Source organism: Burkholderia sp. MS455 (assembly GCF_016899445.1).
Classification (GTDB): domain Bacteria; phylum Pseudomonadota; class Gammaproteobacteria; order Burkholderiales; family Burkholderiaceae; genus Burkholderia; species Burkholderia pyrrocinia_C.
In genome coordinates this window covers 286,608-401,950 of the sequence record NZ_CP041777.1, presented here as the reverse complement: position 1 = coordinate 401,950, position 115,343 = coordinate 286,608, and the positions used below count along the sequence as shown (strand labels likewise).

Below are 115,343 nucleotides of genomic sequence, written 5' to 3'. Positions count from 1 at the left end.
GCGTTCGTTTTCCCCGGAGGCCGCGCCCTCCGCGACAGCGGCACGCGACACGCAAGCGCTGGTGCAATGGTGCGTCGAGCGTGTCTCGCGTCTGTCGGGAATCGATTCCGGCAATATCGACCCCGACGCGCCGTTCAGCATCTATGGGCTCGATTCGAAGGACGCCATCATGCTCTCTGGCGAGTTGCAGGACTGGCTCGGGCTGCCGGTTTCCCCTACCGTCGTCTACGATTTTCCGAGTATTGCCCTGCTCGCGCGCCATTTGAGCGGCACCGGGAATGCCATGCCGGACCAGGCGCCCGGTTCGGCCGAAGCACGCGCGGATATCGCCATCGTCGGCATGGGATGCCGTTTCCCCGGCGCCAGTCATCCCGACGCATTCTGGCAGCTTCTGCAGGAGGGCCGGGACGCGGTCGGCGCGTCGCAGCAGCGCGCCGGCGGCCTTCCGCCCACCGGACTGCTGGAACAGGTCGATCTGTTCGATGCGGCATTCTTCGGCATCAGCGCCCGCGAAGCCGAATCGATGGATCCGCAGCAGCGTCTGCTTCTCGAGGTTGCGTGGGAGACGCTCGAGCATGCGGGGATCGCGCCCCGGAGTCTCGCCGGCGGACGCACCGCTGTCATCGTGGGCATCAGCAATTCGGACTACATCCGTCTGGCGCAGGAAGAAGTCGCGGACGTCGGCCCTTATGTCGCGACCGGCAATGCGCTCAGCGTCGCCGCCAACCGCATTTCCTACACGCTCGATTTGCGCGGCCCGAGTTGGGCGGTCGATACCGCGTGTTCGTCCTCGCTCGTCGCGGTTCATCAGGCGTGCCGCGCGCTGCAGCGCGGCGAGTCCGATGCGGCGCTTGCCGGCGGGGTCAACCTGATTCTGGCGCCGCAATTGAGCGCCTCGTTCACGCAATCGGGCATGCTTTCGCCGGACGGCCGATGCAAGGCGTTCGATGCGGCAGCCAACGGCTATGTGCGCGGCGAAGGCGTGGGCATGGTGCTGCTCAAGCGGCTCGACGATGCGCTCGAGAACGGCGACACCGTGTTCGCCGTGATCCGCGGCTCCGCGGTGAATCAGGATGGACGCAGCAATGGCCTGACCGCGCCCAATGGCCCGGCCCAGCAGGCCGTGATTCGCAGTGCGCTGCGCGATGCCGGCGTACGCGCGCAGGACATCGGCTTCGTCGAAGCGCACGGTACGGGAACGCCGCTCGGAGACCCGATCGAGTTGAACTCGCTGGCGGCGGTCCTGGGCGAATCTCGTCGGCCGGACGATCACTGCTGGATCGGTTCGGTCAAGACCAACATCGGCCATCTGGAGTCGGCGGCGGGCATCGCCAGCCTGATCAAGACCGCCCTTGCGCTACACCATCGTGCCATTCCGCCGAACCTCCATTTCCGGTCGATCAATCCTCAAATCGCGCTCGACGGCACGCCCTTCCGTATTCCGCAGCAGGTCACGCGCTGGCATTCGGAACACGGGCCGCGCATGGCCGGCGTGAGTTCGTTCGGCTTTGGCGGCACCAATGCGCACATGATCCTGTCCGAAGCCCCACGGCCCGGAGAGATCGAAGCCGACTCGGCGGCGCCCGCGGCGCGCGTCGTGACGCTCTCCGCGCGCACGCCCGAAGCGTTGCAAGCGCTGGCGGCGTCCTATGCGGCGTATCTCGACGCCCATCCCGAGGTCCGTGTGCGGGATGTCGCGTTCACGGCAAATACCGGGCGCACCCATTTCACGCGGCGAGCGGCCATCGTCGCATCGAGTCTCGATACGTTGCGTTCGCAACTGGACGCCGTTTCGGCCGGCGAGCCCGCCGAAACACCGCCTGCGGTGACCTTCCACTTTTGCGCCGACGACGGCGGCAGCGCCGACGCGGTTCGGCAATTGCGTTCAGCCAGCCCCGCCTTCGGCGCGCTGATGCAGCGGCAATCCGACGCGCCCGGGCACGTCTCCACCGAGGCCGGGTTCACGGCATTCCAGCGCGCGCTGGCGCAACTGTGGATGTCCTTCGGCATTACGCCGCTCGCCGTCAGCAGCACGGGCGACGGGCATCGCGCCGCAGCCTCGCTGGCGGGCGTGCCGCAGGCGCCGGACGGCGGTGCGGCGGGAAACCCCGGCATCGTGATCGAAATCGGCGCGCACACGGCCGCGTGGGACACGATCCTGCACACGCTCGCCGAGCTCTACGTACGCGGCGCGTCCATCAACTGGGATGCAGTGGAGCAGGACGCACCGCGCCGCCGGCTCGCCCTGCCGACCTACCCGTTCGAGCGTCGCGGCTTCTGGATCAGTCCGCGCGCGCCTCGGCATCCGTTGCTCGGGCGCCTCATGGAGCCGCACGCGCATGCGCCGGCCACGTGGATCTGGCAGTCGCGTCTTGACGCTCCGGCAACCACCTTTCTCAGCGGTCATCGCGTCAAGGGATCGCCCGTGCTGCCCTATTCCGCCTACGTGGAAATGGCGCTGGCGGCAACTTCGGAAATCGGCGCCGCCAGCCATACCACGTTGAAGGACCTCGCACTGCATGCGCCGTTGCCGCTGCATCCGCGTGAATCGTGCACCGTGCAGACCGTGCTGAGTCGCCAGTCCTGGGGACCGTTTTCGTTTGCCGTCTATCACCGTATCGAGGACACCAGCGCCGCCGCGACATGGCAGATGTGCGCGAGTGCCGAAATTCACGAATCGGATCGGAGCCACGCATGAAATTTGGCCTGATGTTCTTCGCCAGCAGTGAAGAAGCGCTGTCCGGCAACAAGTACCAGCTCGTGATGGAAAGCGCGCGTTTCGCCGATGCGAACGGGTTTTCCAGCGTCTGGGTGCCGGAGCGCCATTTCACCGAATTCGGCTCGCTGTACCCGAATCCCGCTGTCCTGCACGCCGCGCTTGCCGCTGCCACCCGACGCGTGAAGCTGGTCGCGGGCAGCGTGGTCGCAGCGCTGCACAACCCGATCCGGATCGCGGAAGAATGGTCCATGGTGGACAACCTGTCGAATGGCCGCGTGGGCGTGTCGTTCGCGTCCGGATGGAATCCGGACGACTTCGTGTTCGCGCCGGACAAATACGCGACCCGGCAGGACGACATGCTGACCACGATGCGCGCCGTCCAGCATCTGTGGCGCGGCGGGTCGCTGGATGCGAAGAACGGCGTCGGCAAGCCGGTGCAGTTGCGCATCTATCCGACGCCGGTGCAGCCGGAACTGCCCGTCTGGGTGACTGCCGCGAGCAATCCGCAAACCTTCGTGCGCGCCGGCGAAGTCGGCGCCAACCTGCTGACCCACGTGCTCGACCAGGATCGGGACCAGCTCGCGCACAAGATCGCCCTCTACCGCGACGCGCGTGCAAAGCATGGCTTCGATCCGGCGGCCGGCACCGTGTCCGTGATGCTGCACACGTTCGTCGGCGACGATGCGGCGCGGGTGCGCGAGCAGGCGCGCGCGCCGTTCTGCAACTACATCCGCAGCAATATCGGGCTGTTGAACGGGCTGGCGCAGAGCCGCGGCCAGTCGGTGGACGTGCGCGCGATGGGCGCGCGCGAACTGGACGAGTTCGTCGAGTTTCTCTATGAACGCTTCGCGCAATCGCGCGGCCTCATCGGCACGCCGGAAACCTGCGTCGAACTGGTGCGGGATCTCGAGTCGATCGGCGTGGACGAAGTGGCCTGCCTGCTCGATTTCGGTCCGCCGGTCGAGCTGATCCTCGGCAATCTTCCGCAGTTGCGTCGACTACGGGAGATGTGCGCCCCCAGGCGATCCGCCGCGCCGACGAGATTCGATGCCGCCGAGGTGCAGGCCCGCTGCACCGAAACGACTTCGGGCGCCGACTTCAATGGCGAAATCCGGCAGCACGGCGTGCAGATCGACGGCGTGTTCAACGCAATCCAGCAGATCTGGCGCACGGCCGGCGAGGCGCTGGGGAAAATCAGCCTGCCGGCGGACGCGCTGGCATCGTCGCAATACCAGGTGCACCCCGCTTTTCTCGACGCGTGCAGCCGCGTGCTCGCCGCCGCCATCGATCCGGACGCGCTGGAGGCGGGCGACCTGTACCTGCCCAGTTCGATCGGCGCGGTACGGGTTCATCAGCCGCCGTCGTCGGCGGATGCGTGGAGTCACGCCACGCTGCGCAAGCCGAGCGGGCAAGGCGCGCTGGAGGGCGATATCCGCGTCCATGACCTCGCCGGGCGACCGCTGATCGAGATCGATGCGCTGCGGTTGCAGCATGTGCGTTCCGGGCGAACCGTCGAGCGGCACGACTTGTCCGCGCTGCTTTATCGGCGCGTCTGGAGACCGTCGAGCGTCGACGCGGCAACCGGCGGTTCGGCGCAGGGCGAGTGGCTGATTCTCGCGGACCGTGGCGGCGTCGGCGCGCAACTGTCGGCTCTGCTGGAAAGCGCGGGCGATACGTGCACGCTGCGCTTCGCCGACGCGACGCCGGAACTGTCCGCGCTCGACCGGCCGCTGAAGGGCATCATTCACCTGTGGAGTCTCGATCTCGCGCCCGCCGACATCGAATCGAGACGACGTGCCAGCGCGAGCGTGCTGCAACTGGTCAGGGCGCTCGCGTCACGCGCACCGACAGCCCGGCAGGCGCGTCTGTGGCTGGTGACGTCGGGTGCGATGAATGTGCTGGACGGTGAATCGACCGCCGTCGCGCAGGCCCCCCTGTGGGGATTGGGCCGCGCGATCGCCGTGGAGCATGCGGCGATGTGGGGCGGACTGGTCGACCTCGATCCCGCACAGCCGTCAGCGGCGCACATCGTGCAAGCGGTACAGGCCGGCGGCCGTGAAGACATGATCGCGTTTCGCCGCGGACAGCGCTACGTCGCGCGTATCGCCCGCGACGATCGCGAATTCGTCAGCCACCGGCCGATCCGGTTCCACCACGACGCGACCTATCTGGTGACCGGCGGGCTCGGCGGGCTCGGCCTGCGGCTCGCGTCCTGGCTCGCCGCCAACGGCGCCGGCAAAGTCGTACTGCTCGGGCGCGGCGCGCCCTCCCCGGCAGCCGAGAAAATCCTGCGGACGCTCGACGCGCAGTTCGTTCGCGCCGACCTGTCGCGTCGCGAGGACGTCGCGCAAGCGCTCGGCGAAATCGCGCATTCGATGCCGCCGCTCAAGGGGGTCTTTCACCTCGCCGGCGCGCTCGACGATGCGCTGCTGACGCGCCAGGACGACGACTTCTTCCATCGCGCCGGTAGCGGCAAGGCCGACGGCGCCTGGTATCTGCACGAGCTGACGGCCGACTTGCCGCTCGACCATTTCGTCCTGTTCTCGTCGATGGCCGCGCTGATCACCATGCCGGGCCAGGGCAACTACGCGGCGGCGAACAGCTTCCTCGACGCCCTCGCGCAGCATCGGCGCGCGCAGGGAAAACCGGGGCTCAGCGTCAATTGGGGGCCGTGGGCGGACATCGGCCACGCCGCCACCGACTACGGACGCCGCGCGCACGAACAACTGGCTGCGCTCGGCGTCGGCACGCTGCCGCCCGAACTCGCCATCGCGACGCTGGAACGGCTGATGGCGTCGGGCGTCGCCCAGTCCGGGGTGGCGCGCATCGACTGGCCGACCCTGTTCCGGGTCGATGCGCCGGCCGCCGGGTCGGCGCTGTTTTCCGAACTGGCGCAACCGGCCGCGCAGCCTGCCCAGCAAGAGACGGCATTGCTGCGCCAGCTGCATGCGTGCGCGCCGCGCGAGCGGATCGAGCTCATCGCCGACACGCTCGCGAAGATGCTGGCCGAGACGCTGCGGCTCTCCGGCCCCGACGCCATTGCGCCCGAGCAATCGCTGCTCGATCTCGGCCTGGATTCGCTGATCGCGCTCGAACTGACCGACCGCCTCACCAAGGTGTTCGGAAGGCCGTTTCGCGCGACGCTGTTCTTTTCCTATCCGAACCTGCAAACGCTCGCCCGGTTCGTTCTCGACGAACTGTCGCCGTCGCTCCCCGCGCCTGTCGTCGATAAAGCATCCGACGACCTCGACGAGGACGACCTTTCCGAACTGATCGCCCAGGAGATAGGCGCCCAATGAACGCCAAGGCCACGCATGCACTGAAAGCCGCGCTCGACGAACTGCGCCTGCGGCGCGCCGAAATCGCGGCGCTGCGTTCGGACCGCAACGAGCCGATCGCCGTCATCGGCATGGCTTGCCGCTTCCCCGGCCGCAGCGATACGCCGGACGCGTTCTGGCAGTTGCTCGATGACGCGCGCGATGCCGTCACCGAAGTGCCGGGCGAACGCTGGGACATCGATCGCTATTACGACCCCGATCCGTCCACGCCCGGCAAGATGGCGACCCGCCACGGCGCCTTTCTCGAACGCGTGGATCAATTCGACGCGGCGTTCTTCGGGATCGCGCCGCGCGAAGCGACCTACCTCGATCCGCAGCAACGGCTCCTGCTCGAAGTGGCCTGGGAGGCGCTCGAGAACGCCCATCTCGCGCCCGAGCGCTTCCGGCAGTCCGCCACGGGCGTGTACGTCGGCATTACCTGCTTCGATCATGCGATCCAGGTGTCCAATGCGTCGATGCCGTCGAGCAGCTACGCCGGCACGGGCAGCGCGCTGAACATGGCCGCGGGCCGGCTGTCGTTCGTGCTGGGCCTCACCGGCCCGAGCATGGCGATCGATACCGCCTGCTCGTCGTCGCTGGTCTGCCTGCACCTGGCCTGCGAAAGCCTGCGCTCGCGGGAAAGCAACATGGCGCTCGCGGGCGGCGTCAACCTGATGCTGTCGCCCGAGGTGATGGTCAGCTTCTCGCAAGCGCGCATGCTGTCGCCGGACGGACGCTGCAAGACCTTCGACGCGGCGGCGGACGGCTATGTGCGCGGCGAAGGGTGCGGCATGGTGGTGCTCAAGCGCCTCGCCGACGCGCTCGCCGACGGCGACCGGGTGCTCGGCATCGTGCGCGGCACGGCGGTCGACCAGGGCGGCGCGGGCGGCGGGCTGACCGTTCCGAGCCGCGATTCGCAGGAACGGGTGATCCGCCGCGCACTGAACCAGGCCGGCCTCGCGCCCGGCGACGTCTCCTATGTCGAGGCCCACGGTACCGGGACGTCCCTCGGCGACCCGATCGAGGTCGAAGCGCTGGCCGGCGTCTACGGCCCCGGGCGCGCGGCGACCGAGCCGCTCGTGATCGGTTCGGTCAAGACCAATATCGGGCATCTGGAATCGGCCTCCGGCATCGCCGGCCTGATCAAGGTCCTGCTGTCGTTCGAGCACGACCGGATTCCGGCGCACCTGCATTTCACGCAGCCCAATCCGCATACGCCGTGGCAGGACATCCCGATCCGTGTCGCGGCCGATCCGGTCGCGTGGCGGCGCGGGGAACGCAGGCGAATCGCCGGGGTGAGCGCGTTCGGATTCAGCGGCACCAATGCCCACGCGATCGTCGAGGAACCGCCCGTCGCGCCGGCGCACGCCGCGCAGCGCGGGCTGCTGCTGCTGTCGGCCAAATCGGAAGCGGCGCTGGCAGCGCTCGCGCAACGCTACGAGCGCGCGATCGCCGGCGCGACGCCTCGGGAGCTGGCCGCCATCTGCCGCGCCGCGGCCACCGGACGGAGTCACTATCCGTTTCGCGCGGCCTATGTGTCGGGCGTGAGGGAAGCGTCGGCGGCCGCAGCGCGCACGGGCAAGGCGTTGCGCATGGGCTTCAGGTTCGGCGCGCCGGACACCGGCGTCGCGCGCGAGCTCCACGCGTCGGAACCGCTGTTCCGCGACGCGTTCGCGCGTTGCGCGGTGCCGCTGGAGGCACTCGATACCGACGCGGGCCGCTTCGCGATCCAGTTCGCGTGGGCGGAACTGTGGAAGGGATGGGGCATCCACCCGTCCGTCGTGTCGGGCCACGGCATCGGCGAATATGTGGCGGCCTGCGTGGCGGGCGTCGTGAGCGTTGCCGACGCGCTGCGCCTCGTGGCCGCCCGGTCGGATGCCGAAGCGTTGCGCGCCGCACTTCAGGACACGCCGCTCGCACGGCCGTCGGTCCGCCTGATCTCCGGCTGCCTCGGTGCCGAAGTGACCGACGAGGTGACGCATCCGCAGTACTGGCTGCAGCTTGCCGGGGCGTCGGAGCAAGCCGACGCGCCGCACACGCCGGAGGGGCTCGTCGACGGCTGGCTGCCGCCGCCATGCGCCGGCGATGCACTGGAGCGCGCACTCGCGGTGCGGTACGTGCAGGGCTGGCAGTTCGACTGGAGCGCGCTGTTCCCGGCGCCCGCCCAGCCCGCCACGACCTTGCCGAACTACCCGTTCGAGCGGCAGCGCTTCAGCCTGGAGAAGATCCAGTCGCCGATCGTTGGCATGGATGCCGGCAGCATCGACGAAGCGTTGCGGCACCTCAAGTCGTCGGGCAAGTACTCGGAGGACGTGCTGAACGCCTTTCCGGACCTGCTCAGGACCGCGTTCGCCCCCGCCGAGACCGCCGCCCCGACCGCACACCCGCTCTATCACGTGGTGTGGGAGCCGCAAGCCGCGTTGCCGGCGGCCCGGTTCGCCGCCGACGCGTCGCCGTGGCTGATCTTCGCGGACGAGAGCGGTGTCGGCGAGCGGCTCGCGGCGCTGCTGCGGGAGCGCGGTGCATCCTGCTCGCTGGTGCGCCCCGGCCCTGACCATGGCGCCGGCGCGGAAGCGGGCCGGCAGATCGCGCCCGAGCGGCCGGACGATTTCGTCCGCTTGCTGAACGAGACCGCCGCCCCCGGCCAGCGCATCGTCTTTCTATGGGCGCTGGACGAAGCCGTCGGCGAGACGCGCATGTCCACTGCCCTGCTGCATCTCGTGCACGCGCTGGTCGGCAGCGAGCGCGAGTGGACGCCTTCGACCCGGCCCAGGATCTGGGTAGTCACGCGCGACGCGGTGGAAGCCGGCGAAGCGCCGCACGTATCCGGGTTCGCACAGGCTGCGCTGTCGGGCCTGGCACGCGGGGCGATGATCGAGCATCCGGAATGGTTCGGAACGGCGATCGATCTCGATCCGGCCGCGCCGGAAGACGAGACGCAGGCGCTGCTTCAGGAGATGCTCGGCGAGAGCCGCGAAGAACAGGTGGCGTTGCGGCACGGCGCGCGCCATGTCGCGCGCCTGAGCCCGCTCGCGCAAGCCGAAACGGCCGCGCTGCGGGTCGAACCGGACGCGGCCTACCTGATCACCGGCGGGTTCGGCGCGCTCGGGCTGCACACCGCCCGGTGGCTGGCGGCGCGCGGGGCGGGCACGCTGATCCTGGTCGGCCGGCAAGGCGCCGCGAGCGATGAGAGCCAGCGGGCGATCGCCGAACTGCGCGAGCGGAACGTGTCGCTGCGCTGCGAGCGCCTCGATATCGCCGACCCGGTGGCGGTCGCCGATTTTTTCGCCGCGCTCCGGCGCGACGGCGCGCCGCTGCGGGGCATCGTGCATGCGGCCGGCATCGTCGGCTACAAGCCGATCATGCAGGTCGAGCGCGAGGAGCTCGACGCGGTCCTGCAACCCAAGGTCGCCGGCGCGTGGCTGCTCCATCAGCAAAGCGAGCACTTCCCGCTCGATTTCTTCATCCTGTTCTCGTCGATCGCGTCCGCGTGGGGTTCGCGTGAGCAGGCGCACTACAGTGCCGCGAATCGATTCCTCGACGCGCTCGCGCATCATCGCCGCAGCCGGGGCCTGCCGGCCCTGAGCGTGAACTGGGGGCCCTGGGCGCAAGGCGGCATGACGTTCCCCGAGGCGGAAGCACTGCTGCGGCGTGTCGGCATCCGTTCGCTGGCGGCGGATCGCGCGCTCGACGTGCTGGATCACCTCCCCGCCGTGCCCCAGGTGGCGGTCGTCGATATCGACCTGGCGCTGTTCCAGGGCTCCTACGAGGCGCGCGGACCCAAGCCGTTCCTCGACCGCGTGCGGGTGGGCGGAAGCCCGCCGAGCGCGCCGGCGATGCCGGCGTTGAGCGGCTCATCGCCGCGCGAGCGAAAGCGCCTGCTGGCGGACAGCATCGATCGCGCGGTTGCCCAGGTGCTCGGCTACGGAGCGGGGACGCTGGATCGCGACCTCGGCTTCTTCGAGATGGGCATGGATTCGCTGATGGCGCTGGACGTGCGCACGCACCTCGAAAAAGCGCTGGGCATCCCGTTGTCGGTCGCGCTGTTGTTCGATCATCCGACGGTCAACGCCCTCGCGGATTTCCTGGCGGAACAGTCGTCCGGCGCCGCGCCGGACGCGGACGCGCACGCGGCGCCGACGCAGGCCGTGCCGGCGCAGCCGCGGCCGGTCGCGCCGGCCATCGAGGCCCGCGAGGCCGGCACGCCGGAACCGATCGCCATCGTCGGCATGAGTTGCCGGTTTCCGGGCGCCGCGCACGATCTCGACGCCTATTGGCGGCTGCTGAACGACGGGGTGGATGCGATCTCCGAAGTGCCGCGCGAGCGCTGGGATGTCGACGCGTACTACGATCCGGATCCGGAAGCGCCGGGGCGCATGGTTTGTCGCTTCGGCGGTTTTCTCGACGACGTCGATCAGTTCGATCCGGCCTTTTTCCGTATCACGCCGCGCGAAGCGGCCGCGATGGACCCGCAGCAGCGCCTGTTGCTCGAAGTCAGTCACGAAGCGCTGGAGCATGCCGGCATTCCCGTCGACAGTCTCAAGGGCAGCCGGACCGGCGTCTTCGTCGGCATCACCACCAACGATTACGCGAACCTGCAGCTTCGCAACGGCGGCGGCAGCGGCATCGACGGCTATTTCTTCACCGGCAATCCGCTCAACACGGCGGCCGGCCGCATCTCCTATGGGCTGGGCGTGCAGGGGCCGAGCATGGCGATCGACACCGCCTGCTCGTCGTCGCTCACCGCGATCCACACCGCCAGCCAGAATCTGCGCACCGGCGAGTGCGATCTCGCGATCGCGGGCGGCGTCAATCTGATCCTGTCGCCGGACAACTCCATCGCCGTCTCGCGCACGCGGGCGCTGGCGCCGGACGGCCGCTGCAAGACCTTCGACGCGGCGGCGGACGGCTTCGTGCGCAGCGAAGGCTGCGGCGCGCTGGTGCTCAAGCGCCTGTCCGATGCGCTCGCCGCGGGCGATCGCGTGCTGGCCGTGCTGCGCGGCTCGGCCGTCAACCACGACGGCGCGTCGAGCGGCTTTACCGCGCCGAACGGACGCGCGCAGGAAGCCGTCATCCGCCAGGCGCTGGGCGGGCTTCCCGCCGCGTCCATCGATTACGTGGAAGCGCACGGCACCGGCACCCCGCTGGGCGATCCCGTCGAGGTGCAGGCGCTGGCGACGGTGTTCGGCGAAGGCCGCGACGGGGGCCGGCGGCTGCGCGTCGGCTCGGTGAAAACCAACATCGGCCACACGGAATCCGCCGCCGGCATCGCGGGGGTCATCAAGGTCGTGCTGTCGCTGAACCACGACCGCCTTCCCGCCCACCTGCATTTCCGCCACCCGAGCCCGCTGGTGCAGTGGGACGCGCTGCCGCTCGAGATCTGCGCCGAGGCGAGCGCGTGGCCGCGCGGCGAGCGGCCCCGGCGAGCCGGCGTCAGCGCGTTCGGCGCGAGCGGCACCAATGCCCACCTGGTGCTGGAAGAAGCGCCCGCGCCGGCGCGGCCGGCGACGCCGTCGAAACACAAGGTGCATCCGCTGGTGCTGTCGGCCAAGACGCCGGCGGCATTGCGAGAGCTTGCCGGGCGCTATCAGCGGCGGCTCGAAGCCGAACCCGGTCTCGATATCGCAGCCGTGGCGTTTTCGGCGGCGACCGGCCGCTCGCATTTCGCGCATCGGCTGGCGCTGCCGGTGACGTCGCTCGAGGACGCCATCGACAAGCTGCGCGCGTTCCAGGCGAAGGAACCCGCCGGCGCGGCGCAGCCCGCCCCCCGCGTGAAGATGGCATTCCTGTTCACCGGCCAGGGCTCGCAATACGCCGGCATGGGCCGCCGTCTGTACGACGCGTATCCGGTGTTCCGCGACGCCATCGACCGCTGCCGCGCGGTGGCCGATCCGCTGCTCGACAAACCGTTGCTCGAGGTGCTGTCCGCCCAGGGCGAGGAGATCCACCAGACCGGCTACAGCCAGCCGGCCCTGTTCTCGCTGCAGTTCGCGCTCACCACGTTGCTGGCGTCGTTCGGCGTGGTGCCCGACGCCGTGATGGGCCACAGCGTCGGCGAGTACGCGGCGGCTTGCGCGGCCGGCGTCTTCTCGCCGGAAGACGGCCTGCGGCTGATCGCCGAACGCGGCCGGCTGATGCAGGCGTTGCCCCGCGACGGCGAGATGGCGGCCATTTTCACCGACCTCGCGACGGTCGAGCGCTCGATCGAGGCCTATCCGCACGATGTCGCGGTGGCGGCCGTCAACGGTCCGGCGAGCATCGTGATCTCCGGCAAGCGCGAGCGTATCGCGATGCTGGTCGACGCGTTCGCCGCGCAGGACATCCGGTCCGTGCTGCTCAATACGTCGCACGCGTTCCACTCGCCGCTGGTCGAGCCGATGCTGGACAGCTTCCAGGCCGTCGCGAAAGCCGTGCGCGTCGTGCGCCCGGCGATCCCGTTCTATTCGAATCTCACGGGCGCCGTGATGGACGAGGCGCCCACCGACGCGTACTGGCGCCGTCACTGCCGGGAGCCGGTGCAGTTCGCGAGCAGCGTCGAGCGCCTCGCCGAAGCCGGTTTCAACGTGCTGGTCGAAATCGGCCCCAAGCCGGTGCTCGTCAACCTGGCCCGCGCGTGCTGTGCGCCGGACGCCGGGATCCAGTTCCTTGGCCTGCAGCGGCCGCAAGTCGAGCAGCAAGCGCTGATCGAAACGCTGTCGAGCCTGTATGCCCGCGGCGTCGATGTCGATTGGGCCTCGACCGAAACACCCGCGCCCACGCGCGTCGCATTGCCGTCCTATCCCTTCCAACGCAGCCGTACCTGGTTCCAGAAAGCGGACACGTCCATGACTCAGACAAGCGCATCACCCATCGCCGCCACGCCGGCGCACAACCGTAGCGGCGAGGTTCTCGAATGGCTTCGCGGCAAGATCGGCGAATTGATCCAGGCCGATCCCGCCACCATCAACATCGACCTGCCGTTCCTGGAAATGGGCGCCGATTCGATCGTGCTGATCGAGGCCATCCGGCACATCGAGAAGCAGTACGGCGTGAAGCTGGCCATGCGCCGCTTCTTCGAAGACCTGGCGACGGTGCAGGCGCTCGCCGAATATGTCGCGGACAATCTGCCGGCGGCCGCCGCGCCGTCCGGGGCCGAGTCCGTCGCAGGGCCGTCCACGGTCGCGGTCGCGCAGTCTGCAGAGGTGCTTGCGCCGCTCGCCGCCGCTCCGGCGGAATGGGTGGCGGCCGAAGGCGGCTCCGCGGTCGAGCGCGTGTTGCGGGAGCAGAATCAGCTGCTGTCCAGCGTGATGAGCCAGCAGATGGAACTGCTGCGCACGTCGCTGACCGGCCAGGCCGGCGTCCGGCCGACGACGGTCGCCGCACAAGCCGTCGCGAGCACGGCGAGCGTTGCGCCCACGGCCGCGATCGCGGTCCCGGCCGCCGCGCCCGCAACGAAGCCCGCGCCTGCAGCTGCCGCCGCGGCGGACGGTCGGCCGCCCAAGCCGATGATGCCGTGGGGCAGCCCGGTCGAACAGCGGGCGCGCGGCTTGTCCGCCGTGCAGCAGGAGCATCTCGAAGCGCTGATCGTGCGCTACACGACGCGCACCCGGAAATCGAAGGACTCGGTGCAGGCGTCCCGCCCGGTGCTGGCCGACAGCCGTGCCACGGTCGGCTTCCGCTTTTCGACCAAGGAGATGCTGTATCCGATCGTCGGCGATCGCGCGGCCGGTTCGCGGCTGTGGGATATCGACGGCAACGAGTACATCGATTTCACGATGGGCTTCGGCGTGCATCTGTTCGGCCACACGCCGGACTTCATCCAGCAGCAGGTCACCCGCGAATGGCAGCGCCCGCTCGAACTGGGCGCGCGCTCCAGCCTCGTCGGCGAAGTGGCCGCGCGCTTTGCCCGCGTCACCGGCCTCGATCGCGTGGCGTTCTCGAACACCGGCACCGAGGCCGTCATGACCGCCATGCGGCTCGCGCGCGCCGTGACCGGGCGCGACAAGATCGTGATGTTCACGCATTCGTATCACGGCCATGCCGACGGCACGCTCGCCGCGGCGAACGCGGAAGGCGTGACGGAAACCATCGCCCCCGGCGTGCCGTTCGGTTCGGTCGAGAACATGATCCTGCTCGACTACGGCAGCGACGCAGCGCTCGAGGCCATTCGCGGCATGGCGTCGACCCTCGCCGCCGTGATGGTGGAGCCGGTGCAGAGCCGCAACCCGTCCCTGCAGCCCGTCGCGTTTCTCAAGGAGCTGCGCCGCATCACCGAGGAGGCCGGCGTCGCGCTGATCTTCGACGAAATGATCACCGGCTTCCGCGTTCACCCGGGCGGCTCCCAGGCCATGTTCGGCATCCGGGCCGATCTCGCGACGTACGGCAAGATCATCGGCGGCGGCCTGCCGCTGGGCGTCATCGCCGGCACCAGCCGCTTCATGGACGCCATCGACGGCGGCATGTGGGCCTACGGCGACCACTCGTTCCCCGCCGCGGACCGCACCGCGTTCGGCGGCACGTTCTGCCAGTATCCGCTCGCGATGGCGGCCGCGCTGGCCGTGCTGGAGAAGATCGAACAGGAAGGTCCGGCGCTGCAGGCCGCGCTCAACGAACGGACCGCGCAAATCGCCGGGACGTTGAATGCGTTCTTCGCGGAGGCCGAGGCGCCGATCAAGGTCACGTGGTTCGGCTCGATGTTCCGCTTCGAATTCACCGAGAACCTCGACCTGTTCTTCTATCACATGCTCGAAAAGGGCATCTACATCTGGGAATGGCGCACCTGCTTCCTCTCCACCGCGCATACGGATGCCGACATCGACCGGTTCATCCGGGCGGTGAAGGACAGCGTCGCCGACCTGCGCCGGGGCGGTTTCATCCGGCCGCACTCGAAGCACGGCACGGTGGCCGCGCTGAGCGAAGCGCAACGCCAGCTGTGGATCCTGTCGGAAGTCGATCCCGAAGGATCGCTGGCCTACAACGTCAACACCACCCTCGAGCTGAATGGCCGGCTTGACGAGGCCGCGATGCGCGCGGCCGTCCAGGGTCTCGTCGATCGGCACGAGGCGCTGCGCACCACGTTGACGCCGGACGGGTCGGGCCAGATCGTGCATCCGTCGCTGACACTCCAGATTCCGCTGATCGACACGGACCAGGACGCGTGGCGGGACCACGAAAGCCGCCAGCCGTTCGACCTGGTGAGCGGTCCGCTGTTTCGCGCCGCGCTCGTGCGCCTGGACAGCGAGCGTCACCTGCTGGTGATGACGGCCCATCACATCATCTGCGACGGCTCGACGTTCGGCATCCTGCTCGAGGATCTGGCCCGCGCTTATGCCGGTGCGGCACCGGCCGCGGCGCCGCTGCAGTTCCGCGAGTACCTGAAGCAGCTCGACGGCCAGCGCCACAGCCCGGAAACGAAAGCGAATCGCGCGTACTGGCTCGAGCAATGCGCGCGCCGGGCCGAACCGCTGAATCTTCCGTTGGACTACCCCCGGCCCGCGGTGAAGACGTTTCACGGCGAGCGCGCGTCCCTGCATCTGGACGCGGCGGAGGCCGGGTCGCTGCGCGCCGCCGCCCGTCAGAACGGCTGCACGCTCTACATGATGCTGCTCGCGGGCTTCAATCTGTTCCTGCACCGCATCGCCGGCCAGCAGGAGATCGTCACCGGCATCCCGGTGACCGGCCGTTCCGTGGCCGGCAGCGATCGCCTCGCCGGCTACTGCACGCATCTGCTGCCGCTGCGCTCCACGCTGCCCCAGCAGGCCACCGTGGCCAGCTTCCTGGCCGGCACCCGGCAGAACCTGCTCGATGCGCTCGAGCACCAGGATTATCCGTTCGCCGAGCTGGTCCGCGAAATCGGCGCGCAGCGCGATCTCAACGCCGCGCCGCTGGTATCGGCGGTCTTCAACCTCGAACCCGTGTCGGCGCTGCCCGAGCTGCCCGGCCTGACGGTCGGCCTCGTGGCCCCGCTGATCCGCTATACCGCGTTCGATCTGAACGTCAACGTGCTCGACGCGGGGCAGGAACTCCTGATCGATTGCGACTACAACACCGATCTGTTCGACGAAAGCACGGTGCAACGTTTCCTCGCCATCTACCGGACCTTGCTGATGCGTCTCACGGACGATGCGTCGGCTGCCGTTGCCCGGCTGCCGTTGCTGAGCGATGCGGAGCGGGATCTGCTGACCGTCGAATGGAACCGGACCGAGATGGATTTCGGCGATGGCGCCGAACAACCGCTGCATCGGCTGTTCGAACAGCAGGTCGAGCGCACGCCCGACGCCGTCGCCGCCGTCTGCGACGACGCCTCGCTCACCTACGCCGAACTCAACCTGCGCGCCAATCGCCTCGCCCATCGCCTCATCGAGCTCGGCGTCGTTCCCGATGCTCTCGTCGGCGTCGCCATGGAGCGCTCGCTCGACATGATCGTCGCGCTGCTCGCCATCCTCAAGGCCGGCGGCGCTTACGTCCCCGTCGATCCCGACTACCCCGCCGAGCGCGTGCGCTTCATGATCGACAACGCGCAGTTGCGCTGGCTCCTCACCCAGCAGCATCTGCTTGCCGCGCTGCCCGACACCGACGCCCGCGTGATCGTCGTCGATCGCGACGCGCTCGAGCTCGACGCCGCGCCCGCGTCCAACCCCGCGCCTGCGCTGAGCGGCGAGAACCTCGCCTACATGATCTACACCTCCGGTTCGACCGGCAGGCCCAAGGGCGCGCTCAACACCCATCGCGCCATCACCAATCGCATCCTCTGGATGCAGCACGCCTACGCGCTCGACGCCGACGATGCCGTGCTGCAGAAAACCCCGTTCAGCTTCGACGTCTCGGTCTGGGAATTCTTCTGGCCGCTCATCGCCGGCGCACGCCTCGTGTTCGCCCGCCCCGGCGGCCAGCGCGAGACCGACTACCTGGTCGAACTCATCGAGCGCGAACGGATCACCACGGTCCATTTCGTGCCGTCGATGCTGCGCGCCTTTCTCGATCATCCGGACCTCGACGCGCACTGCGCGTCGCTGCGCCGCGTCGTGTGCAGCGGCGAGGCCCTGCCGTTCGATCTACAGCAGCGTTGCTTCACGCGCCTCGACGTTTCGCTGTTCAACCTCTACGGCCCCACCGAGGCTGCCGTCGACGTGACCGCATGGGAATGCCGACGCGACGACCCGCACCGCATCGTGCCGATCGGCCGGCCCATCGCCAACACCCGCCTCTATATCGTGGACGCGCAGTTGCAGCCCACGCCGGTCGGCGTGGCGGGCGAGCTGCTGATCGGCGGCACGCCGGTCGGATGCGGCTACCACGGCGAACCCGAACTGAGCGCCGAGAAGTTCATCGCCGATCCGTTCTCCGCCGACCCGCACGCGCGCCTCTACCGCACCGGCGATCTCGCGCGCTACCGGCCCGACGGCAACATCGAGTTCCTCGGCCGCATCGACCATCAGATCAAGCTGCGCGGCCTGCGCATCGAACCCGGTGAAATCGAGGCCGCGCTGACTTCGCACCCGCTGGTCGACGCAGCCGTCGTGGCGCTGCGCGGCGTGGACGACGGCGCGCGACTCGTCGCATGGCTGCGCTCGTCGCACCCCGAAGCCGAACTGATCGAAGCGGTGCGCGGCCACCTGCGGCAGCGGCTGCCGGATTACATGGTGCCGTCCGCGTTCGTCGTCGTGCCCGCGTTCGAGCATCTGCCCAACGGCAAGCTCGATCGCGCCAGGCTGCCCGAACCCGGCGACGGCCTGGACCACGTTGCGCCCGACAACGTGCTCGAATCGCAGTTGACGGCAATCTGGCAGGAAGTGCTCGGCAAGGCGCGGATCAGCACGACCGCCAATTTCTTCGAGCTGGGCGGCAATTCGCTCTCCGCGACGAAGGTCGTCGCGCGCATTCGTCGCGATCTGCATGCGAAGCTGGAAATCCGCAGCCTGTTCGCGCACCCCACCATTTCGAGCCTCGCGAAGCGCATCGCCGATACGCAGCCGATCGATTACGCGCCGGTGACGCCGCTGCCGGTGCAGACGCACTACGAACTCTCTCCCGCCCAGACGCGGCTGTGGGTCCAGGATCGCCTCACTGCGGCGCAAGCCGGCGGGCCGCTGCCCACGTCCCTGCTGTTCGAGGGCGTGCTGGACGTGGACGCGCTCGTGCGGGCGTTCCGCGCGTTGAGCGAACGTCACGAGATCTTGCGCACGCGCTTCGTGCTGGCAGGCAATCAGCCGGTCCAGCAAGTGCTGCCGCCCGGCGAGGCCGCCTTCGCGGTCGAGGTCGTGGATCTGCAGGATGCCGAGGACCGCGATGCGCAGGCCATGTCGATCCAAGCGAGCGAACGGCTCGCGCCGATGGATCTCGCCACCGGTCCGCTCTTCCGCGTCAAGCTGCTCAGGCTCTCCGAAGTCCGTCACGTCTGCATCTGCACGATGCATCACATCGTGAGCGACGGCTGGTCCACGGAGGTGCTGCTCGACGACCTGTCGAAGATCTATGACGCGTTTGTCCAGCGTCGCGACAATCCGCTGCCCGCACTCCCGATCCAGTACAAGGATTACGCCGGCTGGCTGAACCGCCTGCTCGCCGGGCCGGACGGCGAACGCATGAAGGAATACTGGCTGACCAAGCTGGGCGGCGGCCTGCGCGCGCTGGAACTGCCGGGCGACCTCGAGCAGCCGGCCGCGCCGAGCTGGAAATCCTGGCAATTCGAACTGCCCGCCGCCGAGACGACGGCGCTGGAATCGCTCGGCAAGCGCCACGGCGCGACCTTGTTCATCGCGCTGCTATCCGCCATCAAGGCGCTGTTCTACCGCCGTTCCGGCCAGGAGGACATCGTCGTCGGCACGCCGGTCGCGGGCCGCGAGCTGCCCGAACTCGAGTCGCAGGTCGGCCCCTACCTGAACGTGCTGGCGCTGCGCGATCGCGTCGCCGGCGACGATCGTTTCGACACGCTGCTGACCCGGGTGCGGGACACCACCCTCGAAGCGTTTTCGCACCCGCTGTATCCGCTGGATCGCTTGCTCGACGAGCTGCACATCAAGCGCGTTGCGGGGCGCAATCCGCTCTTCGACATCGGCCTGACGCTGCAGAACCAGCGACAAGGCGCCGTCGATCGCTACGCGGGACAAGTGCATATCGCCGAGCTGCCGGACCACGACCTGCAGGGCGCGGACGCGGAAGCCGCGACGGACTTCTGGTTCCTGGCCGAGCCGCGCGCCGAGGGCCTCGCGATCAGCATCGTCTATCACGCCGGGCGGTTCAGCGAGGCCCTGGTGCAAGGCCTCGCCAACGAACTGACGTCCGTCATCGGGGAAGTGCTTGCCAATCCCGGCGTTCGCATCCGGAACCTGACCTTGGGACAACGCGCGCTGCACGCCGAAGCCCGCCAGCCCACCGTCGAACTCAGCGCATTCTAAGGAGCCTTCGTTGACCATTTCGTCCAACACGCAGGTCTACCTGCGACAAAACATCCAGTTCGAACCGCTGATCAACGGCTGGTACGCGTGGTTTCACACGCTTCCGCCGCTGACCGCCGCCCTCAACGTGGCCGAGCGGTTCCTGCCGCTGATGAAGTCCTATGCCGCATCGCCGATGATGCATGCGGCGGCCTGCAAGGATCCGGCGATGCGCGGCGGCCCGTTCCTCGACCTGGGCGGCAAGCGCGTCGACGAAATCCGCGCGCTGATCGAGCAGACCACCCGGCGCGCGACCCGGCAACTGGAGCTGGCGAAGGCCTACAAGGCGTTCTCCACGCTGCTGCTGGAACAGGCGAAGGGAATGGCGTCGGACCCGCTCTACCCCCAGATTCCGGAGGTGTTGAAAGGCTATGTCGAGATCTATTACGACCTGAACCACAACCCGTCCTTCCGGGTGTTCGAAAGCCTGCTGTACGCGAGCCCGCTCTATGCGCGCGATGCGCAGAGCATCGCGCTGTCGGCGATCGAGGAGAACACGCCCCGGCCATTCATTCTCAGCACGCCCCGGCTCAGCGACGAGCGCACGCTGTTCAGCAACATGGCCTTCGACGATCGCGCGCTCGACGCGCTGTTCCGCATGCGCGACACGCCCGGCAGCTACGCGAAAATCGTCGACCTGATGCGCGTGGAGGAGAAGGACGAGCCGCTGTTCCGCTCGTTCTTCGTCGAGGAGGCGCCGGAACCGAAACCGGATCGTTCGTTCGACGGCGACGACATCCGCATCCGCTACTACGGCCACGCGTGCCTGCTGGTCCAGAGCCGGGGCGTGAGCATCCTGATCGATCCGGTGATCAGCTACGGCTACGACACCGCGCTGCCGCGCTATACGTTCGCGGACCTGCCGGACCAGATCGACTACGTGCTGATCACGCACAGCCATCACGATCACATCGTCCTCGAAACGCTGCTGCAGCTTCGCCACAAGGTCAAGACCGTGGTGGTCGGCAGGAATCTCGACGGCTTTCCGCAAGATCCGTCACTGGAACTGGCGTTGCGCAAGCTCGGCTTCGACGACGTGCGGGAAGTTCGGGATGCTCAGGAAATCAAGGTGCCCAACGGGGCCATCACCGCCATTCCGTTCCTGGGCGAACACAACGACCTGGCGATCCAGAGCAAGCAGAGCTTCATGATCCGCTTCGGCACGCGCTCGGTGCTGTGCATCGCCGATTCGTGCAACCTGGACCCCGCCCTTTACGAGCATGTCTTCCGCCTCGCCGGCAAGCCGGACACGCTGTTCGTCGGGATGGAGACCGAGGGCGCGCCGCCGTCCTGGGTCTATGGCCCGCTGTTTCCCAACGCGCTGCCGCGCGACATCGATCAGTCGCGGCGGGCGCGGGGCTGCCAGTTCGGCGAGGCCGCCGCGCTGGTGGACGACTTCGCGTTCAACGCGGCGTATGTCTATGCGATGGGTCAGGAGCCGTGGCTGAACCACCTCCTCGACAACACCTTCGACGAAAACTCGCCCAGCCATATCCAGTCCACCCAGTTCGTCGCGCACTGCAAGGCCAAGGGCATCGCTTCCGAAATCCTGTACGCGACAAGGGAGATCGTGCTTTGTCAGAACTGAATTTCAACGCGCTCTCGACCAGCGGGCAATACCAGGAACACATGGCGTTCTGGAGCGATACGCTCGGTCGCATCGACGAAGACTTCCGTCTTCAGCAGGCATGGCAGGCGTATGCGCTGCCGCTCGGCCCCGCGCCGGAACTGACGTTCGCGCTCGACCGCGACGCCGCGCAGGTGCTGGAGAAGCTCGCCGCCGGCAACGAGCTGGGCGCGTTCGTCGTGCTGCTGGCGGCGCTGTTCCGTGTGCTGGGGCGCTACAACGGCGCGGCCGGCCTGTTCGTGGAGTCGCCGCGCCTGATCGTCGAACCCGCGAGCGGCCTCGCCGATCGCGTCCCGCTGCTCGACGCCATCGAGCCCGGCCCCACGGTTCGCGCGTATCTGAACCAGGTGCGCGACAGGGTGCGGCGCAGCTATTCGTATCAGGATTTTCCGATCGCCGCCCTCGCGCACAAGCTGCATGGCGAGCGGCGCACGACCAACGTCGGCGTGCGCTTCGACGGTCTGCACGAAGCCTGGGCGTCGGCCGACTACGACCTGTCGATCGAGATCCGCCATCGCGAGCGCTACGAGATCGTGCTGACGGGCCGGCCGACGGTGTTCACGCTGCATTATCTCCAGCATGTCGCGCGACACCTGCGCAACGTGCTGGCCAGCTTCGGCACGCTGGACGCTCCGCTCGACACCGTCTCGCTGCTCGACGACGAAGAACGCGCGCGCCTTCGTTCGCATGCGGCGCCCGTCGCGGTAAATGGAACCTTCCTGGAGCAGTTCGCGCAACGGGTCGCGGCCGCGCCGGACGACATCGCCGTGGTGACCGCCGATGCATCGCTGACCTATGCCGAACTGGACGACCAGGCGTCCCGGCTGGCGAGCTTCCTGCTCGCGGAATACGCGATCGAACGCGGCGACGTGGTGGGCGTGGTGGCCGACCGTTCCGAGCGCTGGATCGTCGGCATGCTCGGCGCCCTCAAGGCGGGCGCGGTGTATCTGCCGCTCGACCCGGAGTTTCCGCGGGAGCGGCTGCGCTTCATGATCGAGGACGCGAAGGTCAAGGCGCTGCTGACGCACTCGGAACACCTGCCCTTGCTCGCCGATTTCTGGGCGATCCCGATGTTCGCCCTCGACTTCCAGCTCGACACGCTGGCGCCTGCATCGGCGGCGGCGCAGGTCGAGGTCCGGCCGGACGATGCGGCGTACATCATCTACACGTCCGGCTCCACGGGCGTGCCCAAGGGCGTCGTGCTCGAACACGCAGGGCTCCTGAACATGGCGCAGTACCATGTGGACGCCTTCGGTTTCGATGCCGCCGACCGGTTCGTGCAGTTCTACTCCCCGGGCTTCGACGGCTCGATCATGGAGATTTTCGTCACGCTGCTCGCGGGCGCGCGCCTGGTGCTGGCGAAGCCCGCCGTGATCCGGGACGTGCCGCGTTTCGTCGAATATATCGCGCAGCAGGGCGTCACCACCGTCAACGCGACGCCTGCCTATCTCGCCGCGCTCGACTGGAACGCGCTCGGCGCCGTGAAACGCGTCATCAGCGCCGGCGACAGCGCCCGCGCGGCGGATCTGCGCGAGCTGGCCCGGACCCGCACGTGCCACAACTCGTACGGCCCCACCGAGGCAACCGTGTGCATCGCGGACTACGTGGTCGACCCGGCAACCGCCTACGGCGCCCGTCTGCCGGTAGGCCGCCCGATCCACAATACGCACCTGTACCTGCTCGACGAGCACGGGGCGCTGGCTCCCGAGGGCTGCACGGGCGAGATCTGCGTGTCCGGCATCGCACTGGCTCGCGGCTATGTCGACCGGGACGACCTGACGGCCACCGCTTTCGTCGACCACCCGTTCGACGCGGGCGAGCGCCTTTATCGCACCGGCGACCTCGGCGTCTGGCTGCCGGACGGCAACCTGGAAGTCACCGGGCGCCGCGACACGCAAGTGAAGATTCGCGGCTATCGCATCGAAATGGGCGAAATCGAAGCGGCGCTCAGGCAGCACGCCGACGTCGCCGACGCGATCGTGTTCGTGCGCGAGGACGCGCCGCAGCACAAGCAGCTGGTGGCCTGCGTCGCGACGGCGACGGCCAGCGTCGCCAGCCTGCGGGAACACCTGAAGGAACGCCTGCCCGAGTTCATGCTGCCGGCGTCGATCGTGACGCTCGAACGCCTGCCGCTGACGCCGAACGGCAAGCCCGACCGCAAGGCGCTCGCCGCGCTGGAACTGGCGCCCGTGCCGGGCGAAACCGCGTATGCCGCGCCGACCAATGACGTCGAAGCGCGCCTGGGCAAGATCTGGTCCGAGGTACTGGGCCGCGAGCCGATCGGCGTGCACGACAATTTCTTCGAACTGGGCGGCGACTCGATCCTGCTCATCCAGGTGATGTCGCTGGCCCAGCAAATCGGCCTCAAATTCACCGCCGACCAGTTTTTCGCCCATCCGACCATCGCCGAGCTGGCGCAGGTCGCGGTGGAGGCGCCGTCGATCCGGATTCCGCAGGAGCCGGTGGTCGGCCCCGCCCCGCTGACGCCGATCCAGCATTGGTTCTTCGCGCAGGACGTGGCCGATCCGCACCACTACAACCAGTCGACGATGATCGAGGTGCCCGCGTCGCTGCGGCCGGACGTGATCGAACACGCGCTGGCGGCCGTCGCGACGCATCACGACGCGCTGCGGCTGAGTTTCGAGCGCGTCGCCGGCGTGTGGCAGCAATCGCATGCGGCGCCGCCGCTGGCGATTCCGCTCGGCGTCACGTCGCTGGCGGACGCGGCGCCCGCCGCACGGCAGGCCGAGATGCTCGCGACGGCCACCCGCATGCAGGAAAGCTTCACGTTGTCCGTGGCGCCGCTGCTGCGCGCCCACCTGTTCCAGTTCGGTCCCGACGCGCCGCAGCGCCTGCTCGTGGTGGCGCACCATCTGGTGATCGACGGCGTCTCGTGGCGCATCCTGTTCGAAGACCTGTACACCGCGTGTCGCCAGCTCGAAGCGGGCGAAGCGGTGCGGCTCCCGGCCAGGACGACGGCCTGGCGCGACTGGTCGGCGCGTCTGTCCGAACTCGGCGCGACCGCGCTCGACGAGCTGGGCTACTGGCTCCGGGAGCACGCCGACGAGCACGCGTGCTTCGACGACATGCCGGTCGGCACCGTCGCCGACGCCGGCACGGCGATCATCGAGTTCGACGCGCAGCAAACGCTTGCGCTGTTGCAGGACGTGCCGCGTGCGTTCAATACCCAGATCAACGAAGTCCTGCTGACGGCCCTGCTGCTCGCGTTCGGCGACTGGACCGGCAACGCGTCGCTGGTCGTCGATCTCGAAGGCCACGGCCGCGAGGACCTCTTCGACGGCGTCGATACGTCACGCACGATCGGCTGGTTCACCGCGCACTATCCGGTGTTCCTGAACGCCGGCGACGCCACCGTGGCGGTCGAGGCGCTGCGCCACGTCAAGGAGCAGCTGCGCGCGGTGCCGATGCGCGGGCTCGGCTACGGCATCGCCCGCTACCTCGGCAACGACGCCGGCATCGCGGCGGCGCTGGAACGGCAGCCGCCGGCGCCGGTGCGCTTCAACTATCTCGGCCAGGTCGATCGCGTGCTGGCCGACGACACCGGCTGGAAACCGGTGCTCGACTTCCAGAGCCCCGAGCACAGCCCGCGCGCGCGTCGCGGCCATCTGTTCGAGATCGACGGGATGGTGTCCGACGGGCGTCTGCACCTGACCTGGCACTACAACCGCGAGGCCTGCGCGCCCGGCGTCATCGAGCAGCTGACGCAGTGCTACCGCAGCCGTCTGCTGTCGATCGTCGCGGCCAGCGGCGACGGCCCGCGCGGGCTGAGCCCGTCGGACTTCCCGGCCGCGCGCATCAGCCAGGAAGCGCTGGACGCCCTTGTCTCAAGGATCAAATCGTGACATCCCCCACCATCGCCGATATCTACGAGCTCTCCCCGATGCAGGAGGCGATGCTCTTTCATACCGTGCACTCGCCCGGCACGAGAAGCAGCTTCAACCAGCTCGGTTGCCGGATCACCGGCAGCCTCGATCCCGCGCTGTTTCATGCCGCATGGCAGCAGCTCATCGATCGGCATCCGGTGATGCGCACGTCGTTCCATTGGGAGGAATTCGACAAGCCCATGCAGGTCGTGCACGCGCACGCCACGCTGCCGTGGGTGCAGGACGACTGGCGCGACCTGCCGGAACACGAACAGCGCACGCGGTGGCGCGCGCATCTCGAAAACGACCTGGCCGAGGGCTTCGCGCTCGATCGCGCGCCGCTCGTGCGCTGTCGCCTGGTGCGCGTCGCCGCTGACGCGTACCTGTTCAGCTGGAGCCACCATCACATCCTTGCCGACGGCTGGTGCCTGTCGCTCGTCATCGAGGAGATCTTCCAGGTCTATGGCGCGCTCGCGCGCGGCGTGCCGCCGGCGCTCCCCGCGGTGCGCCCCTATCGCGACTATATCCAGTGGCTGCAGCAGCGCGAGCCGCAAGCCGCGCAGCAGTACTGGACACGCTATCTCGAAGGTTTCCACTCGCCGACCCCGCTGCCCACGTCCGCGCGCGCGGACGCAGGCGAGCGCTTCGGCCAGGGCCTCGCGCAAGTGCGGGCCGACCTGTCGGCCGACCTGAGCGCACGCCTGCGGCAGTTCGCGGCCCGGCATCACGTCACCCTCAATACCCTCGCGCAAGCGGCCTGGGCGCTCGTGCTGTCGCGTTACAGCGGGGAGACCGACGTGGTGTTCGGCGCCGTCGTGTCCGGGCGGGGCGCCAATCTGCCGGGGATCGAAACCATGCTCGGCCTGTTCATCAATACGGTTCCGGTGCGGGTGCGGGTCGACCCGCGGCAGCCGCTGGTGCCGTGGCTGAAGATGATCCAGGCGCGCGTGGCCGCCCGTGCGCAGTTCGAGCACACCCCGTTGCCCGACATTCAGCGCTGCAGCGAAGTGCCGCTGACGACGCCGCTGTTCGAGAGCAACATCACGTTCATGAATTACCCGCTCGACGCGTCGCTGACGCACGGCGCGCACGGGCTGGCGGTCGACGAGGTGCTGCTCTACAACCGCGCCGACATTCCGCTCGAATTCGTGGTGACGGCGCGCGACGACTGGCAGATGGAACTGTCGTTCGACCCGCGGCGCTTCGATGAAGACACCATGCAGCGGATGCTGGGCCACGTGGCCGCGACGCTCGACGCCTTCGCGGCCGATCCGAACCGGCTGCTCGGCCGCCTGCCGATCCTGCCCGAGGCCGAACGCCGGCAGTTGCTGGAGACCTTCAACGACACCGCCGTGCCGTTCGACGCCGCGCGCACCGTGGTGCATCGCCTGGAACAGGCCGCCGCGGACCACCCCGAGCGGCCCGCGGTCGAGTACCGGGATGACGTCCTGAGCGCGGGCGAACTGAATGCGCGCGCCAACCGCACCGCTCACCGCCTGCTGGCCGCCGCCGAGCTGGGGCCGGACACGCTGGTCGCGATCTGCATGCACCGGTCGGCGCGCCTGATGGAGGCGATCCTCGCCGTGTGGAAGTGCGGCGCCGCCTATATTCCGATCGACCCCAACTATCCGGCGGGCCGCATCCGCACCATTCTCGAGGATTCCGGCGCCGCCCTCGTGATTACCTGCGACGGCCTGCTTCCTCCCGAGCTGGCCGCGCTCGCACCGGTCGTGTCGCTCGACGCCGCCACCGATATCGTCGACGACACCAATCCCGGCCGCCCCGTATCGCCCGACAGCCTCGCCTACGTGATCTACACGTCCGGCTCCACCGGCAAGCCCAAAGGGGCGATGGTCGAGCACGCCGGCATGCTGAACCACATGCTCGCCGAGATCGACGAATTTTCGATCTCGGCGTCGTCGGTGATCGCGCAAACCGCGCCGCATTGCTTCGATATTTCGGTCTGGCAATTTTTCACGGCGCCGCTCGTCGGCGGCAGGACCGTGATCGTCGACGACGAATGCATTCGCGATCCCGCGAGTTTCGTCACGACCCTGGAAGCCGCCCGGATCAGCATCGTCGAACTGGTGCCGTCCTATCTGTCCGCCGTGCTCGACCGCGCATCGGAACGGCCGGCGCTGATGCGGCACCTGCGGCACCTGCTCGTCACCGGCGAGATGGTCAGCCCGGCCTTGGTGAAACAGTGGTTCGACGTGTTCCCGGACATCCCCATGGTGAACGCGTACGGCCCGGCGGAAGCGTCCGACGACGTCGCGCAGCACCGCATGACGTGTGCGCCGACCACGCCTTACGTGGCGGTCGGCAAGCCGATCCGCAACGTGCGCATCTACGTCGTCGACCCGCAGATGAACCTGTGCCCGATCGGGATTCCCGGCGAACTTTACGTGTCCGGCGTCGCCGTCGGCCGCGGCTATCTGAACAACGAAGCCGCTACGCGGGAGGCTTTCGTCGAGGATCCGTTCCATCCGGACCGCGGTGTCCGCCTGTATCGCACCGGCGACATCGGCTGCTATCTCCCCGATGGAACGATCGTGCTCCACGGCCGCAAGGACCACCAGCTGAAGATCCGCGGCTACCGCATCGAGCTCGCGGAGATCGACAACGCGCTGGCCGCCATTCCGGAAATCCGCCAGGCGGCCGCGCTCGACTATCGCGACGAGACCGGCCGCGCCGCGCTGTGCGCGTATGTCGCGTTCCGCGACGGCGCGTCGCTGAGCGACGGCGAGATTGCCGCCGCGTTGTCCGCCACGCTGCCGGACTACATGGTGCCCGGCATCTACGTGGTGCTCGACGCGCTGCCCCTGAGCGGCAACGGCAAGATCGACCGCAAGGCGCTGCCTCCGCTGGACCGGTCGCGGCTGTCCGCCGCGGCACACGTGCCGACGCTGCCCCGCACGCCCACCGAGACGCTGCTGTGCCGCATCTGGGGAGAAGCGCTGGGCATTCCGTCGCCCGGCATCCACGACAACATCTTCGCGCTGGGCGGCGATTCGATTCTCAGCATGCGCATCGTGTCGCTGGCCGCCAAGGCGGGCCTGAAGCTCACCACCCGGCTCATCTTCCAGCATCCGACGGTCGCCGAGCTCGCCGCCGTGGCTACGCGCGGCACGGTCGGCGCGGCGGAGTTCGTCGCGTCGTCCGGCCCGCTGCCGCTGACGCCCATCCAGAAGCGTTTCTTCGCGCAGCGCAAGGACGACCCGGACCAGTACAACCAGGCGGTCCTGCTCGACGTGCCGGCGGATTTCGATCCGGTCCTGCTGCGCCACGCGCTGCGGCACGCGATCAAATGGCATGACGCGCTGCGGCTGCGCTTTCGTGCGGGCGAGTCCGGCTGGATTCAGGAAGTCGTCGACGATCCGGAGGTCCCCGTCGGCGTGTTCGACATTCCGCGCGATCGGCTCGCGCAGCACGTCGCGCAGTCGCATGCGAGCCTGAATCTGTCGGACGGCCCGGTCTTGCGCGCGGACCTGTTCCGCCTCGACGAAGGCCGTTCGCTTCGTCTGCTGCTGGTCGCCCATCATCTGGTCGTCGACGGCGTGTCGTGGGGCGCACTGCTCGAAACCGTGTACGACGCCTATACCCGCCTGCGAAACGGCCAGGCGCCCGAATTCGCGGGCGGCAGCGCGACGTGGACCGCATGGACGCGTGCCATCTCGAACTGGGCCGGCTCCGGCGCCGCCGACGCCGACATCGCCCATTGGCAGGCCCTGGCGCGTTCCGCGCTGCCCGGCCTGCCGCTCGATCGCGCCGCGTCGGCCGACGCCAATACCGTGTCGTCCGCCGAAACAATCGTGGTCGAGCTGGGTGAAGCCGCCACCGCGGCCTTGCTGGGCGCGGCGCCCCGGGGCTACGACGCGCAGATCAACGACGTGCTGCTTGCCGCGCTCGCGCGTGCCGTCAGCGACTGGAGCGGATGCGCCGACGTGCTGCTGGATCTCGAAGCGCACGGTCGCGAGGAACTGATCGAAGACCTCGACATCTCGCGCACGGTGGGCTGGTTTACGTCCGTCTTCCCGGTCGTGCTGACGGTCGATGCCGGTTCGCACGATCCGGCTCGCCTGGTTGCGTCGGTCAAGACGCGACTGCGCGCGGTGCCGAGCGCGGGCATCACCTACGGTCTGCTTCAGGACAGGCTCGACGGCCCTGTTCCGCAGCCTCGACTGCTGTTCAACTACCTGGGCCAGACCGACCAGCTGTTCACCGCCGCACGCGACTGGAAACAGGCCGCGGAGCCAAGCGGAGACGGCCGCAATGCGAACCAGCTGCGCGAGCACCTGCTCGACGTCAACGCCTACGTGACCGGCAACCGCCTGCACGTCGCGTGGGAATTCAGCCGGGCCTGCCACGACACGGACACCATCCGGCGCGTCGCGCAAGCCTACATCGCGGCGCTCGAATCTTTGGTCGCCGACCATGCCGTCCAGTCCGCATCGGCACGGCCCGCGACCGGTCTGCCGCAGGCGCCGGCCTCGGTCACGCCGGACGAGATCGCCGACGTCTACGCGCTGACGCCGACCCAGCAGGGCATGCTGTTCCACGGCCTGTACGAACCCGCGTCGGATGCCTATTTCAGCAGCCTGAATTTCCGTATCGACGGGGCGCTCGACGTCGAACGGTTCCGCCGCGCGTGGGATACCGTGGCGCACCGGCACGACATCTTGCGAACCTCGTTTCACTGGGAAGAAATCGAAAGCCCCGTGCAGGTCGTGCATCGCCGTATCGACTTGCCCTGGCACGAGGAGGATCTGCGCGCGGCGTCCGCCGTGGAGGCCGGGCAGCGTTGGGAAGCCTACGTGGCGCAAGACCGGGCGCGCGGCTTCGACTTTACCCGCGCACCGCTGATGCGGCTCGCGCTGTTCCGCGTGGGCGATCACGCATGGCGCTTCCATTGGAGCCATCACCACCTCCTGCTCGACGGCTGGAGTTCCGCCCGGCTCCTGAGCGAAGTGGCCGCCGCCTATCAGGCGCTGCCGGCCGAACGCGCTCCGGAGCGGAATGCGCCGCCCGCCTTCGCCGATTACGTGCGCTGGCTGGCGCGCCAGGACGCCGCCGCGGCGGAACGCTTCTGGAAGACGAAGCTGGCGGATTTCCCGGCGACGACGCCGCTCGTGCTGGGCCGCCCCGAACTCGACGGCACGGCCGCGCCGGGCGCCTATGTGGAAGAGCCGCTGCTGCTCTCCGAAAGCGACACGCAACGGCTCGTCGCGTTCGCGCAAACCCATCGCCTCACCCTCAACACGCTCGCGCAGGGCGCGTGGGCGCAGTTGCTGAGCCGCTATAGCGGCGAAGCGGACGTCGTGTTCGGCACGATCGTTTCCGGTCGCCCCGCGTCGCTGCCGGCGTCGGACGAGATGGTCGGGCTGTTCATCAACACGCTGCCGGTGCGGGTCCGCATCGACGCGCGCCCGACGTCCGCGTGGCTGGCGCAATTGCAGATGGATCTCGCGCAGCAGGAGGAATATGCGCACTATCCGCTGGCCGACATCCAGAAGTTCGCCGGCCTGCCGCCCGGCGTGCCGCTCTTCGAAAGCCTGCTCATCTTCCAGAACTATCCGGTCGAGGAAGCGCTGGCCGATGCGCTGCCCGGCCTGCGGATCGGCGAATTCCAGGTGTCCGATCCGAACAATTACCCGCTGACGCTGGTCGTGACGCCGGGCAAGCGCCTGTCGCTGCAGGTGCTGTACGACGACGGCCGGTTCGATCGCGAAACGATCGTCCGCCTGCTGCGCCATGTCGAAACCCTGCTCGTCGGCCTGGCGGGCGCGGCAGATCGCCCGAACCGCAGCGTTGCGCTTCTCACCGCCGCCGAGCGGGACGCCATCCTGCTGGGCTGGAACGATACCCACGCGCCGATTCCGTCCGACCGGACGCTGGCCGAACTGATCGAGGCCGTCGCCGCCGCGCACCCCGAGCGCATTGCGGTCCGCCACGGCATGGAGGTTCGCACCTATCGGGACCTCGTCGAAGGCGCCAACCGGATCGCCGATCATCTGCTGCAGACGGCGCCGATCCGGCCGGACGACCGGATCGCCGTCTGGATGCCGCGCTCGCCGCTGATGCTGGAAACGATCCTGGCCATCTGGAAGTGCGGCGCGGCGTATGTTCCGGTCGATCCCGCCTATCCGGCCCAGCGGGTCGAGACCATCCTGACGCTGGCCCGGCCGACCATCATCGTCGGCACCGACTGCCAGCCGCCGCCGGCGCTGGCGTCGATCCCGCTGGTCGATCCCGCCCGCCTGCCCGTCCGTCACGACGCGGGAGCACCGACGCCGCGCTGCCGGCCCGCGGACCTCGCCTACGTGATCTTCACGTCGGGTTCGACCGGCCAACCGAAGGGCGCGATGGTCGAGCATCGCGGCATGCTCAATCACGTGCTCGCGATGGCGCGCAGGGTCGGGCTCGGCGCGCAGAGCGCGGTCGCCCAGACCGCTTCGCACTGCTCCGATATTTCGGTCTGGCAGTGCTTCGCTGCGCTGGCGTCGGGCGGCACGACGGTGATCTATCCCGATGCCGTCATCCTCGAGCCGGCGCGCCTGATCGACAGCCTGCACCGCGACCGCATCACGGCGATGCAATTCGTGCCGTCCTATCTGGCGACCTTTCTCGGCGAGCTCGAACGGCACGCGACGCCGGCCTTCCCGCACCTCGAAACGCTGCTGACGATCGGCGAAACCCTGCAGCCCGCCGCCGCGCAAGCCTGGTTCCGCCTGAATCCGGCGGTCCGGCTCATCAACGCCTATGGGCCGACCGAAGCGTCGGACTCCGTCGCGCATTACCGCATGGAGCATGCGCCGGATCTGCCGGCGATTCCGATCGGCCGACCGATCGAGAACCTGCGCCTCTACGTCGTGGATGCCGACATGAATCCGTGCCCGGCCGGCGTCAAGGGCGAGATCTGCATCGGGGGCGTCGGCGTCGGGCGCGGCTACCTGTTCGACGAAGCACGCACCCGGGCGGTGTTCCGCGACGATCCGTTCAGTCCGGAACCGGGCGCGCGCCTGTATCGCACCGGCGACATCGGCTGCTTCGGGCCGGACGGCAATCTCCACTTCTTCGGCCGCCGCGACTTCCAGGTCAAGATCCGCGGGTATCGCATCGAGCTCGGGGAAATCGAAGCCGCGCTGACCGGTCTCGCAGGCATCTCCAACGCCGTCGTGGTCGCCCGCGAGACGTCGGGCCCGGAAAAGACCCTGTGCGGCTACGCGTCGGGTACCGGCTGGACGCCCAAAGACCTGCGCGACGCACTGCGCGAAAAGCTGCCGGCGCATATGGTGCCCGACACCGTGATGCTGCTGCCGGCGCTGCCCGTCATGCCGAACGGCAAGATCAACCGCGCCGCGCTGCCGCTCCCGGATGCCGCGTCCGTCCCCGACGGCGTGCCGGCCGAACCGCAGACGCCTGTCGAAGCGGCGCTGCTGCGCATCTTCGCCGAGGTGCTCGGCCGCCGGCCGAACGGCGTCGACGACGATTTCTTCGAGCATGGCGGCCAAAGCCTCAAGGCGATCCAGATGGTCAGCCGGATCCGGCGCGAACTGAAACTGAACGTCGCGGTCGCCGACATCTTCCATGCGCCGTCGCCGCGCGCGCTCGCGCACAAGCTGGCTGCCACGCCCGTCGACGGCGCCGGCGGCGACGCGATCATCCCGGCGCTTGCCGTGCAACCGTCCTACGCGGTGTCTCGCGCACAGAAGCGGATCTGGCTCGCCAGCCGCAGCGCGGATCCGTCCACGTACAACATGGCAGGCGCGCTGCAACTGGACGGCGCTGTGGATACGGCGCGCCTCGTTCGCGCGTTCGACGCGCTGGTCGATCGCCACGAGAGCCTGCGCACGGTGTTTGCGATGATCGAGGGCGAGCTGCGGCAACGCATCCTCACCCGCGAGGCATCCGGATTCCGGGTCGAGCAAATGGATCTGGCGGACGATGCCGGCCCGCAAGCGATCGATGCGCTGATTCGCGCGGAAAGCGAGCAGCCATTCGATCTCGCGACGGGGCCGCTCTTTCGCGTCAAGCTGGTCCGGCTCTCGCCGGAGCAACACCTGCTGCTGCTGAACATGCACCACGCGATATCGGATGCGTGGTCGATCCGCGTGCTGACCGACGACCTGCATGCGCTGTACGCTGGGCACCACCTGCCGCCGCTGTCGATCCAGTACCGCGACTACGCCGCGTGGCACAACGCGAGCCTCGCAGGTCCGCGCGCCGCCGCGCATCACGCGTACTGGCTCGAGCAACTGGCGCCGCCGCTGCCCCGCCTGCAACTGGCATCGGACTACCCGCGTCCCGAGCGGCTCGGTCATGCCGGGCAGACGCTCGAAGTCGAACTGTCGGCCCCGCAGGTGGAAGGGCTCGCGCAGCTGGCCCGCGCTCACCATACGTCGCTCTATGCAGTGCTCCTGGCGTCGTTCTGCGTGCTGATGCACCGCTACACGGGGCGCGAGGACATCGTCATCGGCAGCGTGTCGGCCGGGCGCGACAGCGAACAGCTCGAATCGCAGATCGGGGTGTACCTCAACACCGTCGTGCTGCGCGTCCCGGTGCGGAAATCCGCGACCGTCGCCGAGGTGATCGACGGTGTGGCGAAGGCCTCCACGCAAGCGCTGGAGCACGCGTCCTATCCGTTCGACGTGCTGCTGGAAGACCTGAAGATCCGCACCCCGGCGAACCATTTCCCGATCTTCGACATTCAAGCGAACTACGTTTCGATACCCGCGCCGCAGCCCGGTCTGCACATCACGGACATCTCGCAGACGGACAGCACGGCCAAGTTCGACCTGTCCTTCCAGATCGTGGAAAGCGAAGGCAGGCACCTCATCCAGTTCATCTACAACACCCGCCTGTTCCGCCCCGCGACCATCGCCGCGATGCGCGATCGGCTGCTCGCGATCCACGACGTCTTCCGCCGCGACCCGACCACGCCGGTCGATCGCATCCCGCTCCCCGGCGACGCGCCCGCCGCCAGCGCCCGGGTCCGGGTCGGCTTGCGCCTGAAGCGCGCGCCCGAAGTCACGGCCGACGACGTGCTCGAGGAGAAGACGTGATGCGGGCCGGCCGGAGTTCGAGCAGCGGGCGCCGTGCGCGCCGCTTCGGGTTGTTTCAGGTGAACAAAACGTCTCAAGGAGTTTCCTGTGCAAGACAATAACGTGCTGGTCACCGACCATCGCTATGCGCAAACCGCGCGCTTCTGGCGCGAAAGCCTTTCCCTGGTCGCCGGCGTCTACCGGATCGCAGCGCACGCCCCGGCACAGCAGCCGGGTCGCCTGCTGTCCCGCACGGTGCCGCTCACGCCCGCGTCGCTCGACCTGTTGCGGCGCATCGGCGACGGCGAGCTGGCCGAATTCGCCGTCACGGCCGCGGGCATTGCGTTCCTGCTCTGGAAATACTTCCGGATTCCGGTCACGGTGCTCGGAACGCCGGGGCTTGCCGAGCATCCGCCGGCCCGGGCCGCCACCGTTCCGCTGATCATCGAGGTCCGTCCCGAGGAGCGCATCGAGGACTACCTGTCGCGCGTGGCGGGAATCGTGGAAGACAGCTACGCCGAGCACCATTTCCCGCTGGAAACGCTCGTGCGCAACGAAAAGGACATGGATCTCGCGCAGCTCACGAAAGTCGCGCTGGTGGACGATCGGGTGCACCACGCGCTGACCGGCCACGACGACGACCTGCAGTTGCACCTGCGGCTCGCGCGCGGCGAAATCGAGATCCGTCATACCGGCGCCATCGAGCCGTTCGTCATCGACGGTTTCGCGAACAGCCTCGGCGCGGTGCTGGAGGCATTCGAACACCTCGACAAGCCCGTCGGCGACATCGAATCGAGCCCGCCGGAAGAGCGCCGGCTGCTGGCCGCCTTCAACGAAACCGCGGCGGCCGGGCCCGGCCACCTCACGGTCGTCGACATGTTCGAGGCGCAGGTCGCCCGCACGCCGGCGGCGCCGGCCCTGGTCACCGACAGTTCGCTGATGACCTACGCCGACCTGAACGCTCGGGCCAACAGCCTCGCGCATCAATTGCGCGACCACTACGGCGTCGGCCCGGAATCGCTGGTCGGCGTCATGCTCGACCGTTCCGAATGGATGATCGTCGCGATTCTCGGCATATTGAAGGCGGGGGCGGCGTTCGTTCCGCTGGACCCGGCGTATCCGGCCGAACGGATCAATCACATCCTCGGCGACACCGGCCTGTCGCTGCTGGTGACCCAGTCAAGTCAACTGGCGCAGTGGTATGAATTCTCCGGCGCGACGCTGCTGCTGGATCAGGAACTCCCCGGCTGGACGCCGCTGCCGGACAATCCGCCGCGCCGCGCCGAGCCGTCGCAGTTGGCCTACGTGATCTACACGTCCGGCTCGACCGGGCGACCGAAAGGCTGCCTGCTCGAACACCGGAACCTGGCCCACTACATTGCCTGGGCCGCCGGGTATTACTTTCCGGAAAGCACGACCGGCAGTTTCGGCCTGTACAGCTCGCTTTGCTTCGATTTCACGCTCACCAACATCTTCTGCCCGCTGGTGCGCGGCAAGACGCTGCGCATCTATCCGCAGTCGGAAAGCATCGACACCATCCTGGCCCGGATGTTCCAGCCCGGCAGCGGCGTCGACACCCTCAAGCTCACGCCCACCCACATTCACCTGCTGGAATACATGAACCTGGCACGCTCCGGCGTGCGCAAGGTGATCGTCGGCGGCGAGGAACTGACGCCCCAGCACATCGCCACGCTGCGGAAGATCGATCCCGCGATCGAAATCTACAACGAGTACGGTCCCACCGAGGCGACGGTCGGCTGCATCGTCGAGCGCGTCGAGGACGCGCCGTCCACGGTGCTGATCGGCCGGCCCATCGCCAACACCCGGGTGTACATGCTCGACGAAGCGCTGCGGCCTGTTCCGATCGGCGTGCCGGGGGAAATCTGCATCGCCGGCGACGGCCTCGCGCGCGGCTACCACAAGCGGCCGGACGTCACCGCCGCTAAATTCGTCGAGCATCCGTTCCCCGGCGAAGCGCGCCTCTATCGCACCGGCGACATCGGCCGCTGGCTGCCCGACGGGCAGATCCAGTGCTATGGACGCGTCGACGATCAGGTCAAGATCCGTGGGCACCGTGTCGAGCTGGGCGAGATCGAGGCCGCGCTCACCGCGCATGAGGATGTCGTCGGCGCAGCGGTCATGCTGCGCGAAACCGCCCAGGGGGTGCGCAAGCTGGCGGCCTACGTCAAGGGTTCCGCGAGCTTGAGCGTTGCGGACCTGCGGGCCTTTCTGGCCGGGAAACTGCCGGACTACATGGTCCCGTCCGACATTTTCCCGATCGCCGAATTTCCGCTCAACGCCAACGGCAAGCTGGATCGCCCGGCGCTCCTGGCCATGGAGCCTGCCGCCGCGTCCGAGGCCGCCAGTCTCGACGCAACGCCGATCCAGCTCGAGCTGGTGCGCATCTGGCGCGAAGTGCTCGACAATCCGGCCGTCGATCTCACCGGCCGCTTCTTCGACTACGGCGGGGATTCGCTGCAGGCCATGCAGCTCGTCTCGCGGATCTGGAGCAGTTTCTCCGTCGAGATCGGCATCGACGCGATCTTCGAACTCCAGACCATCAGCGCGGTGTCCGACCTGATCGAAGCGTCGTCGCACCGGACCGGTTCGACGGCCGGCAACATCCTGCCCCGCTCGCGCGCGAACGACCTGCCGCTGTCCTTTGCGCAGCAGCGCCTGTGGTTCCTCGCGCAACTGGAAGGCCCGTCGGCCACCTACAACATCTCGAGCGCGCTGCGTTTCGACGGCGATCTGGACATCGCGCGCCTGCGGGCCGCCGTGTCCGAAATCAGCCGGCGTCACGAGATCCTGCGCACCACGTTTCCCGCCGTCGACGGCCGCGGGGTTCAACGCATCGCCCCGCCGGCGCCGGTCGCGCTCGACGTCGTCGACGTCGATACCGAGTCCGACACGCTCGCGCTGCTCGCCGAGGAAGCCGACCGCCCATTCGATCTCGCCGCCGGGCCGCTCTATCGTGTCGTGCTGTATCGCGTGCACGAGCGCCTGCACGTCTTCGGCATCACGATGCATCACATCATTTCCGATGCATGGTCGTCAGGCATCCTCATCGGCGAACTGGCCGCGCTCTATGCCGGCCAGCCGCTGCCGGAACTGGCCGTCCAGTACGCGGACTACGCCGCCTGGCAGCACGAACGCCTGGCGTCGGCCGACACGCATCGGGAACTGGCGCTCGTGAGCGCGGCGCTGGCTGACGCGCCGGACCTGATCGAACTGCCCACCGATCGCCCGCGGCCCGCCATCCAGCGTTTTCACGGCGCGGTTTTGCCGTTCCAGTTGAACGGCGAACGCGCGGACGGCCTGCGCGCGATCGCGCGTGCGTCCGGCACCAGCACGTTCATGGTCGTGCTCGCCGCGTATGCGCTGCTCCTTTCGCGGTACAGCAACCAGCAAGACCTCGTCATCGGCTCCCCGATCGCCAATCGGCGTTCCAGCATGACCGAGCCGCTGATCGGCTTCTTCGCGAACATGCTCGCGCTGCGCGTGGATCTGTCGGGCAATCCGACCTTCGGCGAACTGCTGGCGCGCGTGAAGCGCGTCGCGCTGGACGGTTATAGTCGCCAGGAGATTCCGTTCGAGCAGGTGGTGGACTCGCTCAAGCTCGAACGCAACCTGAGCCGCACGCCGGTTTTCCAGGCCGTGTTCGCGTATGAGAAAACGCAGCCCCATGCGGTGAACTTCCCCGGTCTCGTGGCAACGCCTGTGTCGGTGGAGACCCATACCGCCAAGTTCGACCTCACGCTGCATATCCAGGATGCCGAGCACGGCCTCGCGGGCTCGCTGGAATACAACCTCGACCTGTTCGACGCCGCCACGATCGATCGCATGGCGGAACACTTCCGCACGCTCGTCGATGCCGTGGTCGCCGATCCGGACCGGCCGCTCAGCGAGCTTTCGTTGTCGAGCGATGCGGAGCGGAACCTGCTCACCGTCGAATGGAACCGGACCGAGATGGATTTCGGCGCCGATGCCACGCAACCGCTGCATCGGTTGTTCGAGCAACAGGTCGAGCGCACGCCCGATGCCGTCGCCGCCGTCTGCGACGACGTCGCGCTCACCTACGCCGAACTCAACCTGCGCGCCAACCGCCTCGCCCATCGCCTCATCGAGTTCGGTGTCGTTCCCGATGCCCTCGTCGGCGTGGCCATGGAGCGCTCGCTCGACATGATCGTCGCGCTGCTCGCCATCCTCAAGGCCGGCGGCGCTTACGTCCCCGTCGACCCCGACTACCCCGCCGAGCGCGTGCGCTTCATGATCGACAACGCGCAGTTGCGCTGGCTCCTCACCCAGCAGCATCTGCTTGCCGCGCTGCCCGACACCGACGCCCGCGTGATCGTCGTCGATCGCGACGCGCTCGACCTCGACGCCGCGCCCGCGTCCAACCCCGCGCCTGCGCTGAGCGGCGAGAACCTCGCCTACATGATCTACACCTCCGGTTCGACCGGCCGGCCCAAGGGCGCGCTCAACACCCATCGCGCCATCACCAACCGCATCCTGTGGATGCAGCACGCCTACACCCTCGGCGCCGACGATGCCGTGCTGCAGAAAACCCCGTTCAGCTTCGACGTCTCGGTCTGGGAATTCTTCTGGCCGCTCATCGTCGGCGCGCGCCTCGTGTTCGCCCGCCCCGGCGGCCAGCGCGAGACCGACTACCTGGTCGAACTCATCGAGCGCGAACGGATCACCACGATCCATTTCGTGCCGTCCATGCTGCGCGCCTTTCTCGATCATCCGGACCTCGACGCGCACTGCGCGTCGCTGCGCCGCGTCGTGTGCAGCGGCGAGGCCCTGCCGTTCGATCTGCAGCAGCGTTGCTTCACGCGCCTCGACGTTTCGCTGTTCAACCTCTACGGCCCCACCGAGGCTGCCGTCGACGTGACCGCATGGGAATGCCGACGCGACGACCCGCACCGCATCGTCCCGATCGGCCGGCCCATCGCCAATACCCGCCTCTATATCGTGGACGCGCAGTTGCAGCCCGTGCCGGTCGGCGTGGCCGGCGAACTGCTGATCGGCGGCACGCCGGTCGGACGCGGCTACCACGGCGAGCCCGAACTGAGCGCCGAGAAGTTCATCGCCGATCCGTTCTCCAACGACCCGCATGCACGCCTCTATCGCACCGGCGATCTCGCGCGCTACCGGCCCGACGGCAACATCGAGTTCCTCGGCCGCATCGACCATCAGATCAAGCTGCGCGGCCTGCGCATCGAACCCGGCGAAATCGAGGCCGCGCTGCGCGGGCATCCGTCGGTCGACGACTGTGTCGTGATCGCGAAAACCGACGGAGCCCGAACGTTCCTCATCGCCTATGTCGCGACCGCATCGCCGGACATCGCCGATCTGCGCGGCTATCTGAGCGGCAAGCTCGCGGACTACATGGTGCCGTCGAGGTTCGTCGCGCTCGAATCCCTGCCGATGCTGCCCAACGGCAAGATCAACCGCAAGGCGCTGCCCGTCCCGGCGGACACGGTCGACGCGGCCCGGTTGCACGCGCCTGCCGTCACACCCAGGGAAGTCCTGCTGGCGTCCATCTGGCAAGACGTGCTGCAACTGCAGTCCATCGGCATTCACGACAATTTCTTCGAACTTGGAGGCGACTCCATCCTGAGCATCCAGGTGATCTCGCGCGCCAATCAGGCAGGACTTCGCGTGACGACGAAACAACTGTTCCAGTATCAGACCGTCGCCCAACTGGCCGCCGCGCCTGAAGAACGGGCAGCGCATGCGCCGAGCGTCAGCCCGCTGGGCGATGCGCCGCTCACCCCGGTCCAGCACTGGTTCTTCGAACAGGAGATCGATGCGCCGTCGCACTACAATCAAACGGTCCTGATTCAGGTGCCGTCGGATATCGACGCGTCGACGCTCGCCGACGCGTTCCGACAAGTCCACGAACATCACGATGCGTTGCGCCTGCGTTTCTCGCGCAGCGCCGGCGGCTGGACGCAAGAAGTCGTCGCAGTTGGCGAGATGCCGGCGCTGTTCGCGAAGCAAGCGATCGCAGGCGACGCCGGCGAGCGCATGGCGGCCATGCGCGCTGCCGCTGCGCAAGCGGAACGCGGCATCGACATCACGCATGGCCCGTTGCTGGCGGCCCGGCTTTTCTGCTTTGCCGACGAGCCGCTCGCCCGCCTGTTCGTGTCGATTCATCACCTTGCGGTGGACGGCGTGTCGTGGCGCGTGCTCCTCGAGGATCTGCATGCCGCCTACCACGGCCAGCCGTTGTCCGAGAAGACGACTTCGTTCCGCGAATGGGCCCTGCACCTGCAGCAACTGGCCCGGTCGCCTGCCATCGGCGACGAAGCCCCATTGTGGCAAGCCCTCCTCGCGCAGGACGTCGAGCCCATGCCGGTCGATTATCCGGCCGCGGGCGCGGCCCACAACGCGGTCGGCGACTCGGCATCCGTTTCATTCGAGCTGGACGCAGCCGAAACCGCGGCGTTGCTGCGCCGGCTGCCGCGGGCCTACGACACCCGCATCAACAACGTCCTGCTCGTCGCGCTCGCGCAAGCATGCAGCATGGTCACGGGCAACGCGCGCACCCGGATCGATGTCGAAAGTCACGGCCGCCACGTGTCCGATGCGTCGATCGACGTCAGCAGGACGGTGGGCTGGTTCACCTCCATCTATCCGATCGTCCTCGAGGTCGACGCGACGCAGACGCCGGAGCAAGCGTTGCGCGACGCGCAGCAACAGTTGCGCCGGATTCCGGCCGAAGGCCTCGGTTATTCGCTGCTCCGCTACCTGGGCCCCGACGACGCCGTGCGTGACAGCCTCGCCGCGCTGCCGAATGCCGACATCCTCTTCAACTATCACGGGCAGCTCGATACCGTGCTGCAGCAATCCGATGGCTGGAGCCCGGCTGCAGAAGACCTCGGTTCGCTGCGCTCCGAGCGGTCCCTGCGCACGCATGCGTTCGAGATCGTCGCCGCCGTTTCCGACGGCAAGCTTCAGGTGGACTGGCGCTACGGCGAGCGTCTCCACCAGCGGCAGACGGTCGAAAACCTGGCCGCGCACTTCAAGGACCGGTTGCTCGACTTCGCGGCGTCGGTTCCCGACACCGCGTGGGACGACCTCGAAGACAGCTACCCGCTCTCGTCCCTGCAGCAGGGCATTCTGTTCCATTCGCTATACGAGCTGGATCCCGCTGCCTATTTCCAGCAGTTCAGCTTCGTCGTCAGCGGCCCGCTCCAGGTGCCGGCGCTCCGGCAAGCCTGGGCCAATGCGCTCGCGCGCCATGCCGTGCTGCGTACCGCGTTCGCGTGGGCCAATCGCGATCATCCCGTCCAGACCGTCCGGCACACGGTCGACCTGCCGTGGACGTTCCTCGACTGGCGACACCGCGATGCATCCCGCCGCGCGCAGGACTTCGATGCATTCCTCGCCGACGACCGGCGGCGCGGCTTCGATCTGCAGCGGGCGCCGTTGTTCCGCTGCACGCTGATTCAGGAAGCGGAGGCACGCCATCGGTTCTGCTGGAGCGCACACCACATCATTCTCGACGGCTGGAGCACCGCCACCCTGATGAAGGAAGTGTTCGACGATTACCTGTCGCTCGTCCGCACCGGCGTGCCCGCGCTCGCAGCGTCGGCGCCGGGATACCGCAGGTACATCGACTGGCTCGCGCGCCATCCTCGTTCGGCCGACGAAACCTGGTGGCGCGCCGAACTGGCCGGGTTTCATGCCGCCACGCCGATCGTGGCCCATCCGGCCGGGCAGATCTCCGGCGATGCCGCACGGCAGGACAAACGCAGGACCCAGCAATTCCTGCTGGACGAGGCCCTGACCGCTCGGCTGCAAGCGCTCATGCGAACCCATCGCCTCACCCTCAACGTCCTGATCCGCGCGGTCTGGGCGTTGGTGCTGCGGCGCCACGCCGGGACGGACGACGTCGTCTTCGGCGTCACCGTGTCCGGTCGCCCGCCGCAGCTCGACGGTGTCGAATCGATCGTGGGCCTGTTCATCAACACGCTGCCGTTTCGCCTGCGCATCGCGCCGGAACGCCCCTTCATCGAATGGCTGGCGACGGTTCACGCAGCCCAGACGGCGATGGAGCCGCATTCGTACAGTTCGCTGGTCGATATCCAGTCGTGGAGCGAACTGCCCGCCCGCGACAGCCTGTTCGACAGCCTGCTGGTGTTCGAGAACTTCCCGGTTGCCGCCGCCCCCGATCTCGGGCCCGACGACATCGAGATTCTCGACACCCGCGCCTTCGCGGAAGCGCATTACCCGCTGACCCTGACCGTACACCCGGATACGCGCGTCAGCTTCCAGATCGCGCACGATGCCCACCGCGTCGCCCCCGAGGTGGTCCGGCAGATGCTGGACACCATCCGCGCGTTGCTGGAACGATTCGCCGACGACCCGGCCCAGCTGACCGGCCGGCTCGCCGATGCGCCGGAGCCGGACGCCGGCGGACAGCCGGGCGCGCCGCGCGGCGCGGCCGCCGCTGGCGTCGAACCCGCCGCCGGTGCGGCCACGACGGCCCGCACCCGCGCGCCGACGGCGGACGAAAGCACGTTGCTGGAGATCTGGCAGCGGATCTTCAAAAGAAACGACATCGCGGTCAGCGACAATTATTTCGACCTCGGCGGACACTCGATCATCGCGATCCAGCTGATGGCCAATGTCGAAAAAGCGTTCGATCGCCGGCTGCCCATTTCCTGTCTGTTCGAGAATCCGACCGTCGAGAAACTGGCGGCGGCATTGGCCAGGAAAGCGCCGGCCGCCCCCGCCGGCGGACTCGTGCCGATCCGGGACGGCGGTCCCGCCGCGCCGCTTTTCCTCCTTCCGGGTGCCGGCGGGAACGTGGTCTACTTCAACCCGCTCGCAAACCACCTGACCGACGCTCACGCGGTGCACGGCCTGGAAGCGCTCGGCCTCGACGGCTCCTGCCTGCCGCTCACCCGCGTGGAAGACATCGCGGCCCGTCATATCGAATGCATCTGGCCGCTGGTGGGCGCGGGCCCGTACTACCTGGCGGGCCACTCGTTCGGTGCGCAGGTGGCGCTCGAAATGAGCCGGCAGCTCGTCGCCAAGGGCGCGGTCGTCAAACTGCTGGCGATCCTCGACGCTTCCGCGCCCATCGACAGCTCGGCCGCAACCTACTGGCAAGACTGGGACGACACCGAATGGCTGGTCGCGATCGCCCACGAAATCGGCACCTTCCTCGGGACCGACCTTCAGGTGACGCGAGCAGACCTCGTCGAGCTCGACCCCGACGGCCAGGCCGGCCTGATCCTCGACAGAATCGGCAACCGCGGCAACTGGTTTGCGGATGCCGGATCCGACCGCCTGCGCGCCTATCTGCGTGTCTATCAGGCCAACTTCAAATCGCGCTACGCGCCGCAAGCCGACCCGCTTCCCGTGCCGATCGCGTTGTTCCGCAGCACCGAGCGGGATCCCGGCGACTACGATCCGTCGCCCGAGATAGCGCAGCTCCGCCTCGACCCGACCTGGGGGTGGTCCCGCTTCTCGGCGCTGCCCGTCGAGGTGACGGACGTACCCGGCGACCACCTGACCATGCTGCTCGACCCGCACGTCGCCGTCCTCGCTACCCGCATCAACCAGTTTCTGGAAAAAAAACGCTCATGAAATCCGCACAGACGATCGACAACGCTTTCGCCCGCAAGGTCTGCATCAATCTGGACCGGCGCCCCGACCGCTGGGAAGCGATGCAAAGAAAATTCGCCGAACAGAACATCCTCACGGTGGAACGACTGCCCGCCGTCGATGCAAGGCTGGTGACCGTGCCGCCATCCTTGAGCCATATGCGTCCGCAGGACTACGGCTGCACGATGAGCCATCTTGCCGCCGTGAAGCAGGCCAAGGCCGCGGGCGCGAGCGAAGTCCTGATCTTCGAAGACGACGCCTTCTTCGACCCCGACTTCGCCGCGCGCTTCCCCGAGTTCATCGCGCAAGTGCCGAAAGACTGGCACATGCTGTTTCTGGGCGCCTATCACTTCACGCCCCCCATTCCCGTCGCGCCGAACATCGTCAAGGCCGTGGAGACGCTCACCGCGCACGCCTACGTCGTCAGGGACTCGCTTTACGACGCATTCATTGCGATCAACGAACACCCGCCGGCGATCAACGACCGCAACAACCTCATGCTGCAGCAGAAGTTCAATTGCTATTGCTTCGAACCCAATCTGGTCGGACAGGAGTCCGGCTACTCCGACATCATGGACGAAGTCATGCCGGAAAAGCCGCTGACCTATTCCCTTCCGATTCCGGATGGCTGGTAACGCCTGCGGCCGGCGCGCGCTGCGATCCCCTGCGGTCCCTATCTCAACAGGCCATTGAAGCTCATGAAAACCATCACCGTTGACCTCGAAGCGGAGTTCGTAAAGTCCGCGCTCGATTCGCTCCACCGGGACTGCAAGCTCGGCGAGGCAATTTCGCTGGCTTATGGGAAATGCGAATCGACCGACGACGTGATCGATCTGATTTTTCCGTTGATCACGAAGACACGGCGGGTTGATTACATCCTGATGTACAGCATCGAAAGGAATCCCCGCACCCTCCTGCAGTTTCTTCGACTGATCGAAGCGCGGTTGACACGGAACGATAGCTGGACAGTCGCGTCGGTCGAGGCTTCGTTGCGTAGCGTGGCCGATTCATCGGGCCTCGGTTGGGACCGTGCGCAGCGCTTGCTGAAGTGCTGCATCCTGTTTTCCGACTCGCCGCTGGAAATCGTGGAAAGCATCGCGTTCCTGGGCAAGCACGAAACCTCGTCGAGATTGAGATCAGCGGCAAGAAACGTCGAACTCAGCCACCTGATCAACTGAACGATATTGGCGACTCATGGATTCCGCTCAAAGTAAATCGCCGCCGTGGCATTCGGCCGTCACCCTGATGTGGCGCAGTCATCCCTGGTTGACCCTGGGCACGGTCCTTACGGGCCTCGTCAGCGGCATTGCGTCGATCGTGGGCGTCGGATTGATCAGCAGGGTGCTGCATGACCAGGACGACCGCCAGACGCTGCTGACGATATTCATTGCGGTGAACGTCATCGCAGTTTTCTGCCGGAGCAGCGCTGCCGTGATGCCCTCCTATGCCTGCATGAAAGTCATGACGAGACTGCGCGTCAATCTATGCAAAAGGATCCTGGCGACCCCACTGGATGAAATTGACCGACGCGGCGCCCCGAATATCCTGACCATGCTGACGCAGGACATTCCGCAGTTGAGCCAGACCCTGCTCACCATACCGACGATCATCGTTCAGTCCGTCGTCCTGGTATGCAGCATCGCCTATCTCGCCTATCTGTCGTGGATCGTTTTCGCTTCGACAATCACCCTGACAATCGTTGGCCTGGCGCTTTATCTGTTTTTCTATCGAAAGGCGGTCAATTTCACGGAAAGAGTTCGCGATGAATTTGTCCAGTTCAATGAATACACCCATGGCCTCGTGTTCGGAATCAAGGAACTCAAGCTCAACAGGACCAGACGACGCTGGTTTACCAGGGCCGCGATCGAACTATCATCGAAGCGCGTGGCCGGATTCAATTACATAGAACGCTTCTGGTTCATGAGCGGCGACAGCATTGGCCAGATCACGGTAGCGGTCCTGCTCGGATTTTTGCTTTTCGGCGTACCTTCGTTCGGCGTCGTGGACCCCTCCGTACTCACGGCGAGCATTCTGGCCGTTCTCTACATGATGGGGCCTTTGACCATGCTGATCAGTATCCTGCCGATCGTGGCCGAAGGCAAAACCGCGCTCGCCCGGCTGGCGGAATTCGGTTTCTTGATCGATGACAGCGAGGATTCGCGCAAGGAACCGCCCCATCCGCGCACCAGGGAATCCTCGGCGAATCCATGGCAACGCATTGAGCTGAAAGATGTGACGATGAACTATCGTGACAATGATTCGTCGGTCGATTTCGTGCTCGGCCCCATCAATATGACGATTCATGCCGGAGAACTCGTCTATGTCATCGGTGGAAACGGCAGCGGCAAAAGCACGTTGGGCAAAGTCCTCAGCGGCCTCTATGTGCCTACCAAAGGCCATATTGCCCTTGATGGAAAAGTCGTTGACGACGATGCCAGGGAACGGTACCGCAATCTGTTTTCCGCCGTCTTTACCGATTTCCATTTGTTCAATCGCATCATAGGGCCGGACCGGGAAAATGCTGGCATCGAGCTTGCCCGCAAATATCTTGAAACACTGAAATTGGCGGACAAAATAGAGATCGATGGCAACAATTACTCGACAACCAGGGCCTTATCGACAGGGCAACGCAAGCGATTGGCGTTGCTTTGCGCCTATATCGAGGATCGTCCGATTTACATCCTGGACGAATGGGCTGCCGATCAGGATCCCGTGTTCAAGAGATTTTTCTATGAAGTGCTGGTTCCCGATCTGAAATCCCGCGGGAAATGCGTCATTATCATTACCCACGACGATCAGTACTTCAAGCTCGCGGATCGGGTCATTCGCCTGGATAGCGGCCGCATCTTCTCCGATACGGCCATGTGTGCCGTCCGGGCCGAAGTTGCGGGATGAGCAGCGATCCTGATGCGGGGCGCGCGTTGCAGCTCCGCACAGATCCGATCCGCCACACCGTCCCACGACCGAATGGCCGGCGTTCCTCGATCCCGGGCAACTCGATCTGCAATCGCGACGCCGGCCGATCGCTCTTCGCATTATTTAAAGAATCGGCATCAATGCCAAAATAATTCAATCAATCAGGGTCAACCGATTTTCCTTTCATCAAGCGGCATTCAGCCGCTGCCGAGATCTCGTCGCGCGTCGACAGTGCGGCGAGCTCGCGAACGCCACCGCAATTCGCCTGTCCCGGCTATCCGTTACAGACGCGTTCGCCGCCGGGTGTTTAAATCATGCCGGCAATCATGCGCGCAAGCGCAGCTTCAACGTCTCACCAGGAATCCGTTCATGGAGTTCAGCAGATTGTTCGCACACGTCGGCGAAGCGATCTCAAGCAGCGGGAGCCGACGCTTTCCCCGAGTGATGTACAGCCTGATCTCTGCGGCCGTCCCCGTCGACGAGATCCGCATTTCGGAGCTCGCGGTCGACGCGACGCCTGACGGCGATCTCGCGGTGCGCAGCCTCGGCGCGGTCGGCGCGGCGCTCGCGAAGGCCGGCCCGGCAGCCGCCTGTTACGGGCCGCAGATGCCGCCGCGCTCGGGCGCGAGCTGCGTGCACGTCGATGACATGCTCGCGGGCCACGGCCCGACCCACGCGCTGCTCCATCGCTTCGTCCTCATGCAGGCTGCAATCGTGCCGCCGCGTTGCGCGCAGTTCCATCTCTTGACCCGCAAGCGGGGCCACTATTACCTGATCTCGCTGTATCGCACGAACACGTTCGACGACTTCTCGTCGCGGGAGCAGACCGTCCTCAAGGAGCTCTCGCACGTGCTGTTTCCGATCGTCGAGACCCATGTCGCGGCGCTCGATTCGGCTCCGCCGCCCGCCCACGCGGCCGCCGCCGCGCCGCCGGCGACGCAATCGGGCCGGGAGCGCGTGGCGCGGCGGTTCGCCGACCGTCTGCGGCAAGCCGGCGTCAAGCTGTCGACGCGCGAGATCGAGGCATGCACGGCGCTGCTGGCCGGCGACACGGTGCCCGCCATCGCCGTGCGTTTCGCGCTGCGCGAAAGCACCGTCGAGACCTACCTGAAGCGGGCAGCCGTCAAGCTCGGCTTCGGCGGGCGCCATGGTCTCACGCGCTGGATGCTCGACGAGGCGGCAGGGGCCGCGGGCGAGGCCGCGGCTGGAGCACGCCGAGACGGCACGAGAAGCGTGCGGCGCGACTGCGCATCGCCGTACGTCGGCACCTGAAGCGTCGGCCCCCGAAGGCTAGCGGTCCGAAAGCGCGTGCCGGTGCCCGCGGCGCGCCAGGAACTGCAGCCCGCGCGACGCCGACGCGGGCTGCGTGCAAAACAGCATCGGATAGCTGCCGCCGGCCACCACTTCGAGCCGCGTGCCGGCAATCAGGCCGGCGACGAAGGCCGAACCGCCGCACCCGGTGACATCGTCGTCATCGCCCGCGACGAGAGCGCCGGCGCGCACGCGCGCGCCAGCAATCCCGGCACGCCGGCCGGCGACGCTGGTCGCGCGTCGGGTATCGGCGCCCGCGCCCGGCGTGACGGCATCACGCCGCCGACGCGCACGGCACGTAATCGTCGATCATCCATTTCGTGAGCCCGTGCCGGCCGCTGATGCCGAGCTTCACCGCGGCGCGCTTGATGTACGTCTCGACCGTACTCTCCTTCACACCGAGCTCGCCGGCCAGTTCTCGCAGCATCTTGCCCGCGAGCAGGCCGAGGCACACTTCGCTTTCGCGCGCCGACAGCACGACCGCCGCGCGCGCAAGCCGCGATTCGAACTCCTGGCGCAGCGCCTCGACGGCGGGCATCGTCGTGCCTTCGAGGTCGCCGTGCCGGCGCGTCGACGCATGCCACTCGACGAGCGGCAGCAGCGTATCGGCGAAATTCTTCAGGAACGACATCTCCTGCAACGAGAAGTCGCAATGCGACACTGTTCGATGCAGCGAGATCACGTAGCGGCGATTCGCCTTGGACGACACGAGATGGCACTGAAATCCCCCCTCCGGTCCACGCGGCGGCGCGACTTCGCCGCCATTGCCGCTCCGCATCAGCGGATTGATGTGAATCAGCTGCCGGTCGCAAGCAGCCACGATCCGGTTCAACAGCGGATGCGCTGCCGGCTGCCGCTCGCCATGCGCGGCCGGCCCGCTGCTGCGCCCGTCGTCACCCGGCGCGCCGAACGCGCCGAGCGATTGCACGTGGACGACTTCGCCCGCCGGCTCGTCGAGCGTCCATTCAGTCATCCGGGTGATCGCGAGCGGAATCGATTCGACCAGCAATGCATGCATGTCGGATGCGAACCGCTCACTGCCGGCGCTCGAAATCACCTTCCCGAGCTTCGAGAACATCGCGAACATCTGACTCTCCTTGTTTCCTTGTTGTGCGTGCTTGAGGACGGCGGCGCAACGCCGGCGCGGGCGAGCCGGCGCGGTTTGCGCGGCGCGCGTTTCGGCGCGCGTCGTCATGCGTTCTCGCGTTGCGTCGCGCGCCGATGTGTCCGGCTCACGCGAAACGGCGGCGCGCCGTGCTCTGTTCAGTTCGATGCGAGATCGCCCCGCAAGAAGCTGAAACGCCCATTTCAGTCATTGAGCGCTGCTGATTGAAAATGGGCTGCCGCCGGACGCGCTGAAGGCCTGAATCGGAAAACCCTGCGCCGGCCCGGAGCGGGTGCGTTCCCGGCGGATTCAACGAAAAATCATGAACAAAAACCGAGATAATCCCTTCCATTGAATTTGATCCACGAATACCCCAGCTGCGTATGATAGCGACGATTTAAAATATCCGCAGTTAGCGTGACATTCGTTTTTTAATCGCCGCCGCCTGCAGACCAAAAATCGATCAACTCGCAAGCCACTCATGAGCAAAATTATGGTAGATCAATAGAAATCGATATTTATTTACCCCGAAATTTTGTAATAGTCATCCGGGAATCGCCTATCATGGATTTTCGTCCAAGAGGTCTTATTCGAGAGAAGAATCGGCGAATTTCATCACATCGCTCCCGCTCACCACGCAGCCCAAAGCACTTTTCTCCGAACATTGTTTCGATTCGATCAACGATTGATTCAATCTGCGCGATGGGAAAGCATAATTTTTTTGCTGTCTACTTGAGGCAGCGCTGTCGATTACACCTTCATGCGATAAAAATCGCCGCAATCAACATACGCAGCACCGTGGATACGGCCGTTGCAAAATATCAACAAATGGCGAAATCATTGTCCGTCACAAAATATCCATATTTAATCGCACGCAATTTACCCGCCCCACCGCTTGCCGCCAGAAAAATAAATTGCTACGCTTTTCCAGCGAAACAAACGATAAAACGCCACCCGATTTTGAATTGCAAGCGGGTTTATTTAAAAAAATGAAACATGAAAATTAATATGCACGTGCAATCATCTTTTATCGATCGTCGCGGCTAGCGCTTCGTCACACGCCATTCAGCCGAATCTCCATATCCACCTGCCGGCAGGACAGGCCGACGGCCAGTTGCAAAAGTCGCCGGCGGTTTTTCGATTCTCTTCCAGACGTCCGTGATGACGCTCGGCCGCGCATTGTCGAACGCACCGTCCTCTTTTCAATCCCGGGCCGCCAACGCGCAACGCTTCCCGCGCGTCACGCCTGCTCGACTTACCACATTGGCTTCAACGCGTCATTTGTCGTCTTTCCAATCTGTAAAACCATTCCGAGAAATTGGAGCACACCATGAGTCACGACTTTCGAGACGAACCTGCGCCGCGTCGCGCCTTCCTGGCCAACATGGCGAAACTCGCGGCGGCCGGCGTCGTCACCGGCTGGACACCGGTCTACCAGATTGCGGCGCACGCGCTGACGGCCGGCGCGACACCGCCCGGCTTCCCGGCCGACATCCCGCTTTACAAGCAGGCGTTCCAGAACTGGAGCGGCGAGATCGCCGTGCAGGACGTATGGACCGCCGCGCCACGCTCCGCCGACGACGTCGTTGCGACGGTCAACTGGGCCCGCGCGAACGGCTATCGGGTACGTCCGCGCGGCTACATGCACAACTGGTCGCCCCTGACGCTGGACCCAAGCGCCGGCGCCGCGAACCTCGTGCTGCTCGATACGACGAAGTCGTTGACGGCCGTCTCCGTCGACACGTCGGCGAGCCCGGCGCGCGTCACCGCGCAGACGGGCGTCTCGCTGGAGTCGCTGCTCGCGACGCTCGAGCAATCTGGCCTCGGCATGGTCGCCGTGCCTGCGCCGGGCGGCATCACGCTCGGCGGTGCGCTTGCGATCGACGCGCACGGCACCGCCGTACCGGCGGCCGGTGAAACCTTGCAACCGGGCCACACCTACGGCTCGCTAAGCAATCTCGTGGTCGCGCTGACCGCCATCGTGTTCGATCCGGCCCGGCAGCAATACGTGCTGCGCCGGTTCGAGCGCAGCGATCCCGAGATCGGCGCGTTCCTCGCGCACATCGGGATGGCGTTCGTCGTCGAAGTGACGCTGACGGCAGGCCCGAACCAGCGGCTGCGCTGCCAGAGCTTCGTCGACATTCCGTCTTCCGAACTATTTGCGCCGGCCGGCACGCCCGGCCGAACGATCGCGTCGTTTCTCGATCGAGCGGGCCGGATGGAAGCGATCTGGTTCCCGTTCACGACGTGCCCGTGGCTCAAGGTCTGGACGCCGACGCCCAGCAAGCCGTTCCTGTCGCGCACCGTCACGCAGCCGTACAACTATCCGTTCTCCGATTCGATCTCGCAGTCCATCTCGGATCTCGTCAAGCGGATCGTGATCAACGGCGAAGGCGCATTGACGCCGTTGTTCGGCCAGACGCAGCTGGCGATCACGACCGCCGGCCTCGCGCTCACGCTCAGCGGGGACATCTGGGGCTGGTCGCGCACCGTACTGCAGTACATTCGGCCGACGACGCTGCGCGTCACCGCGAACGGCTACGCGGTACTGGCGCGGCGTGCCGACGTGCAACGCGTGATCAGCGAATTCGTGCAGTTCTATCAGAATCGCATCGACGCATACAAGGCACGCGGCGAGTACCCGATCAACGGTCCCGTCGAGATCCGGGTCACCGGTCTCGACAAGCCGGCCGATGCCGGCGCCGGCGCGGTCGTTCCCACGCTGTCCGCGCTCAAGCCGCGCCCCGATCACCCGGAATGGGACATCGCCGTATGGTTCGATATCCTGACGTTACCGGGCACGCCTGGCGCCGATCGCTTCTATCGCGAGATCGAGCAATGGATGCTCGCGAACTACACCGGTTCGTATGCGACGCTGCGTCCCGAATGGTCGAAGGGCTGGGGCTATACCGACACGGCCGCCTGGCAGGATGGCACCATGCTCGCCACCACGATCCCGAATCTGCATCGTGAAGGCCAGCCGCCGTCGAGCAGCTGGGATGCGGCGCGCGCGACCCTCGAACGCTACGACCCGCACCGGATCTTCCGGTCGCCGCTGCTCGATCGGCTGATGCCGTAGCAATCCCGGTGGAAGCCTGCGCGGCGCGCTGCCATGCGCGCCGCGCGCGAGAACTCTTTTGAACATGGCGGGAAGATTCCGAGCCCCTCTCGACCGGTTCAGGTATCTGTCGCTGCATCGTTTTCGGTCCCCTACCGGGGTTGCACCGATTCTTTCCGTACCTGTCTTCGCCTTCCCGCAGCAGGCGGACCATCAGCCGCCTCTTCTCCACTTCCTTCGAAACCGGCAGCCCGAATTGCCTGAGCAGGCATCCGGGCCGCTCGTCGCAGCAGCACGCCCCCGCGCACCGCCATTTCCTGCCGAACCCGCTCACACACCGCCGACAAACGGCGATTCGTGACTGCGGAGTACAAGTTCTTATGCCGTTTTGTCCGTTTATCGGCCGCTCGCCACACACGATACTGCGCACCATCCGGCGCGTGGCGCCTCACTCGACAATTCGCACGAACATGAACCGATACCCAGGATTGAAGCGCGTCGCTCGACGGGCCGTGCTTGCCGCCGTTCCGATGGCCGCGCTCCTCGCGTTGTCCGGCTGCCAGTCGGACGACAAGGCGGCGGCCGCGACGCCGAGCGTGATCGTCAGCCCGCCCGTCGCCCGCGACGTCAACGACGTCGACGTCTATACCGGACGCTTCGAAGCCGTCGATACCGTCGACGTGCGCCCGCGGGTGAGCGGCTATCTCGACAAGGTAGCGTTCCAGGACGGTGCGAACGTTCGGAAGGGCGACCTTCTGTTCGTCATCGATCCGCGCCCGTATCAGACGGCCGTCACGGCCGCGCAAGGCGCACTCGAACGCGCGCAGTCGCAACTGAAGCTGAGCCGGCAAGATTTCGAACGGGCCAGCGTCCTGATCAGGACCGACACGATCGCACAGAGCCTCTACGACCAGCGCCGCCAGGCCGTGCAAAGCGCACAGGCTGAGGTAACGAGCGCACAAGGCGCGCTCGAGCGCGCACGGCTCGACCTGTCCTTCACGCGCATCGTCGCACCGATGTCCGGCCGCATCAGCCGCAAGCTCGTCAGCGAAGGCAACCTCGTGAAAGGCGGCGACAGCGACGCGACCGTGCTGACGACGATCGTGTCGCAGGATCCGATCGATATCTACTTCGACGTCGATGAACAAAGCTACCTGCGCTACACGCGCGAAGCGCAGAAAAGCGGTAGCAATGCGTCGTCGCGGCAGGTCGCGATCGCACTGCCGGGCGACGCACAACCGTCGCTGACGGGCACGATGGATTTCGTCGACAACCGCCTCGACAACTCGACCGGCACGCTGCGGCAACGCGCGCGCGTCTCGAACCCGGATCGGCGTCTCAGCCCCGGCCAGTTCGGCCGCGTCTACCTGTCGAGCCGCGTCGCGCATCATGCGCTGCTGGTACCCGATTCGGCCGTCGCGACCGACGCGACGCATCGCGTGCTGTATTTCGTCGACGCGAAGGGCACGGTCGCGATCCGCCCGGTGACCCCCGGCCGCCTGCACGGCAACCTGCGCGAAATCGACGCCGGGCTGAACGCCGGCGACCGCGTGATCGTCGACGGTTTCCAGCGCGTGCAGGCCGGCGACAAGGTCAAGGCCGTGCCGCGCGCGATCGATGCAACTAATACGGCCACGTTGGCCCAGGCAACCGACAAGGCCAACGGCACGACCGGGAGCGCGCAATGAACCTCGGCCGCTTGTCCGTCCAGCAGCCGGTGCTCGCGATCGTCCTGTCGATCGTAGTGACGATCGCCGGTGCGTTGGCCTATTTCTCGCTCGCGGTGTCCGAATACCCGGACATCGCGCCGCCGACCGTCGTCATCCAGGCAACCTATCCTGGCGCGTCTGCGGAAACCGTGTCGCAAACGGTATCGACACCGATCGAGCTCGAAGTGAACGGTGTCGAGGACATGCTGTACATGTACAGTCAGGCAACGTCGGACGGCAGCCTCAACATCACCGCGACGTTCAAGCCGGGCACGGATGTCGACAAGGCGCAGGTGCTCGTGCAGAACCGCGTCGCGCTGGCGACGCCGCGCCTGCCGGAGCCGGTGCAGCGTAGCGGCGTGTCGGTGCGAAAATCGTCGCCGACGCAGCTCGGCACGATCTTCCTGTACTCGCCGGACCAGCGCTACGACCCGCTGTACGTGTCGAACTACGCAATCCGCAACGTCGCGGACGTGCTGAAGCGTATCGACGGCGTCGGCGACATCAACCCGCTCGGCGCGCGCGAATACTCGATGCGCATCTGGCTCGATCCCGAGCGCGTCGCGTCGTTCGGCCTGAGCCCGAGCGACCTGATCGCCGCGGTGCGCGCGCAAAACACTCAACTCGCGGGCGGCGTGGTCGCACAGGCGCCGATCACGAACCAGGCATTCCAGCCGAACCTGATCTTCGAAGGGCGGCTCAAGCGCCCCGAGGACTTCAGCAGCATCGTCGTCAAGCAAGGCAAGGACGGGCGGCTCGTGCGGCTGAAGGACGTCGCGCGCGTGGAAGTCGGCGCACTCGCATACGCGACCGACAGCTACATGCTGCGCCACCCGACGATCGCGCTGCAAGTGCTGCAGCAGCCCGGCGCGAACGCGGTCGCGACGATGGACGCGGTCGAGAAGAAGATGGCGGAACTGAGCAAGGACTTCCCCAAGGGCATCGTCTACAACATCGGCTACAACCCGACCGCGTTCATCGGCGACAGCATCCACGAACTGGTCAAGACCATCTACGAGGCCGTCGTGCTCGTCGTATTCGTCGTGCTGCTGTTCCTGCAGGGCTGGCGGCCGTCCATCATCCCGATCCTGTCGATTCCGGTGTCGCTCGTCGGCACATTCGCGGCAATGGCCGCGCTCGGTTATTCGATCAACAACCTGACGCTGTTCGGCCTCGTGCTCGCGGTGGGGATCGTCGTCGACAATGCGATCGTCGTCGTCGAGAACGTCGAGCGACACCTGTCGACCGGTGCAGGGCCGCGCGACGCGACATTGTTGACGATGAAGGAAGTCGGCGGCGCCCTGTTCGCGATCACGCTCGTGCTTTGCGCGGTGTTCGTGCCGACCTCGTTCATTCCCGGCATCTCGGGCCAGTTCTTCCGCCAGTTCGGCGTGACGATTGCCGTGTCGACAGCGATCTCGTTCTTCACATCGGTGACGCTCGCGCCTGCGCTATCGGCCATGATCCTGAAAGCGCATGCCGACGAACACGATTCGGCCGCGCCCGTGTCGCGGATTGCCGCGTTGTTCGCGCCTGCCATGCGCGTCGTGCAGCGCTTCGCGAACGCGTTCAATCGCGTGTTCCAGCGCCTGTCCGATGCGTATGGCAGGCTGGTCCGGAAAGTTGTGCGAATTATCCCTGCGATGGCCGCACTGTACGTCGTACTGATCGCCGCGACAGGCTATCTGCTCGTATCGAGCCCGAAGGGCTTCATTCCGGCGCAGGATCGCGGCTACCTGGTCGTGCTCGTGCGGATGCCCGACGGGGCGACGCTCGAACGCACGAGCGCGGTCGCGCGCAAGATCGAGGACATCGCACTGTCAGTGCCGGGGGTCGCCCGCGTGCCGGTTTTTTCCGGCGTCAATGCGGCGACCGGTACGAATTCGTCGAACAGTGCCGGGTTGTTCCCTGTATTCAAGCCGTGGCCGGAACGCAAGACGCAGGGACTGACGATCGAGAAGATTGCAGCCGAGATGCGTCAACGGCTGGCAAGCGTCACGGAAGCGTCGATCGTCGTCGCGATGCCGCCGCCGGTGCAGGGCCTCGGCAGCACAGGCGGCTTCGCGATGCGACTCGAAGACCGCAACGGCCTCGGCACCGCCGCGCTCGCCAAGGCGACGCAGGAGCTCGTCGCCGCCGCCAACCGCACGCCCGGCATGGTCGGCGTCTATACGCCCTACTCCGCAACGAGCCCGCAGGTGCATGTCGAACTCGATCGCGAGAAGGCCGAGATGCTCGGCGTGCCGAGCCAGGAAATCAACGACGCGGTCGAAACGTATTTCGGCTCGACCTACGTCAACGACTTCAACATCGTCGGGCGCACCTATCGCGTCACCGCGCAGGCCGACCTGCCGTTCCGCGTCGACGCATCCGATCTCGCTCGGCTGAAGGTGCGCAACCGCGACGGCGACATGGTGCCGATCGGCAGCGTGACACGCATCGACGATATGCTCGGCGTCGATCGCGCGCCGCGCTACAACCTGTACCCCGCCACGGAAATCAATGGCGATACGGCACCGGGCCTCGGCTCCGGCTTCGCGATCAAGACGATGGAGACGCTCGCCAAACAGGTGCTGCCGCCCGGCATCTCGTTCGAATGGACCGATCTGTCGTACCAGGAGACCACGGCCGGCAACACGGGGCTGCTCGTGTTTCCGCTGTGCGTGCTGCTCGTGTATCTGGTGCTCGCCGCGCAGTACGGCAGCTGGAGCCTGCCCGCATCGATCCTGCTGATCGTGCCGATGTGCCTGCTTGCCGCATCGCTCGGCGTGCGCGGGCTCGGCCAGGACGTGAACATCCTCACGCAGATCGGCTTCATCGTGCTGGTCGGGCTTGCCGCCAAGAACGCAATCCTGATCGTCGAGGTCGCGCGGCAGCTGGAGGCCGACGGCATCGAACTCGTCGACGCCATCGTCGAAGCGTGCGTGCAGCGGCTGCGCCCGATCGTGATGACGTCGCTTGCGTTCATTCTCGGCGTCCTGCCGCTCGTGATCTCCGAAGGTGCCGGCGCAGAAATGCGGCAGGCGGTCGGCGCGGCCGTGTTCTTCGGCATGATCGGCGTGACGTTCTTCGGGCTGCTGTTTACGCCCGTCTTCTATGTAATGGTTCGCCGGCTCGCGATGCGCAAGACCGCTGTCGCGGCCGTCGCGACGGAGGTGGTGCAATGAAGTTCATTCGACTAGTGGCCGTGCTGTCCGCGGCGGCCGTCCTGACCGCGTGCACCAGCGCGCCGGTCGCCGACGTCACACCGCCGCCGCTGGCTTCGACGTATGCGAATGCGGATCTGTCGGCCGGCGGCCCGGCGGCCGACACCGTCGCATGGTGGCACGGTTTTCACGATCCGATTCTCGACCGGCTGGTCGACATGGCGCTCGCGAACAACCTTGACCTGAAGGCCGCGGTCGCACGCATTGACGCGGCGCGCGCGGTACGGATCGGCGCGGCGTCGCAGTGGCTCCCGTCACTCGACCTGAATGCGAGCGCCGGCCGCCAGCGGCAATCGGCATCGCAAGCGTTCCCGACCGATACGCCGACGATCGGCAACGCGTTCGATCTCAATGCAAGCCTTGCATGGGACATCGATATCTTCGGGCGCATCCGTCAGGGTGTGTCGGCCGCCGACGCGGACATCGCGTCCGCGCAGAACGATGCGGCGGCCGTGCGGATCGCGACGATCGACGAGACCGTGCGTACCTACGTGACGGTGCGCGGCCTCGAGCAGCGCCTGGCACTGGTCGAGGCCAACGCGCTGAGCCAGCGCAGCACCGAGGAATCGACGCGGCGCCTGTTCGACGCGGGCGTCGTACCGATTGCCGACGTCGACCGCGCCGCCGCGCAGACGGAGACGACGCTGGCCGAACTGCCCTCGCTGCAACTGCAGCGACAGGCAGCGATCCACCGGCTGTCGATCATCAGCGCATCGACGGTGCAGGACACCTACGCGCAACTCGATCCGCCCGCGCCATGGCCGACATGGTCGGCTCCCGCGCCGGGCATCGGCACGCCAGCCGACCTGCTGCGCCGGCGACCGGACGTCCGCGCAGCCGAGGCGCGCGTCGTCGCGGCCTATGCGCGGATCGGCGTGGCCGAGGCCGACCTGAAACCGCACTTGCAACTGATCGGCGTGATCGGTGCGGCAATCGATGGCTTCTCGGGTGCCACGCTCGCGCGTTCGCTGGCATGGATGGCCGGCGCCGGCGCCAGCGCGCCGCTGTTCGACGGCGGGCGGCGGCGCAGCGTGGTCGCGTTACGCCGCGCAGAGGCCGATCAAGCGGTCGCCGCCTATCGCACGGCGATGCTGACGGCAGTCAGCGACGTCGAGACGTCCGTCGCGGCGACCGCCCGCAATCACGGTCGCACCGAACGCCTCGAACGCGCGGTGGCGAATGCGCGCGGTGCTTATACGCAGATCAACCGGTCGTGGCGCAGCGGTGAATCGGCGTTCATCGATACGCTGGAAGTGCAGCGCTCGTTGCTCATGGCCGAGGATGCGCTCGCGCAGGCACGGACCGACGAAATGCTCAGCAAGGTCAGGCTGATGAGCGCGCTGGGGCAATAAGTGCATGCGTCCGGATCGATCGATGCCGCACATTGACCGATATACGCAAAGGGCGACGGATTCGATCGAAGCCGAACCCGTCACCCTTTGTTTCCTGCGTGACCGATCACGCACGGGCCATGCTCAGTCGATGTCGCCGACGTCCTTCAACTGCGCGCTGACGTAGTCGAGAAAGCTGACGATCCGCGACGATAGCGTCGCGTTGCGATAGAAGACTGCATGGATCGGCTGGCGGAATTCGATGGTGTCGTCGGCGAGCAATTCGACGAGGCTGCCGTCGCGACGATGCGTGCCGGTCATGTAGTCTGCCAGGCACACGATACCGGTGCCATTAAGCGCCAGCGTCAGCAGCGTCTCTCCGCTCGATGCCTGCAACGCCGGCTGAACTCGATACACGTTGCCGTCCGCGTTACGCAACGGCCAGTGGTTCAGCACCTCCGGCTGCACGAAACCGAGCACGGTATGGTTCGCGAGGTCAGCCACGCCGGCAGGCACGCCGGCCTTCTCCAGATAGCCCGGGCTGGCGAGAATGCGTAACCGACTGCCGCCGAGCTTCCGCGCGTGCAGCGTCGAATCGCGCAACTCTCCGATCCGGATCGCAACATCAGTGCGCTGTTCGAGCAGGTCGATGATCTCGTCGCTGGTATGAAGTTCAACCTCGATCGCCGGATACGCGTCGCGAAACCCCGGCATCATCGGTGCGATCACGTGCTGCATGAAGGGCATCGCAGCATTGATCCGCAGACGGCCCGCCGGCATTTCGTGCTGCCGCGCGATTTGGTCCTCGGCAAACTCGACCGATGCAATGATGTCTCGCGCATGGTCGAGAAAAACGTTGCCCTCTTCCGTCAATTCCAGCCGACGCGTCGTGCGTCTAATCAGCGTCGTATCCAGTTTATCTTCGAGACGCCGCAGGACGCGGCTCATCACAGAGGTCGGCTGATGCAATCGGTCCGCTGCACCTGTCAGCGAACCAATGTCCGCGATCGTCACGAACGCGAGCATTTCGTCTAGTGTGGTCTTCATGGGAGGAGAATCAGGCACCAATCGTAAACCGCTACGATAGTGTGGCTTTGTTCCGCTGATAACCATAAGTCGAAGCGAATCACATTTGATTTCCAGTCAACAAACTCGATGAAACCCGGATGTCCGAGGTGTATGGAGTTTGTGATCGGCGTGCATGCCTTCGCGTTCCACCAGGGCGTGCAGGCGGAGGTAGTCGTACCGACGACGCTCGTACGCCGGCTCCACCAGACGCGGCGCCAGCAATTCGTTCTCGTGGTCCGGCTGCTTGTTGTCGTGCAATACGCTGCGAGAAAGCCCGGCGGGCCGGCGTCGCGGCGCTCGGAGATGCCGACCTTCTCCCGAATCGCCGCGACCGTCTCCCTTTTTGACCTGCGGGCTCGGTGCTTTCCCTTGACGACTCCGGCTGGCCCTGTTTGCCGGGGCCACGCCACTAGGCGTCCAGCCCCTTCTGTACGTACCGCGATAACGGCAGTGTCAGCAAAAGGATTGACGCCAAGGCGAGCAGCGCGGTTGGGACACCCGCAATGTCGCCCAGACGGCCGAACAGGACCGGCGACAGAGCGCCACCGCCGATAGTGCCCGTATAGAACAACGCGAACGCCTGCTCGCGCTTGCCGGCCCCCGCCAGTTCAGGCACGACCCCGTAGAGCACCGACGACGTCCCGTTCAGCGCGAGTCCCAGCAGCGGCAGAATCGCCATCATTGCGAAGAGTGGCGAGAACACCGCGACCACGATCAGCAGCGACGTGGCGGACTCCGTGAGCCACACTGTCTTCATCATCCCGATCCGCACGCCCAGATAGCCGCAGAACAGCTTTCCGAATGCACCGCCCACGAACAGCAACGTCAGCGCGAGACCGATACCGGCGGTGCCGGCACCCTTGCTTTTCAGCAGGAACGGCAGGAACGTCAGAAAGCCCATCCGCACGGCACTGTCGAGGGTGCCGGTCGCGAGCAGCGCGCGCAAGCCGCCGGACGAACCGCTGCCGATGGCCGCTTTCGGTATCGTCTCGCGCGCCGCATGCGGCGCGCCGCGCGACGGAATCAGCCACCACAGCAGGCCTGCTGAAACCACGCCAAGCACACCGATCAGCGTTGCGCCTGTGCGCCACGTCACGACCGTCAACAAAAGGCCGATCAGGCCTGGTATCAGCGTCTTGCCGATGTCGCCGGAGAAGTTGTACTGGGCCAGCGCCTCCTTCACGCCCCCGCCTGCCTCGTAAGAATCGGTGACCATCGAGGACGCGAGCGGGTGCTGCGTGCTCGCGCCCAGTCCACCCAGCACCAGCGCGACCAGCAGCACCGCCAGCCCGGCGGCCTGACCGGCGATCAGGTAGGCAACGCCTGCGAGCGCGGTCCCCGCCACCAGCATGCGCTCCCGCCCCCATCGCCGCGCTGCCCGACTCGCGAGCAACTGGAAACCCGCCATCACGCCGGAATAGAGCCCGCGTAATAGGCCGATCTGCACGTAATTGATAGCGAACTGCACTTGCCAGATCGGCAGCAGCACGTAGATGACGTCCGTCAATCCGTCGTGTACGGCGTGCGCGACGCATGCGGCCACCAGCGAGCGGCGACGGGACGCATCGGGGTGATGCCGGATCCCCAAAGAGGCTTCGCTTTTCAAATCGCTCATTTCGTCTATTGTTGTGCGCAATGTCGGTTGCGTGCGCTGTAACTCGTGGGGGTGATCTGCTTGAACAATACTGCTGCTTGAACGGGTCGGGCGTCAGGTATGACAGACTCGAATGCCGTCTTGCCTTCGGCGGTCCAGCACAGCACTTCGCGTTCCCGCGCCGTCAGCACGACGCTTGCCGCCGGCGCGAGCTTCGGCACCATGAGGCCGCTCATCAGCGAATGTGACAGGTTCGCGAGCCAGTGGGTCTGCAGCGTGAGCATGTTGATTTCGGCAGGCGTGAGGCGATCCGCATGGCGCGCGATGCTCAGCAGGCCGAACGCGCCGCGCGCGGCCCAGCTCAACTGCGCGATGCCGACCGACAACCCGGCCTCACGCGCATCTTCCCACAAAGGGCATGGCGCGACCTCGTCAACGTCCGGCCAGACGACTTCGACACGGATTCCGTAACAGCAGGACTCGCAAGGGCAACGCCACGCCAAGCGCTCATCGGCAATTATCGCGGAATCCGGCGCGGCGATCGCCAGGCCTGACTGCCTCACATGGATATTCCAGATATCTCGGCGAACGATATTTACCAGCCCATCACTTTCTTACAAAAATAAATGAAAATCCTTTAATGGTATAAATTTTACGATACGAAAAGGATAGACGGCATCTCTCTTTTAAGAGTATCGCGATTTTTTTATAACAAGCAGGTGGCTCATTATGCAGCGCTGCACAACCGTGCAGTTGACCATAAGGAGCTTAAAGTGTACGAACATTACGAAGGGAAATCCAAGTCGAGCGTTGGCGAAGTCTCGCTTCCGGCATTCGTTGCCGAACGTGTCACACGCTATTATCGCGAACGCGTTCAAGAGAACTGGAACGGTGGCCATATTATGCGAGGGCGTATGCCTGGCCTCGACGCGTTGCATTTGTCGAGCAACGATTATTTGTCGATCGCCCGACACCCCGATATCCTCGAATCGATGTGCGCAAGCATAAAGTCTGAGGGCAATGGGATGCTGATGTCCGGCATATTTCTGCACGGTGCATGTCCGTTGCTTGAGCTCGAAGACAGGTTCGCCCGCTTCATGGGCTCGGAATCAGCCATACTTTGTCAATCCGGCTATGCAGCGAATACCGGCTTGCTTCAGTCAATCGCTTCCGCTGAAACGCCCGTATACCTCGACATGATGGCCCATATGTCGCTATGGGAAGGCGTGCAAAGCTCAGGCGCGAAAGCTGCCGCCTTTGCCCATAACGATGCTGACCATCTCGCGCGGCAAATCCGTCGTCATGGACCTGGCATCGTAGTCGTCGACTCGATCTACAGCACGAACGGCAGCGTTTGTCCGTTGGCCGACGTCGTCGACGTGGCGACAACGGCCGGCTGCGTGCTAGTCGTCGACGAATCACATTCGCTCGGCACGCATGGGCCGGATGGCGCAGGGCTCGTCGTCGAGTTGGGGCTGACCGATCGTGTGCACTTCCGCACGGCGAGTCTCGCAAAAGCGTTCGCTGGCCGCGCGGGCGTGATCAGTTGCTCGAGCCGATTTCAGGAGTATTTCAAGTTTGAATCGCGTCCGGCGATCTTTAGCTCGACATTGCTTCCGCATGAAGCCGCCGCCCTGGAGGCCACGATCCTCGTGATCGAAAAGGAAGCGTGGCGGCGCACGCAGGTCGCAGAAAATGCACGGTACCTGCGCGAGCAACTCACGCGACTCGGTTATAACCTTAATGGGAGTGAAACTCAAATCATCGCACTCGAGTCCGGCACGGAACAACGGACGATCAAACTACGCGACGCGCTCGAGTCGCATGGCATTTTCGGCTCGGTCTTCTGCGCGCCTGCCACGGCGAAAAACCGCGCGCTAATCCGGCTCTCCGTTCATGCGGCACTTACTCACGACGAGTTGCGGCGGATCGTCCAGGTCTGCGAAGCGATTCGCGATGAGGTCGAGCTCGATGACTGGCCGTCAACACAGCGGATGTACGCCAGCGCACGCGCGATCGACCGGATAGCGGCCGTCAGGCAAGCAGTGTAAGCGACATAAACGCCTAAGCGTCAATCACATTGATGCGGGGGATTCACGCCAGTGAATCCCCTTTTTCATCCATATGTCGATCAAGGCGGTCGAGATAGTCGTCGTAGGAAACGACGGAACCCAGCTCGAGGCCAGGCGGATTCTTGATGACGCTGCACGTATAGACTTGCTGGCCTCGCACGACCGTCGCGGAATGCATGTACGGCTGCCACGACGCGCACCCGATCGGATAGTACCCTTCCGAATCCGGAAAGTAAGGCGCACGATGGCCATTGTCGAGCTCGGCGAGAAACGCGGCGGGCGCGCCGCGCTCGACGGCGATTTCGCGGGTCGCGCGCAGCGCATCCTCGGTGTGCACGAGAAGCAGATAAGGCGTACCTGCACTATCGAGCATCACGAGCCCCGTCGGGCGCGTTGACAGGTAATGCTCGACAATGCCGAGCTCGCGAAAGATTTCCGTCGCCTTCGCGGCGAATGCCGGATCAGCCAGAAACCGGTACTCGGACAAGCCGAGCGTCTCGATGACCGTGCGTTGCGTCTGGTGCAGATACGCACGCTTCAGCTCGTCGATCGCTTCATTGAGGACGGGAACGACGTGAACATCCTGTTTACGAATGAACCGGTCGATGAGGCCTTCGTTGAAGCTCTTGACGGCCAGCTGTTCATTGGCCTTCCCGGTAAGAATGATCTTCTTGATGGCCGGATTGACGATGCGTCGGCAGACTTCCAGGCCGTTCATGCCCGGCATGTCATAGTCGACGACGACAACCGACGTCCTCTCGAATCGCCGCGCGTTGTGCATTTGGCGTCGGATCGCGTCGATCCGAATTGCGATCACCTCGTGGGCGTCACTCTGTTCCGTCCGATCGTGATAGCGGCAGAGGAAGTCTTCGGCGGTGAGCGGCTGGATCGCTTCGTCGTTGATAACGCTGATCGCGCGCTTTGCCGAATGGAAGAAGCGAAATGCCAATTGTGTGTCGAGCTGCAAGCTCAGATTGGCGAGAAAGGATGCACTGTCGTCAATGAAGCCGACCGTGGTCGGGAATGCGAAGGGTTCGATCATGATCATTAGGGCAACGGAAAGGTCAGTACAAACTGTGTGTACGCGTTCTTTGTCGACGTGCACTCGATCGTCCCGCCGATTGCCCGCATCACATCACGACAGAAGGCCAATCCGATTCCGGCACCGAGCGAGACATCATCGTTGATCACCGAAGAGGTGCAAAAACGCGTAAAGATGTGGGGCAGCGCGTCGGGCTCGATTCCCGACCCGTTATCGCGAAACACAAGACGGTTCGCTCGCTCCGAGCGGTGGAGCCGAATCGAAATGTTGCCATTGTCGATGCCGCTCAACGAGCGCAGCGCATTTTTGATGAGATTGAACAGCACGTGTACGATCAGCGTCTCCGAACCGTGAAATTCGAAGTCGTCAACGAGATCACAGCGGATTTGGTCGCGCTCGACTCCGCGGAACGGGTAGCGATGCAGGGTCGTTTCAACACAGCGCGCGATTGAGCAGCGCTCGGCCCCTTGATTGAAGCCGCCGGTAAAACGCGCATTGACGAGTAACATGTCGATCACCGAATTCGACAGCAAAGCCTCTTGTTCGATCCGTTCAAGCACGCCGTGCATCGACGACAGATGCGCGAAGCGGATTTTCGGAATGTGAAGGCCGCTGCGCTGCGCGAGGTCGTAGCTGGCGAGCAGCTGAGGCAGAAAGCGGCTTAGTCCCGCTGCGCCGGCACGGATCGCCAGGAGCGGCGTGCGAAGCTCATGCGCGACGCTGCCCGCGGTGGCGACCATCGCGCGCTCTTGCTCGAATCGAATGCGTGCCGTGTCGTAGTTGGCTACGGCACCGATGAGGATCGCGAACGCAAGGATAGCGAGATGCGAGAAATATGGCGTATCGAGATGAACTGGCGTCGTAGTCAGGCAATAGGCGACGACGGCCAAGCCGACGCCCGCGACGAAGCTGAGCAGCAGCATGAGCCAGTCGAGCAGCAGCACCGCCACGAACGCGGCGATCAAGCTGCTCTCGACCCAAACCTGCGAGCCATCATTTTTCAACAACATGAACGTGAAGAAAAATGGCAGAGCATAGAGAATAATGGCGTACCAATAGTAGGGTAGAAACCCGCGCACGACAGCCGGCCAGCGGTGATGAAACAAGACGGGCAGAAAGAGTATCGATCCGATGAGCCGCAGCGATAGATTCTCGTAGCGTTGCGGAAAGACTTCGTGCCAGATGTAGTAATAGAGCGGGAAGCCGATAATGGCGACGATCGCGAACGGACGCAGGCGCCCCTCGACATATTGCATATTGCGCAATGCCGGTTCAAACGCCTTATGGATGCTGCGCTGCAGCGAATTGCTTCGGCGCTGAACGTGCATGCTGCTTCTCTCTCCAAATTTGTGTTTTTGATATGCCTTCAGCCCCATTCGCCCCTCGTCGAAATTTGAAGAATTCAGGCATTGGCAAATATACTGGCTTCCTGCAGTTCCCTCGCCAGCATGCTATCAGCAAAACCTCGCAACAAACGCCCCTCGCAGCTGATTAGTCGGCACCGGCAGAGCTTCTGCCTCGGCCGACGAGTGTTGTTGCCGATTGATTTTAGAAGCCAGCGGCGTTTTTACCCTTCGACCCACTTTAGCGTGGGTATCTCGATGGTCGACAGGTTACGCCACGGTCCCGGCGAATGCCAAGCTGCGTGAGGATTAGTTAACACACTCGTATTGACATAGATCGGCAGCTTCGCGGCCAGGCTTGCCACACGTGGCCACGATGGCGCTACCCGGTCAGCTTCGTTTCCTTGTCCGCATACTCGCCCGGCAGGCAGGCGCAGCCGCGTTGCGCTTGCCAGTGCGCGTGTCCGCGATCGTCTGCAGGCGCTCATGAATATGCGAAGCTTCGCATATTGCAGAGGTTTTTTTGGTTAGCGGTCGCGGCAACACGCGAAGTAGCTGAAGGTCGATTCGGTCTGCGTGAAGTGCAGCATCATCAGTCGGATCGTCGCGTCGTCCACATACACCAGCAGCGTGCAGGCCGGCGTCCGTTCCTCGAACCATCGATGATCGCTGCCAGTCGATCTGGCGCAACGCGCCCAGGCACGCCCGGCGCGCCCTCGGCTGGAAACCTTGGATGGACGCTGCCGGCGCGGAATCCACAGGCCGGAAGCCATCACCAGTGTACGAATCGATCATTGCGCATCCAAAGACACTCGCCGTCACAAATGATAAACACATCGCCGTTAATCAATGGCATTACAACAAAAACGACAGCAACAATCAAATCGAATATTTAATAAAGTAAATTATGACCGTCGTTGTCGCTCCGCTCCACATCGCTCGTTCCGCTCGAGCAGCGCTCCGCCCCGTTCTCCCTCTCTCCCCAAGCGCACTCCGCCAGCGCGATGTCACCGATACCGCCCAATCGACCGACAAGATCATTTCATATTTCTCACCAAACCCCGGCTTGATTAACATCGAAATAATAAAAAATTAATCCATCAGAAAATATCTTGTAATTATAAAAACGACCTTCTAGCATGCCCCTGCGGTTCGCGACATGTCTCACATCAAAGTTTGTCCTTGATGCATTCCTCGAAAATCACGCTTTTATTCATAATCTGGGGGATTACATGAAGAAACTGTCTCGTCTGCTGTCCATCACCGCGATTACCCTCGCCAGTCTCAGCGCTTTTGCCCAAGCCGGCGACCAGCCGGCCGCGGTCGACAGGGCGCTGCAACTGATCCAGCAGAACCCGTCCGCCTTCAGCCTGGCTACCGGCAGCGCCGCTCGCACCTTGAAGTTCGCGGCGCCGCAGGCGAGCGCGCCGACGGACGGCGACCAGTTCCAGGTACGCGACGTGATCGTCGATCCCGACGGCACCGAACACGTGCGCTTCGACCGCTTCTACGCGGGTCTGCCCGTGATCGGCGGCGACGTCGTCGTCCATTCGAACCAGGGGCAGCTGAAGCAAGCGAGCCTGACCCAGCCCGCGCCGATCGATCTCGCCGGCAAGATCGGCAAGGTCGGCGACCGCTTCGTGGTGCGCAACGCGCCCGACGTGGGCGCGGCCAGGGTCAAGCGCATCGCGGCCGCGCGTTTCAACTCGGACGTGCGCCGCATCGATGACGCGGAGCTCGTCGTGTTCGCGCGCGACGTCACGCCGACGCTGGCCTACGCGGTGCGCGTATACGGCAAGGCGACCGACGCGCACGGCGACGCCGTGCTGTACTACGTCGATGCGCGCACGGGCACCGTGCTCGACGCGCAGGACCTGATCAAGACCGCCGCCGCGACCGGCACCGGCCGCTCGCTGTACTACGGCAACCTGACGCTGACCACCGACCAGACCGGCACGAACGCGTACCGGATGCTCGATCCGACCCGCGGCAGCGGCTCCGTCTACGACGGCCGCGGGCTGATCGCGGAGGACGTCGAGCAAGCGACCGACCTGCCGATCTTCACGAGCAGCACGAACGTGTGGGGCAACAGTTCGACCACCGACCGGCAAACCGTCGCCGCCGACATCGACTACGGCCTCGCGTTGACTTGGGATTACTACAGGACTACGCACAACCGTAACGGCATCTTCAACGACGGGCGCGGCGTGAAGAGCTTCGCGCACGTGGTGTTCGACACCGGCAGCGGCACGACCGGCGCGAACGCGGCATGGATGCCGTCGCACATCATGGTGTACGGCGACGGCCAGTCGGGCACGAGCCTGCCGAAGCCGGTCGTATCGGTCGACGTGGCCGGGCACGAGATGAGCCACGGCGTGACCGAGGCCACCGCCAACCTGAACTATTCGAGCGACGCGGGCGGCCTGAACGAATCGACGTCCGACATCTTCGGCACGCTCGTGAAGTTCTACGCGAACAATCCGAACGATCCCGGCAACTACGTGATCGGCGCGCGCGTGGTGAGCGGCGGCCTGCGCAAGATGTACAAGCAGGACCTCGATGGCCGCTCGTTCAGCTGCTATCCGTCCGGCGGTTTCTCGTGGTCGAATCCGCGTCACGATCCGCACTTCACGTCGGGCGTGGGCAACCGCTTCTTCTACCTGCTGTCGGAAGGCCCGGCGGTGCCGTCGACCGACACCGGCCTGTCGAGGACGCAGCTGGTCTGCAACGGCGACACGACCTTCAGCGGCCTGGGCCGCGAGAAGGCCGGCAAGATCTGGTACCGGACGCTGACCGTGTACCTGAACGCCAACTCGAGCTACCCGAGCGCGCGGCGTGCGTCGATCCAGGCGGCGAACGACCTTTATGGCGCGAACTCGGGGGAGAGCGCAACGGTCGCGCGCGCATGGAGTGCGGTCGGGGTGAATTGATCGCGCTTGGGTGGGCGTATTGAACGCCGGAAGGCCGCGTGGCGGTCCTTCGCGTCGGAGGAAAGCGAACCGATCGAGCTCACGCGGCGCTCGGGCATGAGCAAGGCACGTGTCGATCAGCCGCCTGCGATTGCAGGCGGCCGATCGGCTTCGGACTCGGCCCGACGCTGATTGCGCTCGTCGCCGATCGCGTGTTCGGCCATCCGATGATGATCGGCAACGCGAGCGGCATCATCTGCATGATCTCGGCCGCGCTCGCCATCGAAGCTGCGGTTGACGAAATTCGGCGCACAAGCCGAAACGGTGCACCGTCGAAGGCAACGCACCCCAAACGGGAAGCCATATAACGAAAAGCTTTCCATCAAACCCTATGCACGGATTCGAACAGGTTCAGTCCAAATTTGCATGCTGTTTGTGAGCGGAATTACGGCTGAATACTTTCGTGTCTGACCGTGCCCCTCGCTGTTGCCGGCGAGCCGCGACCAGGATGCCCGACGTGTCTCCACGCGTCGTGGTCGCAGGTGCCGGTGGGTCCTGATCGTCACGCGATCCGGATGAAAGCGACCACGCAAATGCAAGAGGGTGCAGCCATGGCATCGATTCCTGAACCGTCGCCGACCGGCGAAACCAACAACCGCAGCTGGCTCGAATCCCACGAGGCCGGCTATCACAAGACGCTCGGCAATCGACAGGTACAGATGATCGCGATCGGCGGTGCGATCGGCACGGGGCTTTTCCTCGGGGCCGGCGCGCGACTGCAGGCTGCGGGGCCGTCGCTCGCCATCGTCTACCTGGTGTGCGGCGTGTTTTCGTTCCTGATCCTGCGTGCGCTCGGCGAGCTGGTGATGCACCGGCCGAGCAGCGGCAGCTTCGTGTCGTACGCACGCGAATTCCTCGGCGAGAAAGCGTCTTTCGTCGCGGGCTGGATGTATTTCCTGAACTGGGCAATGACCGGCATCGTCGACATCACCGCGGTCGCGCTCTACATGCATTACTGGACGCCGTTCGCCGGTATTCCGCAATGGATCTTCGCGTTGATCGCGCTCTGCATCGTCGCCACCATGAATCTGATCGGCGTGAAGTGGTTCGCCGAAATGGAGTTCTGGTTTGCGTTGATCAAGGTCGCCGCGATCGTGCTGTTTCTCGGCATCGGCTCCGTGATCCTGGGCACCGGCGGACACGTCGCGGGCCATGACACGGGCATGCACCTGATCACCGACAACGGCGGTTTCTTCCCGCACGGACTGATGCCGGCGCTCGTGCTGGTGCAGGGCGTGGTGTTCGCGTTCGCGGGCGTCGAACTGGTCGGCACGGCCGCAGGCGAATGCAAGGATGCGCGCAAGGTGCTGCCGCGCGCGATCAACAGCGTGATTTGGCGCATTGCGATCTTTTACGTCGCGTCGGTCGTCCTGCTCGTCTGCCTGCTGCCCTGGAGCGCGTACAAGGCAGGGCAAAGCCCGTTCGTCACGTTCTTCGGCGCGCTCGGCGTTCCCGGTATCGGCTCGGTGATGAATCTGGTGGTTTTGACGGCGGCGCTGTCGAGTCTCAACTCGGGGCTGTATTCGACCGGGCGCGTGCTGCGTTCGCTGTCGATGGGCGGCTCGGCGCCTGCGTTCCTCGGGCGGATGAGCGCGCAATCCGTGCCGTACGCGGGCATTCTCGTGACGGTCGCGATCTACGTGATCGGCGTGCTGCTCAACTATCTCGTGCCGTCGAGCGTGTTCGAGATCGTGCTGAACATCGCATCGCTCGGCATCATCAGCACGTGGGGGTTCATCATCGTCTGCCAGATGAAATTCCGGGCAGCCGTCAAACGCGGCGAAGTGGACGACGTGCCGTTCAGGATGCCCGGCGCGCCGGTGACGTCGTGGCTCACGCTGCTGTTCCTGCTCGGCGTGCTGGTATTGATGGCATTCGACTACCCGAACGGCACGTGGACGATCGCGTCGATTCCGCTGGTCGCACTGCTGCTCGTCGCCGGCTGGAAGTGGTTAAGCGGCCGCGCGCGCCGTGCGTCGCTCAAACCGACGATTCCGTCGGTCACGCTTACGCAGAGCGTCCTCGAAAAGGGCGACGACTAGGCGACGCCCGATGCGGAACCGAAACGCGTCGGTGGAGCCCGGCACAGCGACTCCGCCCTCCTGCGACACCAGCATTTATTGTCCGCACTACACTGCACTTAGCCCCTGCCGCCGTTCAACGCCGCCATGTCCGCCACCGCCCTGCAATTCGCGCTGCTCGCCAAGCAGCAGGAAATCGCGTCGCTGCGCCGCGTGGCCGAACAGATCGAGCTGATCGACCTGCTCGGCCGCCTGATCCACGCGCTGCAGCGCGAGCGCGGCGCGACCAGCATCTATCTGGCGTCGCTCGGCAAGCGTTTTGTCGCAGAACGCGCGGCGGCACGCGACGAATCCGCACCGCTCGTCGCGCAGCTGCGCGAGCGCCTGGATCTGGAACTCGCGCCCGCGCGCGGCTCGACCTCGCGCCTGCTGTCGCTGATCGCATGGGTGCTGCTCGACCTGGAATCGCTGGATGCGCTGCGGGAACGGATCGACCGCATCGCGCTGTCCGCGCCGGACTCCGTCCAGGCGTTCAGCACCGTGATCGGCGGCCTGGTGGAGCTGATTTTCCAGCTCGCCGACAGCGCGGCGGATCCGTCGGTGTCGCGCATGCTGATCGCGCTCGTCCACGTCGTCGAAGGCAAGGAGGAAGCGGGGCAGGAACGCGCCGTCGGCGCGCACATGTTCGCGGCGGGCGCGTTTTCGGCGGACCAGCAGCAGCGCCTGCTGTATCTGATCGCGGCGCAGGAGCGCAGTCTCGAAGTCTTTGCGAATTTCGCGAGCGCCGAGCAAAACGCATGGCGGGAGACGCGCATGACGGGGCCGCACGTGGCGGCGCTCGAGAAGCTGCGACGCATACTGTGCACGGCGCAGGCCGGCGACACGCTCGATGCGGGCCTGAGCGAAGCCTGGTTCGACGCCGCAAGCGCCCGCATCGACGATCTCTGGCACCTTCAGATCGCGCTGACGCTGCAGGTGCAGGAAACGTGCGACGCGCGGATCGACGACGCGCATCGGACGCTGCGCGACTCCGAGCGCCTGATGGCGCAATTGCGGAACAACCCGCCGCCGCATATCCAGGCCCTCGCCCATTTCTTCGCCGGCGATCCGCTGTCGGCGCGCGCGGCGGTTCACGAACTGCCGGAGCGCCTCTCCGGCGCCGACCCGTCGACGCTCGCCAGCCTCAAATCCCTGCTGGAATCGCAATCGGCGCGACTGGCCGGCGCGGAAGTCGAACTCGACGCGGCACGTCGCGCACTTTACGAACGCAAGCTCGTGCAGCGCGCGAAAAACACGCTGATGACACGCTTCAACCTGCGGGAGGACGAGGCGTACCGGATGCTGCAGAAAGCGTCGATGGACCGCAACCGGCCGCTTGCCGATATCGCGGAAGACGCGCTGACGTCGCCCGAGCGATTCGTCGACGAGCACGCGCAGCCCGCCGCGCGGCGACGTGCGCAGCGAAGCGCGCCGAAGGCACCGCGCGACGACGGCACGACCTGACCTGACCGGAGCGCACCGCACGCCACGCACCGCGGTAGCGCCCACAGCGCGTGCACGAGGCGCGAATTGCACCGCGCGAGTGCGATTCACCGCGATCGGCTCGCGAGCGCCGTCCCCGGCATGTCGCGCCGCGCCTGCCTGCAGCGCGATTTCCCCGTCACTGGTATGAAAGTTGCGAACAACACGTTCGTCGGGCTAATGGCGGCCTGACGGTCGCGCCATGTCGAACCATGGCGGACGATCACGTGGATAACAGCGTCCGCGCCGGGCACTCGCATGTCGAGCGAGTGCCCGGCGCGGATTTTTTTTGCCCGCCCAACCTTACGAGCGCACACCATGGCCTACCTCACGCCCAACGAGTTCGTCACCAAGATGGTCGACGCCGGCGAATCGAAACTGTCGATGTCGACCCGCGATACGCTGATCCGCGCGTACATGGCGGGCGCGATTCTCGCGCTCGCGGCCGCGTTCGCGGTCAGCATCACGATCAACACCGGCAACGCGCTGGTCGGTTCGCTGCTGTTTCCGGTCGGATTCTGCATGCTGTACCTGCTCGGCTTCGACCTGCTTACCGGCGTCTTCACGCTCGCGCCGCTCGCGGTGATCGACCGCCGGCCCGGCGCGACCTGGGGCGGCGTGTTCCGCAACTGGACGCTGGTGTTCTTCGGCAATTTCGCGGGCGCGCTGACGGTCGCGCTGTTCATGGCGATCATCTTCACGTTCGGTTTTTCGGAAGCGCCGAACGCGATTGGACAGAAGATCGGCGGCATCGGCGAAGCGCGCACGCTCGGCTATGCGGCGCATGGCGCCGCCGGCATGCTCACGCTGTTCGTGCGCGGCGTGATGTGCAACTGGATGGTATCGACCGGCGTGGTCGCCGCGATGATGTCGACGTCCGTTCCCGGCAAGGTGATCGCGATGTGGATGCCGATCCTCGTGTTCTTCTACATGGGCTTCGAGCACTCGGTCGTGAACATGTTCCTGTTCCCGTCCGGCCTGATGCTCGGCGCCCACTTCACGATCGTCGACTATCTGCTGTGGAACGAGATCCCGACGGTGCTCGGCAACCTGGTCGGCGGGCTGCTGTTCGTCGGCGCCGCGCTGTACAGCACGCACTACAAGACCGCGCCGAAACGCGTGCCCGCTTCGCCGGTAGGCGTCGTCGCGCGCAAGGCCTGATCCACCCACGGCCCCGCGGCAACCCGTGACAGGCCGCCCCGCCGCGTTCGTCGCGCAGCGGGGCGGCGGACGTCATTCGACGTTGTCCGCGACGTCCGTCATCCGGATCATGTGCGGGCGCACCGCGTCTTCGTCCGGCGCCTCGTCCGTCGGCTCCGGATGGATCAGCGCTTCGAGCCGCGCCTTGGTCGCGATGAATTCCGGCGTGTTGAACTGCGAATAACCACGCGGGCGCGGCACCGGCACCTCGATCAGCTCCTGTACTTTGCCCGGATTGGCCTTCAGCACGAGAATCCGGTCCGCGAGCAAAATCGCCTCGTCGAGATCGTGCGTGATGAACAGCACCGTCACGTCGATGTTGCGCCAGATGTCGAGCAGGTGCGCCTGCATCTTCGCGCGGGTCTGCGCATCGAGCGCGCCGAACGGTTCGTCCATCAGCAGGATGCGCGGCCGGTTCGCGAGCGCGCGCGCGATCGCGACGCGCTGCTTCATCCCGCCCGACAACTGGTGCGGATACACGTCCGCGAAACGCGTGAGCCCGACGAGATCGAGCCACTGCAGCGCCTCGCGCTCCGCCTCCCCGCTGCTGCTGCCGTTGCGCTTCAGGCCGAACATCACGTTCTTCTTCACGGTCAGCCACGGAAACAGCGTATAGCCCTGGAACACCATCCCGCGATCGGCACCGGGGCCCTGCACGGGCTTGCCGTCGAGCAGCACGTCGCCGCTCGTCTGCGACTCGAGCCCGGCCAGGATGCGGATCAGCGTCGACTTGCCGCAACCGGACGGCCCGATCACGCAGACGAACTCGCGCCGGTGGGTGCGGAAGCTGATGTCGTCGAGCGCGACCACTTCGCCCTGCGGCGACCGGAAGCGCTTGCCGAGATGGCGCACGTCGAGGATCACGTCGCGCGCCTTCAGGCGTGCGAAGCGTTCGCTCACGGCGTCTGACTGGAGCAGGTAGTCGGGAAGGCTGTGCGGATTCTGCATGATCGTTTCTTCCGAAAGGATGCGGTAGGTCATCGTCTTCAGCCGTCACGCCTTCAGCGTGCGGTCCCATGGAAACAGCCTGCGGCCGAGCAGCGCGAGCACGATGTCGGTCCCGAGGCCGATGATCCCGATCATCAGGATCGCTGCATAGACGTTGTCGAAATGCTGGTAGCGCGCCTGCTGGCTGATGTACCACGTGATGCCCGAACTGGTGCCGACCAGCTCGGCGACGATCAGGTAGGTCCACGCCCAGCCGAGCAGGATCCGCTGGTCGCGATACAGGTCGGGCAGGATGCCCGGCACGACGACGTGCGCGATCAGCCCCGGCTTCTTCGTACCGAGCGTCAGCGCCGCCTCGAACAGCCCGTACTCGAGCTTGCGCGTGGTGTTCGCGACGATCAGCACCTGCTGGAAGAACGTCCCGATCACGATGATCGCGATCTTCGGCGCATCGTAGATGCCGAGGATCGCCACCATCAGCGCGCCGAATGCCGGTGCGGGCAGATAGCGGAAGAACTCGAAGAACGGCTCCTGCAGCCGCGCGAGCGCGCTGAAGGTGCCGCACACGATGCCGATCGGCACGCCGATCGCCGACGAAATCACGAAGCCCCAGAAGATGATGCGGATGCTGTGCCACAGGCTTTCGTGAAGCCATACGCCGTCGCGCGAAGCCGGCGGCGTCGTGAACGCCGTGTAGAACGCGCGTAGCACCTGATGCGGCGCGGGCAGGTACACGGGGTTCGCGCGCTCGCCTTCGGGCACGGCCGCATGCGTCGCGCGCGCATGCGCGAGCTCGTCGTCGAACACGTCGCGGTCGACCTGCATGCCGGGCTGGAAATAATCGACGCTGCCGGGGTTCGTGATGCGCACCTGCGGATGCCAGGCGAACGGCACGTAGCTGAGCACGCACCAGACGGCGAGCGGCAGCAGGAAGGACGCGACGCCGAGCGTCCACTTGCCGCGGGTCGACAGCTCGCGGCGCACCGCGAGCCAGTCGGTCGTATTGCGGGTCACTGACATGGTGAATCTCCGTATCGTGTTGCTTGCCGGTCGCGGGCGACCGGGCGTTCAGCGCGGCGCGCCGTTCGCACGGTAGGCACGCCAGCCGCCGAAGCGCGTGATGTCCACGGCGCCGTCGAGCGCGGCGGGTTCGCATAGAAAGCCCTGCACCTGCGCGCCGTCCGCGAGCGTCAGCGTGCCGATGCCGAGCGGCGCGCCGATGCCGGCGACGAAGCTGCCGTAGGCCGCGACCGGCATCTCCCAGATCTCGACCGCGATCGCCGCGCCGTCCTCCGGCACGCGCACGAGGCCCGGCTTCGCGACGCCGCCCGACACGGCCGCGCTCAATGCGTAGAGGCGGTAGGCCGGCGCGGTGCTCGTCGCGGCGACGAAGCGCGCGCCGCGCTGCGTGAGCTGCCCGTTCAGCGGCTCGCCACGCAGATGCGCGCCGACCACGGCCACGCGCACGACGCCCGCCGGCGCGGCGAGCGGGAGCGTGGTGGTGACGTCGCCCTCGCCAGCCTGCGCAGCACCCCACGCGTCGGCCAGATCGAGCAGCATCGCGTCGTCGTGCGCGCGGCCGACGAACGTGATGCCGAACGGCAAACCCGCATGCGGCCCGGTTTCGCAGACGCCCGCCGGCACCGCGATCGCGGACAGGTCGAGCAGGTTCACGAAGTTCGTGTAATAGCCGAAGCGCGCGTTGACGCCGATCGGATCGGCTTCCAGTTCGTCGACGGTCGCGGTCGTCGCCGACGTCGGCATCACGATCGCGTCAATATCGTCCCAGGCGCGGGCCGCGTCGACGCGCAGCGCGGCGAGCCGGTCGAACGCCGCGAACGCGTCGGCGGCGCTGAAACGCGCCGCGCCGCCGACGATCTCGCGTATCACCGGATGCAGCGCGTCGGGCTGTTCCGCGAAGAACGCGCCGATCGCAGCGAGCCGCTCGGCGACCCACGGCCCTTCGTACAGCAGCCGCGCGGTCGCGAGGAATGCGCTGAAATCGATCTCGACGATTCGTGCGCCGGTCGCACGCAGGCGTTCGATGGCCGTCTGCCACGCGGCCCGATACGACGCGTCGCCGAAGAACTCGAGCTGATCGGCGCGCGGCATGCCGAAGCGCATGCCGGCGAGCGGCCGCGCGTGCCGCGCATGGCTGCCGTCCGCGTCGAGCAACGGCTGCCACGCGCGTCCGTACGGATCGCCGTCCGTCGCGCCGTGCGCAACGGCGAACACCGCGCGCGCATCGCCCGGCGCATGCGCGAACAGCGACACGCAGTCGAGCGACCGGCACGCCGGCACCACGCCGAGCGTGCTCAGCACGCCCTTGGTCGGCTTGAGCCCGACGAGCCCGTGAAACGCGGCCGGCACGCGGCCCGATCCGGCCGTGTCGGTGCCGAGTGCGAACGCGGCAACGCCGAGCGCGACGGCCACAGCCGATCCCGAACTCGATCCGCCCGACGCATAACGCGGATCGAGCGCATTGCGGCACGCGCCGTATGGCGAGCGCTGCCCGGACAGCCCCGTCGCGAACTGGTCGAGATTGGTCTTGCCGATCGGGATCGCGCCGGCGGCGATCAATCGCTCGACGACCGGCGCGCTGCGCGACGGCACATACGCGTAAGCGGGACACGCCGCCGTCGTCGGGATGCCGGCCAGGTCGATGTTGTCCTTGATCGCGAACGGCACGCCATACAGCGGCAACGCGGCGATGTCGCGTCCGGACAGCGCATCCGCGTAGCGCGTCATTTCGTCGTGCGTCAGCGGCCGGATCCACGCATGGTGCGGATCGCCCGCGTCGAAGTGCGCGGCGATCGCGTCGACGAGCGCATGCGGCGTCAGGCCGCCGGCCTCGTACCGCGCGCGCAGCGCGGCGATCGAGCGCAGCTCGGGTAGCGGATGACGATCGATGGGCTTCATGCGACCTCCTCGGCCGCGCCGGCCTTCATCACCATCAGCCGCTGCCCGGCGACGACCGCCGCGCCCGGCACGCAATCGACCGTCTCGATCACGCCGTCTCCCATCGCCACCACGGACACCTCCATCTTCATCGATTCGAGAATCGCGACGACCTGCCCCTCGGTCACCCGCGCGCCGGTTTCGACCAGCACCTTCCATACGCTGCCCGACACGTCGGCGGTAATGCCGCGCTGTGCGTCGGCGAGCGTGTCGCCGGCCGCCACCGTACCGGCACCGGCATCGCCCTGCCCGGCTTCGCCCGCATACTCGGCGTGGCCGGCGGCCCGCCAGCGCTCGCGCTCGTCATCGAACGCGGCCTGCTGCATCGCCTTGAACGCGGCGATCGAGTCGGCTTCGTCGCGCAGGAAGCGGTTGTACGCGCCGAGATCGAACACGGATTCCTCGATCTTCAGTTCGGCACGGCCCGCGATGAAATCCGCGCGCAGTTCGGCCAGCTCGGCTTCGCCGACCTCGTAGAAACGGATCTCGTCGAAGAAGCGCAGCAGCCACGGCTTGCCGGGCTCGAACGCGCGCGTCGTCCGGTGACGGTTCCACATCTGCACCGTGCGGCCGACGAACTGATAGCCGCCGGGCCCCTCCATTCCGTACACGCACAGGTACGCGCCGCCGATGCCGACCGCGTTCTCCGGCGTCCACGTGCGCGCCGGGTTGTACTTGGTCGTCACGAGCCGGTGCCGCGGATCGAGCGGCGTCGCGACGGGCGCGCCGAGATAGACGTCGCCGAGCCCCATCACCAGATAACGCGCGTCGAACACGATGCGCTTGACGTCGTCGATGCTGTCGAGGCCGTTGATCCGGCGGATGAACTCGATATTGCTCGGGCACCACGGCGCGTCCGGCCGCACCGACTGCATGTAGCGCTCGATCGCGACGCGCGTCGACGGATCGTCCCACGACAACGGCAGATGCACGATCCGGTTCGGCACGCGCATGTCGGCGACATCCGGCAGCTCGCGCTCAGCGGCCTGCAGATGCGCGAGCAGCACATCGAGCGGCAGCGCGTGCGCATCGAAATGCACCTGCAGCGAACGAATGCCGGGCGTGAGGTCGAGCATGCCGGGCAGCCGGTGCGCATCGAGCCAGCACATCAGCGCGTGCACGCGAAAACGCAGGTTCAGGTCGAGCACGAGCGGGCCGTATTCGATCAGCACGTTGCGGTCGCCCGAACGCCGGTAGACGACGCCGATGCCGTTGCCGGCCGCCGGATCGCGGTACAGCACGCAGTCGTTCGGCGCAGCCGCGTTCGACAAGGAAGCCGGTGCCGGCGATGCGCACACGGGAGCCGCCGCCACGCGCGCGAACTGCACGGTGTCGCCCGGCCGCAACTGCCCGAGCTTCCACAGCTCGTCGCGCACGACCGTCACCGGGCACACGAAGCCGCCGAGGCTCGGCCCGTCGGGCCCGAGTATCACCGGCATGTCGCCGGTGAAATCGACCGCGCCGATCGCATACGCGTTGTCGTGGATGTTCGACGGATGCAGGCCCGCCTCGCCGCCGTCCGCGCGCGCCCATTGCGGCTTCGGGCCGATCAGCCGCACGCCCGTGCGGCTCGAGTTGTAATGGACCGTCCAGCGCGTGTCGTACAGCATCGCGATGTCGTCCGCCGTGAAGAAATCCGGCGCGCCGTGCGGACCGTCGAGCACGCCGAGCGTCCACGCGTGCGTCAGCGCGGGCCGGTCGGCTTCGGTCAGCGTCTTGCCGGCTTCGCCGCGCCCCGCATCCGCATGAAGGTGCAGCACGTCGCCCTTGCGCAGCGCGCGGCCCGCGTGGCCGCCGAACTGGCCGAGCGTGAAGGTCGCCTTGCTGCCCAGATAGTCGGGCACCTGCAGCCCGCCCTTCACCGCGAGACACGCGCGCACGCCGGCGCCCGTCACGCCGCCCAGCTTCAGCACCGCGCCGGGCGCCGCGCGCAGCACCTGCCAGAACGGTGCGGGTGCGCCGTCGAGCGTCGCGGCGAGCGGCGCGCCGCCGAGCACGAACAACGTGTCGGTGTTGAAGCGCAGCGTCGCGCCGACCATCGTGAACTCGAGGCCGGCGGCGTCATGCGGATTGCCGAGCAGCGCATTCGCGAGATCGAACGCGCGGTCGTCCATCGGCCCGGACGGCGGCACGCCGACGGCCCAGTAGCCGACACGGCCCGGCGTCTGCTGCACGGTCGTCTGCACGCCGCCGTCGAGCACGTCGATCGTGTGCGGTGCGAATGCGAAACGCGACAGGAACGCGGTGGTCTGCGCGCCGCGCGCGAACGTGTCGGAACCGGCGATCGCGCGCAGGTAGTCGAGATTGGTCTCGATCCCGTACAACTCGGTGGCGGCCAGCGCGTCGCGCAGTGCCGCGAGCGCGTCGCGGCGCGTGTCGCCGCGCACGATCAGTTTCGCGAGCAGCGGATCGTAATACGCGCTGACCTCGGCGCCCGCGTCGATCCACGTATCGACGCGCACCGCGTCCGGAAACGCGACATGCGTGAGCACGCCCGCGCTGGGCCGGAACTGCTGGTGCGGGTCTTCCGCATAGAGCCGCACCTGGATGCTCGCGCCGCGCGGCGCGACGGCGAGCGTATCGAGCGGCGGCAGGTCGCCTTCGGCCTGCAGGATCATCCATTCGACGAGATCGATGCCGGTCACGGCTTCCGTCACGCAATGCTCGACCTGCAGCCGCGTATTCACCTCGAGAAAATAGCAGCGGCGCTCGCGCGCATCGAACACGAACTCGACCGTGCCGGCCGACGCATAGGCAACCGCGCGCGCGAGCCGCACCGCGCTCGCGTGCAGCGCGGCGCGCTCGCCGTCGGCGAGATCCGGCGCGGGCGTTTCCTCGATCACCTTCTGGTTGCGCCGCTGCACCGAGCAGTCGCGCTCGCCGAGCGCGATCACGCCGCCGCGCCCGTCGCCGAAGATCTGCACCTCGATGTGCCGTGCGTGCTCGACGAATTTCTCGAGATAGACGCCCGCATGCGCGAAGTTCGCGCTGCCGAGCCGCACGACGGATTCGAACGCCGCCGCGAGCTGCGCGGCATCGCGGCACAGCGACATGCCGATGCCGCCGCCGCCCGCCGTGCTCTTCAGCATCACCGGATAGCCGATCGCTTCGGCTTCGGCGAGCGCCGTCGCGACATCCGCGAGCAGCCCGGTGCCCGGCAGCAGCGCGACGTCGTGCTCGCGTGCCAGTTCGCGCGCGGTGTGCTTGAGGCCGAACGCACGCATCTGCGCGCCGCTCGGCCCGATGAAGCGCAGGCCGGCGGCCTCGCATGCGTCGGCAAACTCGGCGTTCTCCGACAGGAAGCCGTAGCCGGGATGCACCGCCTGCGCACCGGTCGCGCGCGCCGCGGCGAGGATCGCGGCGACGTTCAGGTAGCTGTCGGCCGCCGGCGCGGCGCCGACGCAGACGGCTTCGTCGGCGAGCGTCACGTGGCGCGCATCGCGATCGGCATCCGAGTAGATCGCGACCGACGCGATGCCGAGCCGCTTCAGCGTGCGGATCACGCGGCAGGCGATTTCGCCGCGGTTCGCGACGAGGACTTTTGCGAATCTCATGTTGCCTCCCGCCGGGCCGCCCCGCGTAGCGTAGCGGGGAATTCGCGGAGCATCGCTCCGCGCCCGCGCAGCCGGCCGGCTTTGCAAAGCCGGCCGTGGACGGCAGCAACCGCCCCCTTGGGGCGCAGCGAACGTGTCGATCCGGAGTAGCGCTTTAGCGCGCACTCCGGTCCCATGCGACGCAAGTGAGCGTGGAGGTCGTTCATCATGCCTCCCAGATCGTCAGCCGCACCGGCGTCGGGTTATAGCCGTTGCACGGGTTGTTGAGCTGCGGGCAGTTCGAGATCAGCACCGTGACGTCCATCTCCGCGCGCATCTCGACATACTTGCCGGGCGCGGAAATGCCGTCCTCGAACGTCAGCCCGCCGAGCGGCGTGACCGGCACGTTCATGAAGAAATTGACGTTGCCGACGAGATCGCGCTTGGTCAGCCGCGCGCCGGTGCCGCATGCGCAATGCGCGATCGCGTTGATGAAGCTGTCGCGGCAGTTATGCATGTGGCGCTTGTCGAGCGCGTAGCGCACCGTGTTGCTCTCGGCCGCACACGCGCCGCCGAGCGTGTCGTGGCGGCCGCAGGTGTCCGCAACGATCGTCACCATCGGATTGCCGAGACTGGACAGCAGCACGCTGCCCGCGCTCAGGTACAGGTTGCGCTGTTCGCGGATCGTGTCCTGCGCGCTGTAACGCTCGTCGGGTGCGTCGGTGCGATAGAACAGCGTATCGACGGCCTGGTTGCCTTCGAGATCGAGGATGCGCAGCACCTGCCCGCGCTTCACGTCGTGCAGCCATGGTTCGCCAGCGTTCAGCGTGGTGTCGTAGATCGCGTGCCGCGGGTCGAGGCGGCTTTCGATGATCGGCATGTCGGGCTCCTTACGCGAACAGTCGGTCGGTGTTGACGAAGCCGCGCGTGTTCTCCGCGCACGCGGTGCGGCACGGATCGTCGTCCGGCGCGGCACCGTCGGCGGGATACGCACGGTATGCGATCAGCTTCACGGGTTTCGGCGCATAGGCCTGCTGCGGATCGAGCGGATGCGGCGCGGTCGAGAACGCGGCGAGCGTGTTCATCTCGAAGCGCAGGTCGAATGCGCTGCCGGCCGGCGAGTGGCCCGCGACGAAGTCGAACGACCCATCGTCGCGCGGCGCGAGCTTGCTGAAGAAATTGACGTTCGCGACGAGATCGCGCACGGACAGTCCGTATTTCGCGAGTTCGAGCACGAGGCTGTCGCGGCCGTTGCGGATCATCGCGTTGCGATCGGCCTGATACGACGACGGGCCGTACTTGCGCGCGAACAGCCGCGCATCGCCGATGCCGCCGAGCGGATCGTGCCAGCCGAGCGTATCGGCCGTGATCGATGCGATCACGCGGCCCATGTCCGTATACAGCGCGTGGCCGCGCGTCAGGTGCGCGGTGTGCTGCGCCTTCAGCGTATCGGCCATGTTGTAGCGTTCGAGCGGATCTTCGTGACGATGAAACACGGCGGACAGGTTCGCGCCGCCGTCGAGATCGACGACGCGCAGCGCGAGACCGCGGCGCAGGATGCCGGACCAGTGGGTTCCGGCGGGAACGACCGTTTCCCACACGACGTGCGGCAACGGGGCAAGCGGGGCTTGGGGGCTCGGCGACATGGCGGCTCCTCGGATCGGTTGGACAAAAGGCGTGAGAGGGCGACCGAACGACATCGCGACCTCCCGGGCTTTTGTCCCTCCGTGGAGCCTCGCCGGATCCTCGCAACAAGGCAGGCGGCAAGACCGGATTGCTCTCGGACCAGGCATCGCACGGCGTGTGACGCCGCGCGACCGGAACCCTAGCGATCCTGAAGATGATGCAAATTGCTTCGCACCTCTCGGACGACGAATAAGCGAGTTGCATGCCAGCGCGTGCATCCGAGCACGCGCGGCCCCGTTCGGCGGGGCATGGGACGGCGAACGGCACGCCATGCACGCGCATCGGCCCGCCCTCCCGTTGGGCAGCGTGCGCACCACTCGAACGCGGCCGGCACCAGCGCGGGGCAGCGTTACGCACGCGCACCGCGTGCGATCGCAATGGCACGGCCATTGCTGAATACGCACACCGTCACTCTGTCCACCGATCGCTCATGAACAAACTCGACCTGCTTCGGCGCGCGCTGGCCGCGCTCTTCTCCGCGCGTTTCATCGAACTGCAGCGTGCCGCGCGCCGTCGCTGAGCGGCGCGTTTCCGACACACGTCAGCCGCCGGATCACACCGCTGGCATGCTTCTCGCTCGCTCCGATGCCGAGAGGTGCGGCGGTGTCGCATCTTAGGGATGCTAGGGTTCCGGTTCGTCGAACGTCTGGTCCGAGAGCAGCCCGGTGTCTGTGCATACGGTCGTCTGACCGCGCGCATGGCGCTACACGGCGGGACAAAAGCCCGGGAGATTGGCGATGGCGACGGCCGTCGCGCCTCTCCGTGGCCGGTCGTTCGTCCCGCATCCGCAGGAACCGGTCACGCGGCCGGATCGCGCATGGGCGCGACCCGTGCCGACGATCCCGATCCCGGTCTCCTGGAGAAAACGATGACCCGCCTCGCCTCGCCGTTCCGCCGCCTGCTGTCCTCCCGGCACCTCCGTTCCGTCCGCCATGCGTTCGCCGCCGTCGCCGTCACGACGTCGCTGTTCGCCGCGCCCGCCGCGCATGCGGCCCCGCCGCTGAAAATCGGCTACAGCGACTGGCCCGGCTGGGTCGCGTTCCAGGTCGCGCTCGACAAGGGCTGGTTCAAGGAAGCCGGCGTCGACGTCGATTTCGAATGGTTCGATTACTCGGCGTCGCTCGACGCGTTCTCCGCGGGCAAGCTCGATGCGGTCGCGGTCACCAACGGCGATGCGCTCGTCACGGGCGCGTCCGGCGCGAAGAACGTGATGATCCTGCTCACCGACTATTCGGCGGGCAACGACATGATCATCGCGAAACCGCCGCTGCGGACCGTCGAAGGCCTGAAGGGCAGGAAGGTCGGCGTCGAGCTCGGGCTCGTCGATCACCTGCTGCTCGAAACCGCGCTGCAGAAGCACGGGCTGAAGGACGGCGACGTCACGCTCGTCAACGCGAAGACCAACGAACTGCCGCAGGTGCTCGGCGCGTCGTCCGACATCGCGGCGGTCGCGGCGTGGCAGCCGAACGCCGGCGAGGCGCTGAAACGCGCGCCGGGTGCGCGCGCGATCTTCACGTCGGCGGATGCGCCGGGGCTGATCTACGACGCGATCACGGTGACGCCGACCAGCCTCGCCGCGCGCCGGGCCGACTGGGCGAAGGTCGTCAAGGTCTGGTATCGCTGCGTGGCCTACATCAACGATCCGAAGACGCAGGCCGACGCGGTGAAGATCATGTCCGCGCGCGTGGGCCTCACGCCGGCGCAATATCTGCCGCTGCTGAAGGGCACGCACCTGCTCGATGCCGCGGCAGCGAAGCAGGTGTTCCGCAAGGGCGACGGGCTCGACTCGATCTACGGATCGACCCGCAACGCGAACGCATTCAATGTGCGCAACGCGGTCTACAAGCAGTCGCAGGATATCGACGCGTATATCGATCCGCGTCTCGTCGAATCGCACTGACGGCGGCGGGCGGCGGCCCGCCCGGAACGATGTCGTTTGTCGATATCGAGCGGCAGCCGCCGGGGTTCGAAAGATGCCGAGGATCCCGGCGGAAGCGTGAAGGCGGTGTTCATGCTTGAAAGCGGCTTCCGGCCGAATGAAGACACGCTTGTCGCGACGATTCAACGCCCAATGCTTGCGCGTCGACAACGGATTCACCGGACTGAATATCTGCGATACGGGTAACGATGGACAGCGGCAATTGCGCCGCGATCGGATGCCGCACCATCGCGGCATCCCTCTGTCGAGACTGACGCGGCGATCAATGCCCCTTCTTCGCCTGCTTCTTGATCGCTTCCTTGGCGTCACCGTATTTCTTCTGTACTTCGCCGGCTACCTGCTGGGCATCGCCTTTGATTTCCTGCTTCACGTTACCCGTGGCCCGGCCAATCACCTCGTTGACCTTGCCCTTTGCCTTTTTCGCGACACCCTTGACTTGATCCTTGTTCATGATGAATGCTCCGTTCATACCTGCTGGCTGGATGACCTGCCGCCCGTCGCGTTCGGCGCGTCGAGCGATGCACGCGATACGGCGGCATCTGAAAAAGCGGCAACCGCTCGCCGCATTCCGCAGTCACGCTGGCGCGTGCAGGATGGAATGCCGGCCGAGCCGCCGGCCGACATACCACTACATCGGCGGCGTGTTACCCAAATGAAGCGTGCCGCCCCATTGCGAATCCGCCGTCGCGGGCCAATGGTCCTTGTCGAACCCGGAGGCGCTCTTCATCCGCGCTTCCGTCGCATCGAGCCGGAAGCATTTCTGGTCGGTATCGAGGGTGAACGCGCCCCACGGCACCGCTAGAAGTTTGTCGCCCATCCCGAGAAAGCCGCCGCACGACAGCACGACATACGCGATCCGGCCGCTGCATACGTCCAGCATGATGTCGACGACCTTTCCGATCTCCTTGCCATCGGACGATAGAACCTTGTCGCCAGTCAGCGTGGTGGCCGCCATGACGTTGGGGCCGGCCCCGCCTGTACTGGTTGCGTGACCGATGATCCGGGCGCCGCTACCGTTGCTCGGCAGTTGATTGCCGGGAGAAACGAGTGTCATGACCTGCTCCTGCGTTCATTGCGAGAAATGCCGGCGAGCGTCGCCGGCCAACGTGACGGTGCGAAGCGCGCGCCGATCCGGCTCTGTTCCGGGCAAGCGCGCCGCGCGCTTCGCCTGCAATCGCCCGCCGTCATGCGGGCCGAAAGACATGCTCGATTCGAGTGTTTCGTGCTGGCATGCGCGCTCGTTGACGCGACATGCGTTCCAATCAGGCCAACTCACGCTATGCGCGACCAGCGCGGAAGTCGGTACGCTGCCGTACCCATGAGGGAACGGGTGTGAGGCGGGTCGCATCGCGTCGCCAGTGTGCCCTCGGCACGACTCACGGCTCGATTTGAATCGCGGCCAGGCCGTCGCCGCGCTGACGAAAAGGGGGGACCTTCCGAAGCCGGGTACGGCACCGTACCGACTTCGATCCAGACTGCGAACAACGTATGCCGTACGCTCGAAGTGCCTGTTTTAGCGCGTTCGATACGCACCGGTCCGAAAGCACCACCAGAATGGACGACATCGCGGGCATTAGCCGTCATGTTCGATTTCAAGGAATCGCGCCCCGCGAGACCACCACAGGCATCAATGGGATCACGGCAATCGGCAGGCTTATCGACATCCGGGCAATGACTACCGTCGCGGCGACTACTACGACAATCAGGACTATGTGTATGCGCCACCACCCGTGGTCTATACCCCTCGGTCGACGCCAGGCATCAGCCTGTTCTTACCGCTCCGGTTCCGATAGGGTGCGATATCGCACGGGGCTTTGTCCGCTGGGTCGGATGGCAACGAAACCGGGAGAGGCGGCTGTTCGGGCTGTTTCGGTTTCGTTGCTTCGCGATTGTTGCGCAACCAGCCTTTTGTCATGACCTTACCGAGGTTCTATTCTGTTCTGATTGTGCGACCGCGCGCGGAGGGCAGCATGCATAAACCTGCGGAGCTTGCCGAAAAATTCTTTGGCATACCCTATGAATCATTGGACGAGCGCACGAAGAAGGTTGCACGTCTCGTCTCGGAACGAAAGCACATAGCGAGAGACGCCACGAAAGAGCTGGATGCAACGGCGACGCGCGGCCAGCGCGCAGCAGATGCCGTTGCCGCCTTCGGCGGGTCGTGGATATTCATCACGTGCTTCATTGTCGTCATGGTCGTCTGGGTCAGCCTGAATTCGCTGATTCTGGCAACGTACAGCAAAGCCTTTGATCCTTACCCGTATATCTTGCTCAACCTGTTTCTCTCGATGCTGGCAGCTATCCAGGCACCCATTATCCTGATGGCGCAGAACCGGCAGTCATACAAGGATCGGGTCTCTGCCGAGCACGACTACGAAATCAATCTGAAGGCCGAACTCGAGATCATGTTGCTCCATGAAAAGCTGGACGGGTTGCGCGAGGAGCAATGGAATGAATTGCTGAACATGCAGAAGGAACAGATGGCGGCGCTGAAGAACCTGCTCGAGTCCGGCAGGACGTAAGCGACGGGGCATCAGGGTCGCCAGCTTCGCGAAACGACGCGATCGGATCACGATGACGCGTGACGGAAGGACGCTGACCGGCCATTTTCATGTGATGACCGCGGCCGACTTACCATCCTTCCCGTTGCCCCGGCCTATGCGCCCCTTGGTCATCGGGATGCCAGGAACGATTCATGTGATCGCGGGACGTGTCGCCTCGATCCCATCCGCTTTCGTGACCACCGCCATACGCACCGCCATACCCCCCGTTTCGATCACCACGATAGCCGTCGCCGGGCACCCAAAGGCATCCGGCAAGCACGGTCGCAATAGCCGCAAGACAGACATAAATGGACGCACGCATGTTGCTCTCCGTGCCAGTCGCATTCAAGTGTGGTGCTTTGTTCGATCGACCGGAGACGAATGACGGAATCATTCACCACTGATGTGAATCACATCGATGTTCGTGAAAGGATCACGCACGAATGGATGGTTGCAGGAGACATCCTCGTTTCAACGAGATTGCATGTCTGTACGGTGAAAGACGGTTGTCGAGGCGGACAGGTGCAGGATCCTGGTCGCCATCGTGAATCTCTGCAGCCAGGCTGCTTGTCCGCCAACGTACCGGACGCACGCGAGTCATCGCTTCGCATCATTCCGCGGTCGACGCAGCGCAGGCCTGGCGACCTCGATTTCCCGTCAATAGCGCCGTGAAATATCGGCTCCGTATCGAGCGCGCGTGATTGCGCACACCTTGATGAGACATGAGCCGACACTATAATTTTTGAAGGGTGATTCGCATTCGAACGGTCATTCCGAACTCGGGAAAAAGGGACATATTTCCGCCACCATCCGGTCTGGTCGTCGGATCGGTAAGGTATGATGGTTGACCCTCTCGCCGATTCCCGCTGCGCCCCACATCGGCCGGATTCTCCATCGTCAGCCGAGCGCAAGCGTAGGAGCCATGCATGCAGGACAACCCGCCCCTTACCGAAAATCACCTGCTTGCCGCGCTGCCGGAAAACGAGCGCGCGCACGTCGCTGCGCACCTGACGCTCGTCGAGATGCCGTTGGGAAAGGTGCTATACGAGTCGGGCGGCCAGCTTCATCACGTCTATTTTCCGACCACGTCGATCGTTTCCCTGCTTTATGTGATGGAGGACGGCTCGTCCGCCGAAATCGCGATCGTCGGGCATGAAGGCATGATCGGCGTATCGCTGTTCATGGGCGGCGAGACGACACCGAGTCGGGCCGTCGTGCAAAGCGCGGGGCATGCCTATCGGCTCGACGCGAGCATCCTGAAAGAGGAATTCCGGCGCGGCAACGCGATGCAGCGCCTGTTGTTGCGCTATACCCAGGCGCTGATCACGCAGATGGCTCAGACCGCGGTGTGCAACCGGCATCACTCGATCGATCAGCAACTGTGCCGCTGGCTGCTGCTCAGCCTCGACCGCCTGCCTTCGAACCAGCTGCGCATGACGCAGGAGCTGATCGCCAACATGCTGGGCGTGCGCCGATCGGGCGTGACGGAAGCGGCATTAAAGCTGCAGGACGCGGGCCTCATCCGCTACAACTACGGCCATATCGAGGTGCTGGATCGGCCGGGGCTCGAAAAACGCGTGTGCGAATGCTACAGCGTGGTCAAACGTGAATTCGATCGCCTGCTTCCCGATCTGAAGCGGCTCTAGCCGCTACCGCGCCGCATCGTACCGGCCTTTGCCGCAGATGCCCTTGACGCCTGCGAAGGCGTGCAAGCGGCGGATCGACATGTATTGGCCGGCACTCGATCTGACAGGTAGTCGGGCCTACAAAGAACGAGCCGTCAACGGGGACGAATTTCTCCTTGGACAAGATCCGGGAATATCCATCTCGTGCACGGTCTCGACATCGAAAACGGTCCTCGGCGCACGATAAAACGCTGCGCGCACCGGCATCGGAAATCGGTACGGTTCCATACCTGGGCACGTCGGAAATATCGTCTTGCCTTCGCTCCGATCGATCCCCCCGGCGTTCAGCGATATCGCCGAATACCGGCGACGACTCGATGGATCGCGGTCACTCGGGGCGCTGACCCGCGCCGCGCAACCTGCGCTAACGGTGCTTGATGTGCGACGACCTCCGGTGATGCTTTCGGTGGGCCGGTCTGGAAATCATCCTGGTGACACCGCCGATCGACGGCGGATCGCTGGCGGGGAACGTCCCCTCCACCGCGTCGTCGACATTGCGCTCGCTCTTGCCGCCGTTCGTATGCTGCTCTCGATACCTGCTGCGCATAACCGCCTCCATGGAGCTGATGATCAGACCGGGCTGGCCCGGATTCGACTGTCCGGCGTGTGTACGGCACGCCAGCGTATAAGGAGGCCGTCGGTCACGACCAGCATAGACCCGATTCGGACATCCCGCCGGCACGAGCGCGATTCGCCGCAAAACGCCGGACATCGCGAGACGAGCACGCCGATGACGTCGAAATCAAGGTCGGGACCAGGGCAATCCCGCGCGCATGACGCATCAGGGCGCTCGCCACTACGACCGTCACCGGTATGGAAGCAACGGCTATTGCGGTGGCGAGGAGGATGCCTATGGCGCGCCTCCGATGGTGTACGCGCCGAAGCCGGTGCCAGGCCTGTCGCTGTTCATACCACTGCGACTGCGTCGAGGCGCGAACCGAATCCAGCCGCCCCCTTTTACCCGGCAGCCCGTCGACAGGGGCGATCCACACTGCTTCGCGATCCTGATGACGATGCTCGGGAGGATGTCTCGCGACATGCCGGGAAGGGGCCGCCCGATCGCCCCCTTGCGCGCTTTGTACGGTTTCGTACCGCATCGGCCGTTCGTCGCGTGTAGCGTCTCAAACATGCCGGCCGTCCGAGGGGACGCGATCGGCAGGAATCGTTCCGCATCGGCGGACGAACGGCTGGATGCCACCGCACGGCAGGCATGTCAGCGGAATCACCGACGTGCCGGGCATGGATCTGGCGAGGACATCATGTTGCGAAGCATCCGAAGGTTGCATGGAGACACGGTTCGAGCGAAGGACGGCGATATCGGGCGCATCCATCAGGCTTACTTCGACGACGACAACTGGTGCATCCGTTACCTCGTCGTCGAGACGGGGGACTGGCTGCACGACAGGCAGGTACTGATCTCGCCGTATTCCGTCACGCATGCCGATCCCGAAACGCGCACGCTATACGTCAGCCTCACGCAACAGCAGGTGAGGGACAGCCCGAATCTGGACACGCACAAGCCGGTATCGCGCCAGCACGAGATCGAGTATCTGCGGTACTACAACTACCCGACTTACTGGGGCGGCCCGAACCTTTGGGGGATGGGCGCGTACCCGGCTTTCGATCCCGCGGGGCCGTCGCAGGACCCTGAAGCAGGCGACCCGCTTTTCTCGCACACCGCGCCGGCCAGCGCACCGGCGGATACGCATCTGCGCAGCACCGGCGAGGTCGACGGATATCGGCTCGAAGCCACGGACGGGCATATCGGTCACGTGTCCGACTTCATTTACGACGATAAAGCGTGGGTGATCCGCTATCTGGCGATCGACACGTCGAGCTGGTGGTCGACCGGCAAGGAAGTGCTGATCGCGACTCACTGGCTCGACCAGGTGGACTGGTCGACGAAAACGGTATCGACCACGCTCGCGCGCGATGCAATCCGCCGGAGCCCTCTATACGACGACTCGCAGCTCGTTCATCGAAGCTACGAAATCGAGTTGCACGAGTTCTACGGCAAGCACGGATATTGGAACGGAGACCGATAACGGAAACCGATAACGCAGCCCCGCGCAATCGGCAGCCAACGCAACCCGATCCCGTGCGGGATATGGCGTGACCGGACGCCAAGGAGCATCCGCATGACCTCAACCTGTTTCCCGTCGACCGAAGATTCGACACTCGATGCGCTCTGTGTCAATACGCTGCGCTTCCTGTCGATCGATGCCGTGCAGAAAGCGGCGAGCGGCCATCCGGGCTTGCCGCTCGGCGCCGCGCCGATGGCCTATGCGTTATGGACGCGCCATCTCAAGCATCACCCCGCCAATCCGGCATGGCTCGATCGCGATCGCTTCATCCTGTCGGCCGGACATGGTTCGATGCTGTTGTACAGCCTGCTTCACCTGACTGGCTACGATCTGGCACTCGACCAGATCGAGCGCTTCCGACAATCGGGCAGCCTCACGCCCGGTCATCCGGAGCGCGGCCTCACGCCGGGTGTCGAGACGACGACCGGCCCGCTCGGCCAGGGCTTCGCCAACGCCGTCGGCATGGCGATAGCGGAAGCGCAACTCGCCGCGCGCTACAACCGTCCCGGCTTCGAGATCGTGGATCACCACACCTATGCACTCGTCAGCGATGGCGACCTGATGGAAGGCGTCGCGGCGGAGGCGGCATCGCTTGCCGGCCATCTGCAGCTCGGCAAGCTGATCTGCCTGTACGACGACAATCGGGTCGCGCTGTCCGCCGGCACCGCGATCACCTTTACCGAAGATCGCGCGCGACGGTTCGACGCCTACGGCTGGCATACCGAAACGGTCGACGACGGCAACGACCTGGCCGCCATCGACGCGGCGCTGGTCAACGCACGTGCCGAGCAGTCGCGTCCATCGTTGATCCTCGTGCGCACGCATCTCGGCTATGGCTCGCCCAACCGGCAAGACACGTACCAGGCACACGGATCGCCGCTCGGCGACGCCGAGGTGCGCCTGACCAAGCACAACCTCGGCTGGCCGCCCGACCCCGCGTTTCATATCCCCGCACCGGCGCTCGCGCATTTTCGTCGCGCGCTGACGGAGGGACGAGTACGGGAAGAGCACTGGAACGCGCGGTTCGCAGCCTATGCGCGCGCGTTTCCCGAGCTGGCGGAGATGCTGCTGAATACGGCGCGCGGCACGCTGCCCGACAGGTGGGACCGCGATATCCCGGTCTTTCCGGCCGATCCGAAAGGCATGGCGACGCGGGTCGCATCCGGCAAGGTGCTGAATGCCCTCGCCTCCCGCGTACCTTCGCTGGTCGGCGGATCAGCCGATCTGAATCCATCCACTTTCACCGCACTGACCGGGCTCGGCGATTTCGAGGCCGCCGGCATGAACGCGCTTGACCGGCAAGGCTCCGAAGGCGGCGGCTGGAGCCGCAGCGGCCGCAATCTGCATTTCGGCGCGCGCGAGCATGCGATGGGCGCGATCCTGAACGGCCTGGCGACCCACGGCGGCATCCTGCCGTTCGGCGCGACCTTCCTGATCTTTTCCGACTACATGCGTCCGCCGATCCGGCTTGCCGCGTTGATGCGCCTGCAGGTGATCTATGTGTTCACGCACGACAGCCTCGCGGTCGGCGAGGACGGTGCGACGCATCAGCCGGTAGAGCAGCTCGCCGGCCTGCGCGCAATCCCGGGCCTGCTGGTGATTCGACCGGCGGATGCCAACGAGACGGCCGTCGCGTGGCGTGTGGCGCTCGAAGCCCGCGAGCGGCCGACGGCGCTGGTCCTGACTCGCCAGGACGTGCCGACCATCGATCGCCTCCGGTTCGCGCCGGCCGAAGGCTTGCAGCGCGGCGGCTACGTGCTGGCCGATGCCCCCGATGGACGCCCCACGCTGATCCTGATCGCGACGGGCTCGGAAGTCGGGCTCGCGCTGGCGGCGCACGCCGAGCTGCTCGCGCGCGGCGTGGCGGTTCGGGTCGTGTCGCTGCCCTGCTGGAGATTATTCGACGCTCAGCCGCAGCCGTATCAGGATGCCGTGCTGCCGCCGTCGGTCGGTGCGCGGCTGGCGATCGAAGCGGGCGTGTCGCAGGGCTGGCACCGCTATGTCGGCGATCGTGGCGACGTGCTCGGCGTCGCATGCTTCGGCGCGTCGTCCCCGGGCGCCGAGCTGATGCGCGATTTCGGCTTCACCGTCGAGAACGTCTGCGACCGCGCGCTGAAACTGCACGCGTGATCCGCGGGCGGCCGGTGCGCCTATCAGGCGCTCGGGCCGCCGCCGGCACGCACCCCTGCCAGGGACGATCGGCGCGATACTAGGCGATGAGTGCGGGGGCGTCGACGCCACATGGCGACCTGCGCTCGACACGCGGCGAGCGCGACGTTATCCATGCAAGGGATTCAACGTGACCGAAACCATCGGATGCCTCATCTTCGGAGCCCTGCTGATTTTCATGGGACTCATCGGATCGTCGCTCAAGCGCCTGCCGCTGAGCGCGGCCATGGTGTATCTCGGGATCGGCTTTCTGATCGGACCGGCCGGTACCGGTTTCCTGTCGATGACATTGCCGGATGACGTCACGCACTTGCGCATCGCCGCCGAAATCGGCTTGCTGATCTCGCTGTTCGCGATCGGCCTGAAGCTGCGTGTCCCGCCCGCCGATCCCCGCTGGATGCTGCCGCTGCGGCTCGGCGTCGTCGCGATGATCTTCACCGTCGCGTCGATCGCCGTGCTCGGCGTGCTGGTGTTGCATTTGAGTCTCGGCGTCGCGGTACTGCTGGGCGCGATGATCGCGCCGACGGACCCGGTACTTGCTCATGACGTCGGCGTGCGCGACGCGGGCGATGTCGAGCTGGTGCGTTTTTCGTTGTCCGGCGAAGGGGGGATCAACGACGGCACGGCCTACCCGTGCGCGGTGCTCGGCCTGCTTTTGTGCGGCTCCGGCACGACGTCGGCGCTTCACTGGAGCATGGTCGGCGGCATTGCATGGGGCATCGCATCCGGCGTGGGCACCGGCTGGCTGTTCGGCTTCGTCACCGCCCGGCTCGTCGCATTCCTGCGCAGTCGTCACGGACAGGCGCTCGGCTTCGAAGGGTTCTTCGCGCTGGGCCTGATCATGCTGTCGTACGGCGTGACGCTCGCCATTCATGGCTACGGGTTCCTGGCCGTATTCGCCGCGGGCGTCGCGATGCGGCGCGTCGAGCATCGAACGAGCGGCCGGAAGACGCCGAAGGAGACGGTCGGCGTCGTGGACAGCGAGGATGTCGAGGCCACTGCCACCGATCCCGACAAAGCCCATGCCTTCGTCGCGGAATCGGTCATGGGGTTCACGGCCGAGCTGGAACACATCGCCGAAGCCGTGCTGATCCTGCTGATCGGCGCGCTCGTCTCCCGCTATTGGGCCGATATGCTCACCTGGACGGGCGCGGCCGTGGTCGCGACACTGCTGTTCGTCATCCGGCCGGCAACCATCCAGCTCGCGCTGATCGGCTCCCGCGCGTCGCACCGCCAGCGCCGGCTGATCAGCTGGTTCGGCATTCGCGGCGTGGGTTCCCTGTATTACCTGATGCTGGCGCTCGAGCAAGGGCCGCGTGCGGAACTGTTGCCGCTGGTTTCGTGGGTACTGGCCATCATCGCCGTGTCGATCGTGCTGCACGGCATTTCGGCAGCGCCGCTCATGCGTCGTTATGCGTGAGATCCATCGCGGGCGCAGTGGCACGATACGTGCCTCGGTCGAACGGTTTGGCGCGATGCCCCCCCCGACACGCAAGGTGCCGGGCGGCCGTCTTTCCATGAACCTGCAGCATCGATGATGTCCCGCGTCACAGCCTGCCCAGCAGCATCAGGATGAGCAACACGACCAATACCAAGGACGGACGCGGGCGTGGAGTCTGTCCGCCAACGTACCGGACGCACGCGGGCCCGCGCGGACATCGCCGCAAATCTCCTGCCTGCCGATCTGGAGTGACGCCAACCGCCACTGCACGGCATCGTACCGACTTCCCCCTTTCGCTCGCCCATTCTGTGTCGGCACGCATTCGCGGCATTGGTCGATATCGATACGCAGTACGCTCCAGTCAGGAGGATCTATGAAACATCATTCAGGCACGACACTTGATCAACGCGATCAGGCTACCCGGCAAAAGCAGCGGGAAGATCTCGCCCGCGCCGACATCGAACGGTCCGAAAAGCGCACCCGCGATGCCGCCGGCATCAACTCCAACGCGAGCAAGTGGCGTTATTCGCGTCCCGACAATCGGGCGAGATAAGCGGCGCGCGGCGCAACGCGCCTCACGGCCTCCACGAGGCCAGGCCGGCGTTCAGCCGCCATATCGCGAACCGTGCGTGGCCAGTGGGCTAGCTCGTCACGTTGTGCAGCACGTTGCCGCCCGCCACTCGACCTGTCAACGGGCCGATGATCGCGGGTGCTGCGTGCAATGTTCGCCACCCTGCTTTTTCGTGAGGGGCCCGGTTCAGTGGAGATGTCCTCCGAACAGCCCGAGCAACCCGATGACGATCAGGTAGATCGCAACGATGTAATTCAACAGACGTGGCACCACCAGAATCAGAATGCCGGCAATCAGCGAAACCAGCGGGCCCGCGCTCGTGAGAATGTTCATACGCCCTCCGCAAGATTGAAAACAACACACGAATACAAAACCGCCCGGCCTCCGCCGCTGATTTCAGCGACCTGAGCCGGGTGACCTTCGTGCCTTCGAGCGTCACGCCGGCCATTCACCCGTTGTGCGTCAGCCCGATCGAACCGGTCGTGGTGCTGTCTTACCCCACGGTACTGCCGCCGACGCGCAGCGGGCCTTCACCCACCGGCCGCCGACGAAAAGACCGGCCGCGATGACTGATGGGAATACCAGCACGTTGCGTGCCTTGCCGGCGAGTTCGCGCGAGTCTTTGGCTGTCGTGTAAAGGCGAGCAAGGGTCGATGCGACGCCAGCATCAATGGTGCGACGTTTGTCGATCTGGTGGCCACGGGCATCGGATGCGTCGCCGGTCAGACCGATAGCCAGGAACGATCCGGGCGTACATCCCATAGAAATATTCGTCACGCCATGATTCGCCCCGGGTGGCTCGTGAATACCCTGATGCCGTACATAGGCGAATACGGGACGAAAGCGCACCAAGCGTGTAAAAAAGACAATATGGACAACCCATCTTCGCGGCGATTCGCGTACGGCATCGTACCGACTTCCGTCACGATGGCGCGCAGGGTGTCTTCGGGCACCCTGATTTTCCGGCGCTAAAGCGCCCGATACGAAGCTTCGATGGTTCCGGGTTTCGTACCGGTGAAACAGGCGACCAATGTCAAGGAGCAGTGTCATGAACAGGGATCAGGTGAGAGGCCGCATCGCGGAAGCAAAAGGCAAACTGAGGGAAGTGGTCGGCAAGGTCATGGGAAATCGAGTGACCAGAATGCAGGGCAAGGTCCAGCAGGTCGTCGGAAAGACACGAGCGTCGTTCGGCGACGCGAAAGAGCAATTCAAGAAGCGGCCGTAGGGTGTTGGCGCGAACCGCTCCGAAGCGCCGCGCGATCGAGCAAGGTGCCGCGGACTCGCCGGGTGTTGATGGCGCACGTACGCATCCGGCGAGATCCGTTTCCCAGCCGACCGTCACGATCCTTCAGTGGGTCGGGTGTCGTCGCTGTGCGCGGCCGCAAGTGGTTTGTGCTGCTCTGCTCCCACGCCGGGAAAGAACGCATCCCACGCATCCCGGACACCTTTCGCTGCGGTCGCATCCGCGGCAATCGTCTCCTGGTCGCCCGACTTGGCCGGATCGGAGCGCAAGCCTCGCCAATGCGTAAAGGTGAGCACCGGCTTTTCCGTCCATTCGCCGGCGCCAAACTTCGCAAATGCCGTGTCTCCGCTCACCAGTCGCACCTCATACCATCCGTCGCGAACAGGCGCATATCGGTTCAGCGTAAACCATCGTGTAGATTGGATTTTCATCATTGCCTCACTTGTCCATGGAGCGTTGTACGCGACAAAACTCCCGTCTCGTCCGGTCGACGCGTGCGCGCTTCTTAATAATCGGCGCACCGATTCAGCCACAGCCGGCCTGCGGCCGTCATATTGATCGATCCGCCGGTGCGCGACTCGTATGCGAGCCCGTGATTCAACAGTTCATTGGCTATGGCGCGTGGTATATCGGCTTGGGAATCCGGAATTCGATCAAGCGATTTGAGGGTCTCGACGACCTCGGGTGAAAGTGGGATGCACATGGCGGCCTCCTCGGTATCGAGTTCATCTTGAACCGGACGACACGCGCGGGTCTGTACGGTATCGACTATTTGGAAGTCGCACTCTTCAGAAACCGCATTGCAGCCGGGCCATTTTCCCGCATCGAAAATATGATTCGGCATCCGATGTTTTTATTGCGTAACCGGTATCTGACGCGCACACTACAGATACATGCCCGTTTTTTTCGAAGCATCGGCGCCCTTGAATCCGTCGGCGCCAACGATTGCTCTGTCAGGAGCACATCATGACCATCCCCACTCTCGAATATCGCGGACGTGAACTGCGTGTCTATTCGCAAATCCTGTTCCCGCCGTTCGGCGACCCCCACGCCCCGGGCCCGAAGCGATTCGGTTCGATCGTGCGCATCGATACGATCCCGGCGACCTCGGCAACGGCGCCGCGTTACTCGACCATTTTCGAGCATGGCGCTCCGCCGACGGCGGCGCTGGCACTCGACCTGGCGATGCAATTCGGCAAGGACATCGTGGATGGCAAGATCGCTCCCGCAGCGATCTGATTCGTCCGCCGCATCCGGCTCGACGCCGCGTCTCGCGACGCGAGCACACCTAGCACACCTCACTCCGGAGGATCCATGAAATATCATTCAGGCACCTCGATCGATCGGCGCGATGACGCGACCCGGCAAAAGCAGCGGGACGATCTGACCCGTGCCGACGTCGAACGCGCCGAGAAGCGCATCCGCCAGAATGCCGGCATCAATTCCAATGCGAGCAAGTGGCGTTATTCGCGTCCCGACAATCGGGCGAGATGAGCGGCAGATGCGCAGCGCGCACTGTTGCACGTCGGCCGCGCATGGCAGGCCACCGGCGTGCCAGGATCACGCATACCGGCGCAGGCGCATCGAGAAATCGGCGATCGCCTTGATGCCGCTCTGCTCCGCGCAACGGCACCAATCCTGCAACTGAGCCAGCAATTGCTCGTGCGATGCGTGCGACCACGTCCATAGCTCGAGCAATGTCTCGTACATATCCACGTACACGCGTATTCGCCGGTTGGCACTGGTGCTCGTCAGCGCACGCAGATCGGGCTTGTCCCGATGGCCCCAGGCCTGGCGCAGCCAGCGTTTCATGCCGAGCGCAAACGCGCGCTTGTCGTCGCGGCTCATGTCCTTGATGCGGCGCAGCTCCCGCCGGCAGGCGGGTTCGAGCATGCGCGCATAGGCGGCCATCACCGCATGCCGGTTGCGGATGACCGCTTGCAGCGTGGCGTCGTCGGGCACTGCCTTGTTCGGGAGCAGCCGCGGCTTCGTCGCGACTCGCCGAATCGTCGCCAGTCTCAACGCCGCCAGCAGGCGGATGTACAGCCAGCCGATGTCGAACTCGAACCAGCGGTTCGACAGCCTGGCGGACGTCACGTATGCGTGGTGATTGTTATGCAGTTCTTCTCCGCCGATCAGGATGCCCAGCGGGAACAGGTTGGTGCTCGCATCGGACGTCGCGAAATTCCGATATCCGCTGAAATGGCCGCAACCATTGACCACGCCGCCGGCCCAGAACGGAATCCACATCATCTGGATCGCCCACGCCGCGACGCCGGGCAACCCGAACAGCGCGACGTCGATCACGGCCAGCAGCCCGACGCCGAGATTCGGATAGCGGGCATAGACCTGGCGTTCCAGCCAGTCGTCCGGCGTGCCCGATCCGTATCGGCGCAGCGTTTCCTCGTTCCGCACTTCCGCACGGTACAGTTCCGCACCGCGAAGCAGCACGGTCGCGAGGCCGCGGGTTCGCGGGCTATGCGGATCTTCCGGGGTCTCGCTCCTCGCGTGATGCTTGCGATGCACCGCGACCCACTGCGTGGTCAGCATGCCGGTCGTCAACCACAGCCAGAACCGGAAGAAGTGACTGACGCCCGGGTGCAGATCGAGCGCCCGGTGCGCCTGACAGCGGTGCAGGTACACGGTCACGCTGATGATGGTGACATGCGTGAGCGCGAGCACGACCCACGCAAGCTGCCACCAGGACAGCCTCAGCTCACCGTTCAGGAGAAATGCCGACATACCGGTCGCACTCCGGGTCACGCTCGTATCCGCGCGCGCTTCGTCGTGACGGCGCGTGCGCGTGCCGATTCCCTGCCCTTCGGCCGGCCTATTTCCCGACCTGATTGCCGACCACCCCGCCGACGGCCGCGCCGCCAACCGTGCCCAACGCACTGCCGCCCGTCAGGACCGCACCGGCGACGCCGCCGACACCCGCCCCGATCACCGTATCCGTTCCGCGGCGAGACATACCGCCGCAACCTGCCAGCACCACAATCGCCATCGTGACTATCGCCATCTCGACTGCCACTGAATGTAGCTTTCTCATGATCATCTCCTCGGGTTGCCGCTGCGCCGTCCGATCCGGCCCGACGCATGGAAGCCCATGCGCTGACATCTCGATGGAATTCGAAACATCGGTTCATGATCGGACGTAATTCGCGCGCAGTCCGTCCGCTAACGTACCGGCCCGAGCGCCAACCTGCCGCCTCACAGCAGCACCGCCTGTGCGGCCCCCAGCGTCACGACCACGCTGTGACGCCGACCGTCGTCCACGAGCCGCACCGCCGCTTCGCCGGCGGCGAGCCGCGCGCCATCCACGACGAGACGCGACACGCCGCTGCTGACGTCGTCCGGATTCTCGACGACGATGTCGTAGTGCGACGCCCCATGGCGCAACGTTGCCCTGAAGCCCGGCCAGGATCGCGGGATGCACGGTTGAATGGATAGCCTGTCGCCATGCCTGCGCAGGCCGAGCAGGCCTTCGACGCCCGCGCGATACAGCCAGCCCGCCGAACCGGTGTACCAGGTCCATCCGCCCCGGCCGACATGCGGCGCGACCGAATAGACGTCGGCGGCGGCCACGTACGGCTCCACCCGATAGCGATTCGCGCCGCTGCGCGTGCGGCTGCGATTGACCGGATTGAGCATCGCGAACAGATTCGCGGCGCGATCGCCGTCGCCCATTTGCGCGAACGCAAGCACCGACCACGTGGCGGCATGCGTGTACTGGCCGCCGTTTTCCCGGATGCCCGGCGGATAGCCCTTGATATAGCCGGGATCGACCGGCGAACGATCGAACGGCGGCGCGAACAGCAACGCCAGGCCATCGTCGCGGCGGATCAGCCGCGCTTCCAGCGCGCCCATCGCCTGCGCGGCGCGCGCCGGGTCCGCCGCGCCCGACAGCACGCTCCACGACTGCGCGATCGCGTCGATCGAACATTCGGCGCTGCCGACCGAGCCGAGCGGCGTACCGTCGTCGAAGTAGCCGCGCCGATACCACTCGCCATCCCATCCCGCATCGGCGAGCGCATCGCGCAACGCGCCGGCGCGCGTCAGCCAGCGCGCCGCCAGTTCGCCCAAGCCGCGCGCCGTGGCGAGCGGCGCGAACGCCGTGAGCGTTGCATGCAGGAACCACCCGAGCCAGACGCTTTCGCCCCGCCCGGCCTCGCCGACCCGGTTCATGCCGTCGTTCCAGTCTCCGGTGCCGATCAACGGCAGGCCATGCTCGCCGACATGCGCGAGGCTGGACTCCAGCCCGCGCGCGCAATGCTCGAACAGCGACGCGCTCGTTTCCGAGATGCGTGGGACGAAGAACGCGTCCTGCTCGTCGGCGGCCAGCGGTCGCCCGTCGATGAACGGGATCGACGCATCGAGAATCGCCCGGTCGCCGCTGACGTCGACGTAGTGCGCGACCGCATGGGCGAGCCAGACGCGATCGTCGGAGATCCGCGTGCGTACGCCGCTGCCGCTTTCCGGCAGCCACCAGTGCTGCATGTCGCCGTCCGGAAACTGGCGCGCCGCCGCCCGCAGCAGATGCTCGCGCGTCAGCGCCGGGCGGGCGGCCGCGAGCGCCATGCCGTCCTGCAGCTGGTCGCGAAAGCCGTACGCGCCGCTGGCCTGATAGAAGCCCGCGCGCGCCCAGATCCGGCTCGACAGCGTCTGGTACAGCAGCCAGCGGTTCAGCATCAGATCCATCGCGCGGTCCGGCGTCTCGACCTGGAGCGCGCCGAGCGTCTCGTCCCAGAACGCCGTCACGGCAGCGAATATCGCATCGAGATCCGCCTGACGGTAATGCTCGATCAACTGTCGCGCCGTTGCCGCATCGGCGCCTTCGCCGAGCAGCAAGACGATTTCGACGCTATCGCCGGGTTCGAGATCGACCGTGGTCTGCAACGCGGCACACGGGTCGAGCCCGGCGCCGACGCGGCCCGACAGCGGCGACGCGCCGATGCGGCCCGGGAAACCGGCGGGATCGCCCAGGACGCCATTGCGGCCGATGAACTCGCGCCGGTCCGCGCTCCAGGAAGTTTGCAGGCCGCACAGATCGGCGAACGCCACCCTGCCGCGATACGCCTGGCTCCAGTCGTTGCGGGCAAACAGCGCGCCGGTGGGCGGATCGATCTCGCTCGCGGTGTGCGGCGCCGCGACGCTGCGCGACGCGCCCAGCGCCCACTCCGCATAGGTTGCGACGGACAGCCGGCGGGGCCGGTCCGACAGGTTGCGCAGGGTCAGGCGGGAAATCTTGACGGGATCGGCCAGCGGCACGAACTGCAGCAATTCGACGGCGACCTCGGCGGCGGTATGCGCAAACCGGCTGTAGCCCTGACCATGACTCGCCACGAACGGAGTCGCACCCGGCGCATCGTCGCCGATCGAGTTCGCCTGCGGCCCCCAGCGCATGCCGGTTTCGTCGTCGCGGACATAGAACACCTCGCCGGGCGGATCGGTGACCGGGTCGTTCGACCACGGCGTCAGCGGATGCTCGCGGCTGTTCGTCACCCAGGTATAGCCGCCCCCTTCCGCCGAGCTCAGGAAGCCACACGACGGGTTCGCGACCACGTTGACCCACGGCATCGGCGTGCATTGACCGGGCTGCAGGATCACGACGTATTCGCGCCCGCCGCGCGCGAAACCGCCGATGCCGTTGAAGTATTCGAGACCGGTGCCGGCCTGCGCCCCCTTCGGCGGCAGTAACGCGGGCGGCGGCAGCGGCGGGCGCGCGGCATCCGCGCGGGCGGGCAGCGGTGAACCCGCGAGCCGTCGCAACTGGTCCACCAGCCGGCCGTTGCGCGCGGCGAGCACGGCTCGCGCGGCCGACGGAAACAGCGCGCGCGCCGCCGCCGCCATCAGGTCGTCGCGCAGCACGAAAATACTGCCGCGCCCGGCTTCGCCCGGCTGCTGCCGGGCCCGCACCAACCCCTCGAGCGCCGCCTGCAAATCCTGAACATACGACGACGCGCGCTGGTTGACGATGACCAGATCGACCTCGAGCCGCTTCATCCGCCAATACTCGTGCGCGCGGATCAGCTGCCGCACCATGGCGATGTGCTCGATGTCGTCGATCCGCACCAGCAGGATCGGCAGATCCCCCGATACGCCGTGCGTCCATAGCGGCGACGCGCCCACGCCGCCCGCCGCCGACACCGCCGCCGCATGGCGCAGCAGTGCGGCGGAACCCGGCCGCATCGACGCATCGCTGTAGAGCATGTATCCGGCCAGTTGCTGGAACAACGCGGCCTCGTCGAGGCTCACCGCGCTATGCCGCAGTTGCACCTGCGCCTGGGTCCACGCGAGCATCGCCGCACGCGCGAACGATTCGCCGTCGCGATGCTTGTCGACCAGGTCGAGCAGCTGCGCGCGCGAATCCGCGACGATGGTCCAGTAGACGACGCTCGCCTTCGCGCCCGGCTCGATGCGCAGACGCCGCCGCAACGCGAACGCCGCGTCCAGCACCGCGCCTTCGCAAGCGCCCAGCGCACGCCGTTCGGTCAGCGCAAGCGGCAGTCGAACGCCGCGTCCGCGCCCGATGAAGCGCAATCGATCGGTGTCGAATTCTTCCGCGCCGACGGTTTCGCCGGACGTCACCGCCAGATGGGCGGCCCAGACCTCCGCCTCGTTCGGCGCGCGCTTGCGCCGCGTCGCCAGAATCGCGCCGGACGCCGGCACGTACTCGGTCTCGATGAACAGTTTCGAGAACGCGGGATGGGCGTGATCGGCGGCGGGCGGCGCGAGCACGATTTCCGCGTAGGACGTGAATTCGATCACGCGGGCCCGGGCGCCCGCATTGGCCACCGATACCCGCCGCACCTCCGCGTCGTCCTCGGCGGACACCACCACCTCGAGCGACGTCGTCAAGGTGCCGTCGCGCCGCACGAACTCGGCGCGATCCTCGGTGAACGTCACTTCGTAGCTGTCCGGCACCACGCCGGTGGGCTGCCATGCGGCCGACCAGACGTCGCCGCTGTCGACGTCGCGCAGATACAGGTAGCTGCCCCAATCGTCGCGCGTCGCGTCTTCCCGCCAACGCGTGACGGCCAGATCGTCGCGGCGGCTGTAGCCGGAACCCGCGGCCGTGAGCATCACGGCGTAGCGGCCGTTGGACAGCAGATGCGTGACGGGCGCGGGATCGTCCGCCGACAGCACGCGCCGCGCGACGCCGGCATCGATGCCATGCATCCTGCCGGCCGGGCTCGCGTCGGCCCGCGGCCGCCCTGCCGCGACCCGGCCCGGTACCCGCTCCTGCAACAGCAGCTCGGTAGCGCGGACGGCCGGCTCGCCGTGGAAGAACGCGCGAATGCGCCCGCCCAGCAGCGCATTGGCGATCGACACGATCGACATGCCCTGGTGATGCGCCATGAACGCCCGCACGATGGCCACCGGCATGCCTTCCGGCACGCGCGCGGGCGTGTAGTCGAGCGCTTCGTAGAAGCCGAAGCGCCCGCACGCGCCGGCCGCGCGCAGCCGCTCGAAGTTGCGCGCGGCGGCGTCCGGCGCGACCATCGCCGCGAGCGCGGTCGCATAGGGCGCGACCACCAGATTCTGGTCGAGATCGCGCTTGAGCCCCAACTCCGGCACGCCGAAGCTCGAATACTGATAGGTCAGCTCGATGTCGCGCGTGTTGTACGCCGATTCCGACATGCCCCACGGCAGGCGCAGCCCGTCGCCATAGGCGATCTGCCGCCGCACCACCAGGTGATTGGTACGCGCGAGCAGGCTGCTGTCCGGCGCGCGCATCACCAGCGACGGCATCAGGTATTCGAACATCGATCCCGACCACGAGATCAGCGCCGCGCCGTGCCCGATCGGCGTCGCCAGGCGGCCGAGCCGGAACCAGTGCCGCGCCGGGACATCGCCCTTCGCGATCGCGACGAAACTCGCCAGGCGGGCCTCCGACGCCAGCAGATCGTAGTTGCCCGGATCGAGCCGTCCGTCAGCCACCGCATAGCCGATCGACAGCAGATTCCGCACCGGGTCGAGCAGAAAGCCGAACTCCATCGCATAGGCCATCTGCAACGCGGTATCGGCCAGCGCATGAAGACGCTTGTTCAACACGTCCGCTTCGTCCGGCGTGCGCGTCGCGTCGCGGCAATGCCCCTGCACCGCGTGCTCGAGCGCCTGCGCCCAGAACAGCACGTCGTCGACGTCGCCGCCCCGCACCCGGCCGACCTCGTCCATCAGCGCGCGCGCGACATCGGCGACCGTCGCGGCGAGGATCGTGATCGCAGGCCATTCCGTCGCGGCGCGGCCGTCCGCTGCACCGTCGTCTCCGGCCGGTGCGGCGAGCGTCTCCTCCAGCTCGGTCGCGGCCCGCTCGAATTCGCCGTGCAAGGCCGTCCGGGCGTCGCCATCCCGACACACGGCCCTGCGCAACAGCGCCAGCGTATCGCCGACTCCTTCGTGCGCGGCCTGCCGCCCCACGCCGGCGGGCTGATTCGCCCACGCGCGGCAACCGTTGCCGAGCGCGATCAGGTGGCCGGCGAGATTGCCGCTGTCGACCGACGACACGTACCGCGGCTCGAGCGGCCGCAGGTCACGGGTGTCGTACCAGTTATAGAAATGGCCGCGATAGCGCGACATCAGCCGCATCGTCGCGAGGGTCGCCTCCAGCCGCGACACCGCGTCCAGCGTGCCGAGCCAGCCGAACTCGCGGGCGCTGACGGTGGACAACAGGTACAGCCCGATATTGGTGGGCGAAGTCCGGTGCGCGCCAACGGGCTTCGGGTCCTCCTGGAAATTGTCCAGCGGCAGCATCTGATCGTCGGCCGTCACGAAGGTCTCGAAATAGCGCCAGGTCCGGCGCGCGTCGCGCCGCAGCTGGCGCGCATCGTGCGGCGCCACCGCCAGCTCGCCCGCCGGCCGCGGTGCGCGGCTCAGCCAGTAGGCGATCGCGGGCGCCGCGAGCCAGACCAGCGCGAACGGAGCGGCCAGCCAGCCCGCATGACGATCGAAGCGCCAGCCCGCCAGCAGGCTGGCGGCCGCGGCAAGCAGCGCGAGCGTCACGCCGCCGCGCATTTGCAGATAGGTGAGCGCCAGGGTCCGCCGGTCGCGCGCGCCGGCTTCGGCCGCCGTGGTCCATTCGAGCAGATGGCGGCGGCTGATCCCCACGCGAAACAGCGTGCGCGCGATCGCGTCGCCCATCGACCATGCCTGCTGCGGCAGCATGACGATCGACAGGCCGAACCGCGTCAACGCGAACTGCAGCTCCGTCGCCCACGCATGGAGCACGCTGCGCGTGGTCATCTTCACATGCGTGCGCCGCCAGCGCGGCACCAGCCCGCTCAAGACGGGCAACAGGAACGGCAGCGCGATCGTCACCAGCACGAACGCGCTCCACGCGAGCGACACGGGCAGCGGCAGCATCCATCCGGCCAGCAGCGCGACCAGCATGGCGGGCGCAGTGAGCGTGCGGCGCAGGTTGTCCAGCATCTTCCAGCGGCCGACCGCCGTCAGCGGTTCGCGGCCGAAAATCAACCACGGCAGGAGTTGCCAGTCGCCGCGCGCCCATCGGTGCAGGCGTCCCGCCGCGACGTCGTAGCGGGACGGCGATGCTTCGACGACCTCGATATCCGACGCCAGCCCGGCCCGCGCGAATATGCCTTCGAACAGATCGTGACTGAGCACCGTGTTCTCCGGCACGCGGCCGGCGAGCACCGCCTCGAACGCATCGACGTCGTAGATGCCCTTGCCCGCATACGAGCCTTCGTCGAACAGGTCCTGATAGACATCCGATACGGCCGACACGTAAGGATCGATGCCGTGCGCGCTCGACGACACGCGCTGGAACAGCGAGCCCTCGTCGCCGCTCGCGAGGGACGAAGTCACGCGCGGCTGGAGCACGCCGTAGCCCTCGACGATGCGCCGGCTCGCCGAGTCGAATACCGGCCGGTTGAGCGGGTGCGCCATCTTGCCGACCAGGCGGCGCACGGTATCGCGCAGCAGCCGCGTATCGGCATCGAGCGTGATCACGTAGCGCACGTCCGGCGGCACGTGCGGCGGCCGGCCTTCCGGCGCAATGAACGACGTGTCGGACGCCCCGCGCAGCAACCGGTTCAGCTCGTGCAGCTTGCCGCGCTTGCGCTCCCAGCCCATCCAGCACCGTTCGCCGTCGTTCCACACGCGCTTGCGGTGCAGCAGCAGAAAACGCTCGCCTTCGCCCGGCGCCGCCGGATAGAGGCCATTCAACCGGTCGATGCCCGCCGCCGCGGATGCCAGCAGCCCGTCGTCGCTGTCGGCGTGCGGAGTGGGCGCGTCCACCCAGTCGGAGAGCAATGCGAAGTACAGCGCGCCGTTGGGGCTCGCCAGATGATGAATTTCCAGTTGCTCGATCTGCTCGGCGAGCGCCGCTTCCGTCGTCAGCAGCACCGGCACGGCGACCATCGTGCGCAGGCCCGGCGGGATGCCGTCGAGCAACGCGAGGCCGGGCAGGATGTTCGCGCCGACATCGCGCATCACGCTGCGATTGACGAGCGCGAGCGCGGCATCGAGCGCGGGCAGCAGGCCGGCCAGGCCGAGCCAGATCAGCCAGTGGCCGGGCGGTTCGACGCGCGCGAGCCACGCCATCATGCCTGCCAGCAGCAGTGCGGCGATCAGCCCGGTACGGCCGAGATAACCGCCGAGACCGGCGTGGCGTGTCAGACGCCGCAACCACAGCGCAACGGGCGGCCGATAGCCGATCTCCGCTTCGAGCGCGGCGCGGCCGTCCGCCAGCAGGTAGTAACCGGGGTCGGTCTCGCGGCCCGGCACCGCGCCGGCGGCCGGCGCGCGGGCTGCCGCATCGGCGACGACGCGCCGGGCAATCTCGAGCTCGCTGACCGGCGCGCCGCGCGCAAGCGCTTCGACCGCGTCGCGATACAGGTTGCGCGTGGGGAAATCCATCTCCGCGAAGCCCGGGTGGCTGCGCAGCACCTGATCGACCAGGCTGATGCGCTCGAACAGATCGGTCCAGTCCACCTCCGAAATCAGCCGCATGCTGGTGATCACGTTGCGCACGGTCAGGCTAGCGGCGCCCTGCTGATGGTTGACGGACGCAACGATCTGGTCCGGCGTCGCGCCGCGCGCCGCCAGGTGCCGATGCAGCCACGCCAGTGCCGGCGCGACGGCAGGATCGGGATCATGCAGCCGCTGAATCAGCTGCACCGCGAACGCATCGTGCAATACGGCCTGCTCATAACGGGCGACGAGCGGCGCCGTCTCGACCCGCGCCTGCCCGCCTTCGCCGAGCAGGCGATCCGCGAGCGCGTCGGCGTCGAGCCGCGCGCGCCGGTCGTCGATGATCTGATCCGCGAGCCGCCGCAGGTTTTCGATCAGCACGATCCGCAGCGTGATCGCCACCGCCCACAGTTCGCCGATCGTCAGCGGTTCCACGGCCTGATAGGCAAGCATGAAACGGCATAGCGCATCGGGATCGAAACGACTGTCGGTATGGGCGACGAATGACCAGTTGATCCCGAACACGCGCGGATAACCGGCGAACGGGCCGTTGCTCAGTTTGGGCAGTTGCCGGTAATAGCGAGGGGAAAGATCGTCGCGGATCTGCCGTACCTGTTCCGCGACAAGATAGTAGTTGTCGAGTAGCCACTCCGCCGCGGGCGTGATTTCTTCTCCGCGCGCGTCCGCGGCCACCGTGTTCCGGTAGGCCTTCAGCAGATGATCCGCGTTGTCCTTCAGCCGTGCGGCCAGCGAGGGGCCCGACGCCGCACCGGGCAACACCTTCTGCGCGCGAGCCAGGCTGCCCGCATGCTGCGCGAGTCGCTCGTCGCCGAAAAACTCCTCGCGAATCGGCCGGGCATTGCTCCATGGCGAGGTCCGGCGTCGCGAAACGCGCGCAACATGAATCTTCAAGAGACGTCCTCCCAGATGGCCGCACCGCTCGGCCACGCGCGCCCGGGCCGTCAAACCGCTTCCGACAGCGATGTCGCGACGGGTTCGCCACGCAACCCGCCGTGCTGCGCGGACCGGTCGGCGGCGTGCTCGCACGCCATCGACACGAACGCATCGCGTGTCGTATGCAGCGCGCCCGCCGTCCGATCGATGTCGTGCACGATGCGCTTCGGCAGGCACAGCTCGATCCGCACGGAACTCGACGTCATCCGAGTCAGGTCGATGTCGAAGAAGCGCCAGATCCCGTCGCCGGCATCGACCGCCGACGCCTGCAATACGGACATGTCCGTGGTCGGCGGCGGAACGAGACGCGCGGACCGGTCATAACGGGCCATGACCCGTTGCGCGACGGCCGCCTGCAACTCGCCATACGAGTCGCCCTCCACGTCGACTTCGGGAAAATCCGGAAGCGCGCCGCGATAGCGGGGATTCCCGTGCCGCGTGATATAGATCGGATATTTCATGAACCGCTCCAGACAGAAGAATGCGCCGAACGTCATCGTGCATCGCGACGGCCCGATGAGTCGGTACGCTGAAGAACAGTCTTCGGGGCAGGTTTCGTGGTGACTTGCCCGCCGCGCACGCACCGGGTCGCCGGATGCGGCGCGATCCGCGCGTGGCAAGCGCAACACGCCCGATCCACGTACGGCACCGTACCGATGATTTGCACGGCGATCGAGCGCGTTGCTCGCATCAGGCGCGCCGGCCCCTCCGTTGCCAGCACGCCCGGGACGCCCCGGGATGCGGCGCGCTTCATCACGCACGCGTGAGGTTGTTGCCATCGAAGCGGAGCGTCACCGTGAATCCCGTCACACTCGTTCGATCTGCCGCGCTCATCCTCGCGGCATTCTCCGTCGGCGCGTGGGGCTGCCTGTGTCTCGCGGCCCCAACGCGTCATCGACGCGGTCCTCGTCGCGCTCGTGCTGTCCATGCGGGTCGCCAACGTCCGGCATAAGTTCGCAATCCTTCGGATTGGCAAGATGCAGAGCGACTTGCCGGAACCTATCGCGGGGCGTATGGTTTATTTCTCTGTCGCCCTTTTCCGGGAGATATCAAAATGGCTGCCATGCAATCCGCGGCCACGCCCCTCTCCGACGAGGAAGCCCGGCGCCAGTTGCGCCGTGCCGTCATAGCCAGCACGATCGGCACCACGATCGAATGGTATGACTTTTTCCTCTACAGCACGGTCACCGGCCTGGTCTTCGCAAAGCTGTATTTCCCGCAGTCCCATCCTCTCGTCGGCACACTGCAGGCGTTCCTGATCTATGCCGTCGGCTTTGTCGCGCGACCAGTCGGCGCCGCGATCTTCGGCCACTACGGCGACCGCATCGGACGCAAGGCCACCCTGATCGTGACCCTGCTGCTGATGGGGCTCGCCACGTTCGCCGTGGCCTTCGTCCCGACCTACGCGACGATCGGCATCTGGGGCGCCGTTCTCCTCACGGTGCTGCGCTTCATTCAGGGCGTCGGCGTCGGCGGCGAATGGGGCGGCTCGGTCCTGATGTCGATGGAGTGGGCGCGCACCAATGCGCATCGCGGCTTCGTCGCGTCGTGGCCGCAGTTCGGCGTGCCGGCGGGATTGTTCCTCGCCAACCTCGCCGTGCTCGCCATGAGCTGGCTTTCCGGCAGCAGTTTCCTCGCGTGGGGCTGGCGCGTGCCGTTTTTCCTCAGCATCCTGCTGGTCGCGATCGGGCTCTATATCCGCCTGAATATTCTCGAGACGCCGATCTTCGCGAAGCTGCTGGCCGAGCGCCGGATCGAGAAGACGCCGATGCTCGAAGTGCTGCGCAAGCAGCCGAGGGATATCGTGCTGTCGGCGTTTGCGCGGATGGCCGAGCAGGCGCCGTTCTATATCTTTACGGCGTTCGTGTTCACTTACGGGATCACGGCACTCGGCGTCACGCGCGAACTGCTGCTGACGGCGGTGCTGGTTGCATCCGTGGTCGAATTCGTCACCATCCCGCTGTTCGGGCACGTGTCGGATCTGATCGGGCGGCGGCGGATGTACATGATCGGTGCAGCTGCCGTCGGTGTGTTCGGATTCCTCTACTTCGCGATGGTCGACAGCCGGAATCCGGTATGGATCTTCGCGGCCATCGTGCTGTCGCTGGTCCCGCATTCGATGATGTACGGGCCGCAGGCTGCGTTGATTGCCGAGTCGTTTACCGGGCGGTTGCGATACAGCGGTGCGTCGATGGGTTATCAGCTCGCTTCGGTCATCGCAGGCGGCCCGGCACCGCTGATCGCGACGGCGCTGTTTGCCTACTACCACTCGGGGTATGCGATCGCGGTGTACGTGCTGGTATGTGCGGTGCTGAGCCTGGTCGCCGCATCGAAGCTCGGGGACTACACGAACAAGGATATTTCGCGGGAATACGACGAGGCGCGGGATCTGGGGGATCATGGGCACGCGCCGCCGGTGACCTGACGGCTCGGCCGCGCGCCAATCACTTCTTGTTGTCCGCGCGAACGGCGCCCAGCGCTTCGAGCAACGGCCGGAGCGCATCGAGTTCCGCGCCGAAGCCGGCCCAGTCCCCCGCCTTCATCCGCTCGATCGCGCGGTCGTAATGGGCCAGCGCTTCGCGGGCGCGCGCATCCGCCGCGCCGCGGGCCGGCGCCGCCACCGGCCCCGGCCCCGTCTCCTTGAAGAGCGCTGCGAGTGCTTCGCTCAGGTTTTCCTCCATCACGACGCGATCGCCGTAGGCCGCGATCACCCGCTTCAGCTCCGGCAATTGACCCGACGCCGCGCGCAGATAAAGCGGCGACACGTAAAGTATCGAGTTCTCGATCGGCACGACCACGAGATGGCCGCGGATCACGCGCGAGCCCATCTGGTTCCACAGCGAGATCTGCTGCGAGATATCCGTGCTCTGCTGGATGCGCGCCTCGATCTGGTACGGCCCGTAGATCAGCTTGTCCTTGGGGAACGCGTAGACGATCAGCTTGCCGTACCCGGGCGGATCGCAACGCGCGGCCAGCCACGCGATCATGTTCTCGCGCTGGCTCGGCACCATCGGCAGCATCAGTACGAAGCCGGCCTGCGCATCGCCGGGCAGCCTCATGATCGTGTAGTACGGCGCCATCTGCGCGTTCGCTGCGTCGCCCCCGTCGATATCGCCCAGCGCGCGAGGAAACTGCCAGAGGTCCTCGCGGTTATAGAACACTTCCGGCGCATCCATGTGATAAGCGCGGTAGAGGTTCGCCTGGATCAGGAACAGATCCTCGGGGTAGCGGATATGCTGTCGAAGATCCGGCGGCATCGCGTCGAGCGGCTTGAACATGCCGGGGAAGATGCGCGCGTAAGTCCGAACCAGCGGATCGGAAGGATCGCTGACGTAGAAGTCGACCGTGCCGTTGTACGCGTCGACCACCACCTTGACCGCGTTGCGAATGTAGTTGGCGCCGTCGCCGACACCGGGCGGCGCATACGGAAACCAGCGGCTGGTCGTATAGGCGTCCTGCATCCAGAACAGGCGTCCGTTGCTTGCCACGACATACGGGTCGTGGTCGAGCGCGAGGAACGGCGCAATCGTGCGTATCCGGTCCCGGATGTTGCGGTGAAACAGGATCCTGCTGTCGTCCGTGATGTAGTGCGTCAGCAGGATGTTGGGATCGCCGAACTGCCATGCGAAGAGGCTGCGCCGTGCCGCGCCGCCGATCGCGACACCGTCGCGCCCGCTGTAGGACGTGTAGACGTTGCTGTCGCCCTTCGGGTAGTCGAATTCGGGCACGCTGCCCTTCACGATCACATAACCCTGCCCGCCTTCGCCGAAGTAGATGCGCGGTTCGTGGATCGCCGGCCCGCCGTCCGCGGCAGGCGGAATGTCGCGCAGATAGAGCGACGGCAGGCCTTCCGTGGATTTCTCGGTGACCGGCGACATCACGACGCCGTTGCCGTGGGTAAACAGCAGATGCAGGTTCACCCACGTTCGGGCGTTCTCCGGCAGCATCGTCTGCTCCAGTTCGCGCGCCGACAGCATGACCTGCCGGTAGCCGGAGTCGAGCCGGTAGCGATCGATATCCACGGAAAAGAACTTGTAGTAAGTCCTGATCTCCTGCAACTGCGCATAGGTATCCATCAGCGGCTGCACATCCCACAGGCGGATGTTGTCGACGGTCGCGCGATTGGCCTGCAGCGCCGCGAGATTCAGGCCCTGCCCGGCCGCAAACGGCTTGACCTCGATCTGCGCAAGGCCGTAAGCCTGCCTCGTCAACGCGATGTTGTGCTGGATATAGGGCGTCTCGAGCTGCAGCTCGCTCGGCTTGACGTAGAAGCGCTGGAACAGCGCGGGATAGACGATACCGAGCGCAAACGAAGTGCCGAACACCAGCAGCACCGCAGCGGCCGGCAGCCGATAGCCGGGCCGGCGCAGGTTGACCAGCATCGCAACGGCCGACGCAACGGCGAGGCCGACGAGCAGCCACAGCACCGGCAGCATCACGTGGACATCCGTATAACCGGCGCCGACCACGACACCGTTGTTGTCGTAGAGCAGCAGAAAGCGTTCGAGCCACCAGGACCAGGCTTTCAGCAGGAAGAACAGCGCCAGCAGCGCCGAACCGTGAACGGCGGCAGCCGACGAAAGCCCCTTCCGCGGGCGCAGCATGATGTCGCCGCGCAGCCAGTAGACGCTGGCCGCGACGATCGCGCAGCAGACGACCACTTGCAGCAGCAGGTTCTTCAGTACGATCCAGACGGGCAGCGCGAACAGATAGAAGCCGATGTCCTTGCCGAAGATCGGATCGCGCGCGCCGAACGGCACCCGATGCAGAAAGCGCAGCGCGACATCCCAACTCGACATCGCACCGGCGGCGATCGCAAGCCCGAGGAAGACGGCACCCGCGGCGATGACCGCGCGCCATGGAACGCGCGATGCGACCTCCGCTGCGAGCGCCCGAAGGACATCCTCCGCGCGCGTCGACGAAGCTTCCTCTACCTGCCAGACATCGACGGACCTTGCAAAACGATGCGCGAGCAACCCCGACGCGCCGATCGCGGCCGCCGACACGGCGAGCACCGCGACGAACAGCAGCACCCTCGCGGACAGGATCGTCCAGAAGACGCCGGCATAGCCGATCGACGAGAACCAGAGCCAGTCGACCAGGATACCGGTGATGCGCCCGATGACGATCAGGCACGCGACGACGACCGCAGCCATGATCCCATAGCGCCTCAGGCGCGAGACGGACGTTGCTTGCGAGCGCATCGAGGCTCCTTTGCCGGGCCGTCATGCGAGGCCGGCTGCGGCCGGATCGGGGTGTACCGCCGATCCGTCGGTCGGGATCGCGGCCGGCCACATGTCTGAATGCTACGCCGGTTGCCGGCACGTCGCCATCCAACGGCATGCGCGACGTCACTTGCGGGCGATCGATCGCAGTGCACTGCACTGCACTGCAGCAAATCCGATCGCTCCCACTCGCGGGACGCGATGCGAAGCCGGGTGAGCACACGGTCAACGGGGCGTTTGCACACCATCCGGGTCACGCTCACAATGAGCGCTCGGGCGGCTTGCCGCTCCGGAACGGACGGAGGGCGAAATGGACGATCCCCATGATCTTCAGCGCTTTGTCGACGCACAGGATCCGGTGTATGCGCAGGTATATGACGAGCTGAAGAACGGACACAAGCGAAGCCACTGGATGTGGTTCGTGTTTCCGCAGATCGAAGGGCTTGGCGACAGCGCGATGGCGCAACGGTATGCGATCACGACACTGGCCGAAGCCGTCGCGTATCTTCAGCATCCGCTGCTCGGCGAAAGGCTGCGGGAATGTACGCGGCTGGTCAATCAGGTTGAAGGCAGTTCGATCCAGACGATTCTCGGGTATCCGGATTACCTGAAATTCCGGTCGTCGGTCACGTTGTTCGCGCATGCGACTGCCGATAACGCGGTGTTCGTGGAGGCGCTCGAGAAATATTTCGGCGGTGAGGCCGATCACAGCACGCTCGCGAGAATCTAGGCGGTGTCGGGCCGAATAAACCTCCACGCCACGACGGGTCGTTGGTCGTCCGCCCGTGTGTATCCGTTGAGGAGATTCGGTATTTCCCGATGCCTTGATTTTAAGCACCACGTCGAACATCGATGGCCCGAGGTCAGCCGACTGACCCCGGGCCAAGGATTTCCCGCTGGTACCAGGCATCACAATCGCTGCCCGGCCCCCCCGGCCATTCGACGCTGCGCGACCTGCGTCAGAACTGATACCCCGCGCCCACCACCGCGCCGAAATCCGACCGGCTGTTGCCCGTCACCGACGCCTTGACGACCCAGCGATTGCTCTCCGTCACGTACGAGTAACCGGCGGCAAACCCCTGCTGACCGTGATAGTTCGAGGTCGCCGCCGACACCATCGAGCGGCCCGCGCCCGTCGGCTGCGGCAGGCCGGCCACCGCCATCGCCGACGCGACGCCGCCGTACATGTCCTTCTTCAGGTCGTTGAACGAGTTGTACACCTGCCCGATGCGCTGGTCGGTGTAGCTCTTCGCCTGCGTCGAAGCGGCCGTGAGGTTGTCGTTCAGCTGCTGCACGTTCACCGCGTCGGTCGGCGCAGTCCCGGCCGCGACGTTCGTGATCTGGCGCTCGCTGCCCTTCGCGCCGACCGAGAACGAATTGTCGCGATCGGCGACGGAGCCCTGGCCGACCGCCACCGCGTTCTTGCCGGTCGCGGTCGCCGTCGATCCGATCGAACCCGCATCGGCACGCGCGATCCACGTCGTGTTCGCATCGGTCGCCGCCGTGCGGATCCTGTCGTTGGCCGCCACGCTCTTCATCGCGTTGTTGAACTGGCCGACGTTGACCGCGTCGTTGTCGTTCACGCCTGCCGCGACACCGGTCAGCGTGCGGTCGCCCGCCGTGCCCGAGAAATTCACGCTGGTGCCGCCCGTGTCCTTCCCGACCGTGATCGCGCCGTTCGGGTCCTGCTGCTGCACGAGGCCGGCCTTGCCGTTCGCGATGTTGGTCACGCTGCCCTGCAGGTTCGAGATGTCGGTCGTGTTCTTCGACACCTGCTGGTTGGTCGCATAGAGCTGCGAGCCGTTCACCGCATCCGTGCTGGTGGCACTGAGGGTGCCCGCCTGCACGTTGGTGATGCGCGTGCCGCCGGCGCCGCCGAGCGTGATCGTGCTCTTCGAGCTGTCGTCGTACTGCACCGCGAGCGCGCCAAGCTGGTTGAGATTCGACTGCACGTCCTTCAGTTGCTTCACGTTCACCGCGTCGGTATCGCTGGTGCCCGCCGCGACGTTCTTGAGCACGACGGCCGAGTTCGTGTCGCCGCCGACGAGCGAAACCGAATTCAGCCGGTTGCCGTTCGCGTCGACATCGTATTTGACGACGTTCTTCACCGCCTCGCCGGTCTGACTGGACACCTGCGTGATCTGCTGTTCGAGAGCGGATTTCACGCCCGACAGCTGGCCGCCGTTCACCGCGTCCGTGCTGCCCGAGGCGACGTTGCCGTCGGCCACGTTCGTCAGCTTCGTCGGCGCGCCGGCGCGCGCCGCGCTGTAGGCGCCGAGTTTCGGGTCGAACTGCAGTGCGTCCTGCTGCAGCCCGGCGATCGCGGCCGTATTGCC

At 66.2% G+C, this 115,343-nt stretch carries 59 protein-coding genes, 3 pseudogenes and 2 riboswitches (2 of these 64 cut by a window edge); of the genes and pseudogenes, 34 read left to right on the top strand and 28 right to left on the bottom strand.

Translation table 11 applies throughout. The features are described from left to right. From FPJ27_RS01510 to FPJ27_RS01460, 11 genes are all read left to right on the top strand, one after another. A protein-coding gene (locus tag FPJ27_RS01510; RefSeq protein ID WP_204421157.1) for a beta-ketoacyl synthase N-terminal-like domain-containing protein crosses the window boundary here: on the top strand, nt 1–2,698 show its 3' portion. It extends 1,718 nt beyond the left edge of the window; the window shows 2,698 of its 4,416 coding nt (coding positions 1,719–4,416); the start codon falls outside the window, past its left edge; the stop codon is at nt 2,696–2,698. Further along, complete coding sequence (locus FPJ27_RS01505; protein WP_204421156.1) at nt 2,695–6,018, top strand: type I polyketide synthase; 3,324 nt, start codon at nt 2,695–2,697, stop codon at nt 6,016–6,018. Before FPJ27_RS01510 ends, FPJ27_RS01505 begins: the two co-directional genes overlap by 4 nt. Next, on the top strand, nt 6,015–19,412 hold the full coding sequence (locus tag FPJ27_RS01500; protein WP_204421155.1) for a non-ribosomal peptide synthetase/type I polyketide synthase: 13,398 nt from the start codon (nt 6,015–6,017) through the stop codon (nt 19,410–19,412). Before FPJ27_RS01505 ends, FPJ27_RS01500 begins: the two co-directional genes overlap by 4 nt. 10 nt (nt 19,413–19,422) lie before the next feature. Further along, nucleotides 19,423–21,039: an MBL fold metallo-hydrolase gene (locus tag FPJ27_RS01495; RefSeq protein WP_204421154.1), complete on the top strand. Its 1,617-nt coding sequence runs from the start codon at nt 19,423–19,425 to the stop codon at nt 21,037–21,039. Then, a complete protein-coding gene (locus FPJ27_RS01490) occupies nt 21,027–24,941 on the top strand; it encodes a non-ribosomal peptide synthetase (RefSeq protein ID WP_204421153.1) in 3,915 nt (1,304 codons plus the stop codon). Before FPJ27_RS01495 ends, FPJ27_RS01490 begins: the two co-directional genes overlap by 13 nt. Before the next feature lie 38 nt (nt 24,942–24,979). Further along, nucleotides 24,980–34,024 (top strand): non-ribosomal peptide synthetase, encoded by a 9,045-nt coding sequence (locus FPJ27_RS01485; RefSeq protein ID WP_239483169.1) that lies wholly within the window; start codon nt 24,980–24,982, stop codon nt 34,022–34,024. 87 nt (nt 34,025–34,111) lie between these two features. After that, nucleotides 34,112–43,612 carry a non-ribosomal peptide synthetase gene (locus FPJ27_RS01480; protein WP_204421152.1) on the top strand — a complete coding sequence of 3,167 codons (9,501 nt, stop codon included), beginning with the start codon at nt 34,112–34,114 and terminating at the stop codon, nt 43,610–43,612. Further along, entirely contained in the window at nt 43,609–44,265 is a 657-nt protein-coding gene (locus FPJ27_RS01475; RefSeq protein ID WP_204421151.1) for a glycosyltransferase family 25 protein, read from the top strand. The genes FPJ27_RS01480 and FPJ27_RS01475 overlap by 4 nt, the downstream gene beginning before the upstream one ends. Nucleotides 44,266–44,328: 63 nt before the next feature. After that, complete coding sequence (locus FPJ27_RS01470) at nt 44,329–44,808, top strand: hypothetical protein (protein WP_239483162.1); 480 nt, start codon at nt 44,329–44,331, stop codon at nt 44,806–44,808. 16 nt (nt 44,809–44,824) lie between these two features. Next, nucleotides 44,825–46,525 carry a cyclic peptide export ABC transporter gene (locus FPJ27_RS01465; RefSeq protein ID WP_204421149.1) on the top strand — a complete coding sequence of 567 codons (1,701 nt, stop codon included), beginning with the start codon at nt 44,825–44,827 and terminating at the stop codon, nt 46,523–46,525. Between the two features lie 390 nt (nt 46,526–46,915). Continuing rightward, nucleotides 46,916–47,818, top strand: coding sequence for a LuxR C-terminal-related transcriptional regulator (locus FPJ27_RS01460; protein WP_204421148.1), 903 nt, complete (start codon nt 46,916–46,918; stop codon nt 47,816–47,818). Nucleotides 47,819–47,836: 18 nt separating this feature from the next. Here FPJ27_RS01460 and FPJ27_RS01455 read toward each other — a convergent pair whose 3' ends face one another. From FPJ27_RS01455 to FPJ27_RS01445, 3 genes are all read right to left on the bottom strand, one after another. Then, nucleotides 47,837–48,049, bottom strand: coding sequence for a hypothetical protein (locus FPJ27_RS01455; RefSeq protein ID WP_204421147.1), 213 nt, complete (start codon nt 48,047–48,049; stop codon nt 47,837–47,839). 82 nt (nt 48,050–48,131) lie between these two features. Further along, entirely contained in the window at nt 48,132–48,944 is an 813-nt protein-coding gene (locus tag FPJ27_RS01450; protein ID WP_072439870.1) for a LuxR family transcriptional regulator, read from the bottom strand. Between the two features lie 145 nt (nt 48,945–49,089). Continuing rightward, a complete protein-coding gene (locus tag FPJ27_RS01445) occupies nt 49,090–49,314 on the bottom strand; it encodes a hypothetical protein (protein ID WP_204421146.1) in 225 nt (74 codons plus the stop codon). A gap of 212 nt (nt 49,315–49,526) precedes the next feature. Between FPJ27_RS01445 and FPJ27_RS01440 the strand changes: the two genes are divergently transcribed. The 5 genes from FPJ27_RS01440 to FPJ27_RS01420 all read left to right on the top strand — a co-directional run bounded on the left by FPJ27_RS01440 (nt 49,527) and on the right by FPJ27_RS01420 (nt 58,287). After that, on the top strand, nt 49,527–49,955 hold the full coding sequence (locus FPJ27_RS01440) for a hypothetical protein (protein WP_204421145.1): 429 nt from the start codon (nt 49,527–49,529) through the stop codon (nt 49,953–49,955). Nucleotides 49,956–50,292: 337 nt separating this feature from the next. Further along, nucleotides 50,293–52,041: a cholesterol oxidase substrate-binding domain-containing protein gene (locus FPJ27_RS01435; protein WP_175962967.1), complete on the top strand. Its 1,749-nt coding sequence runs from the start codon at nt 50,293–50,295 to the stop codon at nt 52,039–52,041. A gap of 449 nt (nt 52,042–52,490) precedes the next feature. Next, nucleotides 52,491–53,708, top strand: coding sequence for an efflux RND transporter periplasmic adaptor subunit (locus tag FPJ27_RS01430; RefSeq protein WP_204421144.1), 1,218 nt, complete (start codon nt 52,491–52,493; stop codon nt 53,706–53,708). Beyond that, entirely contained in the window at nt 53,705–56,896 is a 3,192-nt protein-coding gene (locus tag FPJ27_RS01425) for a multidrug efflux RND transporter permease subunit (RefSeq protein WP_204421143.1), read from the top strand. The genes FPJ27_RS01430 and FPJ27_RS01425 overlap by 4 nt, the downstream gene beginning before the upstream one ends. Further along, nucleotides 56,893–58,287, top strand: a complete 1,395-nt coding sequence (locus tag FPJ27_RS01420) for an efflux transporter outer membrane subunit (RefSeq protein WP_204421142.1) — start codon at nt 56,893–56,895, stop codon at nt 58,285–58,287. Before FPJ27_RS01425 ends, FPJ27_RS01420 begins: the two co-directional genes overlap by 4 nt. A 123-nt stretch (nt 58,288–58,410) precedes the next feature. On the opposite strand, the gene FPJ27_RS01415 is transcribed toward FPJ27_RS01420, so the two are convergent. The 4 genes and pseudogenes from FPJ27_RS01415 to FPJ27_RS01400 all read right to left on the bottom strand — a co-directional run. Next, nucleotides 58,411–59,313, bottom strand: a complete 903-nt coding sequence (locus tag FPJ27_RS01415; protein WP_204421239.1) for a LysR substrate-binding domain-containing protein — start codon at nt 59,311–59,313, stop codon at nt 58,411–58,413. A gap of 138 nt (nt 59,314–59,451) precedes the next feature. Then, nucleotides 59,452–59,711 (bottom strand): annotated as a pseudogene (locus tag FPJ27_RS01410) (IS3 family transposase); the annotation flags it as partial. Nucleotides 59,712–59,743: 32 nt separating this feature from the next. Beyond that, entirely contained in the window at nt 59,744–60,949 is a 1,206-nt protein-coding gene (locus FPJ27_RS01405) for an MFS transporter (protein WP_204421141.1), read from the bottom strand. A 113-nt stretch (nt 60,950–61,062) separates the two neighbouring features. Continuing rightward, nucleotides 61,063–61,380: pseudogene (locus FPJ27_RS01400) on the bottom strand (autoinducer binding domain-containing protein); the annotation flags it as partial. Nucleotides 61,381–61,701: 321 nt separating this feature from the next. Here FPJ27_RS01400 and cqsA point away from each other — a divergent pair. Beyond that, on the top strand, nt 61,702–62,979 hold the full coding sequence (gene cqsA / locus FPJ27_RS01395) for an alpha-hydroxyketone-type quorum-sensing autoinducer synthase (RefSeq protein WP_204421140.1): 1,278 nt from the start codon (nt 61,702–61,704) through the stop codon (nt 62,977–62,979). 43 nt (nt 62,980–63,022) lie between these two features. Here the strand turns inward: cqsA and FPJ27_RS01390 are convergent, their stop codons facing one another. The 3 genes and pseudogenes from FPJ27_RS01390 to FPJ27_RS01380 form a co-directional block, all read right to left on the bottom strand. Next, complete coding sequence (locus tag FPJ27_RS01390) at nt 63,023–64,048, bottom strand: response regulator (RefSeq protein WP_204421139.1); 1,026 nt, start codon at nt 64,046–64,048, stop codon at nt 63,023–63,025. Then, nucleotides 64,048–65,418, bottom strand: coding sequence for an ATP-binding protein (locus FPJ27_RS01385; protein ID WP_239483161.1), 1,371 nt, complete (start codon nt 65,416–65,418; stop codon nt 64,048–64,050). The genes FPJ27_RS01390 and FPJ27_RS01385 overlap by 1 nt, the downstream gene beginning before the upstream one ends. Before the next feature lie 515 nt (nt 65,419–65,933). After that, nucleotides 65,934–66,197 (bottom strand): annotated as a pseudogene (locus FPJ27_RS01380) (ISNCY family transposase); the annotation flags it as partial. A 420-nt stretch (nt 66,198–66,617) separates the two neighbouring features. Here FPJ27_RS01380 and FPJ27_RS01375 point away from each other — a divergent pair. From FPJ27_RS01375 to FPJ27_RS01355, 5 genes are all read left to right on the top strand, one after another. Continuing rightward, nucleotides 66,618–68,315, top strand: a complete 1,698-nt coding sequence (locus tag FPJ27_RS01375; RefSeq protein WP_204421138.1) for a M4 family metallopeptidase — start codon at nt 66,618–66,620, stop codon at nt 68,313–68,315. 38 nt (nt 68,316–68,353) lie between these two features. Then, complete coding sequence (locus FPJ27_RS01370; RefSeq protein WP_204421137.1) at nt 68,354–68,662, top strand: hypothetical protein; 309 nt, start codon at nt 68,354–68,356, stop codon at nt 68,660–68,662. A gap of 243 nt (nt 68,663–68,905) precedes the next feature. Beyond that, nucleotides 68,906–70,396 (top strand): L-asparagine permease, encoded by a 1,491-nt coding sequence (gene ansP / locus FPJ27_RS01365; RefSeq protein ID WP_072439691.1) that lies wholly within the window; start codon nt 68,906–68,908, stop codon nt 70,394–70,396. A 126-nt stretch (nt 70,397–70,522) separates the two neighbouring features. After that, nucleotides 70,523–71,878, top strand: a complete 1,356-nt coding sequence (locus FPJ27_RS01360) for a nitrate regulatory protein (RefSeq protein WP_204421136.1) — start codon at nt 70,523–70,525, stop codon at nt 71,876–71,878. A 336-nt stretch (nt 71,879–72,214) separates the two neighbouring features. After that, nucleotides 72,215–73,057, top strand: a complete 843-nt coding sequence (locus FPJ27_RS01355) for a formate/nitrite transporter family protein (RefSeq protein ID WP_072439687.1) — start codon at nt 72,215–72,217, stop codon at nt 73,055–73,057. A gap of 72 nt (nt 73,058–73,129) precedes the next feature. Here the strand turns inward: FPJ27_RS01355 and FPJ27_RS01350 are convergent, their stop codons facing one another. From FPJ27_RS01350 to FPJ27_RS01325, 6 genes are all read right to left on the bottom strand, one after another. After that, entirely contained in the window at nt 73,130–74,044 is a 915-nt protein-coding gene (locus FPJ27_RS01350) for an ABC transporter ATP-binding protein (RefSeq protein WP_204421237.1), read from the bottom strand. 45 nt (nt 74,045–74,089) lie between these two features. After that, nucleotides 74,090–75,064, bottom strand: a complete 975-nt coding sequence (locus FPJ27_RS01345; protein WP_204421135.1) for an ABC transporter permease — start codon at nt 75,062–75,064, stop codon at nt 74,090–74,092. A 48-nt stretch (nt 75,065–75,112) separates the two neighbouring features. Beyond that, nucleotides 75,113–76,963 carry an allophanate hydrolase gene (atzF, locus tag FPJ27_RS01340; protein ID WP_204421134.1) on the bottom strand — a complete coding sequence of 617 codons (1,851 nt, stop codon included), beginning with the start codon at nt 76,961–76,963 and terminating at the stop codon, nt 75,113–75,115. Next, nucleotides 76,960–80,556, bottom strand: a complete 3,597-nt coding sequence (uca, locus tag FPJ27_RS01335; protein ID WP_204421133.1) for an urea carboxylase — start codon at nt 80,554–80,556, stop codon at nt 76,960–76,962. The genes atzF and uca overlap by 4 nt, the downstream gene beginning before the upstream one ends. A gap of 205 nt (nt 80,557–80,761) precedes the next feature. Further along, nucleotides 80,762–81,415, bottom strand: a complete 654-nt coding sequence (locus FPJ27_RS01330; RefSeq protein ID WP_204421132.1) for an urea amidolyase associated protein UAAP2 — start codon at nt 81,413–81,415, stop codon at nt 80,762–80,764. 10 nt (nt 81,416–81,425) lie between these two features. Then, complete coding sequence (locus tag FPJ27_RS01325; RefSeq protein WP_204421131.1) at nt 81,426–82,181, bottom strand: urea amidolyase associated protein UAAP1; 756 nt, start codon at nt 82,179–82,181, stop codon at nt 81,426–81,428. A gap of 58 nt (nt 82,182–82,239) precedes the next feature. Beyond that, a riboswitch (guanidine-I (ykkC/yxkD leader) is annotated at nt 82,240–82,375 on the bottom strand. A gap of 457 nt (nt 82,376–82,832) precedes the next feature. After that, nucleotides 82,833–82,953, top strand: a riboswitch (guanidine-I (ykkC/yxkD leader). Between the two features lie 136 nt (nt 82,954–83,089). On the opposite strand from FPJ27_RS01325, the gene FPJ27_RS01320 reads away from it, so the two are divergent. Continuing rightward, nucleotides 83,090–84,121: an ABC transporter substrate-binding protein gene (locus FPJ27_RS01320; RefSeq protein WP_204421130.1), complete on the top strand. Its 1,032-nt coding sequence runs from the start codon at nt 83,090–83,092 to the stop codon at nt 84,119–84,121. Between the two features lie 301 nt (nt 84,122–84,422). Here the strand turns inward: FPJ27_RS01320 and FPJ27_RS01315 are convergent, their stop codons facing one another. Then, nucleotides 84,423–84,611: a CsbD family protein gene (locus FPJ27_RS01315; RefSeq protein WP_204421129.1), complete on the bottom strand. Its 189-nt coding sequence runs from the start codon at nt 84,609–84,611 to the stop codon at nt 84,423–84,425. Between the two features lie 177 nt (nt 84,612–84,788). Then, nucleotides 84,789–85,214, bottom strand: coding sequence for a PRC-barrel domain-containing protein (locus tag FPJ27_RS01310; protein WP_204421128.1), 426 nt, complete (start codon nt 85,212–85,214; stop codon nt 84,789–84,791). 916 nt (nt 85,215–86,130) lie between these two features. Here FPJ27_RS01310 and FPJ27_RS01305 point away from each other — a divergent pair. From FPJ27_RS01305 to FPJ27_RS01280, 6 genes are all read left to right on the top strand, one after another. Continuing rightward, nucleotides 86,131–86,682, top strand: coding sequence for a DUF1003 domain-containing protein (locus FPJ27_RS01305; RefSeq protein ID WP_204421127.1), 552 nt, complete (start codon nt 86,131–86,133; stop codon nt 86,680–86,682). A gap of 947 nt (nt 86,683–87,629) precedes the next feature. Next, nucleotides 87,630–88,349: a Crp/Fnr family transcriptional regulator gene (locus FPJ27_RS01300; RefSeq protein ID WP_072439659.1), complete on the top strand. Its 720-nt coding sequence runs from the start codon at nt 87,630–87,632 to the stop codon at nt 88,347–88,349. 1,298 nt (nt 88,350–89,647) lie between these two features. Beyond that, the gene (locus FPJ27_RS01295) at nt 89,648–90,433 is read left to right on the top strand and encodes a PRC-barrel domain-containing protein (RefSeq protein ID WP_204421126.1); all 786 of its coding nucleotides are present in this window, start codon (nt 89,648–89,650) and stop codon (nt 90,431–90,433) included. A 93-nt stretch (nt 90,434–90,526) separates the two neighbouring features. Continuing rightward, on the top strand, nt 90,527–92,602 hold the full coding sequence (gene tkt / locus FPJ27_RS01290) for a transketolase (RefSeq protein ID WP_204421125.1): 2,076 nt from the start codon (nt 90,527–90,529) through the stop codon (nt 92,600–92,602). Nucleotides 92,603–92,771: 169 nt separating this feature from the next. Further along, on the top strand, nt 92,772–94,061 hold the full coding sequence (locus FPJ27_RS01285; protein WP_204421124.1) for a cation:proton antiporter: 1,290 nt from the start codon (nt 92,772–92,774) through the stop codon (nt 94,059–94,061). Nucleotides 94,062–94,455: 394 nt separating this feature from the next. Beyond that, entirely contained in the window at nt 94,456–94,635 is a 180-nt protein-coding gene (locus tag FPJ27_RS01280) for a hypothetical protein (RefSeq protein ID WP_072439650.1), read from the top strand. A 204-nt stretch (nt 94,636–94,839) separates the two neighbouring features. Here FPJ27_RS01280 and FPJ27_RS01275 read toward each other — a convergent pair whose 3' ends face one another. Together FPJ27_RS01275 and FPJ27_RS36200 are read right to left on the bottom strand one after the other, a co-directional pair. Next, the gene (locus tag FPJ27_RS01275) at nt 94,840–94,986 is read right to left on the bottom strand and encodes a DUF3096 domain-containing protein (RefSeq protein ID WP_072439647.1); all 147 of its coding nucleotides are present in this window, start codon (nt 94,984–94,986) and stop codon (nt 94,840–94,842) included. Nucleotides 94,987–95,115: 129 nt separating this feature from the next. Beyond that, nucleotides 95,116–95,703 carry a hypothetical protein gene (locus tag FPJ27_RS36200; RefSeq protein WP_239483160.1) on the bottom strand — a complete coding sequence of 196 codons (588 nt, stop codon included), beginning with the start codon at nt 95,701–95,703 and terminating at the stop codon, nt 95,116–95,118. On the opposite strand from FPJ27_RS36200, the gene FPJ27_RS01265 reads away from it, so the two are divergent. Then, nucleotides 95,702–95,878 (top strand): CsbD family protein, encoded by a 177-nt coding sequence (locus FPJ27_RS01265; protein ID WP_204421123.1) that lies wholly within the window; start codon nt 95,702–95,704, stop codon nt 95,876–95,878. The genes FPJ27_RS36200 and FPJ27_RS01265 overlap by 2 nt on opposite strands. 113 nt (nt 95,879–95,991) lie before the next feature. Here the strand turns inward: FPJ27_RS01265 and FPJ27_RS01260 are convergent, their stop codons facing one another. Both FPJ27_RS01260 and FPJ27_RS36195 read right to left on the bottom strand, forming a co-directional pair. Then, entirely contained in the window at nt 95,992–96,327 is a 336-nt protein-coding gene (locus FPJ27_RS01260) for a hypothetical protein (RefSeq protein ID WP_072439848.1), read from the bottom strand. Between the two features lie 74 nt (nt 96,328–96,401). Further along, on the bottom strand, nt 96,402–96,740 hold the full coding sequence (locus tag FPJ27_RS36195; protein ID WP_239483159.1) for a hypothetical protein: 339 nt from the start codon (nt 96,738–96,740) through the stop codon (nt 96,402–96,404). A 122-nt stretch (nt 96,741–96,862) separates the two neighbouring features. Between FPJ27_RS36195 and FPJ27_RS01250 the strand changes: the two genes are divergently transcribed. Both FPJ27_RS01250 and FPJ27_RS01245 read left to right on the top strand, forming a co-directional pair. Further along, nucleotides 96,863–97,135, top strand: coding sequence for a hypothetical protein (locus FPJ27_RS01250; RefSeq protein WP_204421122.1), 273 nt, complete (start codon nt 96,863–96,865; stop codon nt 97,133–97,135). 75 nt (nt 97,136–97,210) lie between these two features. Beyond that, complete coding sequence (locus FPJ27_RS01245) at nt 97,211–97,390, top strand: hypothetical protein (RefSeq protein ID WP_204421121.1); 180 nt, start codon at nt 97,211–97,213, stop codon at nt 97,388–97,390. A 66-nt stretch (nt 97,391–97,456) separates the two neighbouring features. Here the strand turns inward: FPJ27_RS01245 and FPJ27_RS01240 are convergent, their stop codons facing one another. From FPJ27_RS01240 to FPJ27_RS01225, 4 genes are all read right to left on the bottom strand, one after another. Next, entirely contained in the window at nt 97,457–98,638 is a 1,182-nt protein-coding gene (locus tag FPJ27_RS01240) for a fatty acid desaturase (protein WP_204421120.1), read from the bottom strand. 88 nt (nt 98,639–98,726) lie between these two features. Continuing rightward, the gene (locus FPJ27_RS01235) at nt 98,727–98,951 is read right to left on the bottom strand and encodes a glycine zipper 2TM domain-containing protein (protein ID WP_175962997.1); all 225 of its coding nucleotides are present in this window, start codon (nt 98,949–98,951) and stop codon (nt 98,727–98,729) included. Nucleotides 98,952–99,106: 155 nt separating this feature from the next. Further along, the gene (locus FPJ27_RS01230; protein WP_204421119.1) at nt 99,107–107,740 is read right to left on the bottom strand and encodes a glucoamylase family protein; all 8,634 of its coding nucleotides are present in this window, start codon (nt 107,738–107,740) and stop codon (nt 99,107–99,109) included. Nucleotides 107,741–107,790: 50 nt separating this feature from the next. Then, entirely contained in the window at nt 107,791–108,243 is a 453-nt protein-coding gene (locus tag FPJ27_RS01225; protein ID WP_204421118.1) for a type II toxin-antitoxin system HicB family antitoxin, read from the bottom strand. A 593-nt stretch (nt 108,244–108,836) separates the two neighbouring features. Here FPJ27_RS01225 and FPJ27_RS01220 point away from each other — a divergent pair. Next, complete coding sequence (locus FPJ27_RS01220; RefSeq protein WP_034182297.1) at nt 108,837–110,207, top strand: MFS transporter; 1,371 nt, start codon at nt 108,837–108,839, stop codon at nt 110,205–110,207. Nucleotides 110,208–110,226: 19 nt separating this feature from the next. Here FPJ27_RS01220 and FPJ27_RS01215 read toward each other — a convergent pair whose 3' ends face one another. Further along, on the bottom strand, nt 110,227–112,986 hold the full coding sequence (locus FPJ27_RS01215) for a UPF0182 family protein (RefSeq protein ID WP_204421117.1): 2,760 nt from the start codon (nt 112,984–112,986) through the stop codon (nt 110,227–110,229). 331 nt (nt 112,987–113,317) lie between these two features. On the opposite strand from FPJ27_RS01215, the gene FPJ27_RS01210 reads away from it, so the two are divergent. Further along, entirely contained in the window at nt 113,318–113,737 is a 420-nt protein-coding gene (locus tag FPJ27_RS01210; RefSeq protein ID WP_204421116.1) for a DUF1810 domain-containing protein, read from the top strand. A 229-nt stretch (nt 113,738–113,966) separates the two neighbouring features. Here the strand turns inward: FPJ27_RS01210 and FPJ27_RS01205 are convergent, their stop codons facing one another. Continuing rightward, a protein-coding gene (locus FPJ27_RS01205; RefSeq protein WP_204421115.1) for a YadA-like family protein crosses the window boundary here: on the bottom strand, nt 113,967–115,343 show its 3' portion. The gene runs 2,217 nt beyond the window's last position; only the last 1,377 of its 3,594 coding nucleotides appear in the window; the start codon falls outside the window, past its right edge; its stop codon occupies nt 113,967–113,969.

What these genes read in the sequence shown, in the direction of transcription:
- FPJ27_RS01440 (WP_204421145.1), top strand. Translation starts at nt 49,527, where the DNA reads ATGGATTTTCGTCCAAGAGGTCTTATTCGAGAGAAGAATCGGCGAATT.
- FPJ27_RS01350 (WP_204421237.1), bottom strand. Translation starts at nt 74,044, where the DNA reads ATGCAGAATCCGCACAGCCTTCCCGACTACCTGCTCCAGTCAGACGCC.
- FPJ27_RS01305 (WP_204421127.1), top strand. Translation starts at nt 86,131, where the DNA reads ATGCATAAACCTGCGGAGCTTGCCGAAAAATTCTTTGGCATACCCTAT.
- FPJ27_RS01420 (WP_204421142.1), top strand. Translation starts at nt 56,893, where the DNA reads ATGAAGTTCATTCGACTAGTGGCCGTGCTGTCCGCGGCGGCCGTCCTG.
- FPJ27_RS01265 (WP_204421123.1), top strand. Translation starts at nt 95,702, where the DNA reads ATGAACAGGGATCAGGTGAGAGGCCGCATCGCGGAAGCAAAAGGCAAA.
- FPJ27_RS01315 (WP_204421129.1), bottom strand. Translation starts at nt 84,611, where the DNA reads ATGAACAAGGATCAAGTCAAGGGTGTCGCGAAAAAGGCAAAGGGCAAG.
- ansP (WP_072439691.1), top strand. Translation starts at nt 68,906, where the DNA reads ATGGCATCGATTCCTGAACCGTCGCCGACCGGCGAAACCAACAACCGC.
- FPJ27_RS01295 (WP_204421126.1), top strand. Translation starts at nt 89,648, where the DNA reads ATGTTGCGAAGCATCCGAAGGTTGCATGGAGACACGGTTCGAGCGAAG.
- FPJ27_RS01300 (WP_072439659.1), top strand. Translation starts at nt 87,630, where the DNA reads ATGCAGGACAACCCGCCCCTTACCGAAAATCACCTGCTTGCCGCGCTG.
- FPJ27_RS01220 (WP_034182297.1), top strand. Translation starts at nt 108,837, where the DNA reads ATGGCTGCCATGCAATCCGCGGCCACGCCCCTCTCCGACGAGGAAGCC.
- FPJ27_RS01385 (WP_239483161.1), bottom strand. Translation starts at nt 65,418, where the DNA reads ATGGGGCTGAAGGCATATCAAAAACACAAATTTGGAGAGAGAAGCAGC.
- FPJ27_RS01250 (WP_204421122.1), top strand. Translation starts at nt 96,863, where the DNA reads ATGACCATCCCCACTCTCGAATATCGCGGACGTGAACTGCGTGTCTAT.
- FPJ27_RS01330 (WP_204421132.1), bottom strand. Translation starts at nt 81,415, where the DNA reads ATGCCGATCATCGAAAGCCGCCTCGACCCGCGGCACGCGATCTACGAC.
- FPJ27_RS01475 (WP_204421151.1), top strand. Translation starts at nt 43,609, where the DNA reads ATGAAATCCGCACAGACGATCGACAACGCTTTCGCCCGCAAGGTCTGC.
- FPJ27_RS01450 (WP_072439870.1), bottom strand. Translation starts at nt 48,944, where the DNA reads ATGTTCGCGATGTTCTCGAAGCTCGGGAAGGTGATTTCGAGCGCCGGC.
- uca (WP_204421133.1), bottom strand. Translation starts at nt 80,556, where the DNA reads ATGAGATTCGCAAAAGTCCTCGTCGCGAACCGCGGCGAAATCGCCTGC.
- atzF (WP_204421134.1), bottom strand. Translation starts at nt 76,963, where the DNA reads ATGAAGCCCATCGATCGTCATCCGCTACCCGAGCTGCGCTCGATCGCC.
- FPJ27_RS01425 (WP_204421143.1), top strand. Translation starts at nt 53,705, where the DNA reads ATGAACCTCGGCCGCTTGTCCGTCCAGCAGCCGGTGCTCGCGATCGTC.
- FPJ27_RS01260 (WP_072439848.1), bottom strand. Translation starts at nt 96,327, where the DNA reads ATGAAAATCCAATCTACACGATGGTTTACGCTGAACCGATATGCGCCT.
- FPJ27_RS01320 (WP_204421130.1), top strand. Translation starts at nt 83,090, where the DNA reads ATGACCCGCCTCGCCTCGCCGTTCCGCCGCCTGCTGTCCTCCCGGCAC.
- FPJ27_RS01275 (WP_072439647.1), bottom strand. Translation starts at nt 94,986, where the DNA reads ATGAACATTCTCACGAGCGCGGGCCCGCTGGTTTCGCTGATTGCCGGC.
- FPJ27_RS01245 (WP_204421121.1), top strand. Translation starts at nt 97,211, where the DNA reads ATGAAATATCATTCAGGCACCTCGATCGATCGGCGCGATGACGCGACC.
- FPJ27_RS01210 (WP_204421116.1), top strand. Translation starts at nt 113,318, where the DNA reads ATGGACGATCCCCATGATCTTCAGCGCTTTGTCGACGCACAGGATCCG.
- FPJ27_RS01345 (WP_204421135.1), bottom strand. Translation starts at nt 75,064, where the DNA reads ATGTCAGTGACCCGCAATACGACCGACTGGCTCGCGGTGCGCCGCGAG.
- FPJ27_RS01310 (WP_204421128.1), bottom strand. Translation starts at nt 85,214, where the DNA reads ATGACACTCGTTTCTCCCGGCAATCAACTGCCGAGCAACGGTAGCGGC.
- FPJ27_RS01405 (WP_204421141.1), bottom strand. Translation starts at nt 60,949, where the DNA reads ATGAGCGATTTGAAAAGCGAAGCCTCTTTGGGGATCCGGCATCACCCC.
- FPJ27_RS01360 (WP_204421136.1), top strand. Translation starts at nt 70,523, where the DNA reads ATGTCCGCCACCGCCCTGCAATTCGCGCTGCTCGCCAAGCAGCAGGAA.
- FPJ27_RS36200 (WP_239483160.1), bottom strand. Translation starts at nt 95,703, where the DNA reads ATGACACTGCTCCTTGACATTGGTCGCCTGTTTCACCGGTACGAAACC.
- FPJ27_RS01235 (WP_175962997.1), bottom strand. Translation starts at nt 98,951, where the DNA reads ATGATCATGAGAAAGCTACATTCAGTGGCAGTCGAGATGGCGATAGTC.
- FPJ27_RS01240 (WP_204421120.1), bottom strand. Translation starts at nt 98,638, where the DNA reads ATGTCGGCATTTCTCCTGAACGGTGAGCTGAGGCTGTCCTGGTGGCAG.
- FPJ27_RS01355 (WP_072439687.1), top strand. Translation starts at nt 72,215, where the DNA reads ATGGCCTACCTCACGCCCAACGAGTTCGTCACCAAGATGGTCGACGCC.
- FPJ27_RS01505 (WP_204421156.1), top strand. Translation starts at nt 2,695, where the DNA reads ATGAAATTTGGCCTGATGTTCTTCGCCAGCAGTGAAGAAGCGCTGTCC.
- FPJ27_RS36195 (WP_239483159.1), bottom strand. Translation starts at nt 96,740, where the DNA reads ATGCCGAATCATATTTTCGATGCGGGAAAATGGCCCGGCTGCAATGCG.
- FPJ27_RS01215 (WP_204421117.1), bottom strand. Translation starts at nt 112,986, where the DNA reads ATGCGCTCGCAAGCAACGTCCGTCTCGCGCCTGAGGCGCTATGGGATC.
- FPJ27_RS01485 (WP_239483169.1), top strand. Translation starts at nt 24,980, where the DNA reads ATGCAGGAGGCGATGCTCTTTCATACCGTGCACTCGCCCGGCACGAGA.
- FPJ27_RS01415 (WP_204421239.1), bottom strand. Translation starts at nt 59,313, where the DNA reads ATGAAGACCACACTAGACGAAATGCTCGCGTTCGTGACGATCGCGGAC.
- FPJ27_RS01460 (WP_204421148.1), top strand. Translation starts at nt 46,916, where the DNA reads ATGGAGTTCAGCAGATTGTTCGCACACGTCGGCGAAGCGATCTCAAGC.
- FPJ27_RS01390 (WP_204421139.1), bottom strand. Translation starts at nt 64,048, where the DNA reads ATGATCATGATCGAACCCTTCGCATTCCCGACCACGGTCGGCTTCATT.
- FPJ27_RS01465 (WP_204421149.1), top strand. Translation starts at nt 44,825, where the DNA reads ATGGATTCCGCTCAAAGTAAATCGCCGCCGTGGCATTCGGCCGTCACC.
- tkt (WP_204421125.1), top strand. Translation starts at nt 90,527, where the DNA reads ATGACCTCAACCTGTTTCCCGTCGACCGAAGATTCGACACTCGATGCG.
- FPJ27_RS01280 (WP_072439650.1), top strand. Translation starts at nt 94,456, where the DNA reads ATGAAACATCATTCAGGCACGACACTTGATCAACGCGATCAGGCTACC.
- FPJ27_RS01470 (WP_239483162.1), top strand. Translation starts at nt 44,329, where the DNA reads ATGAAAACCATCACCGTTGACCTCGAAGCGGAGTTCGTAAAGTCCGCG.
- FPJ27_RS01500 (WP_204421155.1), top strand. Translation starts at nt 6,015, where the DNA reads ATGAACGCCAAGGCCACGCATGCACTGAAAGCCGCGCTCGACGAACTG.
- FPJ27_RS01375 (WP_204421138.1), top strand. Translation starts at nt 66,618, where the DNA reads ATGAAGAAACTGTCTCGTCTGCTGTCCATCACCGCGATTACCCTCGCC.
- FPJ27_RS01430 (WP_204421144.1), top strand. Translation starts at nt 52,491, where the DNA reads ATGAACCGATACCCAGGATTGAAGCGCGTCGCTCGACGGGCCGTGCTT.
- FPJ27_RS01435 (WP_175962967.1), top strand. Translation starts at nt 50,293, where the DNA reads ATGAGTCACGACTTTCGAGACGAACCTGCGCCGCGTCGCGCCTTCCTG.
- FPJ27_RS01225 (WP_204421118.1), bottom strand. Translation starts at nt 108,243, where the DNA reads ATGAAATATCCGATCTATATCACGCGGCACGGGAATCCCCGCTATCGC.
- FPJ27_RS01445 (WP_204421146.1), bottom strand. Translation starts at nt 49,314, where the DNA reads ATGGAAGGGATTATCTCGGTTTTTGTTCATGATTTTTCGTTGAATCCG.
- FPJ27_RS01325 (WP_204421131.1), bottom strand. Translation starts at nt 82,181, where the DNA reads ATGTCGCCGAGCCCCCAAGCCCCGCTTGCCCCGTTGCCGCACGTCGTG.